Annotated in this window: 114 protein-coding genes, 2 tRNA genes, 1 other RNA gene and 1 other annotated feature (2 of these 118 running past the window's edge); of the genes, 61 read left to right on the top strand and 56 right to left on the bottom strand. The window is 55.4% G+C overall.

Annotated elements, in window-relative coordinates; all coding sequences use genetic code 11:
• The 3 genes from BFG58_RS05430 to hxpB form a co-directional block, all read right to left on the bottom strand.
• Positions 1-1,127 carry the 5' portion of an L-cystine transporter gene (locus tag BFG58_RS05430; protein ID WP_045336125.1) on the bottom strand. 265 nt of this gene lie to the left of the window's left edge, so only the first 1,127 of its 1,392 coding nucleotides appear in the window; the start codon lies at positions 1,125-1,127; the stop codon falls past the left edge of the window.
• 127 nt (positions 1,128-1,254) lie between these two features.
• Complete coding sequence (locus BFG58_RS05425; RefSeq protein ID WP_032644865.1) at positions 1,255-1,845, bottom strand: metal-dependent hydrolase; 591 nt, start codon at positions 1,843-1,845, stop codon at positions 1,255-1,257.
• A gap of 101 nt (positions 1,846-1,946) precedes the next feature.
• Positions 1,947-2,618, bottom strand: coding sequence for a hexitol phosphatase HxpB (gene hxpB, locus BFG58_RS05420; protein WP_045910259.1), 672 nt, complete (start codon positions 2,616-2,618; stop codon positions 1,947-1,949).
• Positions 2,619-2,766: 148 nt separating this feature from the next.
• Here hxpB and BFG58_RS05415 point away from each other — a divergent pair, with 148 nt between their 5' ends.
• Positions 2,767-3,303: a YniB family protein gene (locus BFG58_RS05415; protein WP_069719418.1), complete on the top strand. Its 537-nt coding sequence runs from the start codon at positions 2,767-2,769 to the stop codon at positions 3,301-3,303.
• A gap of 36 nt (positions 3,304-3,339) precedes the next feature.
• Here BFG58_RS05415 and BFG58_RS05410 read toward each other — a convergent pair whose 3' ends face one another.
• The 3 genes from BFG58_RS05410 to pfkB all read right to left on the bottom strand — a co-directional run bounded on the left by BFG58_RS05410 (position 3,340) and on the right by pfkB (position 5,635).
• Positions 3,340-4,200, bottom strand: coding sequence for a fructosamine kinase family protein (locus BFG58_RS05410; protein ID WP_008500662.1), 861 nt, complete (start codon positions 4,198-4,200; stop codon positions 3,340-3,342).
• 105 nt (positions 4,201-4,305) lie between these two features.
• Positions 4,306-4,596, bottom strand: a complete 291-nt coding sequence (ghoS, locus tag BFG58_RS05405) for a type V toxin-antitoxin system endoribonuclease antitoxin GhoS (RefSeq protein WP_048027535.1) — start codon at positions 4,594-4,596, stop codon at positions 4,306-4,308.
• Positions 4,597-4,702: 106 nt separating this feature from the next.
• On the bottom strand, positions 4,703-5,635 hold the full coding sequence (pfkB, locus tag BFG58_RS05400; RefSeq protein WP_045336121.1) for a 6-phosphofructokinase II: 933 nt from the start codon (positions 5,633-5,635) through the stop codon (positions 4,703-4,705).
• 295 nt (positions 5,636-5,930) lie between these two features.
• On the opposite strand from pfkB, the gene BFG58_RS05395 reads away from it, so the two are divergent.
• Positions 5,931-6,689: a YdiY family protein gene (locus tag BFG58_RS05395; protein WP_069719417.1), complete on the top strand. Its 759-nt coding sequence runs from the start codon at positions 5,931-5,933 to the stop codon at positions 6,687-6,689.
• A gap of 80 nt (positions 6,690-6,769) precedes the next feature.
• Here the strand turns inward: BFG58_RS05395 and yniD are convergent, their stop codons facing one another.
• On the bottom strand, positions 6,770-6,877 hold the full coding sequence (gene yniD, locus BFG58_RS23725) for a small membrane protein YniD (protein WP_008500658.1): 108 nt from the start codon (positions 6,875-6,877) through the stop codon (positions 6,770-6,772).
• Positions 6,878-6,975: 98 nt separating this feature from the next.
• Positions 6,976-7,068 (bottom strand): stress response membrane protein YncL, encoded by a 93-nt coding sequence (gene yncL, locus BFG58_RS23010; RefSeq protein ID WP_021241082.1) that lies wholly within the window; start codon positions 7,066-7,068, stop codon positions 6,976-6,978.
• 324 nt (positions 7,069-7,392) lie between these two features.
• On the opposite strand from yncL, the gene thrS reads away from it, so the two are divergent.
• The 14 genes from thrS (at position 7,393) to selO (ending at position 20,030) form a co-directional block, all read left to right on the top strand.
• Positions 7,393-9,321 carry a threonine--tRNA ligase gene (gene thrS, locus BFG58_RS05385; RefSeq protein ID WP_063621415.1) on the top strand — a complete coding sequence of 643 codons (1,929 nt, stop codon included), beginning with the start codon at positions 7,393-7,395 and terminating at the stop codon, positions 9,319-9,321.
• Between the two features lie 3 nt (positions 9,322-9,324).
• Complete coding sequence (gene infC, locus BFG58_RS05380; RefSeq protein WP_023616141.1) at positions 9,325-9,867, top strand: translation initiation factor IF-3; 543 nt, start codon at positions 9,325-9,327, stop codon at positions 9,865-9,867.
• A 97-nt stretch (positions 9,868-9,964) separates the two neighbouring features.
• Positions 9,965-10,162 (top strand): 50S ribosomal protein L35, encoded by a 198-nt coding sequence (rpmI, locus tag BFG58_RS05375; RefSeq protein WP_001124225.1) that lies wholly within the window; start codon positions 9,965-9,967, stop codon positions 10,160-10,162.
• A 49-nt stretch (positions 10,163-10,211) separates the two neighbouring features.
• Positions 10,212-10,568, top strand: coding sequence for a 50S ribosomal protein L20 (gene rplT / locus BFG58_RS05370; RefSeq protein WP_000124850.1), 357 nt, complete (start codon positions 10,212-10,214; stop codon positions 10,566-10,568).
• A 117-nt stretch (positions 10,569-10,685) separates the two neighbouring features.
• Positions 10,686-10,810 (top strand) — a sequence feature (Phe leader region).
• The gene (gene pheM, locus BFG58_RS24075) at positions 10,691-10,735 is read left to right on the top strand and encodes a pheST operon leader peptide PheM (protein ID WP_001386830.1); all 45 of its coding nucleotides are present in this window, start codon (positions 10,691-10,693) and stop codon (positions 10,733-10,735) included. (Overlaps the previous feature by 45 nt.)
• Positions 10,811-10,872: 62 nt before the next feature.
• Positions 10,873-11,856 carry a phenylalanine--tRNA ligase subunit alpha gene (pheS, locus tag BFG58_RS05365; protein WP_021241084.1) on the top strand — a complete coding sequence of 328 codons (984 nt, stop codon included), beginning with the start codon at positions 10,873-10,875 and terminating at the stop codon, positions 11,854-11,856.
• A gap of 15 nt (positions 11,857-11,871) precedes the next feature.
• Positions 11,872-14,259 (top strand): phenylalanine--tRNA ligase subunit beta, encoded by a 2,388-nt coding sequence (gene pheT, locus BFG58_RS05360; protein WP_069719415.1) that lies wholly within the window; start codon positions 11,872-11,874, stop codon positions 14,257-14,259.
• Between the two features lie 4 nt (positions 14,260-14,263).
• Complete coding sequence (gene ihfA / locus BFG58_RS05355; protein WP_003857805.1) at positions 14,264-14,563, top strand: integration host factor subunit alpha; 300 nt, start codon at positions 14,264-14,266, stop codon at positions 14,561-14,563.
• A 103-nt stretch (positions 14,564-14,666) separates the two neighbouring features.
• Positions 14,667-15,647, top strand: coding sequence for a vitamin B12 ABC transporter permease BtuC (gene btuC / locus BFG58_RS05350; protein WP_069719414.1), 981 nt, complete (start codon positions 14,667-14,669; stop codon positions 15,645-15,647).
• Positions 15,648-15,669: 22 nt separating this feature from the next.
• Positions 15,670-16,221 carry a glutathione peroxidase gene (locus BFG58_RS05345; protein WP_048027541.1) on the top strand — a complete coding sequence of 184 codons (552 nt, stop codon included), beginning with the start codon at positions 15,670-15,672 and terminating at the stop codon, positions 16,219-16,221.
• Positions 16,221-16,976, top strand: a complete 756-nt coding sequence (btuD, locus tag BFG58_RS05340; RefSeq protein ID WP_069719413.1) for a vitamin B12 ABC transporter ATP-binding protein BtuD — start codon at positions 16,221-16,223, stop codon at positions 16,974-16,976. Before BFG58_RS05345 ends, btuD begins: the two co-directional genes overlap by 1 nt.
• Positions 16,977-17,050: 74 nt before the next feature.
• A complete protein-coding gene (locus BFG58_RS05335) occupies positions 17,051-17,515 on the top strand; it encodes an NlpC/P60 family protein (protein ID WP_008500650.1) in 465 nt (154 codons plus the stop codon).
• Between the two features lie 294 nt (positions 17,516-17,809).
• Entirely contained in the window at positions 17,810-18,526 is a 717-nt protein-coding gene (locus tag BFG58_RS05330; protein WP_048027544.1) for an EAL domain-containing protein, read from the top strand.
• A 61-nt stretch (positions 18,527-18,587) separates the two neighbouring features.
• Positions 18,588-20,030 carry a protein adenylyltransferase SelO gene (gene selO / locus BFG58_RS05325; RefSeq protein ID WP_069719412.1) on the top strand — a complete coding sequence of 481 codons (1,443 nt, stop codon included), beginning with the start codon at positions 18,588-18,590 and terminating at the stop codon, positions 20,028-20,030.
• Positions 20,031-20,072: 42 nt separating this feature from the next.
• Here the strand turns inward: selO and BFG58_RS05320 are convergent, their stop codons facing one another.
• From BFG58_RS05320 to BFG58_RS05300, 5 genes are read right to left on the bottom strand one after another with little or no spacing between them, the layout of a single operon-like run.
• Entirely contained in the window at positions 20,073-20,843 is a 771-nt protein-coding gene (locus BFG58_RS05320) for a 3-hydroxybutyrate dehydrogenase (RefSeq protein ID WP_069719411.1), read from the bottom strand.
• A gap of 10 nt (positions 20,844-20,853) precedes the next feature.
• On the bottom strand, positions 20,854-22,248 hold the full coding sequence (locus BFG58_RS05315) for a GntP family permease (RefSeq protein ID WP_175430161.1): 1,395 nt from the start codon (positions 22,246-22,248) through the stop codon (positions 20,854-20,856).
• A 41-nt stretch (positions 22,249-22,289) separates the two neighbouring features.
• Complete coding sequence (locus BFG58_RS05310; protein ID WP_069719409.1) at positions 22,290-23,471, bottom strand: acetyl-CoA C-acetyltransferase; 1,182 nt, start codon at positions 23,469-23,471, stop codon at positions 22,290-22,292.
• A 9-nt stretch (positions 23,472-23,480) separates the two neighbouring features.
• Positions 23,481-24,137, bottom strand: coding sequence for a CoA transferase subunit B (locus BFG58_RS05305; RefSeq protein WP_069719408.1), 657 nt, complete (start codon positions 24,135-24,137; stop codon positions 23,481-23,483).
• 2 nt (positions 24,138-24,139) lie between these two features.
• Positions 24,140-24,847: a CoA transferase subunit A gene (locus BFG58_RS05300; RefSeq protein ID WP_045910273.1), complete on the bottom strand. Its 708-nt coding sequence runs from the start codon at positions 24,845-24,847 to the stop codon at positions 24,140-24,142.
• 140 nt (positions 24,848-24,987) lie between these two features.
• On the opposite strand from BFG58_RS05300, the gene BFG58_RS05295 reads away from it, so the two are divergent.
• Complete coding sequence (locus BFG58_RS05295) at positions 24,988-25,881, top strand: LysR family transcriptional regulator (RefSeq protein ID WP_032645461.1); 894 nt, start codon at positions 24,988-24,990, stop codon at positions 25,879-25,881.
• On the opposite strand, the gene BFG58_RS05290 is transcribed toward BFG58_RS05295, so the two are convergent.
• The 8 genes from BFG58_RS05290 to ppsR form a co-directional block, all read right to left on the bottom strand.
• Positions 25,878-26,657, bottom strand: coding sequence for a heme ABC transporter ATP-binding protein (locus tag BFG58_RS05290; protein WP_069719407.1), 780 nt, complete (start codon positions 26,655-26,657; stop codon positions 25,878-25,880). The genes BFG58_RS05295 and BFG58_RS05290 overlap by 4 nt on opposite strands.
• Positions 26,650-27,642 carry an iron ABC transporter permease gene (locus BFG58_RS05285; protein ID WP_069719406.1) on the bottom strand — a complete coding sequence of 331 codons (993 nt, stop codon included), beginning with the start codon at positions 27,640-27,642 and terminating at the stop codon, positions 26,650-26,652. Before BFG58_RS05285 ends, BFG58_RS05290 begins: the two co-directional genes overlap by 8 nt.
• Positions 27,642-28,463, bottom strand: coding sequence for a hemin ABC transporter substrate-binding protein (locus BFG58_RS05280; RefSeq protein ID WP_063621424.1), 822 nt, complete (start codon positions 28,461-28,463; stop codon positions 27,642-27,644). The genes BFG58_RS05285 and BFG58_RS05280 overlap by 1 nt, the downstream gene beginning before the upstream one ends.
• Positions 28,460-29,488, bottom strand: a complete 1,029-nt coding sequence (gene chuS, locus BFG58_RS05275; RefSeq protein ID WP_069719405.1) for a hematinate-forming heme oxygenase ChuS — start codon at positions 29,486-29,488, stop codon at positions 28,460-28,462. Before chuS ends, BFG58_RS05280 begins: the two co-directional genes overlap by 4 nt.
• A 47-nt stretch (positions 29,489-29,535) precedes the next feature.
• Positions 29,536-31,518, bottom strand: a complete 1,983-nt coding sequence (locus BFG58_RS05270) for a TonB-dependent hemoglobin/transferrin/lactoferrin family receptor (protein WP_069719404.1) — start codon at positions 31,516-31,518, stop codon at positions 29,536-29,538.
• 77 nt (positions 31,519-31,595) lie between these two features.
• Positions 31,596-31,778 carry a hemin uptake protein HemP gene (gene hemP / locus BFG58_RS05265; RefSeq protein ID WP_045910279.1) on the bottom strand — a complete coding sequence of 61 codons (183 nt, stop codon included), beginning with the start codon at positions 31,776-31,778 and terminating at the stop codon, positions 31,596-31,598.
• Between the two features lie 196 nt (positions 31,779-31,974).
• On the bottom strand, positions 31,975-33,021 hold the full coding sequence (aroH, locus tag BFG58_RS05260; protein ID WP_069719403.1) for a 3-deoxy-7-phosphoheptulonate synthase AroH: 1,047 nt from the start codon (positions 33,019-33,021) through the stop codon (positions 31,975-31,977).
• A gap of 152 nt (positions 33,022-33,173) precedes the next feature.
• The gene (gene ppsR, locus BFG58_RS05255) at positions 33,174-34,007 is read right to left on the bottom strand and encodes a posphoenolpyruvate synthetase regulatory kinase/phosphorylase PpsR (RefSeq protein ID WP_008500644.1); all 834 of its coding nucleotides are present in this window, start codon (positions 34,005-34,007) and stop codon (positions 33,174-33,176) included.
• Positions 34,008-34,342: 335 nt separating this feature from the next.
• Between ppsR and ppsA the strand changes: the two genes are divergently transcribed.
• The 3 genes from ppsA to BFG58_RS05240 all read left to right on the top strand — a co-directional run bounded on the left by ppsA (position 34,343) and on the right by BFG58_RS05240 (position 40,734).
• On the top strand, positions 34,343-36,721 hold the full coding sequence (gene ppsA, locus BFG58_RS05250; protein WP_045910280.1) for a phosphoenolpyruvate synthase: 2,379 nt from the start codon (positions 34,343-34,345) through the stop codon (positions 36,719-36,721).
• Between the two features lie 233 nt (positions 36,722-36,954).
• Positions 36,955-38,355, top strand: a complete 1,401-nt coding sequence (locus BFG58_RS05245) for an MFS transporter (protein ID WP_069719402.1) — start codon at positions 36,955-36,957, stop codon at positions 38,353-38,355.
• Between the two features lie 3 nt (positions 38,356-38,358).
• On the top strand, positions 38,359-40,734 hold the full coding sequence (locus BFG58_RS05240) for a glycoside hydrolase family 3 N-terminal domain-containing protein (RefSeq protein ID WP_069719401.1): 2,376 nt from the start codon (positions 38,359-38,361) through the stop codon (positions 40,732-40,734).
• 5 nt (positions 40,735-40,739) lie between these two features.
• Here BFG58_RS05240 and rprA read toward each other — a convergent pair.
• Positions 40,740-40,847, bottom strand: an RNA gene (rprA, locus tag BFG58_RS05235) — antisense sRNA RprA.
• Between the two features lie 209 nt (positions 40,848-41,056).
• A complete protein-coding gene (ydiK, locus tag BFG58_RS05230) occupies positions 41,057-42,172 on the bottom strand; it encodes an AI-2E family transporter YdiK (RefSeq protein ID WP_045910283.1) in 1,116 nt (371 codons plus the stop codon).
• A gap of 199 nt (positions 42,173-42,371) precedes the next feature.
• Between ydiK and BFG58_RS05225 the strand changes: the two genes are divergently transcribed.
• The 3 genes from BFG58_RS05225 (at position 42,372) to BFG58_RS05215 (ending at position 46,115) form a co-directional block, all read left to right on the top strand.
• Positions 42,372-45,428: an FAD-binding and (Fe-S)-binding domain-containing protein gene (locus BFG58_RS05225; protein ID WP_069719400.1), complete on the top strand. Its 3,057-nt coding sequence runs from the start codon at positions 42,372-42,374 to the stop codon at positions 45,426-45,428.
• Entirely contained in the window at positions 45,425-45,835 is a 411-nt protein-coding gene (gene menI, locus BFG58_RS05220; protein ID WP_021241102.1) for a 1,4-dihydroxy-2-naphthoyl-CoA hydrolase, read from the top strand. Before BFG58_RS05225 ends, menI begins: the two co-directional genes overlap by 4 nt.
• Before the next feature lie 85 nt (positions 45,836-45,920).
• Positions 45,921-46,115 carry a YdiH family protein gene (locus BFG58_RS05215; RefSeq protein WP_003857766.1) on the top strand — a complete coding sequence of 65 codons (195 nt, stop codon included), beginning with the start codon at positions 45,921-45,923 and terminating at the stop codon, positions 46,113-46,115.
• Positions 46,116-46,165: 50 nt separating this feature from the next.
• Here the strand turns inward: BFG58_RS05215 and BFG58_RS05210 are convergent, their stop codons facing one another.
• Positions 46,166-46,795: a helix-turn-helix domain-containing protein gene (locus tag BFG58_RS05210; RefSeq protein ID WP_069719399.1), complete on the bottom strand. Its 630-nt coding sequence runs from the start codon at positions 46,793-46,795 to the stop codon at positions 46,166-46,168.
• A 77-nt stretch (positions 46,796-46,872) separates the two neighbouring features.
• A complete protein-coding gene (locus BFG58_RS05205; protein WP_069719398.1) occupies positions 46,873-47,532 on the bottom strand; it encodes a winged helix-turn-helix transcriptional regulator in 660 nt (219 codons plus the stop codon).
• Positions 47,533-47,953: 421 nt separating this feature from the next.
• Here BFG58_RS05205 and BFG58_RS05200 point away from each other — a divergent pair, with 421 nt between their 5' ends.
• From BFG58_RS05200 to BFG58_RS05175, 6 genes are read left to right on the top strand one after another with little or no spacing between them, the layout of a single operon-like run.
• Entirely contained in the window at positions 47,954-48,484 is a 531-nt protein-coding gene (locus BFG58_RS05200) for a fimbrial protein (RefSeq protein ID WP_048222693.1), read from the top strand.
• Between the two features lie 57 nt (positions 48,485-48,541).
• Positions 48,542-49,219 carry a molecular chaperone gene (locus tag BFG58_RS05195; RefSeq protein ID WP_069719397.1) on the top strand — a complete coding sequence of 226 codons (678 nt, stop codon included), beginning with the start codon at positions 48,542-48,544 and terminating at the stop codon, positions 49,217-49,219.
• Between the two features lie 42 nt (positions 49,220-49,261).
• Positions 49,262-51,799: a fimbria/pilus outer membrane usher protein gene (locus BFG58_RS05190; RefSeq protein WP_069719396.1), complete on the top strand. Its 2,538-nt coding sequence runs from the start codon at positions 49,262-49,264 to the stop codon at positions 51,797-51,799.
• Position 51,800: 1 nt separating this feature from the next.
• Complete coding sequence (locus tag BFG58_RS05185; RefSeq protein WP_069719395.1) at positions 51,801-52,748, top strand: fimbrial protein; 948 nt, start codon at positions 51,801-51,803, stop codon at positions 52,746-52,748.
• Positions 52,749-52,759: 11 nt separating this feature from the next.
• Positions 52,760-53,272, top strand: coding sequence for a fimbrial protein (locus BFG58_RS05180; protein WP_069719394.1), 513 nt, complete (start codon positions 52,760-52,762; stop codon positions 53,270-53,272).
• A gap of 41 nt (positions 53,273-53,313) precedes the next feature.
• Positions 53,314-53,955, top strand: coding sequence for a LuxR C-terminal-related transcriptional regulator (locus BFG58_RS05175; RefSeq protein ID WP_069719393.1), 642 nt, complete (start codon positions 53,314-53,316; stop codon positions 53,953-53,955).
• Between the two features lie 15 nt (positions 53,956-53,970).
• Here the strand turns inward: BFG58_RS05175 and BFG58_RS05170 are convergent, their stop codons facing one another.
• Both BFG58_RS05170 and BFG58_RS05165 read right to left on the bottom strand, forming a co-directional pair.
• On the bottom strand, positions 53,971-54,609 hold the full coding sequence (locus BFG58_RS05170) for a winged helix-turn-helix transcriptional regulator (protein ID WP_069719392.1): 639 nt from the start codon (positions 54,607-54,609) through the stop codon (positions 53,971-53,973).
• Between the two features lie 88 nt (positions 54,610-54,697).
• Positions 54,698-55,360: a winged helix-turn-helix transcriptional regulator gene (locus BFG58_RS05165; RefSeq protein WP_045910294.1), complete on the bottom strand. Its 663-nt coding sequence runs from the start codon at positions 55,358-55,360 to the stop codon at positions 54,698-54,700.
• A 405-nt stretch (positions 55,361-55,765) separates the two neighbouring features.
• Between BFG58_RS05165 and BFG58_RS05160 the strand changes: the two genes are divergently transcribed.
• The 8 genes from BFG58_RS05160 (at position 55,766) to BFG58_RS05135 (ending at position 62,953) form a co-directional block, all read left to right on the top strand.
• Positions 55,766-56,284: a fimbrial protein gene (locus BFG58_RS05160; protein ID WP_045910295.1), complete on the top strand. Its 519-nt coding sequence runs from the start codon at positions 55,766-55,768 to the stop codon at positions 56,282-56,284.
• Between the two features lie 61 nt (positions 56,285-56,345).
• Positions 56,346-57,023, top strand: coding sequence for a molecular chaperone (locus BFG58_RS05155; RefSeq protein ID WP_045910296.1), 678 nt, complete (start codon positions 56,346-56,348; stop codon positions 57,021-57,023).
• Positions 57,024-57,063: 40 nt separating this feature from the next.
• Complete coding sequence (locus BFG58_RS05150) at positions 57,064-59,604, top strand: fimbria/pilus outer membrane usher protein (protein WP_069719391.1); 2,541 nt, start codon at positions 57,064-57,066, stop codon at positions 59,602-59,604.
• Between the two features lie 8 nt (positions 59,605-59,612).
• A complete protein-coding gene (locus BFG58_RS23005; protein ID WP_139125293.1) occupies positions 59,613-60,536 on the top strand; it encodes a spore coat protein U domain-containing protein in 924 nt (307 codons plus the stop codon).
• Between the two features lie 10 nt (positions 60,537-60,546).
• Entirely contained in the window at positions 60,547-61,056 is a 510-nt protein-coding gene (locus BFG58_RS23715; protein ID WP_126534375.1) for a fimbrial protein, read from the top strand.
• 12 nt (positions 61,057-61,068) lie between these two features.
• Entirely contained in the window at positions 61,069-61,578 is a 510-nt protein-coding gene (locus BFG58_RS05145; protein WP_069719390.1) for a fimbrial protein, read from the top strand.
• A 43-nt stretch (positions 61,579-61,621) separates the two neighbouring features.
• Positions 61,622-62,308, top strand: a complete 687-nt coding sequence (locus tag BFG58_RS05140) for an EAL domain-containing protein (protein ID WP_072052291.1) — start codon at positions 61,622-61,624, stop codon at positions 62,306-62,308.
• A gap of 3 nt (positions 62,309-62,311) precedes the next feature.
• Positions 62,312-62,953, top strand: a complete 642-nt coding sequence (locus BFG58_RS05135; RefSeq protein ID WP_069719389.1) for a LuxR C-terminal-related transcriptional regulator — start codon at positions 62,312-62,314, stop codon at positions 62,951-62,953.
• Between the two features lie 66 nt (positions 62,954-63,019).
• Here BFG58_RS05135 and fdhF read toward each other — a convergent pair whose 3' ends face one another.
• From fdhF to ycgZ, 4 genes are all read right to left on the bottom strand, one after another.
• On the bottom strand, positions 63,020-65,170 hold the full coding sequence (gene fdhF / locus BFG58_RS05130) for a formate dehydrogenase subunit alpha (protein ID WP_069719388.1): 2,151 nt from the start codon (positions 65,168-65,170) through the stop codon (positions 63,020-63,022).
• A 190-nt stretch (positions 65,171-65,360) separates the two neighbouring features.
• Positions 65,361-65,639 (bottom strand): biofilm development regulator YmgB/AriR family protein, encoded by a 279-nt coding sequence (locus BFG58_RS05125; protein ID WP_023327185.1) that lies wholly within the window; start codon positions 65,637-65,639, stop codon positions 65,361-65,363.
• 29 nt (positions 65,640-65,668) lie between these two features.
• Entirely contained in the window at positions 65,669-65,989 is a 321-nt protein-coding gene (locus tag BFG58_RS05120) for a hypothetical protein (RefSeq protein WP_045910303.1), read from the bottom strand.
• 4 nt (positions 65,990-65,993) lie between these two features.
• Positions 65,994-66,233 (bottom strand): regulatory protein YcgZ, encoded by a 240-nt coding sequence (gene ycgZ, locus BFG58_RS05115; protein WP_008500634.1) that lies wholly within the window; start codon positions 66,231-66,233, stop codon positions 65,994-65,996.
• A 339-nt stretch (positions 66,234-66,572) separates the two neighbouring features.
• On the opposite strand from ycgZ, the gene BFG58_RS05110 reads away from it, so the two are divergent.
• From BFG58_RS05110 to BFG58_RS05070, 9 genes are all read left to right on the top strand, one after another.
• A complete protein-coding gene (locus BFG58_RS05110) occupies positions 66,573-67,793 on the top strand; it encodes a diguanylate phosphodiesterase (protein ID WP_039266179.1) in 1,221 nt (406 codons plus the stop codon).
• Positions 67,794-67,981: 188 nt separating this feature from the next.
• Positions 67,982-68,710: a MerR family transcriptional regulator gene (locus BFG58_RS05105; protein WP_039266180.1), complete on the top strand. Its 729-nt coding sequence runs from the start codon at positions 67,982-67,984 to the stop codon at positions 68,708-68,710.
• Between the two features lie 313 nt (positions 68,711-69,023).
• Positions 69,024-69,392 carry a Fe-S cluster assembly scaffold SufA gene (sufA, locus tag BFG58_RS05100; RefSeq protein ID WP_008500631.1) on the top strand — a complete coding sequence of 123 codons (369 nt, stop codon included), beginning with the start codon at positions 69,024-69,026 and terminating at the stop codon, positions 69,390-69,392.
• Positions 69,393-69,400: 8 nt separating this feature from the next.
• Entirely contained in the window at positions 69,401-70,891 is a 1,491-nt protein-coding gene (gene sufB / locus BFG58_RS05095) for a Fe-S cluster assembly protein SufB (protein WP_069719387.1), read from the top strand.
• A 9-nt stretch (positions 70,892-70,900) separates the two neighbouring features.
• A complete protein-coding gene (sufC, locus tag BFG58_RS05090) occupies positions 70,901-71,647 on the top strand; it encodes a Fe-S cluster assembly ATPase SufC (protein ID WP_048027583.1) in 747 nt (248 codons plus the stop codon).
• On the top strand, positions 71,622-72,893 hold the full coding sequence (gene sufD, locus BFG58_RS05085; RefSeq protein ID WP_063621442.1) for a Fe-S cluster assembly protein SufD: 1,272 nt from the start codon (positions 71,622-71,624) through the stop codon (positions 72,891-72,893). Before sufC ends, sufD begins: the two co-directional genes overlap by 26 nt.
• Positions 72,890-74,110, top strand: coding sequence for a cysteine desulfurase SufS (sufS, locus tag BFG58_RS05080; RefSeq protein ID WP_069719386.1), 1,221 nt, complete (start codon positions 72,890-72,892; stop codon positions 74,108-74,110). Before sufD ends, sufS begins: the two co-directional genes overlap by 4 nt.
• A gap of 14 nt (positions 74,111-74,124) precedes the next feature.
• On the top strand, positions 74,125-74,541 hold the full coding sequence (gene sufE / locus BFG58_RS05075) for a cysteine desulfuration protein SufE (RefSeq protein ID WP_039023841.1): 417 nt from the start codon (positions 74,125-74,127) through the stop codon (positions 74,539-74,541).
• A gap of 97 nt (positions 74,542-74,638) precedes the next feature.
• Entirely contained in the window at positions 74,639-75,652 is a 1,014-nt protein-coding gene (locus BFG58_RS05070) for a L,D-transpeptidase family protein (protein ID WP_048027587.1), read from the top strand.
• 60 nt (positions 75,653-75,712) lie between these two features.
• On the opposite strand, the gene lpp is transcribed toward BFG58_RS05070, so the two are convergent.
• The 4 genes from lpp to BFG58_RS05050 form a co-directional block, all read right to left on the bottom strand.
• Positions 75,713-75,949, bottom strand: coding sequence for a murein lipoprotein Lpp (lpp, locus tag BFG58_RS05065; RefSeq protein ID WP_010430241.1), 237 nt, complete (start codon positions 75,947-75,949; stop codon positions 75,713-75,715).
• A gap of 309 nt (positions 75,950-76,258) precedes the next feature.
• Complete coding sequence (gene pykF / locus BFG58_RS05060) at positions 76,259-77,671, bottom strand: pyruvate kinase PykF (protein WP_045284943.1); 1,413 nt, start codon at positions 77,669-77,671, stop codon at positions 76,259-76,261.
• Between the two features lie 377 nt (positions 77,672-78,048).
• Positions 78,049-79,194, bottom strand: coding sequence for a PLP-dependent aspartate aminotransferase family protein (locus BFG58_RS05055; RefSeq protein WP_069719385.1), 1,146 nt, complete (start codon positions 79,192-79,194; stop codon positions 78,049-78,051).
• A gap of 11 nt (positions 79,195-79,205) precedes the next feature.
• Positions 79,206-80,576 (bottom strand): cystathionine beta-synthase, encoded by a 1,371-nt coding sequence (locus BFG58_RS05050; protein WP_069719384.1) that lies wholly within the window; start codon positions 80,574-80,576, stop codon positions 79,206-79,208.
• A gap of 400 nt (positions 80,577-80,976) precedes the next feature.
• Between BFG58_RS05050 and BFG58_RS05045 the strand changes: the two genes are divergently transcribed.
• From BFG58_RS05045 to fumD, 4 genes are all read left to right on the top strand, one after another.
• Positions 80,977-81,999 carry a methionine ABC transporter ATP-binding protein gene (locus tag BFG58_RS05045; RefSeq protein WP_045910313.1) on the top strand — a complete coding sequence of 341 codons (1,023 nt, stop codon included), beginning with the start codon at positions 80,977-80,979 and terminating at the stop codon, positions 81,997-81,999.
• Positions 81,992-82,660, top strand: coding sequence for a methionine ABC transporter permease (locus tag BFG58_RS05040; RefSeq protein WP_069719383.1), 669 nt, complete (start codon positions 81,992-81,994; stop codon positions 82,658-82,660). The genes BFG58_RS05045 and BFG58_RS05040 overlap by 8 nt, the downstream gene beginning before the upstream one ends.
• A 23-nt stretch (positions 82,661-82,683) precedes the next feature.
• Entirely contained in the window at positions 82,684-83,496 is an 813-nt protein-coding gene (locus BFG58_RS05035; protein ID WP_008500616.1) for a MetQ/NlpA family ABC transporter substrate-binding protein, read from the top strand.
• 110 nt (positions 83,497-83,606) lie between these two features.
• Positions 83,607-83,816, top strand: a complete 210-nt coding sequence (gene fumD / locus BFG58_RS05030; RefSeq protein WP_023343959.1) for a fumarate hydratase FumD — start codon at positions 83,607-83,609, stop codon at positions 83,814-83,816.
• Here fumD and BFG58_RS05025 read toward each other — a convergent pair.
• The 4 genes from BFG58_RS05025 to BFG58_RS05010 are packed head-to-tail and all read right to left on the bottom strand — an operon-like array spanning position 83,797 to position 86,891.
• The gene (locus tag BFG58_RS05025) at positions 83,797-84,483 is read right to left on the bottom strand and encodes an amino acid ABC transporter permease (RefSeq protein ID WP_048030750.1); all 687 of its coding nucleotides are present in this window, start codon (positions 84,481-84,483) and stop codon (positions 83,797-83,799) included. The genes fumD and BFG58_RS05025 overlap by 20 nt on opposite strands.
• The gene (locus BFG58_RS05020; RefSeq protein WP_048030749.1) at positions 84,467-85,243 is read right to left on the bottom strand and encodes an amino acid ABC transporter permease; all 777 of its coding nucleotides are present in this window, start codon (positions 85,241-85,243) and stop codon (positions 84,467-84,469) included. The genes BFG58_RS05025 and BFG58_RS05020 overlap by 17 nt, the downstream gene beginning before the upstream one ends.
• Positions 85,243-86,058 (bottom strand): amino acid ABC transporter ATP-binding protein, encoded by an 816-nt coding sequence (locus BFG58_RS05015; RefSeq protein WP_045910316.1) that lies wholly within the window; start codon positions 86,056-86,058, stop codon positions 85,243-85,245. The genes BFG58_RS05020 and BFG58_RS05015 overlap by 1 nt, the downstream gene beginning before the upstream one ends.
• A gap of 2 nt (positions 86,059-86,060) precedes the next feature.
• On the bottom strand, positions 86,061-86,891 hold the full coding sequence (locus BFG58_RS05010; RefSeq protein ID WP_083261457.1) for an ABC transporter substrate-binding protein: 831 nt from the start codon (positions 86,889-86,891) through the stop codon (positions 86,061-86,063).
• A gap of 246 nt (positions 86,892-87,137) precedes the next feature.
• Between BFG58_RS05010 and BFG58_RS24070 the strand changes: the two genes are divergently transcribed.
• Positions 87,138-87,305, top strand: a complete 168-nt coding sequence (locus BFG58_RS24070; RefSeq protein WP_032666818.1) for a hypothetical protein — start codon at positions 87,138-87,140, stop codon at positions 87,303-87,305.
• A gap of 92 nt (positions 87,306-87,397) precedes the next feature.
• Here BFG58_RS24070 and BFG58_RS23710 read toward each other — a convergent pair whose 3' ends face one another.
• On the bottom strand, positions 87,398-87,538 hold the full coding sequence (locus BFG58_RS23710) for a hypothetical protein (RefSeq protein ID WP_003857665.1): 141 nt from the start codon (positions 87,536-87,538) through the stop codon (positions 87,398-87,400).
• Between the two features lie 125 nt (positions 87,539-87,663).
• Here BFG58_RS23710 and BFG58_RS04995 point away from each other — a divergent pair, with 125 nt between their 5' ends.
• Complete coding sequence (locus tag BFG58_RS04995) at positions 87,664-88,446, top strand: MBL fold metallo-hydrolase (RefSeq protein WP_069719382.1); 783 nt, start codon at positions 87,664-87,666, stop codon at positions 88,444-88,446.
• A 72-nt stretch (positions 88,447-88,518) separates the two neighbouring features.
• Positions 88,519-89,154, top strand: a complete 636-nt coding sequence (locus BFG58_RS04990; protein ID WP_047075163.1) for a carbonic anhydrase — start codon at positions 88,519-88,521, stop codon at positions 89,152-89,154.
• 28 nt (positions 89,155-89,182) lie between these two features.
• On the opposite strand, the gene BFG58_RS04985 is transcribed toward BFG58_RS04990, so the two are convergent.
• From BFG58_RS04985 to mdtK, 4 genes are all read right to left on the bottom strand, one after another.
• A complete protein-coding gene (locus BFG58_RS04985; protein ID WP_069719381.1) occupies positions 89,183-90,778 on the bottom strand; it encodes an FAD-NAD(P)-binding protein in 1,596 nt (531 codons plus the stop codon).
• A 119-nt stretch (positions 90,779-90,897) separates the two neighbouring features.
• A tRNA-Val gene (locus BFG58_RS04980) sits at positions 90,898-90,974 on the bottom strand.
• Positions 90,975-90,978: 4 nt separating this feature from the next.
• Positions 90,979-91,055: transfer RNA gene (locus BFG58_RS04975), tRNA-Val, on the bottom strand.
• Positions 91,056-91,208: 153 nt separating this feature from the next.
• Entirely contained in the window at positions 91,209-92,582 is a 1,374-nt protein-coding gene (gene mdtK, locus BFG58_RS04970) for an MdtK family multidrug efflux MATE transporter (RefSeq protein ID WP_032622812.1), read from the bottom strand.
• 225 nt (positions 92,583-92,807) lie between these two features.
• Here mdtK and BFG58_RS04965 point away from each other — a divergent pair, with 225 nt between their 5' ends.
• On the top strand, positions 92,808-93,449 hold the full coding sequence (locus tag BFG58_RS04965) for a riboflavin synthase (RefSeq protein ID WP_008500602.1): 642 nt from the start codon (positions 92,808-92,810) through the stop codon (positions 93,447-93,449).
• Positions 93,450-93,480: 31 nt separating this feature from the next.
• Here the strand turns inward: BFG58_RS04965 and cfa are convergent, their stop codons facing one another.
• Both cfa and punC read right to left on the bottom strand, forming a co-directional pair.
• Positions 93,481-94,629: a cyclopropane fatty acyl phospholipid synthase gene (gene cfa, locus BFG58_RS04960; protein WP_045910321.1), complete on the bottom strand. Its 1,149-nt coding sequence runs from the start codon at positions 94,627-94,629 to the stop codon at positions 93,481-93,483.
• Between the two features lie 298 nt (positions 94,630-94,927).
• Entirely contained in the window at positions 94,928-96,127 is a 1,200-nt protein-coding gene (punC, locus tag BFG58_RS04955) for a purine nucleoside transporter PunC (RefSeq protein ID WP_069719380.1), read from the bottom strand.
• A 114-nt stretch (positions 96,128-96,241) separates the two neighbouring features.
• On the opposite strand from punC, the gene punR reads away from it, so the two are divergent.
• The gene (gene punR / locus BFG58_RS04950) at positions 96,242-97,153 is read left to right on the top strand and encodes a DNA-binding transcriptional activator PunR (protein ID WP_039266192.1); all 912 of its coding nucleotides are present in this window, start codon (positions 96,242-96,244) and stop codon (positions 97,151-97,153) included.
• A gap of 17 nt (positions 97,154-97,170) precedes the next feature.
• Here the strand turns inward: punR and purR are convergent, their stop codons facing one another.
• Positions 97,171-98,196 (bottom strand): HTH-type transcriptional repressor PurR, encoded by a 1,026-nt coding sequence (purR, locus tag BFG58_RS04945; RefSeq protein ID WP_008500597.1) that lies wholly within the window; start codon positions 98,194-98,196, stop codon positions 97,171-97,173.
• A gap of 297 nt (positions 98,197-98,493) precedes the next feature.
• Between purR and BFG58_RS23705 the strand changes: the two genes are divergently transcribed.
• The gene (locus BFG58_RS23705) at positions 98,494-98,583 is read left to right on the top strand and encodes a YnhF family membrane protein (protein WP_008500596.1); all 90 of its coding nucleotides are present in this window, start codon (positions 98,494-98,496) and stop codon (positions 98,581-98,583) included.
• 163 nt (positions 98,584-98,746) lie between these two features.
• Positions 98,747-99,913 (top strand): MFS transporter, encoded by a 1,167-nt coding sequence (locus BFG58_RS04935; protein WP_069719379.1) that lies wholly within the window; start codon positions 98,747-98,749, stop codon positions 99,911-99,913.
• Positions 99,914-99,951: 38 nt separating this feature from the next.
• On the opposite strand, the gene sodB is transcribed toward BFG58_RS04935, so the two are convergent.
• Both sodB and BFG58_RS04925 read right to left on the bottom strand, forming a co-directional pair.
• Entirely contained in the window at positions 99,952-100,533 is a 582-nt protein-coding gene (gene sodB, locus BFG58_RS04930) for a superoxide dismutase [Fe] (protein WP_023311353.1), read from the bottom strand.
• A 122-nt stretch (positions 100,534-100,655) separates the two neighbouring features.
• A complete protein-coding gene (locus tag BFG58_RS04925) occupies positions 100,656-101,429 on the bottom strand; it encodes a C40 family peptidase (RefSeq protein ID WP_023327204.1) in 774 nt (257 codons plus the stop codon).
• A gap of 338 nt (positions 101,430-101,767) precedes the next feature.
• Between BFG58_RS04925 and grxD the strand changes: the two genes are divergently transcribed.
• Positions 101,768-102,115, top strand: coding sequence for a monothiol glutaredoxin 4 (gene grxD, locus BFG58_RS04920; RefSeq protein ID WP_003832760.1), 348 nt, complete (start codon positions 101,768-101,770; stop codon positions 102,113-102,115).
• 75 nt (positions 102,116-102,190) lie between these two features.
• Here grxD and rnt read toward each other — a convergent pair whose 3' ends face one another.
• The 5 genes from rnt to eptA form a co-directional block, all read right to left on the bottom strand.
• Positions 102,191-102,850 (bottom strand): ribonuclease T, encoded by a 660-nt coding sequence (rnt, locus tag BFG58_RS04915; protein ID WP_023618191.1) that lies wholly within the window; start codon positions 102,848-102,850, stop codon positions 102,191-102,193.
• Positions 102,851-102,944: 94 nt separating this feature from the next.
• Positions 102,945-103,352, bottom strand: a complete 408-nt coding sequence (gene gloA, locus BFG58_RS04910; protein WP_008500591.1) for a lactoylglutathione lyase — start codon at positions 103,350-103,352, stop codon at positions 102,945-102,947.
• 100 nt (positions 103,353-103,452) lie between these two features.
• A complete protein-coding gene (locus tag BFG58_RS04905) occupies positions 103,453-104,550 on the bottom strand; it encodes an alkene reductase (protein ID WP_069719378.1) in 1,098 nt (365 codons plus the stop codon).
• Positions 104,551-104,604: 54 nt separating this feature from the next.
• Positions 104,605-105,204, bottom strand: a complete 600-nt coding sequence (locus BFG58_RS04900; RefSeq protein WP_008500589.1) for a TetR/AcrR family transcriptional regulator — start codon at positions 105,202-105,204, stop codon at positions 104,605-104,607.
• A 41-nt stretch (positions 105,205-105,245) separates the two neighbouring features.
• Positions 105,246-106,871 (bottom strand): phosphoethanolamine transferase EptA, encoded by a 1,626-nt coding sequence (gene eptA, locus BFG58_RS04895; RefSeq protein WP_069719377.1) that lies wholly within the window; start codon positions 106,869-106,871, stop codon positions 105,246-105,248.
• 149 nt (positions 106,872-107,020) lie between these two features.
• On the opposite strand from eptA, the gene BFG58_RS04890 reads away from it, so the two are divergent.
• The 3 genes from BFG58_RS04890 to sodC all read left to right on the top strand — a co-directional run bounded on the left by BFG58_RS04890 (position 107,021) and on the right by sodC (position 108,804).
• Positions 107,021-107,260, top strand: a complete 240-nt coding sequence (locus tag BFG58_RS04890) for a DUF1289 domain-containing protein (protein ID WP_048222771.1) — start codon at positions 107,021-107,023, stop codon at positions 107,258-107,260.
• Between the two features lie 48 nt (positions 107,261-107,308).
• A complete protein-coding gene (locus tag BFG58_RS04885; RefSeq protein WP_021241132.1) occupies positions 107,309-108,205 on the top strand; it encodes an aldo/keto reductase family oxidoreductase in 897 nt (298 codons plus the stop codon).
• Between the two features lie 80 nt (positions 108,206-108,285).
• Positions 108,286-108,804 (top strand): superoxide dismutase [Cu-Zn] SodC, encoded by a 519-nt coding sequence (gene sodC / locus BFG58_RS04880; protein ID WP_048030739.1) that lies wholly within the window; start codon positions 108,286-108,288, stop codon positions 108,802-108,804.
• Here the strand turns inward: sodC and BFG58_RS04875 are convergent.
• Together BFG58_RS04875 and BFG58_RS04870 are read right to left on the bottom strand one after the other, a co-directional pair.
• Positions 108,783-110,807, bottom strand: coding sequence for an FUSC family protein (locus BFG58_RS04875; RefSeq protein WP_069719376.1), 2,025 nt, complete (start codon positions 110,805-110,807; stop codon positions 108,783-108,785). The two genes, sodC and BFG58_RS04875, sit on opposite strands and share 22 nt — an antisense overlap.
• Positions 110,807-111,469: the 3' portion of an HlyD family secretion protein gene (locus tag BFG58_RS04870; RefSeq protein ID WP_048030737.1), read on the bottom strand. The gene runs 198 nt beyond the window's last position; the window shows 663 of its 861 coding nt (coding positions 199-861); its start codon lies beyond the right edge, outside the window — the gene reads right to left on this strand; the stop codon is at positions 110,807-110,809. Before BFG58_RS04870 ends, BFG58_RS04875 begins: the two co-directional genes overlap by 1 nt.

Here is a 111,469-nt window from a genome sequence, read left to right as displayed (position 1 = left end):
ACCAGCGTGGCGATCCAGACCGGATCCAGCGGGTTGATGCCGACTGTAGGAGCAACCATTACCGCCAGCATCGCCGGGTACAGACCCGCACAGCCGTTCTGACCAATGGTGGCACCAAAGGAGGCAGAGAAGCTGGCGATAGATTCAGGCACGCCCAGACGACGGGTTTGCGCTTCAACGTTCAGCGGGATAGACGCGGCGCTGGAACGACTGGTGAAGGCAAAGGTCAGTACCGGCCAGACCTTACGGAAGTACTTCAGCGGGCTGACGCCGTTCACGCCCAGCAGGATGCCGTGTACCACAAACATAATGCCCAGGCCGAGATACGAGGCGACAACGAAGCTGCCCAGCTTAATGATGTCCTGCAGGTTAGAGCCGGCAACCACTTTGGTCATCAGCGCCAGCACGCCGTAAGGGGTGAGCTGCATGACCAGACGGACCAGCTTCATCACCCAGCTTTGCAGGGTGTCAATTGCGGTCAGCACGCGTTCGCCTTTTGGCGCATCGTCTTTCAGCAACTTCAGCGCCGCTACGCCCAGGAACGCGGCGAAAATAACCACGCTGATGATCGAGGTTGGGCTCGCACCGGTCAGGTCAGCAAACGGGTTCTTCGGAATGAAGGAGAGCACCATCTGCGGCACGGTCAGGTCAGCCACTTTCCCAACGTAGTTGGTCTGAATCGCGGTCAGACGCGCCGTTTCAGCGGTACCCTGAACCAGACCCTCTGCAGTCAGACCAAACAGGTTAGTGACCAGCACACCCACCAGCGCGGCAATCAGCGTGGTGAACAGCAGCGTGCCGATGGTCAGGAAACTGATTTTTCCCAACTGGGTCGCGTTGTGCAGGCGGGCAACGGCGCTCAGAATAGAGGCGAAGACCAGCGGCATAACGATCATCTGCAGCAGCTGGACATAGCCGTTACCGACAATGTTGAACCACTGAATGGAATCTTTCAGAACTGGATTATCGGAGCCATAAATTGCCTGTAATGCCAGACCAAATACGACACCCATGGCCAGACCAACCAGCACCTTTTTCGCCAGGCTCCACTGTTTGTGGCGCGCCTGCGCGAGAAGCAATAGCAATACAGCGAACACAACGACGTTCGCGATGAGTGGAAAATTCATCCCCGTTCTCCTGATTTATTATCGGGTCGGTTTTTACCGATCCTGTTGGCGGAAGGTTAGCAGAAGTGTGATGTAGCGCTTATATCCAAATGGAATGGGTTATGACAAATGGGATAATTTTGTTGGTTTACTGTTCAATCTGGTGATGAATAAAGCGATTGAACTGAAATTGCAGCGAATTAATCATCTGGGAAGACCAGCGGACTGCACTGTTTTCGGGCAACGTTTGCGGCATCCAGACGGCGTAAGCAAACAGCGCCATGCACAAGACGCGCTCCAGCTGGTTCCCTTTCTGCGGTGCCAGGATGGGAAAACGGAAGCGCCAGCGGCAGGGCCACAGCAGCGGTACGCCCGCGGGCGTCAGCATATCGGCCAGAATATGGCTTAAATATCCCAGCACCATCCCCTGAATGGCATCACCGGGGACGATCCAGCTTTCGGGCACTTTCAAATAGAAAAGCGTCAGCAGGCCAAACACGGCCAGCAGGCTGTGCGTAAACCCCCGGTGGCCGAACGCGCGGGCGATGGGTTTCGATACCCACTTCAGGCGCTGTCCGAGGAACGACTTGGGGTGGTCGATGTCGGGCAGCAGACAGGTCAATACGGCGGAAGGGACGATATGCCACCAGTCCCCCTGTGCCAGCACGGGGGTGAGTTCAGCGTTTTTGGCAAATACTGCGCACGCGATAGAAAAAAGCAGGTGGCCTTCCGCCGTCATGATAAAACCCACAAAACTGTCAATTCATACAGTATAGGGTTTTTATACAGTAGGCGGAAGAGGTGACGGTGTAACTGTTTGTCACAAACCGGAGGAGGGCGTTAACCGCCCTGCAGATGGCGCGCCGTCAGTTCTGCCAGTGAATGTAGCTTCACATCGGCAAGCGCGAACCGGGGATCGTGGCGGCCTTCTTCCGCAGGCACCACAATGGAGCGCATCCGCGCGGCTTTAGAGGCCACCATGCCGTTAACGGAATCTTCCAGCGCAACGCAGTTGAGGGGATCCAGACCGAGCTTAGCGGCACAGTCCAGATAGACCTGCGGGTGCGGCTTGCTGTAAGGCAATTTCTCAGCGGAGGCAAGCGCGTCGAAACTGTCGCGCAGTTCAAACATGACGAGCACTTTTTCCAGCATATGCAGCGGTGACGCCGAGGCCAGGCCGACCTTCAGCCCCTGGGCTTTACACAGCGCGACCGCCTCACGTACGCCGGGCAGCAGCGGCTTGCTCTCTTCTACCAGCGAAATGGCGCGGCTGATAATGCGCGCGGTCACTTCATCACGACCTGGTCCAGCCCACGGCTGTTGGGCATACCACAGGTCAACCACCATATCGATGCGCAGGCCCAGCGTATCGGGAAGTTCATTACGGCGGCTGATATCCACGCCCAGGCTGGCCATGACGTCCAGTTCAGCGCGATCCCACAACGGTTCGGAATCGATCAGTAATCCATCCATGTCAAAAATTGCGGCAAGAATTTGGCGCGGTGTCGACATCACAACGTCTCCTTATCCAGGGTGTTCGACAGACGATAAGTGCTAAGCACACTCTGCAATTTAGCATATTGCTTTTAAAGAGCGGGCGAAATTGATGACCAGCAGGTAGACTTAGGCACAAATAACGCGTCTTTATGAAGAGGAACTGATGACGTATCAACAAGCTGGACGCATTGCGGTCTTAAAACGTATTGCTGGCTGGGTGATTTTTATTCCTGCCGTCATTTCTACGCTGATTTCTGTACTCAAATTTATGTACGATCACAGCGAAAAACAGCCGGGTATCAATGCGGTTATGCTTGATTTTGCGCATGTGATGATTGAGATGATGCGTTTTAATACGCCATTCTTGAATGTCTTCTGGTTTAACTCACCCACCCCGGATTTTCACCATCAGCTGAATATCGGCTTTTGGGTGATATACGCCCTGATCTTTGTTGCGCTGGCGCTGCAGGCCTCTGGCGCACGAATGAGCCGTCAGACGCGCTTCTTACGCGAGGGCGTTGAGGACCAGCTCATTCTGGAGCAGGCCAAAGGCCCGGAAGGCATGAGCCGGGAGCAGATTGAATCCCGCATTGTTGTGCCGCGCCACACTATTTTCCTGCAAATCTTCCCGCTCTATATCCTTCCCGTGATGATCATTGTGGCAGGATACTTCTCCTTCTCACTGCTCGGTTTTCTGTAACCGATACGGGTGGCGGCAAGGCCACCCGTTAGCGTCTCAGGCGGCAAGCATGCGCTCAAGCGCACGCTGTGCGTTAACCAGGTGCTCCCCACCAAAAAGTATGGCGCGGTTCATCAGCGTATAAAGCTGGTACACCGGTTGACGGTCGAGGAAGCCGGGCGGCAGGGGAGAAACCGACTGATAACCGTCATATATCTGCGGCGGTTGTTCAGGGTGCAGCGGCAGCATGGCAAGGTCACACTCTCGGTCACCCCAGTAGCAGGCCGGGTCGAAGATATAGGGGCCGTTGGGCCCCAGCGCGCAGTTATCGGACCACAAATCACCGTGGAGCAGAGACGCCTGAGGCTGGTGGGAGGCCAGACGCTGCTGCACGTGCTCGACGATGGCGTCTATATTGCCAAATTCCAGCCCTTTCTCGGCGGCAAGCTCAAGCTGCCAGCCAATACGCTGCTCGGCAAAAAAGGTCGACCAGCGACGCTGCCAGGCATTGGGCTGTGGCGTGGTGGAGAGGTCATTGTCAAAATCGAGACCAAACTGCGGCTGGTCGCTCCACTGATGGAGGCGTGCTAGCTGCTGGCCAAGAATGAAAGCGTTATGGGCATCCAGCGGACGGGCGGGGAGATATTCCATGACCAGAAAACTGTAATCGCGGTCGCTACCGACGGCCAGCACCTGCGGGACCGTCACCGTTTTACTGCGCGACAACAGTTCAAGCTGATCGGCTTCGGCGGTAAATATCGGAAGCAGTTCACGTTCATCGCATTTTACGAAGAGATCGCGCCCTGCGTAGCGTAAATGCCACGCGGCGTGGATCTCTCCGCCTGGCAGTTCGTTACGCAGTTCAATTTCACCTTCACCCAGCTGCTCACTTAAAAGATGACTGATAGCCTGCCACATGTTGACTCTCCCATGTTGTCTGCCAGATCATAAAGTTAGCGCATTATTGCGGTAAAAAAATACGAACTAACGCACACCTGAGCGGTTTAATTTCATACAGGGCACTTATTGTTCTTTTTTCTGCCAGTTTTCCCAGGTGTCGACGTCAATTTCGGCTGGCTTGTCGGTCACACTTTCCACCAGACTGGCGGCCAGCGCATGAACCTCTTCTTTATTAAGGGCACCGATCAGACCAAATGCCAGGGTGCCTAAATCATGAATATTGCCCTCGTCATCCGTGAGCGTGAGGAGAAAATTAGCCCGGGTGAAGGCGTTGTTGAGCTCATTCAGCTCGGTCAGCGATGCTTCATGAAGGTTGACGGTTACGACGTAGCGGGTGATGTCACCACTGCTCATAATTCACCTCATTGTTATCATGGAAGTTTTCTTAGCATAGTCGATAGTTTGCGTTTGGCGACTCGGTGATGACATTCCCCTCCATAAGGATGAAGGGGAACAGGGGTTAATTTCGGGACAGATAATCGACTATTTTTTGCGTATCGGCCAGCGAACAGAGACGCGTGCCCTGGTTGATGGTAGCGGCGCTACCCGCCGCCACGCCGTAGCGCGTCATCTCCAGCAGTGACGCGCCCTGCGCCAGCTTAAGCGTCATCGCGCCTACCATGCTGTCACCCGCGCCAACCGTGCTCTGGCTCTTCATCGGCGGTGGAACTACCTGAACGGACGACGTTTCATCGACGGCCAGTGCCCCCTGCGGACCAAGGGAAACCACCACGCGCCGCGCTTTGCCGCTGCGCACCAGCTCCTGCGCGGCGGTGCGCACATCGTCAGGCTGCGTCAAGTCGCGGTTGACCAGCGCGCTTAACTCTTTCTGGTTGGGTTTGACCAGTTCAAGATTGCCCGGCACTAAGGCCGCCTGCAGGGCCTCGCCGCTGCTGTCCACGATGCAGCGGATACCGCGTTGCTGCGCCGCCTGAATAAGCGCGGTTAATTTTTCCGTGCTGACGCCGGGTGGCAGGCTGCCGCTTACCACCAGCAGCGCGCCGCTTTCAATGGTCAGTACTTTCTCTTCAAGCTGACGAAACTCGTCATCGGTGAGTTTCGCGCCCGGCATGACAAACCGGTACTGCTCGCCGCTGGATTCAACGTGGACATGCAGGTTTTGCCGCGTCCAGTCTTTCGCCTCGACGGTCTCTACGGCAACCTGTTCATCTGCCAGCAGAGAGACCAGGTGTTCGCCGGTGGCACCGCCTGCGGGAAAAATGGCCGTGGCCTTGCCGCCGAGGTGGGTAATGGCGCGCGCCACGTTGATACCGCCACCGCCGGGCTCAAAGACCGGGGCGCTACAGCGCAGTTTACCTTCCGGGTAAATCTGCGGCGTCAGGGTGGCGGAATCAAGGGAAGGGGAGAGCGTCAGGGTGTAGATAGAAACCATCATTACCTCCTTTTAGCATGGGTTCCTTTTAGTCTGGCACCATTTGTCAGGAAGGCAACGTAAATAACAGTATGATTTTAAATATGAATACTGAATAAAAGTAAGACCGGAGATATATAAAATAAAACGCTTTTTGGGATCGTTCTTATTCAAAAAATGAAATAAGAAAACATTGCTATGTTATTTGCGGCTTTTTATAATTTGTTACCTTTCTCTGGACGCCTTGTCATTGATCCTCAAGAAAGATTCCGGGACCGTGTGGTCTCTTTTTTTGTTGTACGGACTCCTTAATAAAATGAAGCTTTTAAAGACAGTTCCCGCTGCACTGATGCTGGCGGGGGGCGTGTTTGCGGCTATGAACGCGACCGCCGATGATTCCGTTTTTACTGTCATGGACGATCCCTCCACCGCGAAAAAACCGTTTGAAGGTAACCTGAACGCTGGGTACCTGGCACAATCCGGTAACACGAAAAGCTCTTCTCTGACAGCGGACAGTACGCTTACCTGGTACGGTAATACCACCGCCTGGTCTCTGTGGGGTAATGCCAGCAATACGTCCGCTAATGACGAACGTTCTTCCGAGAAATATGCGGTTGGCGGACGTAGCCGTTACAACATGACCGACTATGATTACCTGTTTGGTCAGGCAAGCTGGTTAACCGACCGTTACAATGGTTATCGCGAGCGTGACGTGTTCACCGCGGGTTATGGTCGTCAGTTCCTGAACGGTCCGGTACACAGCCTCCGTTTTGAATTCGGTCCGGGTGTGCGTTATGACGAGTACACCAATGGCGATACCAAAACCCAACCGCTCGGTTACGCTTCCGGCACCTATGCCTGGCAGATGACTGACAACACCAAATTTACCCAGGGTGTTTCTGTATTTGGTGCCGACGATACGACGCTGAACTCTGAGACGGCGCTGAACGTGGCCATTAACGAACACTTTGGTCTGAAAGTCGCCTACAACGTGACCTGGAACTCTTCACCACCCGAATCTGCACCGGATCATACCGACCGCAGAACCACGGTTTCACTGGGTTATAGAATGTAATGAAAACGGGCCGATGATCATGTCGGCCCGTTTATTCTGTCTGGTCTTGTGACGTCCCTTCTGATGAGCAGTATTCGCCCCTAACCCCAAATCATTGCCGCCCAACGGAGTAACAGCATTGCGCCGCAGATGGCGATCAGCACCAGCACCATTTTCCAGTGTTTTACGGCAAATCGTTTTGTTGGCATAACCTAATCCTTGTTCGTTGATACCCACAGTCTACCAAACAGGGCCGAAATATGCCCCTACTCAGGAACGATTGGGTTATGCCAGCGCAGGGTTCGGCTCAGAACCAGTGGAATCGTTCGGCGAGAATCAACAATAAACCGGTGGCGGAAAGGATGTTTAAAATCACAACCGTTCTACTGGATACGTTCATAGTATGCACCTTTGGGTTTAAAGACCTGTTCAAGAGTAGCCCAGCATCTTTGAAATGCGAGCACCGGGATCATGCGACCTGCAAATTCATGCGAAAGTGCCAGCACATCAATCTGCCAGCAGAGGGTGCAATCTCCCTTTTGTTAGTGTTAACATTGCAAGGCTTGCCGTATATCCGGCGTTGTCTGATTTTCCGGCAGGTGAATGATGACGAACCAATTTGACGATTGTTGGTCAGATGGTGTCGTAATCTATTGTCAAATCACGATTATTTTCTTTGTATATGCTCTTATGTGTGGGGCATCACTGCAAATAAGGATATAAAATGCCTGTAATTACTCTTCCTGATGGCAGCCAACGCCATTTCGACCGTGCTGTTAGCCCAATGGATGTTGCCCTGGACATCGGTCCTGGTCTCGCGAAAGCGACTATCGCCGGCCGCGTTAACGGTGAGCTGGTAGATGCCTCCGATCTGATCGAAAACGATGCGACGCTTGCGATCATCACCGCAAAAGATGAAGAAGGTCTGGAGATCATTCGTCACTCCTGCGCGCACCTGTTAGGCCATGCCATCAAACAGCTGTGGCCAAACACCAAAATGGCGATCGGTCCGGTTATCGATAATGGTTTCTACTACGACGTTGACCTTGACCACACCCTGACTCAGGAAGATATCGACGCGCTCGAAAAACGTATGCACGAGCTCGCCGAAACAAACTATGACGTCATCAAGAAGAAAGTCAGCTGGCACGAAGCGCGTGAAACCTTCGTGAAGCGTGGCGAGAGCTATAAGGTCTCGATTCTTGACGAAAACATTTCGCATGATGACAAGCCTGGCTTGTACCATCACGAAGAATACATCGACATGTGCCGTGGACCGCACGTGCCGAACATGCGCTTCTGTCATCACTTTAAGCTGATGAAGATCGCTGGCGCCTACTGGCGTGGTGACAGCAACAACAAGATGTTGCAGCGTATCTATGGTACCGCGTGGGCCGATAAAAAAGCCCTGAACGCCTACCTGCTGCGCCTGGAAGAGGCGGCGAAGCGTGACCACCGTAAAATCGGTAAGCAGCTTGACCTGTACCACATGCAGGAAGAAGCGCCGGGAATGGTGTTCTGGCATAACGACGGCTGGACCATCTTCCGTGAACTGGAAACTTTCGTACGCTCCAAGCTGAAAGAGTACCAGTATCAGGAAGTGAAAGGCCCGTTCATGATGGACCGTGTGCTGTGGGAAAAAACCGGCCACTGGGACAACTACAAAGATGCGATGTTCACCACCTCGTCTGAGAACCGTGAATACTGCATCAAGCCAATGAACTGCCCGGGACACGTTCAGATCTTCAACCAGGGTCTGAAATCCTACCGTGACCTGCCGTTGCGAATGGCGGAGTTCGGTAGCTGCCACCGTAACGAGCCATCAGGTGCGCTGCACGGTCTGATGCGTGTGCGTGGCTTTACGCAGGATGATGCGCATATCTTCTGTACCGAAGATCAGGTTCGTGACGAAGTTAACGCCTGTATTCGTATGGTCTACGATATGTACAGCACCTTTGGCTTCGAGAAGATCGTGGTCAAACTCTCAACGCGTCCGGAAAAACGTATCGGTAGCGATGAGACCTGGGATCGCGCAGAAGCGGATCTCGCCGTGGCGCTGGAAGAGAACGGCATTCCGTTCGAATACCAGCTGGGCGAGGGCGCATTCTACGGTCCGAAAATTGAATTTACCCTGTATGACTGCCTCGATCGCGCATGGCAGTGCGGTACTGTACAGCTGGACTTCTCCCTGCCGCAGCGTTTAAGCGCCTCTTATGTTGGCGAAGACAACGAGCGTCAGGTGCCGGTAATGATTCACCGTGCCATTCTCGGTTCTCTGGAGCGCTTCATCGGCATCCTGACCGAAGAGTTCGCCGGCTTCTTCCCAACCTGGCTTGCGCCGGTGCAGGTGGTGGTGATGAACATTACCGATTCTCAGGCAGATTACGTTAAAGAATTGACGCAGAAACTACAAAATGCGGGCATTCGCGTAAAAGCAGACTTGAGAAATGAGAAGATTGGCTTTAAAATCCGCGAGCACACTTTACGTCGTGTCCCGTATATGTTGGTCTGTGGTGATAAAGAGGTGGAAGCAGGCAAAGTTGCCGTTCGCACCCGCCGTGGTAAAGACCTGGGCAGCCTGGACGTAAGTGAAGTGATTGAGAAGCTGCAACAAGAGATTCGCAGCCGCAGTCTTCAACAACTGGAGGAATAAGGTATTAAAGGCGGAAAACGAGTTCAAACGGCACGTCCGAATCGTATCAATGGCGAGATTCGCGCCCAGGAAGTTCGCTTAACAGGTCTGGAAGGCGAGCAGCTGGGGATTGTGAGTCTGAGAGAAGCAATCGAAAAGGCTGAAGAAGCTGGAGTAGATTTAGTTGAAATCAGCCCTAACGCCGAACCGCCAGTTTGTCGTATCATGGACTACGGCAAGTTCCTTTATGAAAAGAGTAAGTCTTCTAAGGAACAGAAGAAGAAGCAAAAAGTTATCCAGGTTAAGGAAATCAAATTCCGTCCTGGTACCGACGATGGCGATTATCAGGTAAAACTCCGCAGCCTGATTCGCTTTCTGGAAGATGGCGATAAGGCCAAGATCACACTGCGTTTCCGCGGTCGTGAGATGGCCCACCAACAGATTGGTATGGAAGTGCTTAACCGCGTCCGTGACGATCTGAGTGAACTGGCAGTAGTCGAATCCTTCCCTACGAAGATCGAAGGCCGCCAGATGATCATGGTGCTCGCTCCTAAGAAGAAACAGTAAGGCCTTCAAGCAGCAAAATCTGTGGAGCCTTCGGGTTTCATAGGTTTTGTTCGCCTATGTTTCGTTTATTTAACAATGCGAAGTGGAAGTTATTAAAATGCCAAAAATTAAGACCGTACGCGGTGCTGCGAAGCGCTTCAAAAAAACCGGTAAAGGTGGTTTTAAGCACAAGCACGCTAACCTGCGTCACATTCTGACTAAGAAAGCTACCAAGCGTAAACGTCACCTGCGTCCAAAAGCCATGGTTTCTAAAGGCGATCTGGGCCTGGTCATCGCGTGCCTGCCGTACGCATAAGTCGTTTCGTTTAACTTTTTTAACTTAGAATAGATACAGGAGAGCACACATGGCTCGCGTAAAACGTGGTGTAATTGCACGTGCACGTCACAAGAAAATTTTGAAACAAGCTAAAGGCTACTACGGTGCGCGTTCACGCGTATACCGCGTTGCCTTCCAGGCTGTTATCAAAGCAGGTCAGTACGCTTACCGTGACCGTCGTCAGCGTAAGCGTCAGTTCCGTCAACTGTGGATTGCGCGTATCAACGCAGCAGCACGTCAGAACGGTATTTCTTACAGCAAATTCATCAACGGCCTGAAAAAAGCCTCTGTTGAAATCGACCGTAAGATCCTGGCTGACATCGCAGTATTCGACAAAGTAGCGTTCACCGCTCTGGTCGAAAAAGCGAAAGCAGCACTGGCATAAGCCAGTTGAGAGAGGGGGCCTGGCTCCCTCTTTTCATATAACCCTGTAAGAAGATTGACATTTACCCGTGCAGGCTTTTCAATAAGGTCTCAACGGTTTTTACCCAACAAGGTAACGCAAGCATGAATGCTGCTATTTTCCGCTTCTTCTTTTACTTTAGCACCTGACTTCAGGAGGCTAGCGCGTGAAAGATGAAACGAAAAACAGCGCCAGATAAGCCTCCCGATGGAGGCTTTTTTTGTGCCTGAATTTGAGAGAATAACTCCACCAAATCGGTGTCTGCACCGACATAATGAGGAAAATCATGTCACATCTCGCAGAGCTGGTTGCCAGTGCAACAGCCGCCATTAATCAGGCCTCAGATGTTGCCGCGTTAGACAATGTCCGCGTCGAATATCTTGGGAAGAAAGGGCACTTGACCCTTCAAATGACAACCCTGCGTGAGCTGCCGCCAGAAGAGCGCCCGGCAGCGGGGGCGGTGATTAACGAAGCGAAAGAGCAGGTACAGCAGGCGCTGAACGCACGCAAAGCCGAGCTGGAAAGCGCGGTGCTGAATGCGCGTCTGGCCGCAGAGACGATCGACGTCTCTCTGCCGGGGCGCCGCATCGAGAACGGCGGTCTGCACCCGGTTACCCGTACCATCGATCGCATTGAAAGTTTCTTCGGTGAGCTCGGCTTTACCGTGGCGACTGGCCCGGAAATCGAAGATGATTACCACAACTTCGATGCCCTGAACATTCCTGGCCATCATCCGGCACGCGCTGACCACGACACTTTCTGGTTCGACGCGACGCGTCTGCTGCGTACCCAGACCTCCGGCGTTCAGATCCGCACCATGAAGGATCAGGCACCGCCAATCCGTATTATCGCGCCGGGCCGCGTCTATCGTAACGACTACGATCAGACCCACACCCCAATGTTCCACCAGATGGAAGGCCTGATTGTTGATAAAAACATCAGCTTCACCAACCTGAAGGGCACGCTGCACGATTTCCTGAACAACTTCTTTGAGGAAGATCTGCAGGTTCGTTTCCGTCCGTCCTACTTCCCGTTCACTGAACCGTCTGCGGAAGTTGACGTGATGGGCAAAAACGGCAAATGGCTGGAAGTGCTGGGCTGCGGCATGGTGCATCCAAACGTACTGCGCAACGTGGGTATCGATCCGGAAGTTTACTCCGGCTTTGCCTTTGGTATGGGCATGGAGCGTCTGACCATGCTGCGCTACGGCGTGACCGACTTACGTGCATTCTTCGAAAACGATCTGCGTTTCCTCAAACAGTTTAAATAAGGGCAGGACAGAACAATGAAATTCAGTGAACTGTGGTTACGCGAGTGGGTAAACACCACGCTGGACAGCGACGCGCTTTCTAACCAGATCACCATGGCAGGTCTGGAAGTGGACGGCGTTGAGCCGGTTTCTGGCGCATTCAACGGCGTGGTCGTCGGCGAAGTGGTAGAGTGCGGCCAGCATCCTAACGCGGACAAACTGCGCGTAACAAAAGTAAACGTAGGCGGTGACCGTCTGCTGGATATCGTCTGCGGTGCGTCAAACTGCCGTCAGGGGCTGAAAGTGGCCGTGGCGACCGTCGGTGCGGTACTGCCGGGCGATTTCAAAATCAAAGCGGCTAAGCTGCGCGGCGAGCCGTCTGAAGGCATGCTGTGTTCCTTCTCCGAGCTGGGTATTTCCGACGATCACAACGGCATCATTGAGCTGCCGCTGGATGCGCCAATCGGCACCGATATCCGTGAGTACCTGAAGCTTGATGACAACACCATCGAAATCAGCGTCACGCCAAACCGTGCCGACTGTTTAGGGATCATCGGCGTGGCGCGCGACGTTGCCGTGCTGAACCAGACCGAACTGAACGCGCCGGACATTGCGCCGGTTGAAGCGACCATCAGTGACGTGCTGCCTATTCAGGTTGACGCTGCGGATGCCTGCCCGCGCTACCTCGGTCGCGTGGTGAAAGGCATCAATGTTAAGGCGCCAACTCCGCTGTGGATGAAAGAGAAGCTGCGCCGCTGCGGTATCCGCTCTATCGACGCCGTGGTCGACGTGACCAACTACGTTCTGCTGGAGCTGGGCCAGCCAATGCACGCGTTCGATAAAGATCGTATCGAAGGCGGCATTGTGGTGCGCATGGCGAAAGAGGGTGAAACCCTGGTTCTGCTGGACGGCAGCGAAGCGAAACTGAACGCCGACACCCTGGTGATTGCTGACCACAGCAAAGCGCTGGCAATGGGCGGTATCTTCGGTGGCGAACATTCGGGCGTCAACGACGAAACCCAAAACGTGCTGCTGGAGTGCGCGTTCTTCAGCCCGCTCTCTATCACCGGTCGCGCACGCCGTCACGGTCTGCACACCGATGCGTCTCATCGCTACGAGCGTGGCGTTGACCCGGCGCTGCAGTACAAAGCAATGGAACGTGCCACCCGCCTGCTGATCGACATCTGCGGCGGCGAAGCGGGCCCGGTGATCGACGTCACCAACGAAGCGACGCTGCCGAAGCGTGCGACCATCACCCTGCGCCGCAGCAAGCTGGATCGTCTGATTGGGCACCATGTTGCCGATGCGCAGGTGACCGATATCCTGAAGCGTCTGGGCTGTGAAGTGACCGAAGGCCAGGACGAGTGGAAAGCCGTTGCGCCATCATGGCGTTTCGACATGGAAATTGAAGAAGATCTGGTGGAAGAAGTGGCCCGTGTTTATGGCTACAACAACATCCCTGACGAGCCTGTCCAGGCCGGTCTGGTGATGGGCACCCACCGTGAAGCCGACCTGTCCCTGAAGCGTGTGAAGACCATGCTGAACGACAAAGGCTACCAGGAAGTGATCACCTACAGCTTTGTTGATCCAAAACTGCAGCAGCTGATCCACCCGGGTCAGGAAGCGCTGATCCTGCCAAGCCCAATCTCCAGCGAAATGTCCGCGATGCGTCTGTCCCTGTGGACGGGCCTGCTGGGCACTATCGTTTATAACCAGAATCGCCAGCAAAACCGCGTGCGAATTTTCGAAAGCGGTTTGCGCTTTGTACCGGATAATCAGGCAAATTTAGGCATCCGTCAGGATCTCATGCTGGCTGGCGCCATCAGCGGTAACCGCTATGAAGAACACTGGGACCTGGCAAAAGGCACGGTTGATTTCTACGATATGAAGGGCGATCTGGAAGCGATTCTGGATCTGACCGGTAAATTATCTGAAATTGAATTCCGCGCAGAAGCCATCCCGGCCCTGCATCCAGGCCAGAGTGCTGCCCTCTATTTAGACGGCAAACGCATTGGTTTTATTGGGGTTGTTCACCCTGAGCTGGAGCGTAAACTGGACCTGAACGGCCGTACCATCGTGTTCGAGCTGGAATGGAACCTGGTGGCAGACCGCGTGATTCCTCAGGCTCAGGACGTCTCCCGCTTCCCGGCAAACCGCCGTGATATCGCGGTTGTGGTCGCGGAAAATGTGCCCGCAGCAGATATTTTGGCCGAATGTAAGAAAGTTGGCGTAAATCAGGTAGTTGGCGTAAACTTATTTGACGTGTACCGCGGCAAGGGCGTAGCAGAGGGCTTTAAGAGCCTGGCTATCAGCCTGATCCTTCAGGATACCAGCCGTACACTCGAAGAAGAGGAGATTGCCGCTACCGTCGCCAAATGTGTAGAGGCATTAAAAGAGCGATTCCAGGCATCATTGAGGGATTGAACCTATGGCGCTTACAAAAGCTGAAATGTCAGAATATCTGTTTGATAAGCTTGGGCTTAGCAAACGGGATGCCAAAGAGCTGGTAGAGCTGTTTTTCGAAGAGATCCGTCGTGCTCTGGAAAATGGTGAGCAGGTAAAACTCTCCGGTTTTGGCAATTTTGATTTGCGCGACAAAAACCAACGTCCGGGCCGCAACCCGAAGACGGGGGAAGATATTCCCATTACAGCCCGCCGCGTGGTGACCTTCAGACCCGGCCAGAAGTTAAAAAGCCGTGTCGAAAACGCAACGCCCAAAGCAGAGTAATATGAACTAACTAAAAAGGCCGCCCACGCGGCCTTTTTTCTTTGCGCTCTTTGGTAAACCCGCCGTAAAATCAATTACATCTCACGCTACTAAAACCGTACACATGCTTGATTATGCCCATCACCAGCACCGTTCCGATCGGCGTCGCCTGCTTTTGCTGGCGCTGCTGCTTATTATTGCCGCAGGCGTTAGCCTCTGCGCCGGTGACCGATGGATAGGGCCCGAAAGCTGGTGGGGGCCTGACGGACAGCTCTTCGTCTGGCAAATTCGTCTGCCGCGGACCGTCGCGGTGATGCTGGTGGGTGCCGCGCTGGCGCTGTGCGGCACCATAATGCAGGCATTGTTTGAGAATCCCCTGGCGGAGCCCGGGCTGCTCGGCGTGTCCAACGGTGCGGGCGTGGGGCTGATTGCGGCGGTAATGCTGGGCGGAGGCGAACTCTCCGGATGGCGTATTAGCCTGAGCGCGATCCTTGGCGCATTACTGATAACGCTCATCCTGCTTCGTTTTGCCAGACGGCATTTATCGACCAGCCGTCTGCTGCTTGCCGGCGTGGCGCTGGGGATCATCTGCAGCGCGCTGATGACCTGGGCGGTCTACTTCTCGACCTCCTTTGACTTGCGGCAGCTCATGTACTGGATGATGGGCGGCTTTGGCGGCGTCGACTGGCAGCAGGGCTGGCTGATGGCACTGCTGGTGCCGGTCATCGTGTGGGCAGCCCTGCAGGCGCAGCCGCTGAATATGCTCGCGCTGGGTGAAACCTCAGCCCGCCAGCTGGGCATGCCGATTGGGTTCTGGCGTAATGTGCTGGTGATCGCCATTGGCTGGCTGGTCGGCGTCAGCGTGGCCCTGGCGGGCGCGATTGGCTTTATTGGCCTGGTGATCCCGCACATGCTCCGTCTGTGTGGCCTCACGGACCATCGAACCCTGCTTCCGGCCTCGGCGGTTGCCGGGGCCGTCACGCTGCTGGTAGCTGACATCATCGCCCGGCTTGCCCTGACGGCTGCAGAGCTGCCCATCGGCGTGGTGACCGCCACGCTGGGCGCGCCGGTCTTTATCTGGCTACTATTAAAAGCTGGACGTTAAATCGACAACCTGAGGAAATGCTATGCAGTCAGATATCCTGAATACTGAAGTGACCACCATTGATGGCGATAAAACCACGCTGGAAGGCTACAAAGGCAACGTGTTGCTGATCGTCAACGTGGCATCCAAATGCGGCCTGACGCCGCAGTACGAGCAACTGGAAAACATTCAGAAAGCCTGGGAAAAAGACGGTTTCACCGTACTGGGCTTCCCCTGCAACCAGTTCCTGGGCCAGGAGCCGGGCAGCGAAGAGGAGATTAAAACCTTCTGCAGCACCACTTACGGCGTGACGTTCCCGCTGTTCAGCAAAATCGATGTCAACGGGGAAGGCCGCCATCCGCTGTATGCGAAGCTGATCGCTGCCGCACCGAAAGCCGTTGCGCCGGAAGGCAGCGGTTTTTATGAACGCATGGCCAGCAAAGGCCGCGCGCCGCTTTACCCGGACGATATACTCTGGAACTTCGAAAAATTCCTGATTGGTCGCGACGGCCAGGTCGTTCAGCGTTTTTCACCGGATATGACCCCTGAAGATCCGATCGTCATGGAATCTATCAAGCTGGCGCTGGCGAAATAATGTCACTGCTGATGCAGCTCACGGACGTTGCCGAGAAGGGACGTCTGGAGCCGATAACCGGCACCGTCAATGCGGGAGAAATCCTGCATCTTGTCGGGCCAAACGGCGCCGGAAAGAGCACGCTGCTAGGACGGATGGCGGGCATGACTGCCGGAGAAGGGCAGATAACGTTGCTGGAGCATACGCTGGCCGACTGGTCGCCAGTCTCACTGGCGCATCGGCGCAGCTATCTCGTGCAGCAGCAGGTGCCACCCTTTGCGATGCCGGTCTGGCAGTATCTGATGCTGCATTTGCACGACAAACACCGTACGGCGCTGCTGGCGGACGTGGCCGCGGCGCTGGGGCTGGAAGATAAACTCTCCCGGCATGTCAGCCAGCTATCCGGCGGCGAATGGCAGCGGGTACGTCTGGCGGCTGTCATCGTCCAGATCCACCCGGCCGGTAACCCGCATGGTCGGATGCTGCTTCTCGATGAACCGATGAGCGGTCTGGATGTGGCGCAGCAGGCGGCCCTGGATACGCTGCTAAGCGCGCTGAGCCGAAAAGGCATCGCCGTGGTGATGAGCAGCCATGACCTCAACCACACCTTGCGACATGCCCACCGGGTGTGGCTGCTGGCGAAGGGGAAGATGATCGCCAGCGGTACGCGGGATCAGGTTCTGACGCCGCCCAATCTTGCCCGCGCGTACAACATGTCGTTCCGCAGGCTGGATATCGAGGGCCATAAGATGCTGATTTCGACCGGGCAGGAGTAAGCGTTTCTTGCCTGTGAGTACAGTTGCACGCTAAATTACGAAAAGAACAAAAAAAGCAGAGGATTCGTCTGAAAATGCGATTCTGGTTTCTCCTGATGGCCGCACTTTTTCTTGCGGGATGCAGTAGCCATCGTGCACCGCCGCCTAACCCACGGCTTTCAGATTCGATCACCGTCATCGCCAGCCTCAACGATCAGCTGAGCAACTGGCGCGGCACGCCTTATCGCTACGGCGGTATGAGCCGTGGCGGTGTGGATTGCTCCGGCTTCGTTCTGATGACCTTCCGCGACAAGTTTGATTTACAGCTGCCGCGCGAAACGCGCAAACAGGCAGAAATCGGCACGGAAATTGATAAAGACGATCTTCTGCCTGGGGACCTGGTTTTCTTCAAAACCGGATCGGGGGAAAGCGGTCTTCATGTGGGCATTTATGACACTGACAACCAGTTCATACACGCGTCAACCAGCCGCGGCGTGATGCGCTCTTCCCTGGATAATGTCTACTGGCGTAAAAATTTCTGGCAGGCACGACGTATATAGTCTTCGTCGTATACCTCTCTTATGACGGCATGGAAACGAATAAAACATGCCGTTTTTTCTCAAATAAGATGATTAAAGTTAAATTTATCTAAAATTAGCGAATCCCGCATGTGTCTGTTTTATCTAAAACTGGCTATTATTCTGCAACCAGGATAAGATTATTTTAGATTCAGGGATAAATCTGAAAATTAATACGGAACTAATGAAATTAATCTTATTAAAATCAAGACAGTGGAATTGTGTCGGCAATTGCTCCAGGATGTCCTCTCTCATCTTTAATGCGGGGCGAGTGCAATGATAATTACGCTAGATAATGCTTACCAGTCTGAACTGCTGCTTCTGCCTGCCCGTAATAGCGCAGGGGAGCTTAAAGGTTTAGAAATTCTGGTTAACTTTACTGGCGTCGGCAGCGATGTGCGGATCCCCACTGAGCTTGTTATCCCACGACTTTCAGCGGCTGAAGAGTTAACGCTGTTTAACGAAAAATTGCAATTGCTTGATACCTGTAAACTGTTTTTTATTCAGCATCAGTTAATTGCATGGATCAATATTACACCTGCAATAGTTGAATTTTTATTAAGTAATGGAAACGCTGTTTCAATTCTTGAGCGTTATCCGTTTCTTGAGTTTACTGTTAATGAGAATTATCCAGGTTTAAATAACGGAAAGGACGATCTTCAGCTGGCGAGAATGGCGATCCATTTTCCGTTGGTGCTGGCAAACTTTGGCGCAGGCGCGGCATCGCTCAAGGCGGTCTACGATGGATTATTTAAACGGGTCATTCTCGATAAAGGCTTCATTCAGCAGCGTGCGGCGGAACTCTCTTTTGAGCCCTTTATGCGCGCCATCCTCTGGCAAATCACGCCGCACTGCCAGTCTGTGATTGTCTCAGGCATTGATGACCACGGCCTCTTGCAGCGCGTGCTGTCCTTTAATTTTGGCGCCATGCAGGGGACACTCTGGCCTGCCGTCTCGGCGGAACACGTCACTACGCTGGTTCAGCAGCGATAACCCTTGCTTTCGCCCGTGTTTAAGTCCGGGTAAACCCTCTACACTAAAAGCAGGAGGACTTATGACCCTGTCTTTTACTGCTCGCTGGCATGACGAGTTGCCGGGATTTTATACCGCACTCAAACCCACACCTTTACAAAATTCACGTCTTATCTGGCATAACGATCGGCTGGCAGAAGAGTTGGCCATTCCGCCTGAGCTGTTTCAGCGTTCGGAGAGCGCTGGCGTCTGGGGAGGCGAAACGCTTCTCGCCGGTATGCAACCCCTGGCTCAGGTCTATAGCGGACATCAGTTTGGCGTCTGGGCAGGACAGCTGGGCGACGGCAGGGGGATCCTGCTCGGTGAACAACAGCTTCCCAACGGGGAGACGGTTGACTGGCACCTGAAAGGCGCGGGCCTGACGCCGTATTCGCGGATGGGCGACGGGCGTGCGGTTCTGCGTTCAACGATCCGCGAGTGCCTGGGCTCCGAAGCGATGCATGCCCTGGGTATCCCCACCACCCGAGCGTTGTCGATCGTGACCAGCGACACGCCGGTTGTGCGCGAAACCGTGGAAAAGGGCGCCATGCTGATGCGTATCGCGCAAAGCCATCTGCGCTTCGGCCATTTTGAGCACTTTTACTATCGTCGCGAGCCGGAAAAGGTGCGCCAGCTTGCAGACTTTGCCATTCGTCACCACTGGGCGCACTGGCAGGACGAGGCGGATAAATACGTTCTCTGGTTCCGGGACGTGGTGGCCCGTACCGCCACCCTGATTGCCCGCTGGCAAACGGTAGGCTTTGCCCATGGCGTCATGAATACCGACAACATGTCGCTTCTCGGGTTGACCTTTGACTACGGCCCGTTTGGTTTCCTGGATGATTATCAGCCAGGCTATATTTGCAACCACTCCGACTATCAGGGGCGCTACAGTTTTGACAATCAGCCCGCGGTGGGCCTGTGGAACCTGCAGCGGCTTGCGCAAACCCTGTCGCCGTTTATCGACGTTGATGCCCTGAATGATGCGCTCGACAGCTATCAGGAGATCTTACTGCGAGAATATGGCACGCTGATGCGCAATAAGCTGGGGCTGGTGACGCAGGAGAAGGGCGATAACGACATCCTCAATGGCCTGTTTGCCCTGATGGCGCGCGAGGGCAGCGATTACACGCGCACCTTCCGGATGCTGGGGCAGACGGAGCAGCACAGCGCCGCCTCGCCGCTGCGCGATGAGTTTATTGACAGACAGGCGTTTGACGACTGGTTTGCATCCTACCGCGTGCGGCTGCAGCAGGAGCAGGTGGATGACGCGACCCGTCAGACGCAGATGAACGCCACGAACCCGGCGATGGTGTTGCGCAACTGGCTGGCGCAGCGGGCGATTGAGCAGGCAGAGCAGGGCGAGTACGACGAGTTACACCGTCTGCACGTGGCGTTGCGCACGCCGTTTGCCGACCGGGTTGATGATTACGTCAGCCGCCCGCCTGACTGGGGCAAGCGGCTGGAGGTTAGCTGCTCAAGCTAGTCTTTTGGCCGGGGGGCGGATTCGCCTTACCCGGCCTGAACATCACTGCGCGACCCAGCCGCCGTCCATATTCCACGCGGCGCCGCGAACGTTAACGGCGCTGTCGCTGCACAAAAAAAGCGCCAGTTCGCCCAGTTGCTCCGGAGTAACAAACTCGCCCGAAGGCTGTTTTTCCGCCAGAAGCTGTTCGCGAGCGTGCTCCGGCGGTACGCCGTCAGCGATACGTTTGTCAATTTGCTGCTGCACCAGCGGGGTCAGCACCCAGCCGGGACAGATCGTATTGGCGGTAATGCCGGTGCGCGCGGTTTCCAGCGCCAGCGATTTCGTAAAGCCCACCACGCCGTGCTTGGCTGCCACGTAGGCCGACTTCTCTTTTGACGCGACCAGCCCGTGAACGGAGGCGATATTAATGATGCGCCCCCAGTTTTTCTCGCGCATGGCAGGGAGTGCCAGCCGGCTGGTGTGAAACACCGACGAGAGGTTAATGGCGATAATGTCGTTCCATTTCTCCACCGGAAACGCGTCAACCGGCGCCACGTGCTGTATGCCAGCGTTGTTGACGAGAATGTCCACGCTGCCAAACTGCGATTCGGCGTAGCGCATCAGGGCTTCTATTTGCAGCACGTCACGCAGGTCCGCATCGTGATAGCCCGGCTTTTTGCCCAGTTGCGCAATCTCAACAATTGCTGATTCGCTGTCGCCGAAACCGTTGAGGATCAGCTGCGCCCCGGCCTTCGCCAGCACGCGGGCGATCCCCAGGCCAATGCCGCTGGTCGAGCCGGTGACCAGGGCGGTTTTACCGTTCAGATTCATCTTTCTCTCCTTACACAATGCCGGTCAGATAGAACACGGCAATGACAAAAAGCACTGCCAGACTTTTAATAATCGTGATAGCAAAAATGCCGCCGTAGGCCTGGCGATGGCTCAGGCCAGTGATAGCCAGCAGGGTAATCACCGCCCCGTTATGGGGTAGGGTATCCATTCCCCCGCTCGCCATTGATGCCACGCGGTGCAGCACCTCAAGCGGGATATTGGCGGCGTGCGCGGCGGCGACAAACGTGTCGGACATGGCGGCGAGCGCAATACTCATCCCGCCGGACGCCGAGCCGGTGATCCCCGCGAGAACGGTCACGCTGATGGCTTCATTCAGCAGCGGATTCGGAATGGCCGCCAGCGCGTGGGATAACACCAGAAAACCGGGCAGGGCGGCGATAACCGCGCCGAAACCGTACTCCGAGGCGGTATTCATCGCCGCCAGAATGGCACCGCTCACCGCCGTCCGGCTGCCTTCTGCCAGGCGTCCCCGGATGTTGCGGAAGCCAAAAATCAGCACCAGCACGATACCGGCGATCAACGCCGCCTCCACGGCCCAGATGGCGGTGATCTTGCTCACCTCGGTCACGATCGGTTTCGCCAGACCGGGCAGGGTCAGCTCGTGGCTCGTGCCGTACCAGCCGGGGATCCATCGGGTAAACAGCAGGTTCAGTATGCCCACCATCAGCAGCGGGGCGATGGCAATCAGCGGATGCGGAAGGTTAATGTTGTCCGGCGTCTCCGGTTCATTTTTCAGATCCGTGCCGTAACCTTCGTTGTTGCTGAGCGCCTTACGCCGCTGGCGTTCCAGCCAGAGCAGGCCAAAGACGATAATGAACAGAGAGCCGATAAGCCCCAGCCACGGTGCGGCCCAGGCGTTGGTACCAAAGAAGCTGGTGGGAATGATGTTCTGGATCTGCGGCGTGCCGGGCAGGGCATCCATGGTAAACGAGAATGCCCCCAGCGCTACCGTGGCCGGGATCAGACGTTTAGGAATGCCGCTCTGGCGGAACAGTTCCGCAGCGAACGGGTAAACCGCAAACGCCACCACGAACAGCGACACGCCGCCGTAGGTTAACAGCGCACACACCAGGACAATCACCGGGATGGCGTGGCGACGACCGAGGATCTGAATCGCGGCGGCGACGATGGAGCGCGAGAAGCCGGAAAGCTCAATCAGTTTGCCAAACACCGCCCCCAGCAGGAACACCGGGAAGTAGAGCTTGACGAAGCCCACCATTTTTTCCATGAACAGACCGGTAAACGTCGGGCCAACGGCGCCCGGATCGGTCAGCAGTACCGCACCGAGCGCCGCAATCGGCGCAAACAAAATCACGCTATATCCGCGATAGGCCGCCAGCATCAGCAGCGCCAGCGCCGCCAGGGCAATTAATACACTCATCACGACTCCTCACTGTCATTATTATTCGGGTACCAACGAGATGTTTAACGCTCGACGGTGAGGGCAATGCCTTGCCCGCCGCCTACGCACAGGGTGACGAGCCCCTTTTTGACGTCACGGCGCTGCATTTCGTACAGCAGCGTCACGAGGATGCGGCAGCCGGAGGCGCCAATCGGATGACCGAGGGCGATCGCGCCGCCGTTAACGTTCACCCTGCGTTCATCCCAGCCGAGTTGCTGGCCGACCGCCAGCGCCTGGGCGGCAAAGGCTTCATTGGCTTCAATGAGGTCCACGTCATCGAGCGTCCAGCCCGCCCGCGCGAGTGCGGTCTGACAGGCGCTGACCGGCCCGATGCCCATCACCGACGGGTCAACGCCCGTCACGTCATAGCTCACGATGCGCCCCAGAATCGGCAAACCGCTCTCCCGCGCCTTTTCGCCGCTCATCAGCAGCACCGCCGCGGCGCCGTCGTTGAGCGTGGAGGCATTTCCCGCCGTGACCGTGCCTTCCTCCTGCAAAAAGGCGGGGCGCAGCTGCGCAAGCTGCTCGGCGGTGGTGCCTGGCCGGGGCTGCTCGTCACGGCTGACAATAAGTGGCGGCTTTTTACCCTGCCTCACCGTCACCGGCGCTATCTCGGCATCAAACCGGCCCGCTTCGGCGGCGGAGGCCGCTTTTTGCTGCGACCGGGCAGCGAAGGCGTCCTGCTGCTCGCGAGAAATGCCGTACTGCCGGGCGACGTTTTCAGCGGTGATCCCCATGTGGTAATCGTTGAACGCGTCCCACAGACCGTCCGTGATCATGCTGTCCTGCAGGCCCGTATGGCCAAAACGCAGCCCTGAACGCGCGCCGTCCAGCAGATAGGGGGCGTTGCTCATGCTCTCTTGTCCGCCGGCAATCACTACCTCAGCGTCGCCGCAGCGGATCGCCTGCGCGGCGAGCTGCACCGCTTTTAATCCCGCGCCGCACACCAGGTTGACCGTTGTCGCTGGCGTGCTGACGGGTAACCCGGCGGCGATGGCCGTCTGACGCGCAGGGTTTTGTCCGCATCCCGCCGTCAGCACCTGGCCGAAAATCACCTCATCTATCGTCTCAGCAGGAAGACCGCTGTTTTCAAGCAGACGATGAACCGCGACGGCCCCCAGTTCAGCCGCAGAGAGGGGCGCGAGCGATCCGCGAAAACTGCCAATGGGGGTCCGCGTTGCCCCGACAATCATGACCTCTTTCATCCTGAGTCCTCAGCTAAAGCGCATCTCGCGAATGTCGTCCGCCACAATCATTTTTCCGGCCGTCTTAGCCGCTATTTCGTCGATACTGACGCCGGGGGCGTATTCCCGCAGGATGAATGCGCCGTCCGCGATCTCGAGCAGCGCGAGGTCGGTTAAGACCCGGCGGATGCAGCCCGCGCCCGTAAGCGGCAGCGTGCAGCGCGACAGCAGCTTTGACTCACCGCTTTTTGACTCGTGGGTCATCACCACGATAATGTTCTGCGCCCCGGCGACGAGATCCATCGCGCCGCCCATCCCCTTGACCATCTTTCCGGGGATCATCCACGAGGCGATATTGCCTTCGACGTCCACCTCAAACGCGCCCAGCACCGTCAGGTCAACATGGCCGCCGCGGATCATGGCAAACGACTGGGCCGAGTCGAAAATGGCCGCGCCCGTGCGTGCGGTCACGGTCTGTTTACCGGCGTTGATCATGTCGGCGTCGAGGCTCTGCTCGTCAGGGAACGCGCCCATCCCCAGCAGCCCGTTTTCCGACTGAAGCATCACGTCCATTCCTTCCGGAATGTAGTTCGCCACCAGGGTAGGAATGCCGATCCCCAGGTTGACGTAATATCCGTCGCGCAGCTCGCGGGCGACGCGCATGGCCATCTGTTCACGGGTTAACATCGTCACACTCCTTCCGCGCGCAGCGTGCGCTGTTCAATGCGTTTTTCAAACTGGCCAACAATCAGCCTGTCGACGTAAATGCCCGGGGTATGAATGGCCGACGGAGGAAGCTCACCCGGCGCAACAATCTCCTCCACCTCGACGACCGTTATCCGGCCCGCCGTTGCCATCAGCGGATTAAAGTTTTGCGCGGTATGCCGGTAGACGACGTTGCCGTACCAGTCCGCTTTCCAGCCCTTGATCAGCGCGAAATCCCCCGTAATGGCCTCTTCGAGGATGTAATGCTTACCGGCAAACTGGCGCACGTCTTTGCCCGCAGCCACGGGCGTGCCGTAGCCGGTGGCCGTGTAAAATGCCGGAATACCCGCGCCGCCCGCGCGCACCTTTTCCGCCAGCGTGCCCTGAGGCGTGAGTTCAATCTCCAGTTCACCGCTCAGTACCTGCTGCTCGAACAGCGCGTTTTCGCCGACGTAAGAAGCCACTACCTTACGAACCTGCCGCGTCTCAAGCAGGAGCCCGAGACCGAAGCCGTCCACGCCGCAGTTGTTTGATACCACCGTCAGATCTTTCACCTGACGGCGTCTGACTTCTGCAATCAGGTTCTCCGGAATACCGCACAGGCCGAAGCCGCCCGCCAGCAAAGTCATCCCGTCCGTCAGCCCATCCAGCGCCTGCGCATAGCTGTCGACGCGCTTATCCAGTCCCGCCATCGTCATTCCTCCTCTTAACCGTGGCGGTATCATTAGGGGCGGCAACTCATTTGTTAATTTTGAATTTGTGACCCACTCATTTGGTTTTTTTATTAATTTCCTGTTAACTAAATTTTTTCAATTAGTTAACAGGATGAAAAATGAGAATGAGTGTCAAACAGTTACGCGCGTTTTTAGCGGTAGCTCACACTCTGAATTTCGCCCACGCCAGCGAACGGCTGAATCTCTCCCAGCCAGCTCTGAGCCTGACGATTAAAGCCCTGGAGGACGCGCTCGGCGGACCGCTGCTGCAGCGGAGCACGCGCAAGGTCGCGCTGACGCAGGAGGGCGAGACGTTTTTGCCGATGGCGCGGCAACTGCTTGCCGACTGGGATAATGTCGAAGAGGCGATGCACCAGTGCTTTACCCTGCAGCGCGGTAAAATCTCGGTCGCGGCGATGCCGTCGTTTGCCGCGAATGTCCTGCCCGAGGTGCTGAAAGCGTTTCGCGATCGCCATGCCGGGATCAACGTCACCGTGCATGACGTGATTAACGAGCAGGTGATTGAGATGGTGCGGGAAGGGCGGGTCGAGATGGGCATCGCCTTTGAGCCCGCGCCCACGCACAACCTGCTGTTTACCCCGCTGGGTCTCGACCGCTTTGTTGCCATTGTGCCGAAAGATTCCCCGCTGGCGGGCAAAAAGCGCCTGACATGGGAAGCGCTGCTGACGCTGGATTTCATCACCCTGCAGCGCCCGTCGGCGGTGCGTCTGATGATGGAAGAGGAGCTGGCGCGAAGCGGCAGAAAGCTGGACGTCGCGCTTGAAAGTCATCAGCTGGTGACGGTCGGGCGGATGGTCGCAAGCGGGCTGGGCGGCAGCGCCGTACCGGCGCTCTGCAAGACGCAGATGGCGTCGCTGGGCGCGGTCTGTATTCCGCTGGACAGTCCGCCTATTGAAAAGTGTATCGGAGTGATCCATCCCGGGCATACGCAGCTTTCAAAAGCGGCGCATGCCCTGCTGGAAACGCTGAAGGATTTTTATCAGCCCGATTAAGGGACAAGAAACACCTGCGGCGCGGCGTGAGCCGGGTGCCTGCCGACATGAACCTGTGCGCCGTACCAGTGCGCCAGCGCATCGGCCTGCAAAACGGTTTCCGGCTCTCCCAGGGACACGATCCTGCCGCTGTGCAGGAGCAGGAGGCGATCCGCCCACAGCGCTGCCAGGTTGAGGTCGTGCAGCACCGCGCAAACGTGCAGATGTCCCCGGCTGGTCAGGGATTTCAGCAGGCGCAGGAGATGCTGCTGGTGATAGAGATCGAGCGCAGAGGTGGGTTCATCAAGAAACAGCCAGCCGCGCGGCGCACCGTCGCACCAGAGCTGAGCCAGCGCGCGGGCGAGCTGAACGCGCTGCTGCTCGCCGCCGGAGAGCGCGGCAAACTGCCTGCCCGCCAGCGGTAAACAGCCGGTGATGGCCATGACCTCCTCGATCACCGTCGCTTCTGGCGTGCGGGTCCAGGGCGCACGCCCCATACCGACGACCGCCTCAACCGGCCAGTCAAATCCGAGCTGCGTGTTCTGGCGCATCACCGCCCGGTAGCGGGAGAGCTTGTCCTGCGACCAGGCCGCAAGCGGTGTGCCCGCCAGGCTGCACCGTCCGCCCGCAGGTTTAAGGTAGCCGGTAAGCAGCCGCAACAGCGTCGATTTCCCGGCACCGTTGGGGCCAATCAACGCCACCAGCTCGCCCTGAGATAAGGTCAGCGACACGTCGTGAATCAGCGTGCGTTGCCCGGCGCGAAAAACAAGGTTTTCTGCACAATAGCGTTCAGCCATGCGCACCTCCGCGACGAAAGATAAGCCACAGGAACCACGGCGCGCCGAGAAGGCTGGTCAATAAGCCGACCGGCATTTCCGCTGGGGCGACCAGGCTACGCGCCAGCGTATCGGCCACCAGCAGGAGCAGCGCACCGGCCAGCACCGAGCCGGGGAGCGTGGCCCGGTGGTCGGCTCCCAGCCACATGCGCACCAGGTGCGGCACCACCAGGCCGACAAAACCGATCACGCCGCTGACCGCAACGGCGGCAGCCACCAGCAGGGCACTGCACAACAGCAGGATCCGCTGCACGGCGTGAACCTCCACGCCGAGATAGTGCGCCTCTTCATCGCCCAGCTGCAGCAGGTTGAGGGGCCCTGCCAGACGCCAGATCGCCAGCAGGGTGGGGATCATCAGCGACGCGACGGCCAGCAGCGTCGACCACTGCGCCTGGCCGAGGCTGCCCATTCCCCAGAGGGAAAGCTGGCGAAGCTGGGCATCATTGCTGAGCCATGACAGCACGCCGACGGCGGCACCGCACAGGGCGTTGATGGCAATCCCTACCAGCAGCAGGCGCGACAGGGAAGCGTCACGCTGTCGGCTGAGCAGGAAAATCACGACGGTGGCGGCCAGCGCGCCGAGAAACGCCGCCAGCATCGGGGCATACAGCATCACCAGCGCTGGCAGCGAGAGCGGAAGCACCACCCACAGGGCGACGGCAAGCGCCGCGCCGCTGCTGATGCCGAGCAGGCCCGGATCCGCCAGCGGGTTGCGAAACAGCCCCTGCATCACGCAGCCCGCCAGCGCCAGCGAACCGCCGATCGCCAGTGCCAGCAGCACGCGAGGCAGGCGTATCGTCAGCCAGATTTGACGCAGGGCCTCGTCGGTGCCGTTCCACAGCAGGCTGACCGGCAGGCGCAGCGCGCCAATACCGCTGGCCGTCAGCGTCGTGACGATCAGCAGTGCGGCCAGCATCCATAATGACAGGGCGGCTCGCCGGGACATCAGGGCAGTTGCTCCGCTTTGGCACGCAACTCCCGGATGGCTTCCGGCGTTCGCACGCTGAAGCCCAGCAGCGCCATGTCATCAATCGCCAGCACCTGCCTGTTCCGTCCTGCCGGGGTTTGCGCCAGGCCGGGCAGCGTCCACAGATTCGCTTCCCCACCCAGGGCGTTGATGCCGTCCTGCGAAATCACCACCAGATCGGGCCGGCTGGCAATCGTGCCTTCCTGAGACAGCGGCTGATAGCGGGTGAACCCCTGCATCGCGTTCTGCAGCCCCGCCGCACGAATAGCCGCGTCCGCGCCGGTCTGTTGTCCGGCAGCCATAGCGGTCATCCCGCCGTGGTTGAGAATAAACAACACCCGCTTATTGAGCGGTGACGCGGGAAGTGCCGACAGCGCCTGACGCAGCGTGTTGCGCAAGGCTTCCCCCTCGGCCTCGCGGTGCGTCGCTTCAGCGACGATCCGTACCTTTTCGTCAATGACGCTCAGATCGTTACCGGCAGGAATTGCGATGACCCTGACGTGGCTTTGCTCAACCTGCTTGAGCGCCAGAGACGGCTGCGCCTGGGCGCTGGCAAGCACCAGCGTAGGGCGCATGGATAAGATCCCTTCCGCGTTGAGCTGGCGCAGATAGCCCACGTCCGGCAGCGCGGTTGCCGCCTGCGGCCACTGGCTGGTGCTGTCGCGGGCCACGAGGGAAGAAGCCGCGCCGAGGGCGTAGACAATCTCGGTGACGTCGCCGCCGAGCGTGATGATTTTCTCCTGCGGCGCAGCAAACGCCAGCAGGGGCAGGGCGCTGAACAGGGCAAGCCACCGTTTCATGCGGCCAGCCCTTTCGCCGTTAAGGCGTCAATCTGGCTGCGCCACTGGCTCTGCTCCGGCTCGCCTTCCGTACGCTGGCCGTACAGCTGGGCGATTTGCGTCCCGTCGGCGGCAAACAGCTCCAGGCTGGTGACATGCCCGTCCGCGGTCGGTTTGCGCGTGACCCACGTCTCGGCAATCGCGTCTTCAAGCAGGTGCAGGGTAAAGGTTGGGTTGAAGATGTTCAGCCAGCCTTTCATCGGCGCCAGCTTTTCCACCACGCCGGTGAAAATTTGCACGCAGCCGCGGTTGCCGACGAAGACCATGATTTCATTGCCGTCCCGACGCGCCGTCTCCAGCAGCTGCGCCAGCGCGCTGTTCTCTACCCGACAGGCCAGATCGTCCCCCACCAGGCGAAACGCCTGCTGGCGGCTGAGGTTATGACGTTTGAGCAGGCTAAAGAACTGATGCACGTCGGTCATGGCGCGCCACTCTTTGTCCACGAGGGCGGCTTGCGGGCTTTCCGCGTGAGCAGGGGCATCGGGCGCCTTTAACGCCAGCGGTGGATTATCGGCAAAGATAAAACGGGTCAGCACGTCGCCCCAGGCGGAAAGGTCGGTGTTGTCCGTGGCGTAGACCTTCAGCAGGGCATCGCCCTGATCGTCGAAGAACTGAATGCTTTGCCGCTCGCCGCGGGCGGTGGCTTCACTGATGTGAAACGCGCTTGCCCACTGGTTGAGGAACAGGCGCAGATCCAGCGCGCGCGGGTTCAGCACCAGCCCGGCATGGCCGTTCAGGTGCTGGTTGGTGAAGTTCCCGACCTGCTCGTGAACGGCGTAGTCGTTGCGGCAGATACATTTGGTTTCGCCCACCGCCTCCAGCGCGCCCAGGATCTCGCGCATTTCACCGTGCAGTCGCCAGGCGTCGTGTCCTACGCGGGCAAAGGTCAGCTCCGCTTCGCTGATGTTCATTAGCCCTGCAAGGTCGCGCGCGTACTTACCCGGATTTTCTTCTTTTAGCTCAAGCCAGCGTGTGTAGTGATTCATTGTCTCTTCCTTTCAAAGCAATGCCCCGGTCAGCCGGGGCGAAGGGATTACCATTGATAACTGACGAAAATCTTCCCGTTACGGCCGTCCTGCGGAATGCCCTGAGGTGACCAGTACGCTTTGTCGAAGGCGTTGCCGAGTACCAGCGTCGTGGTCACGCCTTTGAGCCGCTCCTGGCCCTTATAGCTGACATAGAAGTCATTGACCGCATAGCCCGGCTGCTCGCTGTAGCTGCTGCTGATATGCGTTGAGCGATCGACAAAGGTGCCAATCCAGCCGACGGAAAATCCGCTCTGTGCCACCGGAATGTCCAGCTTGCTGGTAACGGTATCCGGGTTGATGCTGGAGATGTACTCGCCCGTATCGGTATCTTTCCCGCGCGTGCGGTTGTAGGCCAGGTCGAGGTTGAAGAGGTCGGCAGAGTATTTTGCCATCATGTCCCAGCCCCAGATTTTGGCGTTCGGGACGTTATACGACATGGTGGTTGCCGCCGCGAAATTGACGGTGGTGGAGATATAATCTTTGGCTTTGGTATCGAAATAGCTGGCTTTAAACTCCAGCGCATCGTTGGCAAGCAGCAGATCGTCAAAGCGCAGACCGAAACCAAACTCCTGCGTTTCGTTGGTTTCCGGGCGCAGGTTCGGGTTCGGCACCCAGTAGTTGGTACAGAAGCGGCCAATGGAGAAGTGTTTGGCGTCGTTGTACATCTCACCCATGGTGGGGGCGCGGAACGCCTGCGCGTAAGAGCCAAACAGCATCAGCCAGTCGGTCGGGCTGACGGTCAACCCGGCGCGGGAGGACCATTTATCGGCATCGACATCGTCGTAGCCATTGCTGCTGCCGCGGTAGTTGTCATACCGCGTGCCGCCCAGCAGGGTGACCGGCAGATCGCGCAGGGTAATTTCGTCCTGCAGCCAGCCGGAGCTGAAGTCGATTTTCGCCTCCGGGAAGCCGGTGGTTGCCCCGCCCGGATGCTGCTCCTGACGATAATATTCCCCGCCGTAGGTCAGGAGGTGTGATGCTAAGGTGTCGCTGAACAGGCGGGTGCGGTTTTCCACCTTGCCACCTTTGGTGGTCTGCTTGCGGAACTCACCGCTGTTGTCGATATTCTGGGCATTAATGCGCGCTTCGGACCAGTAGACCTTCGCGTCGGCGTTCAGCCAGTCGTTACCTTCCGGGGCGATGTGATAGCCCACCTGCGCGTCACGCTGAATGGTGGAGCGATCGGTCATCGGGTTACTGCTGTCCGCCCCGGGGGTTTGCGGGTTTTTCGGTTCCTGAGCGTCGTTATTGTAGTAGCGCAGGGAGCCGCTCAGGGTCTGGGCCGGGTCGATTTTCCAGCTGCCTTTCGCCAGCATGTTATTGATGGATTCGTCGTTAGGGGCGGTTGCTCCGTCGCTCTGGCGAATATCACCGCGATCCCGGCTGGACCAGGCCACCAGACCGTCCAGGGTGTCGGTGCGGCCGTAGGCGCTGGCCCCCATGCCGAGACTGTGATCGCCCGTCGCGCCCGTTCCAAACACGCGGTAGCCGCTGTTTTTACCCGGCTCCAGCAGATCTTTTGCATCGGCGGTATCATAGGAAATCACGCCGCCCAGCGCGCCGCTGCCGTACAGCAGGGCCGACGGGCCGCGAACCACTTCGATACGTTTAATCAGCGCCGGATCGAGGAACGTGCTGTTCAGGTGACCGGTGTCGGTGCCCTGACGCACGCCGTCAACCAGCACCAGCACGCCGCGCCGGTCATAGCCGCGCAGGTTCACGTCCTGCCCGTTGGTGCGCCCGGCGCCGTCCAGCGTCAGGCCGGGGACGCTACGCAGCAGGTCGGCCGCCGAGCTGGCGGTTTGCTTCTCCGGCGCGCTGGCGTCAATCACGCTCACCATCATGGGGGCTTCAAAGGCGCTGCGGGCGTTGCCCGTGGCGGTGACGGTAATGTCATCTGTGGCAGCAAACGCCGCGGTCGGCAGGGCGCTGACAATTGCCAGCGTCAGAAGTGACGGGCGTAAAGACGCGGAAGGCAGGTGTGGCATAGCAACTCTCCATTAGAATTGAAAAGCGCTGGCTGCCTGGGGTTTACCTGGGTGGCTGGCGTAGTTTTTTGTGTTGTTTATTTTGTGAGGATCAGTTTTCCGGCATGGGTCTGGCGCAGCAGATAGCGCTGGCCGTCATGCTCGATAATGACCCGGCCCTCATCACCGAGCAGGGTTTTGCTGTCAATCCGACGCTCGATAGGGGCTGGTGCTGTGTCTGTTTTTGCTGGCGTTGCCGCGCTGTTATCCGTACGTGACATAATGTTTATAAATAACAATCAATGTAACAATGATAATCATTATCAATAAACTGCAAATTCACGGCAAGCGTTTTTGTGAAAAAAGGGCGAGAGGATCAATATTGTGCAATGAAAAGCCCGGTGGCGGCTTCGCCATACCGGGCCTACAACGGCAAGAATCGTAGGCCGGGTAAGCGCAGCGCCACCCGGCAGGATGTCAAAAGCGTGTGTCCACGGCTGCTGCGAGTTTCTCCAGCAGCAACTCGCTGTCTTCCCAGCTCAGGCACGGGTCGGTGATCGACTGTCCGTATACCATATGCTGGCCAGCAACGATTTTCTGCGTGCCTTCTTTGATAAAGCTCTCCGCCATAATCCCTGCAACAGCGGTTGAACCGCTGCGGATCTGCTGGCAGATCTCATCGCAAACGTCCAGCTGGCGGCGATGCTGCTTCTGGCAGTTGCCGTGGCTGAAGTCCACCACCAGATGTTCCGGCAGGTCGAACTCGGCCAGGGTTTCACAGGCTGCCGCAATATCTTGTGCATGGTAATTGGGTTTCTTGCCGCCGCGCATAATGATATGCCCGTACGGGTTACCGCTGGTCTGGTAGATGGTCATATGACCGCTCTTGTCCGGCGACAGGAACATGTGGCTGGCACGGGCAGCGCGGATGGCATCAACCGCAATACGGGTATTGCCATCGGTCCCGTTTTTAAAGCCGACCGGACAGGAGAGGGCGGAGGCCATCTCGCGGTGGATTTGGCTTTCGGTGGTGCGTGCGCCAATCGCGCCCCAGCTGATCAGATCGGCGATAAACTGCCCGGTCACCATATCAAGAAACTCGGTGGCGGTCGGCACGCCCAGCTCGTTGACCTGCAAAAGCAGCTTACGTGCCAGCTCGATGCCGTGGTTCACGCGATAGCTGCCGTTCAGGTCAGGGTCGGAAATCAGCCCTTTCCAGCCCACCACGGTCCGCGGTTTTTCAAAGTAGGTTCGCATCACAATCTCAAGGCTGTGCTGATACTTATCCCGCAGGCCCTGAAGCCGTTTTGCATAATCCATCGCGGCATCCAGATCGTGGATGGAGCAGGGACCAATCACCACCAGAAGACGCTTGTCTTCACCATTCAGTATTTTTTCAATGCGGCGGCGGGAGGCCGTCACGTGTTCCGCAACGGCAGCGGAAACAGGATGCCGCTGGGCCAGTTCAGCCGGCGTAACCAGGCTGTCAATGCGCGCAGTGCGGAGTTCATCGGTTTTATTCATGGAATGTCTCAGAAAATTTTTGCTTCATCGGCAGACTACCGGGAAGTGATGGGCATCACCTTAAACCAATCCCTGCTGATTTCAAGTTCGGGGCGACACCGCCCCGTGGTTGCCGATGATGATACCTGAATCTGAGCTAATGTACTAGCATATTAGTACATGCGGCGGTTAAGCCCCATGATGTCGAGAATTTTGGTGGCAATTTCTTCCACAGAGTAGTTGGTGCTGTTCAGCCACGGGATCTGATTTTTGCGGTACAGGGCTTCCACTTCGGAGACCTCCATCCGGCACTGGCGCATGGAGGCGTAACGGCTGTTCTCGCGGCGCTCTTCGCGGATGGCGGCAAGGCGTTCCGGATTAATGGTCAGGCCGAACAGTTTGTGCTGCAGCGGCTTAAGGGCGGCGGGCAGCACCAGGTTATCCATGTCGTCAGCAATAAACGGGTAGTTGGCGGCGCGAATGCCGAACTGCATCGCCAGGTAGAGGCTGGTCGGCGTTTTGCCGCAGCGCGACACGCCAAGCAGGATCACCTGCGCCTGGTCGAGATTACGCAGAGAGATACCGTCGTCGTGCGCGAGGGTGTAATCGATGGCGGCGATACGTGCATCGTACTTGGTCAGGTTGCCGGGGTTCAGCCCGTGGGTACGGTGGGCGATAGGCGTCGGGTCGAGCTTCAGCTCACTTTGCAGCGGAGCCACCAGCGCCTGCACGATATCCTGACAGAAGCCTTCACTCTGCAGAATGATGGCGCGAATCTCGGGGATCACGATGGAGTAGAACACCAGCGGGCGGACGCCGGTCTGCTGGTAAATGGCGTCGATCTGGTCCTTCACCGCTTTGGCGCGGCTCTCATTTTCGACAAACGGCAGCGTAATGCTGTTGATCGATACGGGAAACTGCGACATCACCGCGTGGCCCAGCACCTCGGCGGTGATCGCCGTACCATCAGAAATATAAAAAACGTGACGATCGACAGCACTATCCATTTTACCCACCCTGAATATCAGACGTAATTGTCTGAAAGCATAAATTAAAAAAGTAATTTACACAGCAAAGAACTTATCCTAATTATGAATGAAACGCTGTTTTTGATTTTCCTGAAAAGTGGATTTCATTTTTCAAATAGCAACTTTATTTTTGGGGTTTCTGGCTGAATATAGAGGAATCATCGGGTTAATCGTTGATGGGAAAGTATCCGAAAAGTTGAAATTTTAAATTGCTTACACGATTCACCGTTTTTTTAGCGGAAATAAATATGCCAGTATAAATACGTAGTCAGGTGTTACTTACTCCGATCAAATATCACAAAAGGATTGTTTCGATGTCCAACAATGGCTCGTCACCGCTGGTGCTTTGGTATAACCAACTCGGCATGAATGATGTAGACAGAGTTGGGGGCAAAAATGCCTCCCTGGGTGAAATGATTACAAACCTGTCGGGTATGGGTGTCTCCGTACCGAACGGGTTTGCCACCACCGCCGATGCCTTTAACCTGTTTTTAGACCAGAGCGGTGTTAACCAGCGCATTTACGACCTGCTGGATAAAACGGATATTGATGACGTCACCGAGCTTGCCAAAGCCGGGGCGCAGATCCGCCAGTGGATCATCGACACACCTTTCCAGCCGGAACTGGAAAAAGCCATTCACGACGCATACAACCAGCTCTCTGCTGACGATGCGCAGGCCTCCTTTGCCGTGCGTTCCTCTGCGACCGCGGAAGACATGCCGGACGCCTCGTTTGCCGGGCAGCAGGAAACCTTCCTGAACGTCCAGGGTTACGATGCGGTGCTGGTGGCCGTGAAGCACGTGTTTGCTTCCCTGTTTAACGACCGTGCAATCTCCTATCGCGTGCACCAGGGCTACGACCATCGCGGCGTGGCACTTTCCGCTGGCGTGCAGCGCATGGTGCGCTCGGACGTGGGCTCATCCGGCGTGATGTTCTCCATTGATACCGAATCCGGCTTCGACCAGGTGGTGTTTATCACCTCCGCGTGGGGTCTGGGTGAGATGGTTGTGCAGGGTGCGGTAAACCCTGACGAATTCTACGTTCACAAGCCTACGCTGGCCGCTGGCCGTCCGGCGGTGGTGCGCCGCACCATGGGCTCGAAAAAAATCCGCATGATCTATGCCCCGACCCAGGAGCATGGCAAGCAGGTTAAAATTGAAGACGTACCGCAGGAGCAGCGCGACCGCTTCTCCCTGACCGATGCCGAAGTGCAGGAGCTGGCGAAGCAGGCGGTGCAGATTGAAAAACACTACGGCCGTCCGATGGATATCGAATGGGCGAAAGACGGGAACACCGGCAAGCTGTTTATCGTGCAGGCGCGCCCGGAAACCGTCCGCTCTCGCGGCCAGGTGATGGAGCGTTACACGCTGCACGCCCAGGGCAAAATCGTGGCGGAAGGCCGTGCTATCGGTCACCGCATCGGTGCTGGTCCGGTGAAAGTGATCCACGACATCAGCGAGATGAACCGTATTGAGCCCGGCGACGTGCTGGTGACCGACATGACCGACCCGGACTGGGAACCGATCATGAAGAAAGCGGCGGCTATCGTCACCAACCGCGGTGGCCGTACCTGTCACGCGGCGATCATTGCACGCGAACTGGGTATTCCTGCGGTTGTCGGCTGCGGTGATGCTACCGAGCGCATGAAGGACGGACAGAACGTGACCGTCTCCTGTGCCGAAGGCGATACCGGCTACGTGTATGCCGATATCCTCGACTTCAGCGTGAAGAGCTCCAGCGTGGATACCATGCCGGATCTGCCGCTGAAGATCATGATGAACGTCGGTAACCCAGACCGCGCATTCGACTTCGCCTGCCTGCCAAACGAAGGCGTAGGCCTGGCGCGCCTGGAGTTTATCATCAACCGTATGATCGGCGTTCACCCGCGTGCGCTGCTGGAGTTTGACGACCAGGATCCGAAGCTGCAGAACGAAATCCGCGAGATGATGAAAGGCTACGACTCGCCGAAAGAGTTCTACGTCGGCCGTCTGACCGAAGGGATCGCGACGCTGGGTGCCGCTTTCTATCCGAAACGCGTGATTGTGCGTCTGTCTGACTTTAAGTCTAACGAATACGCCAACCTGGTCGGCGGCGAGCGCTACGAGCCGGAAGAAGAGAACCCGATGCTGGGCTTCCGCGGGGCCGGACGCTACGTGTCCGACAGCTTCCGCGACTGCTTCGCGCTGGAGTGTGAGGCGGTGAAGCGCGTGCGCAACGACATGGGGCTGACCAACGTGGAGATCATGATCCCGTTCGTACGTACCGTGGATCAGGCGAAAGCGGTTGTGGACGAGCTGGCGCGTCAGGGGCTGAAGCGCGGCGAGAACGGGCTGAAGATCATCATGATGTGTGAAATTCCGTCCAACGCCCTGCTGGCCGAGCAGTTCCTGGAGCACTTCGACGGCTTCTCTATCGGTTCGAACGACATGACGCAGCTGACGCTGGGTCTGGACCGCGACTCCGGCGTGGTCTCCGAGCTGTTCGATGAACGTAACGAGGCGGTGAAGGCGTTGCTCTCCCTGTCCATCCGCGCGGCGAAGAAGCAGGGCAAATACGTCGGGATTTGTGGTCAGGGTCCATCCGACCATGAAGACTTCGCTGCCTGGCTGATGGAAGAGGGGATTGATAGCCTGTCCCTGAACCCGGATACGGTGGTGCAAACCTGGCTGAGCCTGGCGGAACTGAACAAGTAACGTCACGCTGACCCGAAAAGGCGAGGATATTATTCCTCGCCTTTTTTATTTCATTTCATATTTGCTCCCCATCACAAATAAAGTAAAAAACCAAATATCATAATTTGTCTGTCAATTTAGACAATTGTTAGCGCGCAACACGTTGCTAATACTTGAGCCTTACTGCGCATTTCCCTTTCAGTGATGCGCAACTGGTTGAAATACGTTTTAACCTGATAAAAAGGCAAATAACAATGACACTCTCCTCTGTATTGCGTACCAAAGATAAAATAGGTTATGGCTTAGGTGATATGGCCAGCGCGCTGGTCTGGCAAACGGCAACCTTATTTCTCGCTTATTTCTATACGGACGTTTTTGGGCTACCCGCCGCAATCATGGGCACCATGTTTTTAGTGGTGCGCGTGGTTGATGCGTTTGTCGACCCGTGCATTGGCGCCCTGGTGGATCGCACCCAGACGCGTCACGGTCGTTTCCGTCCCTGGCTGCTGTGGTTCGCCATTCCGTTTGGCGTAAGCTGCCTCATCACTTTCTATGTACCGGACGTGGGACCGACGGCGAAAATCGTTTATGCCTGTGTGACCTACGCGATCTTAAGCCTGATTTACTCCGCCATTAACGTACCTTACTGCGCCATGCCCGGCGCGCTGACGATGGATCCGCGCGAGCGTCACTCCCTGCAGTCGTGGCGCTTTGGCCTGTCGTTTATCGGCGGGTTGATTGTGACGGTGATTGCCCTGCCGCTGGTCTCGCTGTTAGGCCAGGGCAACGTGCAGAAAGGCTATTTCTATGCCATGAGCCTGATGGGGCTGCTGGGCATTGTGCTCTTTTTCTGCTGTTTCCTCATGACCCGAGAGCGCTATTCGCCGCGCAATGATACCTCCGGCTCGATGCTCACCGATTTAAAACTGCTGGCCGGTAACAGCCAGTGGCGCATTGTTTTCCTGTTTAATATTTTGCTGTTAACGGCGGTGGTAACGCGTGGTTCCGCCACGATGTATTACGTGAACTATGTGCTGTTGCGCCCGGAGCTGGTTTTTGCCTTTATTGTTTCCGGAATGGTCGCCTCCTTAAGCGGCGCATTATTATCTGAACGGCTGCTGGGGAAATTTGACCGCGTGCGCGCCTACCAGTGGACCATTATTTCCTTCGTTATTTTCGGCGCGCTGATTTTCTTCCTGCCGCCTTCGCAGGTGTGGCTGATTTTTGGCCTCAACATCGTCTTTAGCTTTGTGCAAAACCTGACCACGCCGCTGCAGTGGACCATGTTCTCCGATGTGGTCGACTACGAAGAGCATCGCAGCGGCCGCCGCCTTGACGGGCTGGTCTTTTCCACCGCACTGTTTGCCATCAAATTCGGCCTGGCGCTGGGTGGCGCGGTGGTTGGCTGGGTGCTGGGCATGGTGGATTACGCCCCGGGACAGGCAACTCAGGCGCCCCACGTACTCTCTACGATTAACGCGCTGTTCACCCTTATCCCTTGCGCACTGTTCCTTTGCATGGTCGCGCTGCTTGCTATCTACAAGCTCAACAGTCGGCTGGTGGATTCCATCGCCCGGGAGTTGGCCAGCAAGCGTGAGGTGAGACCCGACGCGGGGCAGCTCAGCCCAACAATCCCTTCCGCACTACAGGAGTAAAACATGACAGCTATCTATAAGGACGCGGGACGTCCCGTGCACGAGCGCGTCGCCGATTTACTGGCGCGTATGACCCCGGAAGAGAAGTTCGCCCAGATGCATGCCTACTGGCTGATCCTCGATGAAAACGGCAACCATCGCGAACGCAGCGATCTCAGCGATGAATTCGCTGGCGTGAGCGAGCAGGCTGCGCTGAGCGAACGGCTAAAGCTGGGCGTCGGGCAGATCACCCGTCCGCTGGGTACCCATATCGTTGACGCGAAAACCGGGGTGCGCGCCGCTAACCGCCTGCAGCGCATGATGATGGAAGAGACGCGCCTCGGCATTCCGGCATTGTTCCATGAAGAGTGCCTGGTGGGGCTGCTGTGCAAAGACGCCACCCTGTTCCCGTCGTCGCTGAACTACGGCTCTACCTGGGACCCTGAACTAGTACAGCGCGCGGCAGAGCAGATTGGCAAAGAGGCGCGATCCGTCGGCTGCCAGCAGGGGCTGGCGCCGGTGCTGGACGTTTCCCGCGACGTGCGCTGGGGGCGAACCGAAGAGACCTTCGGGGAAGACCCCTGGCTGGTGGGCGTGATGGCGACCGCCTACGTGAAAGGCTTACAGGGCGATAAGCGCGACCTGCTGGCGACGCTCAAGCACTACGTGGGCCACTCGTTCAGCGAAGGGGCGCGCAACCATGCGCCGGTACATCTGGGCTTTAGCGAACTGAACGACACCTTCCTGCTGCCGTTTGAAATGGCGGTGAAGCTGGCCAATGCCGGGTCGGTGATGCCGGCCTACCACGATATCGACAATCAGCCGGGGCACAGCGACAGCTTCCTGCTGACCACCGTCCTGCGCGAACAGTGGGGCTTCGACGGCATTATTGTCGCGGATTACGGTGGCGTCAGCCTGCTGCACCAGCATCACGGGGTGTCCCACGATGCAGCCGAATCCGCCGCGCTGGCCTTTAACGCCGGGCTGGACGTCGAGTTGCCGAAAGATGACTGTGCGCGCCATCTGGCGGACGCCGTTGAGCGCGGGCTGATTTCTATGACCAGGGTGGATGAGATCGTGGCGCGCGTGCTGACCGAAAAATTCCGCCTGGGCCTGTTTGAAAACCCGTACGCGGATGAAAATGGTATCGATCTGCAAAATGACACCACCCGACAGGTTGCGCGGGAGGTGGCGACGAAATCGGTCACGCTGCTGGAAAACAACGGTATTTTACCGCTCGGCGGTAAGCCTCGCGTGGCGGTGGTGGGGCCGACGGCAGACGATCCGCTGGCGTTGCTCAGTGGCTACAGCTTCCCGGTACATCTGATCATCAGCGATATGGTTGAAGAGACCTCGCAGGTAACGACCCCGCGCGCGGCCCTGGAACATTACCTCGGCGCGTCGCAGGTCCGTTACGCCAAAGGGTGTCACATCATCGAGAAACGGATGGCGGGTGCGCCGGTCTTCCCGGGCGACAGCGGCGGTAAGCCGATGCAGCAGTCGCCGGTCTCGCAAAGCACCGCGCTGATCCCCGAGGCCGTGAACGCGGCGCAGGAGAGTGACGTGGTGGTGGCCTGCGTGGGCGATCTCGCCGGGCTGTTCCAGAGCGGAACCGTGGGGGAAGGTTCCGACACCGACTCCCTGAATCTGCCGGGCGTGCAGCAACAGCTGCTGGAGGCGCTGGTGGCGACGGGCAAACCGGTGATTGTCGTGATGACCGGCGGGCGCCCGTACAACCTTCAGGGGCTGGAGGATAAGATTGCAGCGCTGCTGGTGGCGTGGGCGCCCGGGCAGGAAGGGGGCTGGGCGATCGCGGACGTGCTAACGGGACGCGCTGAGCCGCAGGGGCGTCTGGTGGTGAGCGTGCCGAAAAGCGCCGGTGCGATGCCGTATTACTACAATCACAAGCTCAAAAGCGGCGGCACGCCGTTTGCGTTCCACTTCGGTTCACGTTATCCGTTTGGCTTCGGCCTTGGCTGGACGACGTTTAGCTGGGGGGCTGCCCGCGTAGCTGAAAGCAGCGTGCCGGTCGACGGCGAGGTGACGCTGAGCGTGGATATCACCAATGCCGGGGAACGCAGCGGCAGCGAGGTGGTGCAGGTCTACGTCAGGGATAAGGTCGCCACCCAGGTACGTCCGCTTCAGGAGCTGAAGGCGTTCCAGCGCGTCACGCTCTCGCCGGGCGAAACCGCTACGGTCAGCTTTACGCTACCGGTTGAGATGTTCAACTTTACCCGCCGGGACGGGAAACGTATCGTTGAGCCGGGCGAGTTTGAACTGCAGGTTGGCGCATCGTCGGCGGATATCCGCGCGGCGGTGACGGTTAATGTGACAGGGGAAACGCGGGTGCTGCCTGCTGAGTGGCGGATGCTCAGTACCTGTGAGGTTAAGCGCGGGTAGTCAGGATAAAAAAAAGCCCATCGTGGGAGATGGGCAAAGACTACACACAGCAATTCGTTGTTTCACTCAGGGGATTTCCATGCTTATAAATCAAGGTGTTGATCTATAACCGTGTCCTAATAGTAGGCATGTCATCTTTTAGCGTCGATCGGATTCGTCTCAATAGTTAAAGAGACGTAAAGATTTTTTAAGGTGAATAGCGGACTTAGAGCAAAAAAGGCGGGTCTGACCAGTGCGCAACGAATAAATACTTTAGCAGCGTTAAAGTATTGTGAGGGGGAATGTAGGCCGGGTAAGCGTTAGCGCCACCCGGCAAAAAAACTTAATGCGTGTTCTTCTCTTCCAGCTCTTCCAGTTCGCTCAAAATCACGTCCGGGTCTGTTCCCGGAGGCGGAATTTCATGCACCCAGGCGGAGAACAGACGCCAGGTGACGGCGAGCAATACCGGGCCAATAAACAGGCCTATCATGCCAAAGGCAATCAGTCCGCCAATGACCCCGGAGAGGATCAGGATCAGCGGCAGGTCAGCACCCATGCGGATGAGTATCGGACGAATGACGTTATCCATGGTGCCGACCACGCAGCTCCAGACCAGCAGCACCGTTCCCCACGTGGTATCACCCGTCCAGTACAGCCAGATAATACTAGGGACCAGCACCAGCAGCGGTCCCAGTTGCGCAAGACAGGTCATCAGCATGACCACGGTGAACACGGTAGCGTACGGTACGCCGGAAATCGCCAGACCGATACCGCCCAGCACCGCCTGCACCAGCGCGGTCACCACCACGCCCAGCGCCACCGCGCGCACGGCCTGCGCAGCCAGTAAAACCGCCGCGTCACCCCGTTTGCCCGCCAGGCGGGTGGCGAAGTGACGAACGCCTAAAGCCACCTGCTCGCCGCGCCAGTAGAGCAGGGCGCTGAAGAGCAGCATCAGGGTACAGTGCATCATAAACCGGCCGATATGCGCCGCCTGACCCACAAACCAGGTCGTGGTCGTGCCAATGTACGGGCGGACTTTTGCCATCAGCGCGCTGCCGCCCATCTCCAGCAGGCTATGCCAGCCGCTGTAGAGCTTGGCGCCCACCACCGGAATGCTGTTCAGCCAGGCGAGATCCGGCAGCGTCAGGTCACCGCTGCTAATAGCGCGAATAACGGGGCCACTGGAATCCACCAGGCTATTCACCAGCAGGGCAATCGGAATAATAAACAGCAGGAACAGCAGGAGCGTCATGACCAGCACCGCTAACCCGCGGCGGCCGAACAGCAGCTTCTGTAAACGCAGCAGCAGAGGCCACGTGGCAACGACAACGGTCGCGGCCCAGGCGAAGCCGAGAATAAAGGGTTGAACAATCCACAGACACGCAATAATCATGAGGGCCAGGAACAGCACCGACAGCAAAATTTGCGCAACATCCCTGGGCTGGCGAAGATTGACCATAAATGAAACTTTCCTTAAAAGAACGCCAGCGTGGCTGGCGGGAACGGAAAACCGCGTCTCTCTAATCATTGATGATCTCAGCGGTTTTTGACAGGCGGATTTTGCCTGTAATTCGGCAGAGATTATAAGAAAAAAATGTGATAAAACTTTTAAGATACACGCAAACGATTTCATACAACTCTAATTAGGGTCGACAGTCATGATCCCACAGATTTCTCAGGCACCTGGCGTCGTTCAGCTGGTGCTTAATTTTTTGCAAGCACTGGAGCAACAGGGTTTTACAGGTGATACCGCCACGAACTATGCCGACAGGCTGACGATGGCGACCGATAACAGTATTTACCAGCTTCTTCCCGATGCCGTCGTTTTCCCTCGTTCAACGGCTGACGTGGCGCTTATCGCCCGGCTGGCCACGCAGGAGCGCTTCGCCTCGCTGGTCTTTACGCCGCGCGGCGGCGGCACCGGGACTAATGGTCAGGCGCTGAATCAGGGTATCATTGTTGATATGTCGCGCTATATGAACCGCATCATTGAGATCAACCCGGAAGAGGGGTGGGTGCGGGTCGAAGCGGGCGTTATCAAAGATCAGCTTAACCAGTACCTCAAGCCTTACGGTTACTTTTTTGCTCCGGAGCTTTCCACCAGTAACCGCGCGACCCTCGGCGGGATGATCAACACGGATGCTTCCGGTCAGGGCTCGCTGGTCTACGGCAAAACCTCCGATCACGTGCTGGGCGTGCGTGCCGTTCTGCTGGGCGGTGATATTCTCGATACGCAGCCGATGCCGGTCGAACTGGCGGAAACGCTGGGCAAAGATAACACGGCCAGCGGACGCATCTATCGTACCGTGCTGGAGCGCTGCCGCGACAACCGCCAGCTTATTCTCGATAAGTTCCCCAAACTGAACCGCTTCCTGACCGGGTACGACCTGCGTCACGTCTTTAACGACGACCTGACCCAGTTTGATTTAACCCGCGTGCTCACCGGCTCCGAAGGGACGCTGGCGTTTATCACCGAGGCGCGGCTGGATATCACCCGCTTGCCGAAGGTGCGTCGGCTGGTGAACGTCAAATATGACTCCTTCGATTCCGCGCTGCGCAATGCGCCGTTTATGGTGGAAGCGAAAGCGCTGTCGGTGGAAACGGTTGACTCCAAAGTGCTCAACCTGGCGCGGGAAGATATTGTCTGGCACTCCGTCAGCGATCTCATTACCGACGTGCCGGATAAAGAGATGCTCGGTCTTAACATCGTGGAATTTGCCGGCGACGATGCGGCGCTGATTGAGAGCCAGGTCACCACGCTCTGCCAGCGGCTGGATGAGCTGATTGCGCAGGGCGAAGGCGGCGTGATCGGCTGGCAGCTCTGTAACGATCTGGCCGGGATTGAGCGTATCTATGCGATGCGTAAAAAAGCCGTGGGCCTACTCGGCAATGCGAAAGGGGCGGCGAAGCCGATTCCCTTTGCCGAAGATACCTGCGTGCCGCCTGAGCATCTGGCGGATTATATCGTCGAGTTTCGCGCCCTGCTGGACAGCCACGGCCTGAGCTACGGCATGTTCGGCCACGTCGATGCCGGGGTACTGCACGTGCGTCCGGCGCTGGATATGTGCGACCCGCAGCAGGAGATCCTGATGAAGCAGATCTCCGACGATGTGGTGGCCTTAACCGCCAAATATGGCGGTCTGCTCTGGGGAGAGCACGGGAAAGGATTCCGCGCGGAATACAGCCCGGCATTCTTCGGTGAACAGCTCTATGCGGAGCTGCGCAAGGTGAAGGCGGCGTTTGACCCGCATAACCGCCTCAACCCGGGCAAAATCTGCCCGCCTGAAGGCGTGGACGCGCCAATGATGCAGGTGGATGCCGTCAAGCGCGGCACGTACGACAGACAGATCCCGATTGCCGTGCGCTCCTCCTGGCGCGGCGCGATGGAGTGTAACGGCAATGGCCTGTGCTTTAACTTTGATGTGAAAAGCCCGATGTGTCCGTCGATGAAAATCACCAGCAACCGTATCCACTCGCCAAAGGGGCGGGCGACGCTGGTGCGTGAATGGCTGCGTCTGCTGGCCGATCGCGGGGTTGACCCGCTCAGGCTGGAGCAGCAGCTTCCGGAAAAACGGGCCAGCCTGCGCTCGTTGATTGAACGCACCCGCAACAGCTGGCATGCCAACAAGGGCGAGTATGATTTCTCCCATGAGGTGAAGGAGGCGATGTCCGGCTGTCTGGCCTGTAAAGCCTGCTCAACCCAATGCCCGATTAAAATCGACGTGCCGGAATTCCGCTCGCGCTTCCTGCAGCTGTATCACACCCGCTACCTCCGCCCGGTGCGCGACCATCTGGTGGCGACGGTGGAAAGCTACGCGCCGCTGATGGCGCGTGCGCCGAAGACCTTCAACTTCTTTATCAACCAGCCGCTGGTGCGCAAGCTCTCCGAAAAACATATCGGCATGGTCGATCTGCCGCTGCTGTCGGTGCCGTCTCTGCAGCGCCAGCTCGTCGGGCATCGCTCGGCGAACATGACCCTGGAGCAGCTGGAGGCACTCACGCCTGAGCAAAAAGCGAAGGTGGTGCTGGTGGTGCAGGATCCGTTTACCAGCTACTACGATGCCCAGGTGGTGGCGGATTTCATCCGCCTGACCGAAAAGCTGGGGTATCAGCCGGTGGTCCTGCCGTTCTCACCCAACGGTAAGGCGCAGCACATTAAAGGCTTCCTGACGCGCTTTGCGAAGACCGCGCAGAAAACATCTGACTTCTTAAACCGCGTGGCGCAACTCGCGATACCGATGGTCGGCGTCGACCCGGCGCTGGTGCTGTGCTATCGCGATGAATACAAGCAGACGCTAGGCGACAAGCGCGGTGATTTCCACGTCATGCTGGTGCACGAGTGGCTGCCGATGGCCCTGGAAGGCAAAGCTGTTCAGGATGTCAGCGGCGAACCGTGGTATCTGTTCGGACACTGCACGGAAGTCACCGCGCTGCCGGGCGCCCCCGCGCAGTGGGCCTCCGTTTTTGCCCGCTTTGGCGCGAAGCTGGAGAGCGTCAGCGTGGGCTGCTGCGGCATGGCCGGCACGTACGGACACGAAGTGAAAAACCACGCCAACTCGCTCGGCATCTATGAGCTGTCCTGGCATCAGGCGATGCAGCGTTTGCCGCGAAACCGCTGTCTGGCGACGGGCTACTCCTGTCGAAGCCAGGTGAAACGGGTAGAAGGTAACGGTGTACGTCACCCATTGCAGGCTTTACTGGAGATAATTGGATGATCTGGAAACGTGCCGTGACGCTGCAGGCGCTGAACGCCATGGGCGAGGGGAATATGGTGGGGCTGCTGGACATCCAGTTCACCCGCATTGGCGACGATGATATCGAGGCCACCATGCCCGTCGATCGTCGCACACATCAGCCGTTTGGTTTATTGCACGGCGGGGCGTCCGTCGTGCTGGCCGAAACCCTGGGCTCGGTGGCGGGATATCTCTGTACCGAAGGGGAGCAGAAGGTGGTCGGACTCGAGGTGAATGCTAACCATATCCGCTCGGTACGCAGCGGGCGCGTGCGCGGAGTTTGCCGCGCGCTGCACGCCGGTAGCCGCCATCAGGTATGGCAGATTGACATTCTCGACGAGCAGGATCGCCTGTGCTGCTCGTCGCGGCTGACGACGGCGGTCGTGTAAAGTTTTCAGATGTTTTGCCTTTGGTCAAAAACTAGTCAATGGGTTGTGATATACTGGTCAGGTTTTGTACATAAGCGAGGACATCATGGATACTGAAATAACCCCAACACAGCTGGCAATTGAATATTTACGTCGCGATAAGAGCAATCTGTCCCCGGCGCAGTACCTGAAAAAGCTGAAACAGCTTGAGCTGGAATTTACAGATTTGCTGGCGCTCTCTTCGAATGAGCTGAAAGAAGAGATCTACTTTGCCTGGCGGTTGGGCGTTCACGTCCATTGAGAGAGTAATGTTGAAAAGGCCGCAAGAGCGGCCTTTTTTGTGTCTGACGTTCAGTATTTAGCGGGGAGCTTGTTGATTTTAATAAGCCTGCCTTCTTCCATTTCGATAAATCCGCCGGTTTTTAAATCCGCCAGAATGCGCATCACGCCGCTGCGGGAGAGCTGGGTTTTCTCCCTGATATACCTTTCCGCCGTCACGCTGCCGCGATAGCTCTCATCTTCATCCATCAGTTTTATGAGCTGCTGGCGAATCATCTCATACGCCGTGGGCGCGCCCTGCGGCATCACGTTGTTATAAAGACGGCTATAGACATACACGAGCTGTTGAGAGAGCAGCCCCCAAAGCCCTTTTTCTTTAATAATGTCAGCTACCTGTTCAGTAGGGATACTGCCAATCAGGCAAGGGCTCACCGTTATGAGGTAATCATTAAAATAGATGTCTGTCAGGTTAGCCAGACCAAACAGGGTAGGGCTGCGGGAGGTAGAAAGCATCATGTTATCGCTGCTGCGGTAGATGGCAATCGTTCCCTCAAGGATTAAATAACAGATCCCCTGACCGTCAACCTCAAGGTTAAGTCGTTCGCCGCGGCCCGTTCGACGCACGGTGCAATAGGGCTCCAGATGCGCGATCAGTTCCTGGGCGTAAGGGGAACCGCGAGACGATTTATCTGTATAGGACATAGCCGTAAACCTGGAAGATAATCTTATGCTTATAGTTTCGCTCTTCTCTCGCGCTATCTCCAGATATTATTGTGATTTCAGTACTTCCGAGGTAAATGGTTAATCTCAATCAGCACGCCACGTTCCATGGTGATGTATTTCCCCGTACGCAGTTCTGCCAGAATCCGCATAATCCCGCTGCGGGAAAGATAGGTACGGCTCTTAATATAGGCCGCTGCGGTGATGTTTTGTCTAATTGTCTCAGGTTCCTGCATTAATTCAACCAGCTGAAAGCGGATGATATCGTATGCGGACATCTGTGAAATTTGCGCGCAGTGCTCGTACACCCGCGATGCAGTATAAATCAGCACTTTAGAAAAGTGTTCCCAGAGATCGTGCTGTGCAACCACTTTATTAAACGCATCCAGCGACACGCAAGCGAGTTCTGATGTCTCCAGTGCCCTGACGTAAAGATGTTCCGATGAAAACTGACTGCTGACACCCAGTATAAAGGGAGCCGATTCCGAATTTAACACAATACCGTCGCCGCGGCGGTGCAATGCCACGCTGCCGTGTAACAGCATAAAACAGTGGCGTTCGTCATTTCGGTAATACTGTACGACTTCACTTTTCGAAAGAATGATCTTCTCTGCGCCAGGAAGGACATTATCAATTAAACGCTCTATGTGTCTTAAGGGTTTTAATCCCAGCACCAACGATTTCTCATTGTCTAATACGGCTGCAATTCGCGTGTTCATAATATACCTCACGTCAACAGATGCGATCGTTTTCCAATCGACATGGAGAATTATCTTAAAAAGCTGCGAAGCAGGGAATAACACTCAAAAGTCTAATAATAGACCGGAGGTGTTGAGAATCTTAACGTTATGAATTTTATCGTTAAACGGTGAAGGTCTAAAAGTAGACTGGCGATAAAACACGCAATCAAAATGTTTATTATTTGTTAAACCCCAGTCTACAGCTAGACCTGAAAAAAGATTGTTTCGTAGAAAAGTGTTGTATAAATTTTGACTCGTCGACAGAAACACAAATCTGAAACGCTCGACACGATGAGAGCTATATTTTGTTTCTGATGGCCTCTGAAAAAGAATGGCAGAATGAGGAACGTCTGTTTTGCCTGAATATCAGTAATAAATAAAGTAATACAGGAATGGCTTTATGAAAAAGAAAATTATTGTTGCCATCTTTACGGCAGGCTCTGCATTGACAATGACTCAGGCTTTCGCGGCGGCAGGTACGATTAATTTTAACGGTAATATTTTGGATAATGCCTGCGATGTAGATGTGGCATCTCAGAATCAGGTCGTGGTTCTCGGCGATTATTATAAAACAGAATTTCCGACAACGGGTTCCAGAACCGCAGCGACGCAGTTCGATATCGTACTGAAAAACTGCCCGGTGACCGTTACCTCCGCGAAGGTGCGTTTTGACGGCACGCCAGATTTAACCGACGGAAACCTGCTGGCGATTGATTCCTCCGTTGTGGGAGCTGCAACGGGCGTGGCCATCAACCTGATGACGGCCGATAAGGCCGATCTGCCGCTGCATGGTAGCAACAGCTATTCCTATGTGCTGAGCAGCACCGCTGATAATACGCTCAATTTCTATGCTCAGTATATTTCAACTGCGGCATCAGTGACCGCGGGCCCGGCTAACTCGGTTGCTAACTTCTCTGTGGTTTATAACTAAGTCTTTTGCAGTAATCAGTATGGGGCCACCCGGCCCCTTTGTTTTATGAGGTATTCAATGCGTTTTATCACAACAATCGGCCTGGCCGCGGCAGCGTTACCACTGACATTTTCAATGGCCCATGCTGGCGTCATTATTGGCGGCACGCGCGTTATTTTCGACGGTGCAAAAAAAGAAGCATCCATTAGCGTGGACAATGCCGATAGCGTGCCCTTTTTAATTCAGTCGTGGATTGACGTGCCGGAGGGGAAAACAGATAAAGCGCCTTTTATCATTACGCCTCCGCTTTATCGACTGGATGGTGGCCAGAAAAATATCGAACGCATTGTCATGACCGGGTCACTCCCTCAGGAACAAGAAAGTTTATTTTGGCTCAATATAAAAGCCATTCCTTCTGCAACGAAACAGGTTAATTCACTGCAAATTGCAGTTAAAACGCGTATCAAGTTGATTTATCGCCCGGCAAGTCTTCACGCGTCAACGCCCGAAGATCAGGCCGGAAAATTAACATGGCAACGCAACGGGAATGAAATTCAGGTAAAGAATCCGACTCCCTATGTCATCAATTTTAATGAAATATCCGTGGGCGGAAAAAAACTGGACGATGTTTCGTATGTATTACCCGGCGCGTCGGCCCGATTCCCGTTATCTCATGGAACCCGCGGAAATACGCTGACGTTTAAAGTTATCAACGATTATGGAAGCCCCGGCGCGTTGCATCAAGCCAGTTTGTGATTTTGGCAAACGGTAATACCCGCATTACTCAGGTCATCCGCAATGAAAATACAACATCATAAAGTACGACGCCTGGCGACACTCATCGCTCTGGCGATGACGGGGTCTTCTCCCACGCTTTATGCCAGCGAAACGTTTAATACTGAACTGGTTGAGCTGGATAACCCAGGCATGGGGAAAGCCGATTTATCCGCGTTTGAAGCAGGCTCTCAGGCGCCGGGTACGTACCATGTTGATATTATTCTTGACGATCGGCTCATTGAGACCCGGGATATTACCTTTGACGCAGCGAAAACGCCCGACGGAAATGACGTATTACAGCCGTGCCTGAGCATTGAACAATTAAAACAGTGGGGCGTGAAGACAGCGCTATTTCCTCAGCTGGCCTCAGCGAAAAGCACCTGTGCCGATCTTATGGCCATTCCGCTGTCCTCGACGGATTTCCAGTTCAACGCGCAGCGTCTGGTTATCAGTATTCCGCAGGCCGCTATCGATATACCGGCGCGTGGCTATGTGCCGCCGGAAATGTGGGACGAGGGTATCAATGCCGCCATGCTCAATTACAGCCTGAGCGGGGCCAATACCTGGGCGAAAACCGGTGAGGCTGCCAGAACTGACAGCCAGTATGCCAACCTGCGTCCGGGGATCAACATTGGGCCGTGGCGCCTGCGCAACTACACAACCTGGTCCCGGGAGGCGTCGGGTCAGGATAAATGGGACACCGTATACACCTATGCGCAGCGGGCTGTTATTCCCCTGAAGGCGCAGTTGACACTCGGCGACAGCTCTTCCCCGGCTGACGTGTTTGACAGTATGCCTTTTCGCGGCGGTCAGTTGGCATCCGACGATGACATGCTGCCGGATTCTCTGAAGGGCTACGCGCCCGTTGTTCGCGGTATTGCGCGCACAAATGCGCAGGTGGTGGTGCGCCAGAATGGCTATCAGATCTATCAGAGCTACGTCGCCCCGGGGGCGTTTGAGATAACCGACATGTATCCGACGGGCGGTGCCGGGGATCTTGACGTGACAATCAAAGAGGCGGATGGAAGCGAACAGCATTTCACACTGCCTTACGCCTCACTGCCGGTGCTGCAGCGCGAAGGGCGTCTGAAGTATGCCATCACGGGCGGTCAGTATCGCGCCTACAACAGCAGCGTGGAAAAGACGCCTTTCGGGCAACTGACAGGTATTTATGGTCTCCCGCATGGCCTGACGCTATACGGTGGCGTGCAGGGATCGGGCAAGTACCGCTCGTTCGCCGTTGGGGGGGGGGCAAACATGGGGGATTTTGGTGCGCTCTCCACCGACGTCACCCAGGCCTGGTCTACACCGGATAACACGGCAAAAACCAGCGGGCAGTCCTGGCGCGCGCGGTACAGCAAGAACTTTATCGATACCGGAACGAACTTCTCGATTGCGGGGTATCGCTATTCGACCAGCGGCTACTACGGGATGCAGGAAGTGCTGGATTCCTGGGGAGACAGTGCCGCGCTGCAGGACAGGAGGCGTAACCGCGCCGAATTGACCATGAGCCAGACGCTGGGCGGGGATTTAGGTTCCCTGACCCTCAGCGCCGCGCGGGAAGACTACTGGAATTCGGGTAAATCGATGGCGTCCTGGAGCGTCGGGTATAACAACTACTGGCATAACATCAGTTATGGCGTGACCTGGACATACAGCAGAAACGCTAGCACCGCCTCTTATGGTAGCGGGAGCAGCAAAACGTATGACCACGATCAGCTTCTGGCATTTAACGTCAGTGTGCCGTTGGATAAATTCCTCCCGCAGACGTGGGCAAACTATGGCATGAACGCCAGCAAGAATAATGGCACCACGCACAACCTGGGTATGAACGGCGTGGCCCTGGAAAACCATGCCCTGAACTGGAACGTGCAGCAGGGCTACGGTACGGACGGCGTCGACTATACCGGCAACATGAACGGTGACTACAAAGGTACCTACGGCGAAGTGACTGCGGGCTATGGCTACGACAGGAGCAGCGAGCGCCTGAACTACGGCCTGCAGGGGGGGATCCTGGCCCACGCGGACGGTATCACCTTTTCCCTGCCGCTGGGGGAAACCAATGCCCTGATTAAGGCACCCGGCGCCCACGGGGTGGATATTCGAAACCAGTCCGGCATGCGAACGGACTACCGGGGCTTTACGGTAGTCAGCAATCTCTCCGTGTACCGTAAAAACGACCTCACGCTCGATCCAGAAAATATGCCTGACGACGTTGAGCTGGAGATCAATACGCGTGCGGTCACGCCGACGCGAGGGGCGGTCGTCAGGGCTGATTACCTTTCCAAAGTGGGGCGCAAGGTGCTGATGACCCTGATGGACAACGGCCGCTTCGTTCCGTTTGGGGCGGTGGTGACGCTCGCCGAAGACGGTCGCGGTGGCTTTATCGTTGGCGATCGAGGACAGGTCTATTTAACCGGCATGAGCGAGCAGGGGACACTGGTCGTGGCATGGGGAAATCAGTCCGCCCAGCAGTGTCGCGTGGATTTCACCCTGCCGAAACAGGCCACCTACGGTGGTGTCACCCTCATTAACGCCCTTTGCCGTCAGGAACTTTAAGATGAAAACGATGAAATTTATGCTGTTGCCCTGTTTTTTTGCGGGCTGGAATTATGCCCACGCCGGGACGTGCACGACGATCGTACCGCAGACGTCTACGCTGTCGGTAGGTACCCTCACCGTGCAGCGCGATGCGCCTGTGGGAACGGTGATATTTTCCGGGGCAGCGTCAAACACGGGATCCTATCTGACCGGTTGCAGCAATCCATTAATGCTGGGTTTTAGCATGCGTTATAACGGCGCCACGCTCAGTACCTATGGGAATCATGTTTACAACACCAACGTCAGCGGGATTGGGATCCGATTTTCATCGAATAATTATTTCGAAAACCCGAGCAATACCTTCTCATATAACGCACAAACCTCATACGTCGACTGGTATGGCGGAAAAATTGAACTGGTGGTGACCGGGCCGGTTTCCTCAGGGGCGCTCACCCCCGGCGTAATCGGCGTGGTAACCCTTCAGGGCAGCGACGCTATTTATCGCGATGGTCTGATAACGCAGTTGAGCAGCGGAACGATCAATGCCCTGGCGTGCACGATCAATACGCCACAGTTGACTTTCGCCATTGGAAATATACCTGCCTCTTCCTTTAACGCAGGCGTGGGAACGTCGCCGGCAGGGGCGCAAAATACGCAGAATCTCGGATTAAACTGCAGCGCCGGGACCAACATCAACGTCACGTTAAGCGGCATCCAAAACCCGGATATCAGCAATACCAGCGTGATGGCCCTTACGGGGCAGGGTAATACCGGAACGGCAAAAGGGGTGGGCGTTCAGCTCCTCTATAACGGTACTCCGCTAGCCATGAACAGCCGCCTGCTATTAAAACAGTCCGCGGGTGGGGTCGAAACACTCCCATTAACGGCCCGTTATTATCAAACGCTGGGGACCGTTCAGTCGGGAACGGCAAACGCCTCGGCCACGCTTAATTTAACCTACCAGTAGCCGGTGAGAAGATGAAAATATCGCACAAAAAAACTCTCCTGCTTGCCCTGTTGAGCTGGAAGGCATTTTCCGCCGATGCGGTCAATATCGGCGTAACGGGAAATATCGTTGCGTCGCCCTGCGTATTTAACGGGGGGAATACGAATCTGGATATCAACCTCGGCAATATTCAGGCTTCCAATATGGTGACGCCAGGGTCCACGTCAGACCCGGTTGCGTTCGATCTGCTCTTTACAAGCTGTCCGCTGGGAACCCGTAGCGTCACGGTGACGTTCGCAGGAACCCCTGATCCCGCAGCAGGCGCGGACTACTACATGAACAGCGGCTCGGCCACCGGCGTTGCCGTCGCCATGAGTGACGCCGCAACCGGCTCGCTTAAAGGGACGGGCTCCAGCATCACAAAGACCATTGCGGCAGACAGCACTGCAACAATGCCTATGCAGGCCTGGGTAAAATCCGCTTCAGGCGGTACTACGCCCGGAAGCATCAGTGCCGTTGTCGTGATGACGATGCAGTACAACTGAATGTCAGTGATACCTGTTTATTAAAGATGTTGGTATGAACTATGTTAAATATTCTGATTCAGGAAACGGATCTGTTTTTTCAGGCTGGGCTGCAGGACTTTTTAGAGAGTTTTTTTAAGCATAACTTTCATCGCTCTATCACATTTAAGACTGGCTTAACCCATGAAAACGTCAGTCAGGCCGATATTATTATTCTGTCATTATGTCAGGGTGAAACACTGACCTGTTTTCCCGAGTTACTGACCCGGCAAAAAGGGATTGTGATAGGGTTCGTCGACGATGAGCAGCCGGTTTCGGCGTTGCCCTCCTGCTTTCAGGACATCATTTTACTTCCTCGCCGTGCATCGATTGATCGAATCAGTGGCGAACTGTTTATCGCGTGGTTCAGGACGCGACTACCGGGTTACACGTGGACCAAAAGGAACTGTTTCAACTGCCAGCATAAAAGTTTATCCCGGCAACAAATTCGTATTATGGTGAATTTTTACAGAGGGTTGTCGGTTATGCAGACCGCTCACGCGCTCGATATGAGCGAGAAAACGGTCTTTACCCACAAATATATGATGATGCAAAAATTTAATCTGCGAAACGATTACGAGATGATCGCATTGCTGAGAAGGTTGATGGAGAAAAAGAGCCGGCCGAACCTGCTTCGCGAATTGCTGGAAAACAATGACGCATGACCCAGTCATTATCTATCAAAATTTTTCAGGCAATTTAACAATATTGAGTAACACTCCTCTTTGCATTTCGATATAGCCGCCTTCTTTTAATGCCGACAGTATGCGCATCACGCCACTACGGGAAAGGTGGGTTTTATCTCTGATATAGCTTTCTGCAGTAACGTTGAGTCTGTATGAGGATTCTTCGTTTGAAAGGGCATAAAGTTGTGCGCTTACAATGTCATAAGCGGAAGGTCCCGTTAAATCTTCATAACTGTGAAATAGCTTACCTGCCAGGCCCATCAGATGATATGCCAGGGGCTCCCAAAGGTTATGATTCGTAATAGTCGTATTAACGAAATCCATTTTGAGGGTAACGATGTCACAGTTATTAAACGTTTTGATATAGCCGCGCATCTGGGTCTGATGCAGATTACTGAGGCCGATCACCGCGGGTCCTTGAACCGTTGCCATCGCTAAATCGTCGTTGCCGCGGTGAATCATGACGCGTCCTTTGAGTAATACATAACAGAGACGTTCATTGCCAACCACAAAATTTAATCGACGGCGTGGCAGCACTCTTTTCAAATCTGATCCGTGTTTAAGATAATCGATCAGCAATTGTGTCGCTGATGAAGGATCACATACCCATTTTGTGGAGAACTCATCGAGCATACGCGCGCCTGTCCGTCAAACCTTCCAGTAGTCATGGGATTCAGTATAGCGTGGATCCTGCAGAGTCTTCCTGAGGCGCCTTTTTTGTTCAGTATTTCAGCGGTAAGTGATTGATAGAAATCAAAATTCCGCGTTTAAGTTCAACGCATCCGGCATCCCGAAGATCTGCAAGAATCCGCATTATACCGCTACGAGACAGGTAGGTTCTGCTTTGGATGTAATTCGCTGCGGTAATATTGCTGCGAATTCGCTCCGATTCGTTCATCAGCTCAAGCAACTGGAACCGGATTATCTCATATGAGGACATCTGCGATATCAACGTGCAATGCTCGTAAACGCGAGAAGCGGTGTAAATCACTAACTTGCATAAGCTTTCCCACAGTCCAAAACTCTCGATAAGCAGATTGAAGCGTTCCAGTGGAAGGCGACTCATCACAGCATTTTCATTCACTCGGACGTAAAGGTTTTCGGTCTGAGAGAACTGATTACTGATCCCCATAATGAAAGTCGCTTGTTCAGAGTTAAGCACCATACCATCGCCTCGACGATTCAGCGTGACGCCGCCTTGATGAAGTATATAGCAGGTTCTTTTTTTACCGGAATGATAGCGCAGGATTTCGCCTTTATTCGCATTAAAACGTGTGGCAAAGGGAGCGATTTGTTCAATCATTTTATCGATATCACTCACGGGCTTGAATGCATGAGAAGGTGTAACCTCAGTGATTTCTCCCGTTGACATTTTAGTATTCATATTAATCACTCCAGACGCTCTTTATGTTTGTCAAAAGATGCGCCAGAGATTATCTATCCGAGGGGAGTGTAAATAAATAATAGGTTGGTTTCATAATGGACTCGCCCATTAACAAATATTTAATAATTTGAAATGGCCCACTTAAACAAATTTGCGTGTTAAATAATAGTTAAAATTAAAGTCCACTGTTGGGCTAAAAACCATTTGTCGGAAAAATTAAACTTCTGTAAATTTCGCCTCAGCAAGTGAGAGGATGAAAACAAAGTTATCGAATAAATATCTTTGCGTTCTGCTTACTGCACGTTGGAAATGAGATATCTGGCGCAAAAAATAAATGGTCTAAATCCATCTGGATGTTGCCGCCTAAATTTCGGTAATTTATAAAGTTATTAAGGAAATTAAATCATGAAAAAGAATATTATTGCTGCTGCTTTCGCTGCGACTGCTGCTCTGACCATGTCTAATGCTTTCGCTGCTGCTGGTACCGTTAATTTCACCGGCGAAATCATCGATGCAGCGTGCACCGTTGACGCGGGTTCTGTAAACCAGACCGTTGATCTGGGCCGTTACAGCAAATCTGAATTTACCGCTGCTGGCGATAAAACCGCTGCGACTAAATTCTCTATCGTTCTGACCGACTGCCCGGCAACCGTAACAGGTGCAACCATCAAGTTTGACGGTTCTGCGGACCCAGCAAACTCCAACCTGCTGGCTGTAACCGGTGGCGCAACGGGCGTTGCTATTAACCTGATGACGGCTGATAGCCAGGATCTGCCGCTGGCGGGCGTAAACAGCCACGTATACAGCCTGGCTGAAACTGTACCAAACACACTGGACTTCTTTGCTCAGTACGAAGCAACGTCTGCAACTGTCGGCGTAGGTCCAGCAAACGGTGTAGCTAACTTCTCCGTTAGCTACCAGTAATCTTCCTGACCGGAAACATATATGAGGGCCGGTATACGGCCCTTTTTTATCGAGGTGTAAAATGAATTTTCTTAGCAAAACTTTAATTGCCTGCGCAGTAATTTCAGCAAGCGTGTCCTTTGCCAATGCGGGTGTCATTATTGGCGGAACGCGTGTCGTCTATGATGGCAATAAAAAAGAAGCTTCCATTGATGTTAACAACCCGGATAAGACGCCGTATCTTATTCAGTCGTGGGTTGAAACATTAAATGGTGGCGCTGAGAAAGCTCCTTTTATTATCACCCCTCCGTTGTATCGACTCGATGGTGGCCAGCAAAATATTGAGCGTGTCGTGGTGACCGGCAACTTGCCACAGGATAAGGAAAGTCTTTACTGGCTAAATATTAAAGCGATACCGTCAGCGCCCAAAAAAGATAATACGCTGCAAATTGCGATCAAAACGCGCATTAAGCTGATTTATCGTCCGGCAGGATTAAAATCTCAGCAGCCGCAGGAGTTGAGTCATCAGTTAACCTGGCGCCGCAATGGAAACCAACTTCAGGTTACCAACCCAACCAGCTATGTCATTAACTTCAATGAAATCAGTCTGGGTGGTAAAAAAATTGAAAATGTTTCGTATGTACTTCCTGGGGAATCAATGAATTTCACGCTGCCTGCTGGCGCTAACTCAACCTCTATTAATTATAAAGTCATTAATGATTATGGGGCGGTGAGTGACGTGCAAAGCGCAAGCTTGTGAAAATAATTGGTTTTGGAATGTCGTTTCCAAGGTGACGTGAATGATGATAGTAAGGGAATATAATAATTTTAAACCTGCGCGATTGGCTTTATTAATTGCATTTGCCCTTGCTGGCTCAATGCAGAATGCCATGGCGCGTGATTACTTCAACCCGGACCTGGTTGAACTCGATAATCCGCAAAATGGAGGTAAAGCCGATCTCGCTGCGTTTGAAGCGGGCTCGCAGGCGCCGGGAACCTATCACGTCGATGTGATGCTGGATAACGAACTCGTTGATACGCGAGATATCGAATTCAAAACCTCAGGTGCTCCCAATGATGAGGGGAAATTAGAACCTTGTCTGACCGTGGAGCAGCTTAAAGAATGGGGCGTAAAAACCGAGCTGTTCCCGGCGCTGTCAGTAGACAACGAGCGTTGTGCGAACCTGCACGCGATACCTTCCGGATCCACTGAATTTCAGTTTGGCGCGCAGCGTCTGCTTATCAGTATCCCTCAGGCAGCAATTTCTCGTCAGGCCCGCGGATACGTTCCACCGGAACAGTGGGATGACGGAATCACGGCTGCACTGCTCAACTACAGCCTGAGTGGGGCCAATAACCGCTCGCGCAACGGGAGCAGTGATACCAGCAACACGCAGTACGCTAATTTGCGTCCGGGAATCAACATCGGGCCATGGCGTCTGCGCAATTACACGACCTGGTCACGAGACGAAGATGGCAAGGACAAATGGGATAGCGTTTATACCTACGCCCAGCGCGCGATCGTACCGCTTAAAGCGCAGATGACGCTCGGAGACAGCACTGCGCCCGCTGATGTCTTTGACAGTATGCCGTTCCGCGGTGCGCAGCTGGCCTCCGATGATGATATGCAACCCGATTCACTCAAAGGGTACGCACCCGTCGTCCGCGGTATCGCGCGTACCAATGCGCAGGTTATTGTCCGTCAGAATGGGTATGAGATTTATCAGACCTACGTTGCGCCTGGCGCCTTCGAGATTACGGATATGTATCCGACAGGGGGAGCTGGCGATCTACAGGTCACGATAAAAGAGGCCGACGGTAGCATTCAACAGTTTACCGTTCCCTTTGCGTCACTGCCTGTACTGCAGCGAGAAGGGCGATTCAAGTACGCCGTCACGGGTGGGCAATATCGTTCCTACAACAGTAGTGTAGATAAGACGCCGTTTGCGCAAATTACGGGCATCTATGGCTTACCGTATGGCTTAACGGCTTACGGCGGTGGTCAAACGTCGAGCCACTACCAGTCGGTCGCTGCCGGTATGGGTAAGAACATGGGAGATCTCGGCGCAGTTTCTGTCGACGTCATTCAGGCATGGTCTACCCCACAAAATCTGCCGAGCGATAGCGGCCAGTCCTGGCGCGCGCGCTACAGTAAAAACTTTGTCGAAACCGGTACTAACTTTGCTATTGCAGGCTACCGCTATTCGACCAAAGGCTTTTACGGAATGCAGGAAGTGCTTGATTCCTATGGCGATAACGGTGTGATGCAAAACAGACGTCGTAACCGTATGGAACTGACGATGAACCAGTCTCTGGGCGGTTCATTAGGTTCGATCATGGTGAGCGCCGTTCGCGAAGATTACTGGAATTCCGGGCGAGCAATGGAGTCCTGGAGTCTGGGGTATAACAATTTCTGGAACGGCATCAGCTACGGCCTGACGTATACCTCCACGCGAAACGGCACGCCAGGCACCTATGGTAACCCGACAAGCTATGACAAAGACCGGATGGTGGCCTTTAACATTAGCGTGCCGCTGGATAAATTCCTGCCGCAGACGTGGGCAAACTATAGCGTCAGTAACAGTAAAAATAGCGGAACGACCCATACGGTTGGCATCAACGGGACCGCGCTGGATAACAATGCCCTGAACTGGAACGTTCAACAGGGGTACGGCAGTGACAATGTCGGATACAGCGGCAACGTGAACGGTGATTACAAGGGTACCTATGGTGAGGTGACGGCCGGATACAGCTACGACCAGAATAATGAGCGTCTGAACTATGGTATTCAGGGCGGCGTCATCGCGCATGCTGACGGCGTGACGTTATCGCAACCGCTGGGAGAAACGAACGTCCTGGTAAAAGTCCCGGGGGCGAAAGGTCTGACGGTGCGAAACCAAACGGGCGCGAAAACGGACTATCGGGGATATACAACGGTAAATAACGTCAACGTCTACCGTAAAAACGATATTGTAATCGATCCAGAAAGTATGTCCGATGATGTAGAACTGGATCTCACGACCCGAACCGTTGTGCCAACGCGTGGGGCTGTTGTTCGCGCTGAATACACTGCCAACGTCGGTCAACGTGCATTATTTACGTTATTGCGTGGTAACGGAAAGCCTGTTCCATTTGGGGCGATTGTCAGCGTCAATGGGATCAAAAACAATGGCTTTATTGTCGGCGATAATGGACAGGTTTATCTAACAGGCTTAGGCGAGAATGTCGACCTTATTGCTCAGTGGGGTGAGGGTAGTGATAAACAGTGTAAAGCCTCATATATTTTAAAACCTACCGATGTTAAAAATAACATTGCGGTTGTCAGTACTGTCTGTCGATAGGAAAGAAAATGAATGCATTTAAATATTATTTGCTGTTGCTTTTGACATTAATATCCGTAGAAAGCTTTGCAGGCTGTACGAACAATATCGCTACGCAAAACTTTAATTTAAATTTTAATGCAGTTACTGCTCAGCGTGACGTGGCGCCGGGAACGGTTGTCGCTGCACAGTCGGGTATTTACAATGTGAATTTCTCATGTACTGATTCCACGAATACCTATCAGGAAGCGATGAACGGTACCTCTCTGGGAAATAACCTCTATGATATAGGCGTAAGTGGATACGGCATACGTGTGTCAGAAAATGATTCAGGTGGCGGTTTCCACCATTATTTTCCAATGGGGTTTACTATTGGCAGTTATAGCGCGTCATATATGTATAAAGTTGAATTGGTCAGGACGTCTGGTACTGCCGCATCCGGATCGCTACGCAGCGGTCAAATTGCTAACGTATCTATTTCAAACCAATTTTTCATTGCGACATGGAACATCACTGGCGGAAGCATTACGACACTTGCCTGTAGTCTTTCTTCGGGATCGCTGAGTTTTCCGATAGGTAATATCCCTGCGACAAGCTTTGGCTCAACAGTGGGTACAACGCCAGTTAATACTCAGGTTTCGCAGACTCTCGGCTTGACCTGCAATCCTGGCGCAAATATCAACATTTCTTTGAGTGGACAGCAAAACCCTGATGTGGCCAATACCAGCGTTTTAGCGTTATCGGGTCAGGGTGGCCCGGGGGTCGCGCAGGGAGTAGGTGTACAAATATTATATGGTGGTACACCTCTTAATCTTAATAATACCGTTTTCCTGCAGCAATCTGGCGGTGGGTTGGCGTCATTCCCAATCGTGGCCCGTTATTATCAGACTAAATCTGTTGTTTTACCTGGGACAGCGAACACAACAGCAACGTTGAACATTACCTATCAATAAGGGGGAAGATATGAATATTAAATGTTTAGTCCTGAGCTGGTTCGCAATGATACCGTTTTTGTCTTATTCAGCAGATACGGTAAATATTAACGTGACAGGTAATATCGTGGCATCACCCTGTATTGTCAACGGAGGAGCAAGCAGCCTTAATGTTGATTTAGGTAATATTCAGGCAACAGCACTGGCAGCTCCTGACTCATCATCTACTGCGGTACCGTTTACACTGACAGTCACAAATTGCCCAACAGGTACCAGTACTGTCCGAGCTGATATAGGGGGTTCTGCATCACATGATGCGCCTAATCTTTATGAGAATTCAGGTACAGCAGGGAATGTTTATGTTGTTTTGTATAATGGCGTGACGGGTGATTCTTTAGGTCCTGGCTCTGCAGTATTTTTACCAGTGCAGAGCGACCGTACAGCATCGATGGCACTTAAAGTTGGCGCATATTCTCTTTATGGCAATACGACACCTGGTACGATTAATTCGGTTATAATTGTTACAATGAGTTATCAGTGAAAGTAAAATTATATGAATACTAAACTCTTTTTATCTGCCTTCCTCTTGAGTTCAGCCCCGTTAATTACCTGCGCTGATACCAATATCAATGTTACCGGCCAGGTCATTGCCAGCCCGTGTGTCGTTGACACGGGCACCGTTTCTAAAGTGGTCAATCTGGGGGAAGATACCAAGCAGAATCTCATTAATGCCGGTGATGGGGGCGTCTGGTCTGACTTTGATCTGCTGGTGCAAAGCTGCCCTGCAGGCACCAGCAGCGTAACGGCCAAATTTACCGGTAATGCCGATACGCAAGATCCCACCGCATGGAAAAACAGCGGGACCAGCAACAATGTTGCATTACGTATCGCCAGCAGGGATCATGCGACAACATATAGCGTAAACAGCACAATGCAGGTGAATGTCGATAGCAGCACGCGCAGTTCAACATTTCCGCTGTCAGCGAGAATGTTTACGCCGCAAGGAAATTCCACTGCCGGAACGTTCCTGTCGGTAATGAACGTTGATTTTACCTATCAATAACGGCTGAAATATCTTTTCCAAGAAAAATAAGTTTGAGACTTCCATGCTGATAAATTCCTTGCTTGAGCATGCTATATGTGGTGTTCGGTTCCAGCCTATCTATTCTTCACAGGAAAAAAAGATAAAGGCATGGGAAATGCTAAGTGCCTTACGCCAGGGGATCGACTGCGAAACCTTTTTTGAAAAGATGTCTTTAAATGCTAGCTTTCGTTTATTACGCTGGCAGTTGCGTATAGCTTCTCTGTGTGTAGATAGTGAAGCCTATTTTATTAATGTGCCTGCGAAATTACTCTGCCGTTCAGTTTTGATTGATGAACTATTGCCCAGCCTGCACTCTGGCATTGTTATTGAGATACAAGATCCCTGTAATTTTATTTCATTGTCAAAAAAAGAACAGGAGGTTTTTTACTCCATGCATCAAAAAATAAAAAATACAGGTGCAAAGATATGGCTGGATGATATTAAACATGAGCATTTGTCACTGCTGGGTGAACGCATTTGTTTATTTGACGGTGTCAAGGTAGATAAAATGAGCCTATGGGAAAACAGAGGTTCCCCATGGGTATTAAAGTCAATGATTGCCTACTGCTCGTTGATGGTAGAGCAGGTGCTTATAGAGGGCATCGAAGATAACGAACTACTTGCATTGGCTCAGGGTACAGGATGCAATTTAATGCAAGGATTTCTTTGGCCTGAGAAAAGGTTCAGTATTGATTATGTCCCGGTCTGATAAATGATAAATGTTTTAATTAAAGAAGAAGATTTTTTATATCACCATAGCCTTAGGTCATTTATTGGCGATTTTTTTAAAAATGAATATGCGAAAAATGTCCATTTTCTCAACGGCTATGTGCCTGAGGATATTGCCCGGGCGGAAATTATCGTTTATGCGTTCAGTAAGGGTGAACACCATACCTGCTTTCCAGAATTAAAAAGTGCGCGTAAATGCGTCATCATTGGTATTACTGAAGCGGAAGAACCGTCATCATCATTTTTACCGTTCTGCATTCAGCAGACTTATTTTGTATCACGCTCAGCACCACTCTATCTGTTGAAAAGGGTATTCCGTCAGGCATGGGTGGCCTACAGTGCGTCAGCTATCCCTGTCTTTTTAAAAGCCTGTGAAAGCTGTAAGCATAAAACATTATCACAGCGCGAACTCAATATTATGGCCGGTCTTTACAAGGGGGAATCCGTCAAAAACATAGCCAGAGAGATGATGCTCACGCCAAAGACGATCTATGCCCATAAGTATGCTGTTATGCATAAGTTCAACCTGAGCAGTGAACACGAGTTGCTTGAGCTCCTGAACCGCTTACTGGAAAAACGCTGTAACCCCAATTTGTTTCGCGAAGCATTAGAGCAGTTTCGTTAGTGTTTACCCGGCGCCAAAAACACTTATCCTTGGGCCGGGTAGACCAGAAGCTACAGGGTGTTTCCCTTAGATATTCACCGCGTTAATCAGCCGCGACTTCATCGACTGATACGCCGACGCGGCATAGTCCTCCGCCCAGCGCTGGTCCTCAATCGCCTCCAGCTGCACCGCGCAGTACTTCGTTTCCGGGGTTTTGGAGATGGGATCGAGGTTGTCCTGGGTCAGTTCGTTGCAGGCGCCAATCCACCACTGATAGGTCATATAGACGGCCCCGGCGTTGATACGCTCGCTGATGCTGGCGCGGGTAATCACTTTCCCGCGACGTGAACGTACCCAGACCAGCTGCCCGTCAGTAATGCCCAGCTTTTCTGCATCGGCAGGGTTCATTTGCACCCGACCCGGCTCGTCGGCCAGGCTTTGCAGCGCGGCGCAGTTCCCGGTCATGGAGCGGCAGGAGTAGTGTCCCACCTCGCGTACCGTACACAGCACCAGCGGGAAATCCGCATCCGGGGTTTCCGCCGGCGCGCGCCACGGTGCGGCAAAGAGTTGCCCTTTACCGCTCGGCGTGTCGAACTGATTGTCTTTGTACAGGTACGGCGTACCGGGGTGATCCAGCGTCGGGCAGGGCCACTGCACGTGGCCCATCTCGCCCATTTTTTCATACGTCACGCCGTAGAAGAGCGGGCACAGCGCGCGCATCTCATCCCAGATCTGCTGGTTGGAATCATAATGCATCGGGTAGCCCATCTCGGTGGCGAGCAGGCTGATGATCTCCCAGTCGCGCTTCACGTTGCCGCTGGCGTCGATGGCTTTGCCAAAACGCTGGAAGCCGCGATCGGCACAGGTAAAGACGCCGCCGTGTTCACCCCAGGAGGTAGCCGGAAGCAGAACGTCCGCCACCTCTGCCGTTTTGGTCATAAAGATGTCCTGAACCACGACAAACTCGAGTGCCTCAAAACCGCTGCGCACCAGGCCGAGATCGGCTTCGGTCTGAAGCGGGTCTTCCCCCATGATGTAATAGGCCTTCACCTTGCCTTCCAGCGCAAGGTGCGGCACTTCGGTAATGCGCGTCCCGACGCGATCGTCCATCGCATTGACGTCAATTCCCCAGGCGTCGGCGAACTTCTGCCTGACCGCCGGGTCGGTCACATCCTGATAGCCGGGGAACATATTCGGCAGAACGCCCATATCGCAGGCACCCTGGACGTTGTTTTGACCGCGCACCGGCCCGACGCCGACGGCGGGGCGACCGAGATTCCCGGTCAGCAGCGCCAGGCTGGACAGCCCTTTGACCACATCCACAGCCTGTCCAAACTGGGTCACGCCCATCCCCCACATCACGGTGGCGGAAGGGGCCGCTGCGAAGGTGCGCATTGCCTGGCGGACGTCACGGGCGGGGATGCCGGTAAGATGTTCGACCTTTTCCGGCGCATAGTCTTTTACCGTTTGCCGGTAGGCCTCAAGCCCCTCCGTAAAACGCGCCACGTAGCTTTTATCGTACAGCTCCTCTTCCAGCAGCACATAGCCAAAGGCGTTCACCAGCGCCATGTTGCTGCCATTTTTCAGCTGCAGATGTTGGTCGGCAATACGCGCCGTTTCAATACGCCGCGGATCGCAGACGATAATTTTTGCGCCGTTTTCACGCGCTTTCAGCACGCGGCGGGCGACGATAGGGTGGGAGTCCGCGCAGTTATAGCCAAAGACCAGCAGGCATTTTGAGTTTTCAATATCGCTAATGGAGTTGCTCATCGCGCCGTTACCGAGCGTTTCCTGTAAACCGGCGACGGACGGGCCATGACAGACGCGCGCACAGCAGTCCACGTTGTTGGTGTTCAGCACCGCGCGGGCAAACTTTTGCATCACATAGTTGGTTTCATTGCCGGTTCCGCGCGAGGAGCCGGTGGTCATGATCGACCGCGGCCCGTGCTGCGCTTTAATACTGCTGAGCCTGTGGGCGGTGTAGCGGATCGCCTCTTCCCAGGTAACGGGGGTGAAGGCTTCGCCTTTGCGGTAGCGGATCATGGGCTGGGTGAGGCGAGGGGTGAGCAGACGGGTATCGTTAAGGAAGTCCCAGCCGTAAAATCCTTTCAGACATAAGGTGCCCTGGTTTGTGACTCCCGCTGCTGCTTCGGCACGGATGATACGGTTATTTTCAACGACAAGGTTCAATTTACAGCCTGCACCGCAGTACGGGCAGACGCTGGCGATCTTTTTCATCAATAACAGACCTGTTAAGAAATGAAGCAAAGTTGACTGGAAACCCAGTCCCGTGTACGGAGGTAAGCAGGAACCGTGCCAGGTTGATTTTGCGTGGATTACAGGGCGTTATGCGGGGAGGGCGCGTGTCATCGTCAGGCCGATCGTCAGTTTTGACGATGACACGTTAGGGGGCGTGGCGAGCAGGAACTCAGAGATCATCCATCGTGTAACCCACCACGATTTCTAGCGTCTTGCGAATCACATCCGCCTGAACCACGTCATTGGTGGCTTCCAGCGTCTGAATGAGCCAGAGGATGATCGCCTTATTGGACAGATGACCTTCGGAGGCCAGAACACAGCGTACTGCAGTAGAAAAAATAGCGGACTCTTCAGCAAAACGATCGCCTGCATGGCGGAAATACTCCGCCAGCGCACTGTCTAAAAAAGCAGAGTGGTATTCGGGTTGAAGCTGAATATTTTGTCTCATTTGTTCTCACCGTAGCTGTTAAATTGCAGTCAATGTATTTTTTTGGGATCGGACGGTTTTCCACTTCCAAATAACGGCACAACATTGTCTCGGGTATCGTTGAGAGATCCCTCTCTTTTCGTTCGTCCTTGCGCGGTTCTGCGACGTGTAAAGGCGGTGCTGTTTGAGCCGATCTCGGCAATCACCACCGCAAGTGTCTCCCGCCGCTGGGGATCCTTTTCATGTTCTTTCATGACCCGCAGACGCTGTAGCAAGCCTTCAGTTGTCACCGGTCCCCGCTCTTTCAGAAGAGAGAGAACGGCTTCACCGATAAGCTGGTCTATCAGTCGGTCTGCGTTACTGCTATTCATATCCTTACCGTTCGAAGAGCAGACCAAGCAGCATGTGGTAATGCTCTTCCTCTTCCGGGCCGTCGGCTTTTTCGAGGCGACTCAGCAATTTTGTACAAAGCGATTTGCGATTAAGGTTTCGCCCGTCGCTGAGAATTTCAACAACCACCTGGCCCAGCGTTTCCTGCTGGGTAGGAAGCGCGGCTTTTTCGAAGTACTGTGCGATTGCTGCTGCGGAATCTGCGACGTAACCTTTCTGCTGCATGTTTCGCTCCTGTAAAATTTTGTAATCAGTAACGTTACATTTAAGGTATACATAATTTCCAAATCTGTACATCTAAAATGTACAGTTTTTTAGATTTTTTACGATATATCTTATAAATCATTTATTTTTCATTACGTTGGGTTGGCGTTGTGATGGGGGGCGAGTGCAGGATATATTGTACAAAAAGCGCAGGTGCTGGTAAGTTGTACAGCCGAGTCAAAAGGTCTCATTAACTGCCGTAAATGGTTGAGATGTAAATTATTTGTCAGGCAATTAATGTGCTATAAATGAACATTACCCACGTCTTTCGTGGCCAAAACCCTAACCCCCAGGAATAGCATGCTCACAACCATCATTTACCGCAGTCATATCTGCGAGGACGTTCCAGTGAAAGCGCTGGAAGCAATGGTCGCTGCTGCAAATCGTAAAAATCGGCAATCCAATGTCACGGGGATCTTGCTGTTTAACGGCACACATTTTTTTCAACTGCTGGAAGGGCCGGTTGAGCAGGTTTCGGCTATCTATGAGCAGATCTGCAACGACCCGCGCCACCATAACGTGGTCGAGTTAATGCGCGATCACGGGCCTGTCCGGCGTTTTGGCAACGTGGGTATGGAGCTTTTTGATTTGCGCCACTTCGACAGGGACGAGGTACTGCAGCAGGTGCTCAATAAGGGGACGACACGCTACCAGCTGACGTATAACGACCGCCCTCTGCAGTTTTTCCGCACCTTTGTCGAGGCCACGGAAAAAGCGAACTACTTTGAACTGCCGCCTGCGGACTCATGGGAATTCGTTCGCGAAGAAACGCGCTTGTCCGCGCAGCCTGAGGTGGTCGCGAAGGGGGCGGATTGCAGCTTCGCGTTCCAGCCGATAGTCGATCCGTTTATGCAGCAGGTTGTCTCCTGGGAGGCGCTTCTCCGTACCCCGTCCGGCGACTCGCCGGGAGCTTATTTCGCCAGCCTTCCGCATGAGGAAGTGTACGCGTCTGATTTGCAAAGCAAGCAGGTGGCGCTCTCCATGGCCAGCGCGCTGGGGTTACAGGACCAGACGTTATCCCTTAACCTGCTGCCTATGACGCTGGTTAACATTCCCAACGCCGTGGATTTTCTGCTCACGGCGATTGAAGCAAACGGTTTTGTACCTGAGCAAATCGTGGTGGAGTTCACCGAGAGCGAAGCCATTTCCCGTTTTGATGAGTTCACGGATTCGGTCAGGCAGTTAAAAAGCGCGGGTATCAGCGTGACCATCGATCACTTTGGTGCCGGTTTTGCCGGGCTGCAACTGCTGGCCCACTTCCAGCCTGACAGAATTAAGATTAATCGTGATTTGGTCGCGAACGTGCATAAAAGTGGCCCCCGACAGGCCATTATCCAGGCCATCATCAAATGCTGTTCCTCGCTTGAAATCCAGTTCTGCGCGGTGGGAGTAGAGAAGGCGGAAGAGTGGATGTGGCTGGAATCTGCGGGGATTTCCCAGTTCCAGGGGCATCTTTTTGCCAGCCCCCGGCACGGCGGGATTCCAGCGATTGCGTGGCCGGAGAAAAAGTTCGAATTGTGATAAAGCTGTACACAATCTGGCAGACGTAACTGTACGAACGGTAAATTTTATACAACAATGTATTAACAGGTGAATGGCGTCGTAAGCCATTCACCCGTTCAAAATGCGGTCTTAGTTATACAAATGGTGTGTACAATCTGATAAGGTTGGTGCAGTTAGGTATGGAAGTTCTGAGCGTGAGGGAGTTAATGGCCTATTACAGTATCGGCGAAGTGGCCGAACGATGCGGTATCAACCCCGTTACGCTGCGTGCCTGGCAGCGCCGTTATGGATTGTTGAAGCCGCAGCGCAGCGAAGGGGGTCATCGTCAGTTTGACGATGAAGATATCCTGCGTATCGAAGAGATCAAACGCCTGATGAAGAGTGGCGTTTCGGTCGGGAAAGTAAAAGCCTTGCTGGAAAACAAGGAAGTTCTGACTCAGGGTAACTGGGTCTCGTTCCAGGAAGAGATGATGACCGTTCTGCGCTATGCCAGCCCGGCAAAGCTTCGCGCCAAAGTCGGTGAATTCCGCCGCGATCATCCGATAGATGCCCTGATTGACAATATTATTTCTCCCGTCCGTCAGCGGATGAACCAGGACCAAAATACCGTGCGTCACATGGCGAGCCTGTTTGACGGGGTCCTGATCGAATTCGCGATCGCAAGCCTGGCGGAGTCTCGCAAAAAAGCCGGTAAAGATGCGCTCCTGATTGGCTGGGAGTGTGATGACCGCACCCATCTGTGGCTTGAAGCCGCGCGCTTATCGCAGAAGGGTTGGCACATTGACGTCCTGGCAGAACCGATTGATTCGCCGCGTCCCGAGCTTTTCCCGGGGCAGAAAATCTTCGTCTGGACGGGGAAATCGCCAACGCCTCGACAGCAGGAACAGCTCGACCACTGGCGTGAGCAGGGTTTTGCTGTCTCATTCCATCATTGAGTGTAAGAGGCCTTGAGGGCCTTTTTTTGTTTTTGTCACTTTCCTTGCAAAGGCTATCTCAAAAATAGGCATTTCCGATGCATATTTTACTTTTCACCTCTCCGCCACAAACCCCACGACGAAATGCATTATTAATCAATGCATTGAACAATTAAATCCATCCTGCCTGCATCCTGCCACAGGGTCTATGCTTAATAAAAGTAGGCAAAAAGGGCGGTTTAGCCGAATGCCCCTGCTGACAGAGGGTTGAAGTGATAATCGTTATCACTAACATGGTGTTATGCCCTGATGGCTTATCAGATGAGGTGGACCTATGGAACTGCATTCAGAAACCTTTAATCCTGCCGATTTCGCCTGGCGCGGGTTAACGCTCACGCCAGCGGCGGCGGCACATATTCACGAGCTGGTGGCGAAAAAGCCCGAGATCCTTGGTGTGCGTTTGGGTGTAAAACAGACCGGCTGCGCAGGTTTCGGTTACGTGCTTGATACCGTCACCGAACCCGAGAAAGATGACCTGGTGTTCGAGACCGACGGCGCAAAATTGTACGTCGCGCTGCAGGCCATGCCCTTTATCGATGGCACCGAAGTGGACTACGTCCGTGAAGGCTTAAACCAGTTATTCAAATTTCATAACCCGAAAGCCCAGAACGAATGCGGCTGCGGCGAAAGCTTTGGGGTATAGGCGGAACTATGTCTCGTAATACTGAAGCAACGAGTGAAGTAAATACCTGGAGCGGCGGGCACCTCAACTATAAAGAGGGGTTCTTCACCCAGCTGCAGACCGATGAGCTGGCAAAAGGCATCAACGAGGATGTCGTGCGGGCGATTTCGGCGAAACGTAACGAGCCCGAGTGGATGCTGGAGTTTCGCCTGAGTGCCTACCGCGCCTGGCTGGAGATGGAAGAGCCGCACTGGCTGAAAGCGAATTATGACAAGCTGAACTACCAGGATTACAGCTACTACTCCGCGCCGTCCTGCGGCAGCTGTGATGACACCTGCGCCTCGCAGCCCGGCGCGGTGCAGCAAACCGGCGCGGAGAACAGTTTCCTCAGCAAAGAGGTGGAAGAAGCCTTTAACCAGCTGGGCGTACCGGTGCGCGAAGGGAAAGAGGTGGCGGTGGACGCTATCTTTGACTCGGTCTCGGTGGCCACCACCTACCGCGAGAAGCTGGCAGAGCAGGGGATCATTTTCTGCTCCTTCGGCGAAGCGATTCACGATCATCCGGAACTGGTGAAAAAGTACATCGGGACCGTTGTGCCTTCAAACGATAACTTCTTTGCGGCGCTTAACGCGGCTGTGGCCTCGGACGGTACCTTTATTTACGTGCCGAAAGGCGTGCGCTGTCCGATGGAGCTTTCCACCTATTTCCGTATTAATGCCGAAAAAACCGGCCAGTTCGAACGTACCATTCTGGTGGCCGATGAGGGGAGCTACGTCAGCTACATCGAAGGGTGCTCCGCCCCGGTCCGCGACAGCTATCAGCTGCACGCGGCGGTGGTGGAGGTCATCATCCATAAAGACGCCGAGGTGAAATACTCGACGGTGCAAAACTGGTTCCCGGGCGACGGCAATACTGGCGGTATCCTGAACTTCGTAACCAAGCGTGCGCTGTGCGAAGGGGAAAACAGCAAGATGTCGTGGACCCAGTCCGAAACCGGTTCGGCCATCACCTGGAAATACCCGAGCTGCATCCTGCGCGGGGATAACTCCATCGGCGAGTTCTACTCGGTGGCGCTCACCAGCGGCCATCAGCAGGCCGATACCGGCACCAAGATGATCCACATTGGTAAAAACACCAAATCGACCATTATCTCGAAAGGTATCTCCGCCGGACACAGCCAGAACAGCTATCGCGGGCTGGTGAAAATCATGCCGACGGCCACCAATGCGCGAAACTTTACCCAGTGTGACTCTATGCTGATTGGCGCAGACTGCGGTGCACATACCTTCCCGTACGTTGAATGCCGTAATAACACAGCCCAGCTGGAACACGAGGCGACCACGTCACGGATTGGGGAAGACCAGCTCTTCTACTGCCTGCAGCGCGGGATTAGCGAAGAAGACGCCATCTCGATGATTGTCAACGGCTTCTGTAAGGACGTGTTCTCTGAACTGCCGCTGGAATTTGCCGTTGAAGCCCAGAAACTCCTCGCCATTAGTCTTGAACACAGCGTCGGTTAAGGAAAGCACATGTTAAGCATTAAAGATTTACAGGTCAGCGTAGAAGATAAAGCCATCCTGCGTGGCCTCAATTTTGACGTTAAGCCGGGCGAAGTCCACGCCATCATGGGGCCGAACGGTTCCGGGAAAAGTACGCTTTCTGCAACGCTGGCCGGGCGCGAAGATTATGAGGTGACCCACGGCTCGGTCGAGTTTAACGGCAAAGATCTGCTGGAGATGTCGCCGGAAGATCGTGCGGGAGAGGGCATTTTTATGGCCTTCCAGTATCCGGTCGAAATTCCCGGCGTCAGCAACCAGTTCTTCCTGCAGACGGCGCTGAATGCGGTGCGTAAATACCGTGGGCTGGAGGCGCTCGACCGCTTCGACTTCCAGGATCTGATGGAAGAGAAGATCAGGCTGCTGAAAATGCCGGAAGATCTGCTGACCCGCTCGGTGAACGTCGGTTTTTCCGGCGGCGAGAAAAAGCGTAACGACATTCTGCAGATGGCGGTGCTGGAGCCCGAGCTGTGCATTCTGGATGAGACCGATTCCGGTCTGGATATCGACGCCCTGAAGATTGTCGCTGACGGCGTCAACGCCCTGCGCGACGGCAATCGCTCGTTTATTATCGTCACCCACTACCAGCGCATTCTGGACTACATCAAGCCGGATTACGTCCACGTGCTTTACCAGGGGCGCATTGTGAAATCCGGTGATTTTACGCTGGTTAAACAACTGGAGGAGCAGGGTTATGGCTGGCTTACCGAACAGCAGTAATGCGCTCCAGCAGTGGCACCGGCTGTTTGAAGCCCAGGGCGGCACGCGCTCGGCGCAGGCGCAGCAGCATCTGCAGCAGATGCTGCGTCTTGGCCTGCCGACGCGTAAGCATGAGAACTGGAAATATACCCCGCTCGATGGCCTGCTGAACGCCGAGTTTGTTACCCGTCTGGCGGATCTCACCCCAGCGCAGCGCGACGCGCTGGCCTTGCGTGTCGATGCCGTACGCCTGGTGTTTGTCGATGGCCAGTTCCGTCCGGAACTGAGCGACACGCTCCAGGAGAGCGGCTTTGAGATTGAGATAAACGACGATCGCCAGCGCCTGAGCGCCCCGGTTCAGCCCGAGGTTTTCCTGCACCTGACCGAGAGCCTGGCCCGCAGCGTGACGCATATCGCCGTGAAGCGTAACCAGCGTCCGTCAAAGCCGCTGCTGCTGATGCATATCACTCAGGGTCTGGACGGCGATGAAATCAATACCGCGCACTATCGTCACCATCTTGAGCTGGCGGAGGGCGCGGAGGCCACGGTCATCGAACATTACGTCAGCCTCAATGAGACGCGTCACTTTACCGGGTCGCGTCTGACGATGAACGTGGCGGCGAATGCCCAGCTACACCACATCAAACTGGCGTTTGAGAATGCCCAGAGCCACCACTTTGCCCATAACGACATTGTCCTGGGACAGGATGCCGCCGCGTACAGCCACAGCTTCCTGCTCGGCGGGGCGGTGCTGCGCCACAACACCAGCACGCAGCTTAACGGTGAAAACACCACGCTGCGCATCAACAGCCTGGCGATGCCGGTTAAATCGGAAGTGTGTGACACGCGCACGTGGCTGGAGCACAGCAAAGGCTACTGCAACAGTCGCCAGCTGCACAAAACCATCGTCAGTGATAAAGGGCGCGCGGTGTTTAACGGCCTGATTAACGTGGCGCAGCACGCCATTAAAACCGACGGGCAGATGACCAACAACAATCTGCTGTTAGGGCGACTGGCGGAGGTGGACACCAAACCGCAGCTGGAAATCTACGCGGATGACGTCAAATGCAGCCACGGTGCGACGGTCGGGCGAATCGACGACGAGCAGATGTTCTACCTGCGCTCCCGCGGCATCGACCAGCAGGCGGCGCAGAAAATGATTATCTACGCGTTTGCCGCCGAACTGACGGAAGCGCTGCACGATGGTCAGTTAAAACTGCAGGTGCTGGATCGGATCGGTCAGCGCCTGCCTGGAGGCGAAGCATGAGTTTTCCCGTCGAGAAAGTACGGGCAGATTTCCCGGTTCTGACCCGTGAAGTAAACGGTCTGCCGCTGGCCTACCTGGACAGCGCGGCCAGCGCGCAGAAGCCGAATCAGGTGGTGGATGCCGAAGCCGAGTTCTATCGCCACGGCTATGCCGCCGTGCATCGCGGTATTCATACCCTGAGCGCCGAGGCGACCCAGCGGATGGAAAACGTGCGCACGCAGCTTGCCGCCTTCCTTAATGCCCGCTCGCCGGAAGAACTGGTCTTTGTTCGCGGGACCACCGAAGGGATTAACCTCGTCGCTAACAGCTGGGGCAATGCTCAGGTTCACGCGGGCGATAACATCATCATCACCCAGATGGAGCACCACGCCAATATCGTGCCGTGGCAGATGCTTTGCGAGCGCGTAGGGGCGCAGCTGCGGGTGATCCCGTTAAATGCGGACGGGACGCTTCAGCTTGAGCAGCTTGACGTCTTGCTGGATGAACGTACGCGGCTGGTGGCGGTTACCCAGGTCTCCAACGTGCTGGGGACAGAAAACCCGGTGGCAGAGATCGTCGAAAAGGCCCATCAGGCGGGCGCAAAGGTCCTGATTGACGGTGCCCAGGCGGTGATGCACCACGCGGTTGACGTCCAGGCGCTGGACTGTGATTTCTACGTCTTTTCAGGCCACAAGCTCTATGGGCCGACCGGGATCGGCGTGCTGTATGTGAAAGAGGACATCCTGCAGGCGATGCCGCCGTGGGAAGGGGGCGGGTCGATGATCGCCACCGTCAGCCTGACGGAAGGCACGACCTACGCGCGCGCGCCGTGGCGTTTTGAGGCGGGCACGCCCAACACCGGGGGGATTATCGGGCTGGGGGCGGCGGTCTCCTACGTCTCTGCCATCGGCCTGGACGCCATTCAGGAGTACGAACAGCTGCTGATGCACTACGCGCTGGCGGAACTTGCCAGCGTGCCGGATTTGACCCTCTACGGGCCTGCCGATCGGCAAGGGGTGATTGCGTTTAATCTCGGGAAACACCATGCCTATGACGTGGGCAGTTTTCTCGATAACTACGGCGTGGCGGTCCGTACCGGGCACCACTGCGCCATGCCGCTGATGGCGTTTTACCAGGTACCGGCAATGTGCCGCGCATCGCTGGTGATGTACAACACGACGGAAGAGGTCGACAGGCTGGTGGCGGGGCTTAAGCGCATTCACCAGCTGCTGGGCTAACGGAGAGGCGAAAGATGGCAGAGCTGCCGGACAAAGATAAATTACTGCGCAACTTCTCGCGTTGCGCAAACTGGGAAGAGAAGTATCTCTATATCATTGAGCTGGGACAACGCTTACCGCCGCTCGGTGAAGAGGCGCACAGCGCAGAGAACACTATTCAGGGCTGTCAGAGCCAGGTGTGGATTGTGATGGCGCAGTCTGATGACGGCACGATCGAATTGCGCGGCGACAGCGATGCCGCCATTGTAAAAGGGCTTATTGCCGTCGTCTTTAGCCTTTACCAGCAGATGTCGGCGCAGGATATCGTCGCGTTCGATGTCCGTCCGTGGTTTGAAAAAATGGCCTTAACCCAACACCTCACCCCGTCCCGTTCTCAGGGACTGGAAGCGATGATTCGCGCCATCCGCGCCAAAGCTGCAATCCTTAGCTAGACTTACAGAACTGCATTCATTCTGTTTCGCGAGGTGGTTCCCGCCTCGCTGGTTTTTCAGCTTTCTGGCGTTCTGTCAGTGAATAAGGAATCTCAGCATGAAGCGCGCGTCTCTCATTACTCTATTACTCCTCAGTTCGCTCGGTGCCCTTAATTCGGCCCGTGCGATGGACTATCCGTTGCCGCCCGCAGGCAGTCGTCTGATTGGGCAAAATCAAACCTACACGATACAGGAAGGGGATAATAAGCTGCAGACCATTGCCCGTCGGTTTAATACGGCGGCGCAGGTGATCCTGGAAACCAACAATACCATTGCGCCGGTAAACCCTGCGCCGGGAACCGTGATAACCATTCCGTCGCAAATGCTGTTGCCGGATACGCCCCGCGAGGGAATCGTGGTCAATCTCGCTGAGCTTCGGCTCTACTACTTCCCGCCGGGGCAAAACATTGTTCAGGTTTTCCCCCTGGGCATTGGTCAGCTGGGACTGGAAACACCGGTGACGACCACGCGGGTAAGTCAGAAAATCCCTAATCCGACCTGGACACCCACGCCTGGCATCAGAGCACGCTCTCTGGAGCAGGGCATTAAACTGCCTCCGGTGGTTCCTGCCGGGCCAAATAACCCCCTGGGACGCTTCGCGCTGCGTTTAGGCGTGGGGAATGGGGAATATCTTATCCACGGTACCAGCGCGCCGGACAGCGTCGGCCTGCGGGTCAGCTCTGGCTGTATGCGGATGAACGCCCCGGACATTAAGGCTCTGTTCGAACAGGTGCGGGTGGGCACCCGGGTGCAGATTATTAATGAACCCGTGAAGTTTTCCGTTGAGCCGGATGGTAAACGCTATATTGAAGTCCACCGTCCGCTGGCGCAGGTAGAAGGGGAAAATCCACAGGTCTCGCCCATTACCCATTCCGCCGAGTTTGCGACCTTTGTTTCCCAGGCGGGAAGCGATAAGGCGCTAATTGATAAAGCGCTGTCACGTCGCGCCGGGATCCCGGTTATCGTGTCGGCCGGTAGCGGCCCGTCAGCCAGCAATAGCGTGTTGTCGGTGCAGAACAGCCGGGTATCTGCTGCGGTAGCGGAAGATGAAGGGGAGAAGGTGACGCAGTAGCCGTTTGACGCAGGCAAAAAAAATGGCGCACAATGTGCGCCATTTTATTAACAGGTACTATTACTTACGGTATTTAGTAGCCTGGTTGTCCAGACGCTGGTTAGCGCGAGCTGCGTCGTCTTTAGCAGCCTGAACGTCGGAACGGATTGCGTTCACGTCGTTGCTCAGCTGGTCAACTTTAGCGTTCAGAGTCTGAACGTCAGAAGACAGCTGATCGATTTTAGCGTTGCTGGAGCAACCAGCCAGCAGAGTAGAACCCAGGATTACCGCGCCCAGTACCAGTTTAGTACGATTCATTATTAATACCCTCTAGATTGAGTTAATCTCCATGTAGCGTTACAAGTATTACACAAAGTTTTTTGGGTTGAGAATATTTTTTTGATGGGAATACACCTATTTTTGATCGTTCGCTCAAAGAAGCATCGAATCAGCCCGTTTCGGGTAAAAATCTAAGGAAAAAAAGGCATTTATCATCGGATTCATCTTAGATAATTCGCAATTAAATAGAAAAACCCGATTTGCATTTTGAATGACTTTGGCTAATGCCAGGAATAAAAAAAGCGCCCGACGGGCGCTTTTTATCCAAATTAATTCGTTCGGGAATTATTACAGCACGTGAACAGATGCGGTATTGGTGGTGCCGCTTGGTACCAGCGCGCCAGAAACCATGACCACAACGTCACCTTTCTGTGCAAGACCGCTTTCCAGAGCCAGTGCTTTACCCTGAATGTAGAAATCGTCAGTAGAGGCGATCTCTTTAACCAGATGCGCAACGACGCCTTTGCTCAGCACCAACTGACGAGCGGTGGTTTCGTTGGTGGTCAGGGCCAGGATGGTCGCATCCGGGAAGTATTTACGCACGGCGCGCGCAGATTTACCGCCCTGAGTGGCAACCACAATCAGTGGGGCTTCCAGTTTCTCAGCGGTTTCTACTGCACCGCGGCATACTGCTTCGGTGATACGCAGCTTGCGGCTGTCGTTATTGAAGTCCAGACGGCTGGTCATCACGCGGTCAGTACGTTCACAGATGGTCGCCATGATGCCGACCGCTTCCAGCGGATATTTACCTTTCGCGGATTCGCCGGACAGCATAACCGCATCAGTACCGTCGAGGATGGCGTTTGCCACGTCGCCAGCTTCAGCGCGGGTTGGGCGTGGGTTTTTGATCATGGAGTCCAGCATCTGCGTTGCGGTGATAACCACTTTACGCGCGCGCACACACTTCTCGATCATCATCTTCTGCGCGAAGATCACTTCTTCAACCGGGATTTCAACGCCCAGGTCGCCACGTGCAACCATGATGCCGTCAGACGCTTCGAGGATTTCGTCGAAGTTGTTCAGGCCTTCCTGGTTTTCGATTTTGGAGATGATCTGGATCTTCTCGCCGCCGTGCGCTTTCAGGTGCTCACGGATTTCAACCACGTCGGAACGCTTACGGATGAAGGAGGCCGCGACGAAGTCAACGCCTTGCTCGCAGCCGAAGATCAGGTCCTGCTTGTCTTTTTCAGCCAGGGCTGGCAGCGCGATGGACACGCCCGGCAGGTTAACGCCTTTGTTTTCGCCCAGGTCGCCGTTGTTCAGCACTTTACAGATAACTTTGTTGCCTTCGATAGCGGTGACTTCCATACCGATCAGGCCATCGTCGACCAGCACGGTGTTACCGACGGACAGATCGCTGGTGAAGCCTTCGTAGGTCACTGCAACGATTTCGCTGTTGCCGACGACGGATTTATCGGTGGTGAAGGTGAAGGTCTGGCCCGCTTTCAGAGAGACGTCGTTACCGCCTTCCAGTTTGATGGTACGGATTTCTGGACCTTTGGTATCCAGCAGGATGGCCGCTTTTTTACCGGTCTTGCTCATCACGTTGCGCAAGTTCTGGATGCGCTGGCCGTGCTCTGCGTAGTCACCGTGGGAGAAGTTCAGACGCATCACGTTCATGCCGGCGTCCAGCATTTTGCTCAGCATCTCTTCAGATTCGGTTTTCGGGCCGATAGTACAAACAATTTTCGTCTTTTTCATGACAGTCTTAGTCTTTAAGTTGGGAAGGATATGGAAATCTCGCTCCGGGGGCGCACCGCCGCGGAGTCAAACCTGTGTTGCAAAAGAGTATATGACACGCACTAAGGATAGGAGACATCAAATGAGCGTGCAGAAGAAAGTGTGCCTGAGTGACAGCCCAACGAAGGAGAGGAGAAGTTGTACGTTGTTTTTTGTATTCCAAGCGCTGAAACCATTCACCAGGGATTTGGCGCGCATTATACGCTGATTTTAAGATAAAAGGAAAATGGAAACGGTGTTTCAGAAATAATCAATGCTGTTTCACATAATATTGTTATCAAGGCGTTAAGCCATGATGACAACTTGTGGCGGCAGGTGAGTAACCTGCCGCCGTTTGCTTATTTTTGCAGCGCCTGGCTGAGGTCCGCAATCAGGTCTTTAGGATCTTCAATCCCCACCGACAGGCGGATCAGCTGCGGCACAATGCCGTTTGCCAGACGTTGTTCCAGCGGAATCGAGGCGTGCGTCATGCTGTAAGGCTGGCTTACCAGACTCTCCACGCCGCCCAGGCTCTCCGCAAGAGTGAACAACTTCAGGTTGCGAATCACCTCGGTGGCGCGTTGCGCATCGCCTTTTACCACGACGGAAATCATGCCACCGGGCAGCGCCATCTGCGTGCGGGCCAGCTGGTACTGTGGATGCGATTCCAGGCCAGGATAGAATACCTTTTCGACCAGAGGATGCTGATCGAGCCATTGCGCAATCGCCAGCGCGTTGGTGCTGTGCTTTTCGACCCTCAGCGCAAGCGTGCGAATACCGCGCAGCGTCAGGAAGCTGCTGAACGGATCCAGAACGCCGCCCACCGCGTTTTGCAGATAGCCCAGCTTGTCCGCCAGTTCCTTGTTGTCCCCGACAATCGCCAACCCGGCCACCACGTCAGAGTGGCCGTTAAGGTATTTGGTGGCAGAGTGCACCACGATATCGAAACCGGACTCCAGCGGACGGTGGATCAAAGGCGACGCGAAGGTGTTATCCGCCACGCTGATGACGTTATGACGACGGGCGATTGCCGCGATGGCTGCCAGATCGGCCAGCTTCAGCAGCGGGTTGGTCGGCGTTTCAACCCATACCATGCGGGTATCCTGGCGAATGGCGGCCTCGAGCCCGGCCAGGTCGTCCGGTTTAACCCAACTGACCTGCAGCCCGGTGCTGCGCTTGCGCACATTTTCGATCAGGCGGTACGTCCCACCGTAAACGTCATCAATGGCGACAATATGGCTGTCTTTATCCAGCAGTTCGAGCACCGTGGAGATGGCCGCCAGACCGGACGCAAAGGCGTAGCCGCGCGTGCCGCCCTCCAGTTCGGCAATCGCCGTTTCCAGCGCATGGCGGGTAGGGTTGCCGCTGCGGGAGTACTCATAACCGGTATGCTCCCCGGGCGCGGGTTGCGCAAACGTCGAGGTGGCGTAAATCGGCGGCATGACGGCGCCGTGCTGGTCGTTGAATTCGCCGCTGTGTACGCTGAGGGTGGCCAGATTTTTCATCATTGATTCCTTTATTGCTGTAGACGGTTGCGCCAGGCGGTCAGAACGTCGCTGCGCGTAATCAGACCGAGAAAACGGTCGTTGTCATTAATGACGGCCACCAGGCCGCGGTCGAAGATGGCGTTCAGGGCGCTTTCCGGCGCGTGTTTATCAAGGAATTCGACCTGACGCGTCATGGCTGCCGTCACCGGCAGCGCGAAGCGATCGCCGTCGCCGCCGATATGCCGCAGAAGATCCCACTCGTCGATAATGCCCACCACCTTGCCGTTTTCCAGCACCGGCAGCTGGGATATGTCATACAGACGCATGCGCGCCAGGACGGTGGAGAGCGTGTCGTCCGGGGCGGCGGTGACGGTGGCGCCTTCATCGTGGCGCAGGGCGATGTAGTCAGAGAGATCGCCAGCCTGCGGACGCGTGATGAGCCCCTGCTGTCGCATCCAGTCGTCGTTGAACATCTTCGAGAGATATTTATTGCCGCTGTCGCAGGCGAAGGTCACCACCCGCTTCGGCGTGGTTTGTGCCTGGCAATACTTCAGCGCGGCCGCCAGCAGCGTACCGCTGGAGGAGCCCGCCAGAATGCCCTCCGTTTTCAGCAGCTCGCGCGCGGTGGTGAAGGCCTCGCGGTCGGTGATGCGCCAGGCGCGATTCACCCCTTCAATGTGGGCCAGCGGAGGAATAAAGTCTTCGCCAATTCCCTCAACCAGCCAGGAGCCCGCGTCGTGGTAGCGTCCGGTTTCCACCTGGTCGGCGAGAACGGATCCAGCCGGGTCAGCCAGGACAAATTCCGTGTGCGGAGAGTGCTCGGCGAACCACGCCTGCAGGCCGCCCAGCGTGCCGCCTGAGCCGACGCCCACCACGATGGCGTCGATCCTGCCGTCAAGCTGTTCATACAGTTCCGGCGCCGTGGTGGTGCGGTGCGCCAGCGGGTTGGCTTCGTTGTTGAACTGGTCGATGTAAAACGCGCCGGGCAGTTCGTTCGCCAGACGCTGGGCGTAATCCTGGTAATAGGCAGGATGGCCTTTGTTGACGTCGGAGCGGGTCAGCACCACCTGGGCACCCAGCGCGCGCAGGTGGAAAATCTTCTCGCGGCTCATTTTGTCCGGCACCACCAGGATCAGCGAGTAGCCTTTCTGGGCGGCGATCAGGGCCAGGCCGAGACCGGTATTGCCCGCCGTGGCCTCAATAATCGTGCCGCCTGGCTGCAGCTGGCCGGTACGTTCCGCTTCGTTAATCATCGACAGCGCAACGCGATCCTTAATCGACCCGCCCGGATTTTGGTTTTCCAGCTTCAGGAACAGCGAGCAGGGACCGGTATCAAGCTTATGCAGCTGGATCAGCGGGGTACGACCAATCAGTTCGGTGACGGAGTGATAAATCGTCATGATGTTTTCCTTTCTGGATGTCATGACGGGATGATAGGGCGGTGAAATTTTCTCAATAAAGAACCATTCACTGCCGTTTAGAACAGAAAGGAATATAAATGCCATTTCTGGATGGAAGGACAGCAAGACGTAAAGTTGTCTGGATGTGAGGATGGCTATATCGGGATAAAATGCTGCAAAAATGACCGTTTTTTGCGCCCGTCCGCCAGCAGATATGCATCCGGCAGATAATCATTGCTGAAATTGGTCTAAATGCTTCCCACCCGGTAAATCCGCTGTTTATTGCCGAAAGTTATAACACATTCTTTTTTGTTCATTTAAAAGCTGATAACGCCTGTTTACTATCGTTTGGACATCCATACTGCTAAACCGCCACGGGCGGCACGGATAACGAATAAGAATGATTGTACTGAGCAATATTTCGAAGGTTTTTGACAACGGAAAGGTGGCACTCACAGCCGTTGATAATGTCAATTTGACGATAGCACAGGGACAGATATACGGGATCATTGGTTACAGCGGCGCAGGTAAAAGTACGCTTATCCGCCTGCTGAATGGTCTGGAAAAACCGAGCAGCGGCAGCGTAACCATCAACGGGCAGAACATTTCTGCCGCAAAAGGTGAAGCACTGCGCCAGGCGCGTCTGAAGATCAGCATGGTGTTTCAGCACTTCAACCTGCTGTGGTCGCGCACGGTCAGCGAGAATATTGCGTTCTCGATGCAAATTGCTGGCGTACCGAAAGCCGAAATTAAGGCCCGCGTGGCCGAGCTTATTGAACTCGTTGGCCTGAAAGGTCGCGAGCATGCTTATCCGTCACAGCTGAGCGGTGGGCAAAAGCAGCGCGTGGGCATTGCGCGTGCGCTGGCTAATCGCCCGGATGTGCTGCTCTGCGATGAAGCCACCTCCGCGCTTGACCCGCAGACCACCGATCAGATCCTCGATCTGCTGCTGGATATTAACCGTCGGTTCAAGCTGACCATCGTGCTGATCACGCACGAGATGCACGTGGTGCGCAAAATCTGCGACCGCGTGGCGGTGATGGAGAACGGTAAAGTGGTGGAAGAGGGCGACGTGCTGAGCGTCTTTACCCATCCGCAGCAGCCGATTACGCAGCAGTTTGTTCGTCAGGTGAGCCAGTACGCTGAAGAAGAAACGTTCAATACCGAACTGGCAAACGATCTGGAAGGTACGGTTATCAGGCTGACCTTTACCGGGCACAGCACGCACAAACCGATTGTGGGCGAACTGACGCTGCGCTACGGCCTGCCGTTTAACATCCTGCACGGAAAAATGACCCAAACCGCACACGGCGTGTTTGGTCAACTCTGGGTGCACGTCGTGGCATCTGATGAACAACTGAACAATATCCTCGCCGACCTGCAGCACAGCGATATTGAAGGCGAGGTGATTAAACATGGCTGAGAATCTCTTTCCGCATCTCAAGTGGGATCAGCTCTGGGCGGCGACGCTGGAGACGCTGTACATGACCGCGCTTTCCGGCGTGGCGACCTTTGTATTAGGCATCGTGCTGGGTCTGGCGCTGTTTTTAACCGCGCGCGGCGGATTGTTCCACAACCGCACGGTGTATAGCATCATTTCGATTGTGGTGAACGTGTTCCGCTCGATTCCGTTCATCATTTTGATTGTGCTGCTGATCCCGTTCACCAAGACCGTTGTCGGCACCATTCTTGGTGCCAACGCGGCGCTGCCGGCCCTGATTGTGGGTGCCGCACCGTTCTACGCACGCCTGGTGGAGATCGCCCTGCGTGAAGTGGATAAAGGCGTGATTGAAGCGACGCGCTCGATGGGCGCACGACTGAGCACGCTCGTGTTTCGGGTTTTACTGCCGGAATCATCACCTGCACTGGTATCGGGTATTACGGTAACGCTGATTGCGCTGGTGAGCTACAGCGCAATGGCGGGGGTGATTGGCGCTGGTGGTTTGGGAAATCTGGCTTATCTGGAAGGATTCCAGCGCAACCATGGTGACGTCACGCTGGTGGCAACGGTGACCATTCTGATCATCGTTTTCATTATCCAGTTCTGCGGCGATGTCATTACTTCACTGTTAGATAAACGCTAATAAATACACACAGGAACCACATCATGAAAAAGACACTGACACTGATCGCCGCTGCAACCCTGAGCGCCCTGAGCTTCGCCTCCTGGGCCGACACCCTGACCGTAGGGGCATCCAACACGCCGCATGCGGAAATTCTGGAGCAGGCAAAGCCGATTCTGGCGAAGCAGGGTATCGACCTGGAGATTAAACCGTTCCAGGACTACATTCTGCCGAACACCGCGCTGGCAGGTCATGACATCGATGCGAACTATTTCCAGCACATTCCTTACCTGAACAGCGTGCTGAAAGATCATGCGGGCGATAAGGACTACGATTTTGTCAGTGCGGGCGCGATCCACATTGAGCCAATCGGCATCTACTCCAAAAAATACAAGTCGCTGAAAGACCTGCCGGAAGGTGGCAAGATCATCATGCGTGACGCGGTTTCTGAAGAGGGCCGTATTCTTTCCATCTTCGAGAAAGAGGGCGTGATCAAGCTGAAGCCGGGCATCGATAAAGTGACCGCGCGCATCAGCGACATCGTCGAGAACCCGAAAAAGCTGAAGTTCACGCCTAACGTTGAAGCGTCTCTGCTGCCGCAGATGTACAACAACAACGAAGGCGATGCGGTGGTGATTAACGCCAACTACGCGATTGACGCCGGTCTGGATCCGGTTCACGACCCGATTGCGGTTGAGAGCGGTGAAAACAACCCGTATGCCAACATCATCACCGTGCATCGCGGTGACGAGAAGAAGAAAGACATCGTCGCGCTGGTGAACGTGCTGCACTCGAAAGAGATTCAGGACTGGATCCGCACCAAGTACAAAGGCGCGGTCATTCCAGTTAACAACTAATTAGCTGATTTTACAGATGAAGCCCGGCGAGTTCCTCGCCGGGCTTCTTTTTTGTATCCGGCAGGAGAATCATTTAAGCTCAACGTTTAACAGGCAATGGAGTGATGACGATGGGTAACGTGACCAAAGATGAAGCGCTGTATCAGGAGATGTGCCGGGTGGTCGGGAAGGTCGTGCTTGAGATGCGTGATTTAGGGCAGGAGCCAAAGCATATTGTCATTGCCGGGGTACTGCGTACCGCGCTGGCGAACCAGCGCGTGAAACGCAGTGCATTGACAACCGAGGCAATGGAAACGGTGGTTAAAGCGCTGGCCGGGTAAGGCGCCAGCGTTTCGCAAGCTGCTCGAGCGAGCAGCAGAGCAGGTAGTAGACCACGCCCGTAAAGATAAAAATGGCCGCCGGGTAGATTTGCACCCGGTTGTTGACCTGTCCCGCCACCGTGGTCAGCTCCGGGACGTTCACGATAAACGCCAGCGACGTATCCTTCAGCAGGCTGATAAAAATCCCCACCAGCGACGGCAGAATATTCCTCAGCGCCTGCGGCAGCAGCACGCGCCACAGGGTTTGCTGCGTGCTGAATCCCTGTGACAGCGCGGCTTCGAACTGCCCGGTCGGCAGCGCGCTCAGTCCGGCCAGCACCGAGTGCATCACGGTGGCCGCCGTAAACCAGGCCAGCGCCAGCGTGACGGTCAGCGCCCCGGGCAGATCGCCCCCGGTCATGAGCGGCAGGAGATACCACATCCAGAAAATCACGAAGATGAGTGGGATCCCGCGAATCAGCTCTGCCCATAAAAAGAGGACTTTTCGCACGAGCCCGGTAAAGCGCCAGGCCAGGCACGCGAGCAGTATCCCTCCGGGCAGAGCGATAACCGCAGCGCCTGCTGCCATCATTAACGAAAGCAGTACGCCTCCCGGTTCACCGGCTGCCGCGCGTCCCCACAGCAGATAATCGAGGTTATCGGTGATGACATTAAGTCCGGCAATCATGTTTTTCACTCCCTGTGGTGGCGACGATCGGGCGTTTACGTTTCGCCTGCGGCCCAAGGCGGACCAGCACCATTCCCATGACCAGACCGGTCAGCAGATAGAGTGCAGTACCGAGGGTAAATGCCTCCAGCGCGTGTGCGTTAAAGCTTTCGATCTGCCTGACCTGGTAGGTGAGCTCGGCGAAGCCAATCCCGCTGGCGAGCGAGGAGAGCTTCATCAGGTTGAGATACTGGCCCACAACGGGCTGCCAGGCGTTAGCCAGCCCCTGCGGCAGCAGGATGTAGCGAAACACGCGCCATGCTGAGAATCCCTGGGCGAGCGCCGCCTCCCGTTGCCCGACTGGCACAGAACGCAACCCGGCTTCCACTTCTTCGATTAAAAACGCCGAAGTAAAAACGCCCAGCCCCCAGGCAGAACATAAAAATTCGGGCGTAAACCACCAGACGTCGCCGGGCAGAATGGACCAGCTGTGATCGGCGTTGACCACGTCGCGAAACGCCTGCGGCAGCCCGTTCCAGGCGGCAAAATACCAGAACAGCAGCTGCACCAGCAGCGGCGTATTGCGAAACAGCGATACCCAGCCGCTGACGATCGCTTTCCCGACGCGTCCACCGGACAGGCGCAGGAGCATAAAGAGCAGTGCGAGCAGGCTGGCCAGCGCGATCCCCGCCAGCGTTACCCACAAGGTGGTGAGAAATCCGGAAAGTATCCACTGCAGAGGCTGTCCGGTCAGTACCCCCTGCCAGTCGAGCGCGGGCATTACAGATGCTCCTGATGCAGCGGATCCAGCACCTTTTGCAGGAAACGCTGCGCGCGCGGATGCGCTGGCTGGCTGAAAAACTGCGCTGGCGGCGCGGTTTCCAGAATTTGCCCGCCGTCGATAAAGACAATCCGGTCGGCGATTTCCCGGGCAAACTGCATCTCATGGGTCACTACGATCATCGTGATCCCGCTGTGGGCGAGGGCTTTCATCACGAACAGCACTTCACCAATCATCTCCGGATCCAGCGCGGAGGTGGGTTCATCGAAAAGAATGATTTGCGGTGAAGAGGCGAGGGCGCGGGCTATCGCCACGCGCTGCTGCTGTCCGCCGGATAGCTCTGCCGGGAAATGGTGGGCCTTTTCCAGCATCCCGACTTTCTCCAGCAGGGCCAGCGCGCGCGCCTGGGCTGGCTCTGGCTTCCAGCCGTGAACGTGCTCCAGTGCCAGGGTAATGTTCTGGCTGGCGGTGAGATGGGCATAAAGGTTGAACTGCTGGAATACAAACCCCACGCGGCTTCGCAGCTGGCGTAGCCCGCTACCGGAGAGCTTTCCGGTAGGCTTGTTGTCGACCAGGATCTCTCCGCCGCTCAGGGGTTCAAGCTGGTTGATAAGACGAATCAGGGTGGATTTACCGGAACCCGACGGGCCGAGGATAGCAACCACTTCACCTGGCGTGATGGTGAGATTAATGTCGTTCAAAACCTGATGGTCACCGTAGCGTTTGTCCACATGACGAAACTCGACGCTGGCCTGTTCCAGATGTGAAAAATCCGCGGCACCGGCCGCGGAGTGTGAAAATAAACCTGAGAGCATAATTACCTGGCTTCTATTTTAAAGCCGCGAGGCTGTGGAGCAGGGGTGCCAGGACCAAACCAGACATCATAGATTTTTGCCGCCTGACCGGTCTTCTCGAGATTAACCAGCTCGTCGTTGACGGCTTTCAGCAGCGCCGTTTCACCTTTCTTCACCCCCACGCCGATCTCTTCTTTACTGAGCAGATCGGGCAGGATTTTGAAGTTGGCTTTGTCCGGCGCCTGCGCCAGCAGACCGGCCAGGATGGTGCTGTCCTGAGTGATGGCCTGTACGTTGCCGTTGCGCAGTGCGGTCAGCGCCAGGGGAATGTCGTCATAAGAGAGGACGCGGGACTGCGGGAAACGCTGGTGCAGCGCCTGCTCGCCTGTTGTGCCTTTGACTGCGCCAATGCGCGCCCGGCTATAGTCATCGAGCTTGTCCGGTGATTTCGTCGGAACCAGGAACTGCTGGCCAGTGACGAAGTAAGGCGTCGAGAAATCAATGACCTGTGCGCGTTCCGGGGTGATAGTAATATCCGCCACGATCAGGTCGGCTTTGCCGGACTGCAGCAGCGGAATGCGGTTGGCCGGATTGGTGGCAACCAGTTCAAGCTTCACGCCGAGCGATTTTGCCAGCGCTTTGGCGAAGTCCACGTCGTAACCCACGATCTCATGCGTTTTGGCATCAATCGAGCCAAACGGCGGGTTGGCATCAAACGTGGCCACTTTCACCACCCCTGCTGCCTTGATATCCGCCAGCTGATCGGCCTGTGCCTGCACTGAAAACAGGCCCCAGGCTGCCACTACGCCCAGAGCCAGCGTCCGTTTTTTAAACCCTTTCATTTTTGCTGCCATAGTCATTCGCCATCCCGTTGTTTTTGTTTTACCCCGTTACGCTCCCATAAGGGAAAGCTATCGCCAAATAAGAAATCGTTCTTTGCTATGAGCAAAAAAGCATTAGTGAACAAGGTGTTAATGAAGAGTGAAAAGGACGAGGGTGCTATTTGCAGATCCTGCACATCGACAGTGGATTTTGGTATTTCCCCTGCACGGGATTAGGGTGCTTAACTGGAGGCAGATACGGCGAGAGAGGGTAAGACGATGAAAAAATGGATCAGCACGTTACGGCGGTTTTTTGCGGCCCGGCCAGCGAATGCGGAGAACAGCGCGCAACGTGTTCTTGAGTCGATACTGCCTGTCGCCAGCCTGTATGGCGTAGACGTTGCCAACATTGACCCGGAGTGGTTCCATGATAAAACGCCACGCTGAACTGCGCCGCACGCGCGAAACGTACTGGAATGAAGTGTGCGTGACGTTTAACGAGTGAAATAAAAAAGCACCGGTTTCCCGGTGCTTTTTTATTAGATCTTGCAGGCGTCGCCGCAGTCGTCGTCGGCGACAATCGCCTGCGCTTTTTTATCCGCATCGTCCAGACGTTCCGCATTACGCTCTTCTGCTTCATCCAGACCGTTAAACACTAAGTTATCGAGATCAATTTCCATGTTGCACCTGCTCTGTTCAGTTTTCGATACTGGCACAGTATAGGGCAAAAAAAGCCAGCAATGTACCTCGCAGCACATAAGGATAATCCCTGCCATACTCAGTGCTTTATCGCTGAGGAGAGCACATGATTACACTCTGTAAAACCTGCGGGACCGCCTACGATACGCAGCCGGACAGATGCCCAATTTGTGAGGATGAACGCCAGTATGTGCCCATCACGGGACAGGCGTGGACCGATCTCGATACCGTCAACGCGACGCACAGCAACAAATGGCAGCAGCTGGAGCCGGGATTGTTCGGTATCAAAACCGTTCCGGCGTTTGCTATCAACCAGCGGGCACTGCTTCTGCAAACGCCGCACGGCAACATTCTCTGGGACTGTATCGCCAACCTCGATGCCGCAACCCAAACCCTCATCGCCGCGCTCGGCGGCATCAGTGCGATTGCGATTTCACACCCGCACTATTACACCACGATGCAGGAGTGGGCTGCGGCGTTTGATGCACCGGTGTACCTGCACGCCAGCGACAGAGAGTGGGTGATGCGCGACAGCCCAGCCATTCATTTCTGGGAAGGCGATGCGCTGGAGATTTTCCCGTCTGTTACCCTGCTGCGTCTGGGCGGGCATTTTGCCGGGGGAACGGTGCTGCACTGGCAGGAGGGGGACGGGGTGCTGCTGGTGGGCGATATTCTGCAGGTCACGCCGGGTAAAGACGCCGTCTCGTTTATGTGGAGCTATCCGAACTATCTTCCGCTGCCTGCCCGCACCGTGGCGTCCGTCGTGAGTCATCTGGAAGGCAGAACGTTTGAACGTCTGTACGGCGCGTTCGAAGGGCAGAACATCCTCGCTAACGCGGACGAAATTGTGCAGCGGTCGGGCCAGAAATATATTGCTTGTCTGAAGTAAACCACGATGGGTAAACTTTACGAGTGTGATCTCGATCATACCTAAACTAAAACAGATAAAAGAGACATTGCTATGCAACATATCATTGAAGGTTTTCTCAGCTTTCAAAAAGAGATTTTCCCGCAACGTAAAGAACTCTTCCGCAGTTTAGCGTCCAGCCAGAATCCCAAAGCGCTGTTCATCTCATGCTCCGACAGCCGTCTGGTCCCGGAACTGGTCACCCAGCAAGAGCCTGGACAACTCTTTGTCATTCGTAATGCTGGCAACATTGTGCCGCCGTTCGGACCGGAGCCAGGCGGTGTGTCCGCTACCATCGAATACGCCGTCGTGGCGCTGGGCGTCACGGATATCGTGATTTGCGGTCACTCCAACTGCGGCGCGATGAAGGCGATTGCCGATAACGCGAACCTGGAGCCGATGCCTGCCGTGTCACACTGGCTGCGCTATTCCGACGCGGCAAAAGCCGTGGTAGAGAAGAAAAGCTGGGATAAGCCGATCGATAAAGTGAATGCGATGGTGCAGGAAAACGTCTTTGCGCAGCTGAGCAACATCAAGACCCATCCGTCCGTCGCGGTGGGCCTGCGTAATAACTCCATCCGACTCCACGGCTGGGTGTACGACATTGAAAGCGGCGAAATCCTCGCGCTGGATAAAGCGACGAAAAGCTTCGTCTCGCTGTCGGAAAACCCGGAAGTCTTCTTCGAGTAATCCGCAACAGCAGGGCACGGATGCCCTGTCAGTATTCAAAATAGGGTAATCTCCGCCGCACGCGTGACGCGGGTTTTTCCGCCGCTTTCGCCATCGCCTCTGCAATCTCTGCACACTCCACCAGCCCCTGAACGAAGGGACGATCGTGCATCAGCCACGGTATCGCACCGAAGGCGATGCGCCCGCGAACGGTGTCAGGCGCTTTTAAGGTGTAATCCTCGCCGATATCGGGTATCTCATCGCCGGTCGCTTCCAGCTGTTTTCGCAGCGTCGGGAAGGGCAGATCTTTCGTTTTGAGCGGCTTTTGTCCGCGTGCGTCAATAAATACGTCGAAACGATAGACGGTCTCTTTTGTGGTTATCACCGTTCGATCGCTGCCAACGTCGAGCGTGTAGTCGTCACCGAGCGCGGCCACGCTGATGATGCCGGCTTCGCGAAGTGCGAGCAGCCTGCGGATAGACTGCGGAGGGATGGCGGCATAATTGTCGATAAATACCCGAGCCAGCCCCTGCCTGAAGCGTTCACCGTCTCGCTCGTCGAGATGGGGGACAATCTCCTGAACGACCTCATGCAGCCGCAGCACGGTATAGCGCCAGGCCACGGTACGGCGTTCCCGTTTGTTGCGTTCAACCTCGTTGAGATTCTCTTCCGCCCAGGTAAAGGGGCCGTGGCGTTGACGATCCTCAAACCAGGCCTCACGAACAGTGTCCGCATTCAGCGTATACAGAGACATCTTCTCGCACCACGCCGGATCGGCAAGCTGAAGCTCTTTGACCATCAGGGCAAAAATGCGGTCAAGCAGGCCATCCGGTCCTTTGGCTATCTCGCTTTCCACCACGAATTCGGTCAATACCGACAGCGGCTCGTAAGGAATAGGGCAATAAAAATCAGCTTCCGGCAGAATGCCCGTCCGGGACATCAGCGTGATGTTTAACCCTTCGCTGCTTTTGTCGAGGATGAATTTACCGTCACGAAACGCACCGTGCTGCATCACCACCGCCATAGCCGCGTCCAGGCCGCTCAACGAGGTGCCCATAATGCCCACGCGGCAAGGGGGAATGCGGGCGTCCATCAGACCGGACCACGGGCTTGGGAAGAACGTGCGCGTGGCTTCATCCTCCTCTGGCCAGACGTGGCCGGTGGCAATAACCGCCAGGTCGAATTGATCCGGTAAGGTGCGGTCGTTGACCGAAATCGTCACGCCGGTTGTCGAAGGGATGATGTCGGTGACCTTCGCGGATTCATGGACCTTAACCTCGAACCCCAGCTTTTTCGCCTCTTTTACGATTGAACGAAAACTGTCGCGAAAGTACTCTCCCAACAGAAGCCTGGGCAGGAACTGTCGGTCATGCAGGCTGGCTTTATCCACCTTAAAGCGTGCCAGATGGGCGTCGCTCTGTTCCTTAAGCCAGTCGAGGTAGGTCATAAAAATGGGCGGGATTTCAATGCTCGCAATGTTCGCCAGCATCAGCCGGGAATTATCGTCGTCGTTATAGGGCATGCCCACGCCGGCTTCATCGGCCTGTTCAAAGACGGAAACGGAGAGCGGCGTGCTGTTTTGAAGCAGGTGATAAAAGGTGTAAATCCCTGTGGGGCCGGAGCCGATAATCGCGATCTTCTTCATCGACACGTTTCCTGTGTTTTTTTCCATAGGAAAAGCGTAGCAGGAGAATAATGATGAAAATAAAGGATTAAGAAAATTCAGGCTATCAGAGGAGAATTTGCACCATTTCAGGACTGAAATGGTGCGTCCGAGTGGACTCGAACCACCGACCCCCACCATGTCAAGGTGGTGCTCTAACCAACTGAGCTACGGACGCAGAATGGTGCGTTCAATTGGACTCGAACCAACGACCCCCACCATGTCAAGGTGGTGCTCTAACCAACTGAGCTATGAACGCAACGTGTTGTCGGTGACAACGGGGACGAATATTAGCGGCACAGCACCGAGGTGGCAAGAGGGAAAATGCAATTTTCTCTCTGATTTCACGCGATTGCTGTATTACCGCGCAAAGTGAAGAGAAAGTAGCCGCCGGGTGGCGGCTACTGCGTATTTAACGTGCAGCGCGTTGCAAAATGATCGTGGATGGCTGGCGCTGCAGGAAGCGCATGCGCATCATCATCATAATCGCCGCCGACGTCAGGCCGATGATAAAGCCCATCCAGAACCCCGCCGGTCCCATGCGGTCCACCACCAGGTCGGTCAGGGCCAGAATATACCCACACGGCAGACCTAGCACCCAGTAGGCGATGAAGGTGATAAAGAAAATGGAGCGCGTGTCTTTATAGCCGCGCAGCACGCCGCTGCCAATCACCTGAATGGAGTCCGAAATCTGGTAAATCGCGGCCAGCAGCATCAGGTGCGATGCCAGCGCGACGACTTCCGGATTGTCGTTATAGAGCAGGGCAATCTGCTCGCGCAGCGCCACGGTAAAAAGCGCCGTGCAAATGGCCATGCAGACGCCGACGCCCAGTCCGGTCCGCGCGGCGGTTTGCGCATCGAGCGTCGAGCCTTGCCCCAGGCGGAAGCCCACGCGGATCGTCACTGCCGCGGCCAGCGACATCGGCAGGACAAACATCAGGGAGCTGAAGTTTAGCGCAATCTGGTGCCCGGCGACGTTCACAATGCCCAGCGGGGAGACCAGCAGGGCGACCACGGCAAACAGGGTCACCTCAAAGAACAACGCAAGGGCAATCGGCAACCCTAGTTGCACCAGACGCGTCATGATGCTCCAGTCCGGCGTGCTGAATCTGTTCTCGTTACGAATATCGCGCATTGAGCGGGCGCGCTTCACGAAGGTAAGCATCGAGAAGAACATGACCCAGTAAACGGCTGCCGTTGCCACGCCGCAGCCGACGCCGCCCAGCTCCGGCATCCCGAAATGACCGTAAATAAAGACATAGTTAACCGGGATGTTGACCAGCAGCCCGATAAAACCCATCACCATGCCGGGCTTGGTTTTCGCCAGGCCTTCACACTGGTTACGCGCCACCTGGAAAAAGAGGTAGCCCGGCGCGCCCCAGAGCAGCGCGCGCAGATAGCCCACGGCTTTGTCCGCCAGCGCCGGGTCAATATTATGCATAGCGCGAATGATATGGCCCGCGTTCCAGAGCACCACCATGATCAGCACGGAGACAAACCCTGCCAGCCAGAAACCCTGGCGAACCTGATGGGCGATGCGCTCGCGACGGCCTGAGCCATTGAGCTGAGCGATAACAGGCGTGAGCGCGAGCAGTAGACCGTGACCGAACAGGATGGCCGGAAGCCAGATTGACGTGCCGATAGCCACGGCTGCCATGTCGGTGGCGCTGTAGCCACCTGCCATTACCGTATCCACAAATCCCATTGCGGTCTGGGCCACTTGCGCGACGATCACTGGTATAGCCAGTGCCAATAACTGGCGCGCTTCATTCATGTACTTCTGCACGTGAACACCTTTATTTTGTAGTTATTTGAGAGACTAAAAAAGCCGCCGAAACGGGCAGCAAGAAGAAAATGCAGGGGGGTGCCAGCTATTGTAGCGGGCTTTAGCTATTTATCTAGTGAAAAAATCGCCAGAAAATGCGCTCCGCTGGCAACCTGTTTTTCCAACTGTTATTGTGGAGGGATTAAACGGTGTCATCACCGTTCGGAAAAAACAGGAGTTGTAAGCATGTTTACTGGTATTGTGCAGGGCACTGCCAAAGTGGTGTCCATTGATGAAAAACCTAATTTCCGTACTCATGTTGTTGAGCTGCCGGAATATATGCTTGAGGGTATCGAAACCGGCGCCTCGATTGCCCATAACGGCTGCTGCCTGACCGTGACCGAAATTAACGGCAACCAGATTAGCTTTGATTTAATGAAAGAGACGCTGCGGATCACTAACCTGGGCGAGCTGGTGGTAGGCGATACCGTCAACGTTGAGCGCGCGGCGAAGTTCAGCGATGAGATTGGCGGCCATTTGATGTCGGGGCACATCATGACCACTGCCGAAGTGGCGAAAATCGTGACCTCGGAAAATAACCGTCAAATCTGGTTTAAAATGCAGGACCCGTCATTAATGAAATACATCCTCTATAAAGGATTTATTGGCATTGACGGGATTAGCCTGACCGTGGGAGAAGTGACGCCAACGCGTTTTTGCGTGCATTTAATTCCTGAAACGCTGCAGCGCACTACGCTGGGCGCCAAAAAACTGGGGCATCGCGTGAATATCGAAATCGATCCGCAAACCCAGGCGGTGGTGGATACGGTTGAACGCGTGCTGGCAGCTAAAGAAGCCGCAATAATAAAGACCGCAGAAGAAGAATAAAAAATAACCCCGGCTATCCGGGGTTATTTTTTTAGCGTGCGACACGCAGTCCGTGTTCAATCCCCCGGCTGAATACCACCTGCCAGAGCTGAATATCCCGTGCGCGAAACGCCCCCGCGCAGGCATTCAGATAATAGCTAAACATCCGTTTGAATCGTTCTGAATAGTTGTCCGCAATCTCGGGCCAGGCTTTCTGGAAACGTTCATGCCACGCCATTAAGGTGGTGTCGTAGTCCGCGCCAAAGTTATGCCAGTCTTCCATCACGAAATGGGATTCACTGGCGTTGGCGATCTGGCGAACGGACGGTAAACAGCCATTCGGAAAGATGTATTTATTGATCCACGGGTCAACATTATTGTCGGTCCGCTTAGAGCCGATGGTGTGCAGCAGGAAGAGCCCGTCCGGTTTCAGATTACGATCCACCACCTCAAAGTAGGTATCGTAGTTTTTTGGCCCCACGTGCTCGAACATGCCGACGGAAACGATCCGGTCGAACTGCTCGTTCAGGTCACGGTAGTCCTGCAGCCGGATATCCACATCAAGACCCTGACAGCGCTCTCGCGCCATTTTTTGCTGTTCCGCTGAGATCGTCACGCCGACCACGCTGACGCCATAGTGCTTCGCCATAAAATACGCCAGCCCGCCCCAGCCGCAGCCGATATCCAGCACGCGCATGCCGGGCTGTAGCTGCAGCTTTTCACTGATCAGACGCAGCTTGGCCTGCTGTGCTTCCTCAAGCGTCGACGCGTCTTTCCAGTAGGCGCAGGAGTATTGCATGAAAGGGTCCAGCATGCGGCTGAAAAGGTCATTGCCGAGATCGTAATGCTCTTTGCCGACGATCCAGGCGCGTTTTTTACTTTGCAAGTTAAACAGTCGGGCAGAGGCGACACGCAGGGTGTCTTTCAGATTACGGGGGAGTTGATTTTCCAGACCGGCACGCAACACGCTGGCAAAAAAGATATCCAGCCGTTCACAATCCCACCAGCCGTCCATATAACTTTCTCCCAGGCCTAACGACCCTTCCCGCAACACGCGTTTAAAAAAGTCGGGATGTTTAACCTGGGGATCGGATGGCGAAGATCCGTTGATAGTGATGCCTGCTCGACCTAACAGTTCACTGACGATCCGGGACCAGTTGTCGTCCGGAACGCTGACTTCTTCTATACACGATGAACTCATAGCTTCTCCATCACCCTGATGTGATCAGAACCTTCAAACAGCGTAGACGCTTTTTTTGGTTTGTGAGAAATCTCACGGTAAATACCGCGAGGCTAGTATCCGACGTAGAACAGAGGAAGGGAGATAACCCTTGCCGAAATGCCTTCCATGGTAAAACGGAAGCACTCCGGCTCCCGTTAACACTTAATATTTATCGTATTTAATCGAACCAAATTTAGTATAGGCCTCAAAATTTGGTGATTCAATAGAAAATTGTTAGCAACCTAATCACTGAAATGTAACATGATTTCTGGCGCAATCAGGCATGCGAGGTTTCCACCTGCGCACCGCTATCCTGCTCACGCTGCGCGGACGCCTGCATGCGGTAACCCAATACCGCCAGCGCAACGGTGACCAGCATCACGCTGGTGGTGGTTAACAGCGGTGTCGCAATCAGCGCCGAGACCACCAGGCTTGCCAGGAAGCACAGACCCAGCTGCAGGGTATTTTGCAGCGCGGCGGCGCGGCCTGTCGCCTGCGGGAACGGACGTAACGCCTGTGCCACCACGATCGGGTAAATCGCCCCGTTCGCCACGGCCATCACGCAGAAGGGAATCAAAATTTCAGCCAGGCCCGCGCCCGGAATAAACCCGACGGCCCAGGTACCGATGACGCTCAGCGCATAGAGCACCAGCAGCCATGGCAGCATCTGCTGACCTTCCCATTTTTGCAGCGCCGCGCGGCAGCCGTACCCGCCCACCAGGAACGCGATGGTCTGCGGAACATAGCTCAGACCGATGGCCGCCGGGCTGTAGCCCATATCGTGCAGAATAAACGGCGAGCCGGTGAGCCACGCGAAGAAGCTGGCCGAACAGGCGGCATAAATCAGGACATTCCCGCGATACGCCTTGGCGCTCAGCAGGGAGGTGAAGGTAATCGGCTTCGCGTAGGCATGCGCCTCTTTTTTATGCGCGGGCTTAAGGGCAAACGCCGGCAGCATCAGCACCAGCGTGATGGCAAACAGCGTGGCAAAAATGGCCTGCCAGTCAAAGTGCGCGAGGATCCAGCTGCCCAGCAGCGGGGCCAGGGCAGGGGAAAGACCCACCAGCGGCATAATAGTGGCGAAAATACGGTTTGTGCGGTTAGCCGGATAGTAGTCGGTCACCAGCGCCTGCCAGGTCACCGCCGCAGCACAGACGCCCACGGCCTGAATAAAGCGCAGCACCAGTAGCCAGGTAGCATCGCGCACCCACAACATCCCCAGGCAGCCCACGGCAAAAATGGCCAGACCCAGCAGCAGTACCGGTTTACGGCCAAAGCGATCCGAGAGCGGTCCCCACAGGAGCTGCGCGAAAGCAAAACCGGCAAGGAACAGGCTCAGGCTGGCGCTGATGGCCGCCGCAGGGGTTTGCAGGTCTTCCTGCATCGCGGCAAACGCGGGCAGGTACATGTCGGTGGCCAAAAAGCCCAGCACGCTTAAGCCGCCGAGCCAGACTAAAAATCCTTTCCTGGGTTGCATTCTCTTATTCTCCTGAGGAGGCAGGTGTACGTTGGCGCAGAGTGTAGGGAGTGCAAAGCGGCTTGTGAAACGCTAATATTTGGCGGGGGCATTCAAATTTTTTGTAGGCAGAAAATGTGGTCAGATTATTCTCTTGAAGTGGTCGATGCTGTTGCGCGTAACGGCAGCTTTAGCGGTGCAGCGCAGGAGTTGCACCGCGTCCCTTCGGCCATTAGCTACACGGTGCGTCAGCTTGAGGAATGGCTGGCGGTTCCGCTGTTTGAACGGCGGCATCGCGACGTGGAATTAACGCCCGCAGGCGCGTGGTTTTTGAAGGAAGGGCGTTCTGTTATCAAAAAAATGCAGATCACCCGCGAACAGTGTCAGCAGATCGCCAACGGCTGGCGGGGACATCTCGCCATCGCGGTGGATAACATCGTGAAGCCGGAACGCACCCGGCAGATGATCGTGGATTTCTATCGTCATTTCTCTGACGTTGAGCTGCGGGTCTCGCAGGAGGTGTTCAACGGGGTGTGGGATGCGCTGGCGGACGGCAGGGCGGAGATGGCGATTGGCGCCACGCAGGCGATCCCGGTCGGGGGACGTTACGCCTTTCGCGACATGGGGATGCTGAGCTGGAAATGCGTGGTGGCACGCGATCATCCCCTGGCGGCAATGGACGGGCCGCTGAGCGACGATACGCTGCGTAACTGGCCGTCGCTGGTGCTGGAGGATACGTCCCGCTCATTGCCCAAGCGTATCACCTGGCTTCTGGACAACCAGCGGCGGGTGGTGGCTCCTGACTGGGAATCGTCGGCGACGTGCCTCAGCGCCGGGCTGTGCGTCGCGATGGTGCCCGTTCATTTTGCACGTCCGCGCATCGATACCGGAGAATGGGTTGAACTGACGCTGGAGAATCCGTTCCCGGACGCGGCCTGCTGCCTGACCTGGCAACAAAATGATGTCTCGCCCGCCATGGCCTGGCTGCTGGATTATCTGGGAGACAGCGAAACGCTAAACCGGGAATGGTTACGGGAGCCAGCGTAGCTGGCCCCGTCAAAGGATTAACGACGGTAGTCGCGGAACGGACCATCCGCAACGGAACGGCGTTCAATCAGGCGTGGGTGAACTTCAATGGACTGCGACTCTTCGCGTTTGTTGACGATTCTGTCCAACAGCATATTGAAGGCCGTTTCGCCCAGCGAATCTTTTGGCTGGTGAATGGTTGTCAGCGCCGGGGTGAAGAAGCGCGCGTTACGCACGTTGTCATACCCGATCACGGAAATATCCTGCGGTACGCGCAGACCCAGCTCATCGGCGGCGCAGAGCGCACCCATGGCCATGATGTCACCCCCGCAGAAAACGGCGGTCGGGCGGTGCGGCTGGGAAACGATCTGCTGCATTGCGCGATAGCCTGATTCCGGCTCAAAGTCGCCCTGCACGATCCAGTTTTCCGGCACGGTGATCAGCGCTTCTTCCATCGCTTTCATAAAACCGGCCAGACGGCCCGCGCCGGTGTTACGTTCCAGCGGACCCGGGATCACGCCAATTTCGCGGTGACCGCGTTCGATCAGGTAACGACCCGCCATGTAACCGCCTTCAAAGGCGTTGTCGATAACGGAGTCGGTGAAGTCCGCGCGCGCTTCACCCCAGTCCATGACCACCATGGGGATATGGCGATACTCTTCGAGCATCGACAGCACGGATTCCGGGTACTCGGAACACATCACCAGCAGGCCATCCACGCGCTTCTGCGCCATCATCGACAGGTAGGCACGCTGTTTTTCTATGCTGTTCCATGCGTTGCCCAGAATCAGGGTATAGCCTTTCTGGAAGCAGTTCTTCTCTACCGCTTCAATGATTTCGGCAAAATAGGCCGCTTCACTGCTGGTGGCCAGCAATCCAATGGATTTGGTGTGATTAACCTTGAGGCTGCGCGCAACCGCACTTGGCGAATAGTGCAGCTCTTTGATCGCTGCCCAGACGGCGTTGCGCGTCTCTTCCGCCACGAAGCGGGTTTTGTTAATTACATGTGATACGGTTGTAGTGGAAACGTTTGCGCGTTTTGCTACGTCTTTAATTGTTGCCATTAAATGTCACTCCAGACCATATCCTAAACTCCTGAAAAACTTGAAGGTAAACGTTTGCCTTCTCTCACCCTTATCACGCAATCTTGAATTGCGGCACGCCGGGAAAACGACACGGGACTTCAGGAGGGGGTCAATGGCCGGTACGCTAATAAATTTAGCGTGGAATTTTGTCCTATCTTGATGAAAAGGGGAAGAGGTAAAGTGTTTATCAGCCTAAATCCAGGAAGATTTTTGACGTAAATTATGCAAAAATGAGCAGGCTCACTTTTCGTGGGGGGATTAAAAGGAGAAAAATTGATGAGTTCCGATCTGAAGTTTTCGCTGTTCACCACCGTTGTTGTGCTGGCTCTGATTGTCGCGGCGGGTCTGACGGCCGCACTGCACTGATTTACGCGGAGGGAGAGCCTTCTCCCTCCCGCTCACCACGATTGTTACTCCCATGGCAAAAATCTTTTGCCATTTTGTTAACTTCTCATTTTTTGTGATTGATGTCATGCTTTCCGCTTCTTTGTTCTGTGTCACCACATGACACGGCATCCGGAGTTGACGCATGAAAATCAATTTTCCCCTGCTGGCCCTGGCGATTGGCGCTTTTGGGATTGGCACCACTGAATTCTCCCCGATGGGGTTACTGCCCGTCATCGCCCGCGGCGTGGACGTCTCGATCCCTGCGGCAGGCATGTTAATCAGCGCCTACGCTATTGGCGTGATGGTGGGGGCGCCGCTGATGACGCTTCTCCTTTCGCACCGTGCGCGCCGCAATGCGCTGATTTTCCTGATGGCGATTTTCACCCTCGGTAACGTGCTTTCGGCCATTTCGCCGGACTACACCACGCTGATGCTGTCGCGTATTCTGACCAGCCTCAACCACGGCGCGTTCTTTGGGCTGGGGTCGGTTGTGGCGGCAAGCGTGGTGCCAAAACATAAGCAGGCCAGCGCCGTGGCCACCATGTTTATGGGCCTGACCATTGCTAACATCGGCGGCGTTCCTGCGGCAACCTGGCTGGGCGAGGTCATTGGCTGGAGGATGTCCTTCCTGGCGACGGCCGGACTGGGCGTAGTCGCGATGGTGGCGTTGTTCTTCTCCCTGCCAAAAGGCAGCGCGGGTGAACGCCCTGACGTACGCAGAGAGCTGTCGGTGCTGATGCGCCCGCAGGTGCTCTCTGCGCTGCTGACCACCGTGCTGGGGGCAGGGGCGATGTTTACCCTCTATACCTATATTTCACCTGTGCTGCATGACATCACCCACGCAACGCCTCTCTTTGTGACCGCGATGCTGGTGCTGATTGGCGTGGGCTTCTCGATTGGCAACTATCTCGGCGGGAAATTTGCCGACCGTTCGGTGAGCGGAACGCTGAAGGGCTTCTTAACCCTGCTGATTGTTATCATGATCGCCATTCCGTGGCTGGCGCGTAACGAGTTTGGCGCCGCGGTGGCGATGGTCGTCTGGGGGGCTGCAACGTTCGCTGTGGTGCCACCGCTGCAGATGCGCGTGATGCGCGTCGCGCATGAAGCGCCGGGCCTCTCATCCTCGGTCAATATTGGTGCCTTTAACCTGGGCAATGCGCTCGGTGCGGCGGCCGGTGGGGCCGTGATTTCTGGTGGGCTGGGGTACAGTTTTGTGCCGGTGATGGGGGCGATTATTGCCGCACTCGGCCTGCTGCTGGTGATGATGTCGGGTCGTAAACAGCCAGAAGCAGCCTGCGCTGCGGAATAAACCAAAAACGCAGAAGGGCGAACCCTTCTGCGTGTCTCTTACGCGGCGAAGTTCTTCGCCACAAAGTCCCAGTTAACCAGTGCCCAGAAGTGCTCCAGGTAGTTAGGTCGCGCGTTACGGTAATCGATGTAGTAAGCGTGTTCCCATACGTCCACGGTCATCAGCGGCTTCGCGCTGGTGGTCAGCGGGGTGCCCGCGTTAGAGGTAGACACGATAGCCAGTTTGCCATCCGCCTCTTTGACCAGCCACGTCCAGCCCGAACCGAAGTTCTTGATGGCGGCATCGGTGAACTTCGCTTTGAAATCCGCGAAGCTGCCAAAGGCGGCGTTAATGGCGGTAGCCAGTTCACCGGCAGGTTCGCCACCGGCATTCGGCGCCAGGCAGTGCCAGTAGAAGGTGTGGTTCCACACCTGAGCGGCGTTGTTGAATACGCCACCCTCAGAGCTGCGGACGATCTCTTCCAGCGTTTTGCCTTCAAAATCGGTGCCCTTGATCAGGTTGTTCAGGTTGGTGACGTACGTCTGGTGATGCTTGCCGTAGTGATATTCCAGGGTTTCCGCAGAAATGTGCGGGGCCAGGGCGTCTTTTGCATACGGTAGTGCAGGTAATTCGAACGACATTGCTTCTCTCCTTATTGTATTTTGTGTTGTCAATAACCACACAGACAACAAGGACAGGATAGCAAATTGAAAGGGTATGCAAAAGAGGAACTTACCCTGCCACGGGTGTGGCAGGGCAGGGGTTAGCGAATGGTTTTCGGCGTCATCACGCGGCGTGCGCCGACGTAATGGCGTACCCAGTAGTCTTCACTGAGAGAGGTGATCTGAATATCCTGGCCGCTACGCGGTGACTGGATGAATTTTCCGTTGCCGACATAGACGCCAACGTGGTCAGCTGTCCCGCGGCCCTGCGTGCGGAAGAATACCAGATCGCCGTTCTCCAGCTCTCCACGGTTGACCGGGGACGCGTCGCGCAGGTGGTACATTTCGTTGGCAGTGCGCGGAATGCGGAACTTGACCAGGTCTTTATAGGCGTAATAGACGAGGCCGCTGCAGTCAAAACCGGTACGCGGCGAAGTCCCGCCCCAGTGATAAGGTTTGCCAATCTGCCCCATCAGCTTGTTCATTGCGGTTTTTTGCGCTTTCTGGACGCGTACTTTATGCACTTCCGCTATTTTGGTGACCTTCGTGCATTTCGCCTTATGGCCTTTACGCGCGATGCATTTTTCAGTCACGAGGTTAGCGGCGGTTTGCGAAGCTTTACTTTTGGCGGTGTGGGCAGTGCGGGAAGAAGTGGTTTTCGTCTTGCTGGAAGCGGTTTTTTTAGTCTGTGTGTTTGTCTTTTTCTTGTCGTTCTTAGCGGTGGTTTTTTTCTTACGTTCTGTGGCTTTCACCAGATGGTTTTTTTGTACAGCAGAATGCCGCGCCTGCTGAGAGGCGTTTGCCACTGGCGTGAAGGTGAGTGAAGTAAACAGTAAAGCACAGAGCGTGATCGAGATTTTATTTATCCGCGCCACTGGGCAGTCCCCTGATAAATGCAGGTCATCAATAATACCCGCGTGTGATTTACAAAGCCCGTCGATTCTAATCCATAAAAAGCCAGAAAGTTAATACCATTTTTCAATCTCTAATCCTGTTTCGTTAGCAAGTGCAAAAAAATTCATCGTTCTGTCGTACATTTGCCCATTCCCTAAGCAAAACCCTGGCCGTCGCAGGGGTAAACACCATTTGCAATGCAACTTTTCGTGACTCGGCGTAAAATGTCTATACGTGACAAAAATGTTATTTTCCGATGCCAGTCTGAACCGCTACAATGTCAGACGAATGCCGTAACAGAAGTTAAAGGAAGCAAGACATGAGCACCACTATTGAAAAAATCCAGCGCCAGATCGCTGAAAACCCGATTCTGCTGTATATGAAAGGTTCTCCAAAGCTGCCAAGCTGCGGCTTCTCCGCGCAAGCGGTTCAGGCGCTGTCTGCCTGTGGTGAGCGTTTTGCTTACGTTGATATCCTGCAGAACCCGGACATCCGCGCTGAGCTGCCGAAGTACGCGAACTGGCCGACGTTCCCACAGCTGTGGGTAGACGGTGAACTGGTTGGCGGTTGCGATATTCTGATTGAAATGTATCAGCGCGGTGAACTGCAGCAGCTGATCAAAGAAACCGCGGCGAAGTACAAAACGGAAGAGCCTGACGCAGAGTAATTTTCTGCGGAAATAAAAAAGCGACCTGCTATGGGGTCGCTTTTTTTTTGTCGGGTGGCGCTGCGCTTACCCGACCTACGATTGGCGCTCGGCCTCATCACCCATCGGCAGCGGCCAGCCGCCCAGACGCTTCCAGCGGTTGACGATCTCACAGAACAGCTCTGCGGTACGCTCCGTGTCATACAACGCGGAGTGCGCCTGCGTGCCGTCGAACGGAATGCCAGCCGTAATACAGGCCTTTGATAACACCGTTTGTCCCAGCGCCAGGCCGCTCAGCGCGGCGGTGTCGAAGGTGACAAAAGGGTGGAAGGGGTTGCGTTTGAGCGACGCGCGCTCCGCGGCAGCCATGGTAAAGCTGTGATCGAAGGTGGCGTTATGGGCCACCATAATGGCACGGCTGCAGTTGCTCTCTTTCATGCCTTTACGCACCATTTTAAAAATGGCGTGCAGCGCGTCATATTCACTGACGGCACCGCGCAGCGGGTTATGCGGATCGATACCGTTAAACGCCAGCGCTTCCGGCTGTAAGTTTGCCCCTTCGAAAGGTTCAACGTGGAAATGCAGCGTGGTGTCCGGTGTAAGCCAGCCCTGTTCATCCATCTTCAGCGTGATGGCGGCAATTTCGAGCAGCGCATCGGTTTTAGCGTTAAATCCGGCTGTTTCTACATCAATGACAACGGGATAAAAACCACGAAAACGGTCGCACAGACCGCTAAATTGAGCGTTATCGGACATCAGGGTCTCTTACATGGGAAAAAGCAGAGCGCATTATGGCAAATTTTGCGGGGTGATGCAGTAAAACTACGGGCGCACGTTGCGCCCTGAGGGATCAGTTGCCCAGACCGCGACCGGCGTCTTTGGCTTCAATCAGCTCGATTTTGTAACCGTCCGGATCTTCCACAAACGCAATCACGGTGGTGCCGCCTTTAACCGGGCCCGCTTCGCGCGTGACGTTACCGCCATTTTTGCGAATGCGTTCGCACGCGTCGGCCGCGTTATCCACTTCCAGCGCGATATGGCCGTAGGCCGTGCCCAGCTCATAGCTGTCAACGCCCCAGTTGTAGGTCAGCTCTATCACCGCTTCATCCGTTTCCGGGCCGTAACCCACGAACGCCAGCGAGTATTTGTATTCCGGGTTTTCGCTGGTGCGCAGCAGCTTCATGCCCAGGACGTTAGTGTAGAAATCGATAGAACGTTGCAGGTCGCCAACGCGCAGCATGGTGTGAAGTAGGCGCATAATTTCCTCATTAACCAATGGAATAAAAAAGCTTTTTGATTAGAAACGATGTTTTAGTATAGCGGCGAACTGTCGCCGCTATCAATGAACAATGGCGAGATTACAGTGAAGGGTAGTCGGTGTAGCCTTCCGCGCCGCCGCCGTAGAAGCTTTCCGGACGCTGCGGGTTGAGTGCCGCTTTTTTCTGCAGGCGAGCAACCAGATCCGGGTTGGCGATGTAGTCGCGGCCAAACGCGACGGCATCGATCAGCCCTTTATTAATCAGATCTTCGGCTTTCTCAGGCGTATAGGCACCTGCACCGATGATCACCCCGTGGAAGCGCTCGCGCACTTTCTGGCGGAAGGCTTCAGTGTAAGGCTTACCGCCGGCCCAGTCAGGCTCGGACATGTGAAGATAGGCAATACCGCGTTTGGCCAGCTCTTCAATCAGATAAAGCGCGTCCGCTTCCTCGTTCGAGCCATTGTCGACGTTCTGGAAAGACCCGATTGGGGAGACGCGGATCCCGATACGGTCCGGGCTCCACTCCTTGCATACCGCATCCACCACTTCCAGCACCAGACGGGCGCGGTTTTCGACGCTGCCGCCGTACTGGTCGGTGCGATGGTTAGACGACGGTGACAGGAACTGGTGCAGCAGATAGCCATGCGCGGAGTGTAGCTCAATCAGGTCAAAGCCGGCTTCACGGGCGTTGGCCACGGCCTGACGGAAGTCGTTAACAATCCCCGGGATTTCGTCCAGCTCCAGCGCACGCGGCATAGAGGTATCCACGCGGATCGCGTTGCCGTTTTCATCGCGCAGGGAAGTACGGGTATTGGCGCTCAGGGCCGACGCGGAGACCGGTGCCTGACCGCCAGGCTGGATGCTGCTGTGTGAGATACGACCGGTATGCCACAGCTGGACCGCAATACGACCCTCTTCAGCGTGAACGCCCGCGGTGATTTTCTGCCATGCCGCGATCTGTTCCGGGCTGTGAAGGCCCGGCGCACCGGCGTAACCCTTCGCCTGCGCAGAGATCTGCGTGGCTTCGGTGATAATCAGGCCAGAGCTTGCGCGTTGACGATAGTATTCGCCCATCAGCGGGGTTGGGATGTCACCCGGCTCAATGCTGCGCAGACGGGTCAGCGGAGCCATGAACACGCGGTTTGGCGCCGTGACGGCACCCACTTTCAATGGGGTAAACAGTTTTTCAGCTGACATAAAGACTCCTGAGTAGACCAGTCGACTAGTAATAAGGTAAATAAAAAGCGCCCGTTATACGCCAGGCGCAGTAATGCTGTTTTTCACATGTGCCAGCGCGCTTTCCAGCGGCACGGCACTGCGCGAAATTTTTGCCTGCAGGTTGGCCCCTAACCAGAGGGAGTAGAGCACCTGAGACTGCATTAAGGGGTCGCCGGTAAAGGCCAGCGTTTTTTCGTCGCGGCCTTTTTCCAGCGCCTGGGCCAGCAGGGCGATCACGCCGCGGGCACCCTTATCCATCGCCGAGCGCATATCTTCGGAAAGATCGCACACCTCGGCAGACAGCTTGACCGTCAGGCATCCGCTGATAATGCCCTGCTGACAGAACTGGTTCAGCGTTTCCTGATAGTAGTTAAGAACACGATCCCGATAGTTTCCTTCACCCGACGCAAAGTGGGTCGCCAGACGCTGGTGGTAGCCCGCGTAATGACGCTCCAGCATTGCCACGCCAAAGGCCTCTTTGGACCGGAAGTAGTGATAAAACGACCCCTTCGGTACCTCAGCGGTTTTTAATAACTCGCTCAACCCCATACCGGTAAACCCGCGATGCATGCAAAGACGCTCGCCGGTTGCCAGTAGATGTTCGCGGGTATCGTGTTCAGTATTTCTGCTCATGGCCGCACTCTAATAGACCGTTCGGTCTAATGCAAGCGAGTTTATTGACGACATGCGTTCAGAATATCCAGCTGCTGTTGATAAACCGTTGATTTAACGTCCATCATACCCAATACAGTTGAGAATAAATTGTCCTGGGAGACCGCATTTTTTGCTGCATGGTCGCGTAAACACTGTTCATTGATGCCAAAGTTTTTCGCGTAGTCCGGTGACAGCCAGAACATAAACGGAATGTGCGTTTGCTGCTCCGGCGCCAGCATGTACGGCGTTCCGTGCAGATAAATGCCGCTTTCACCCAGTGACTCACCGTGATCCGAGAGATAAATCAGCGCGGTATTCATGCTTGTCTGGCGTGCTTTCAGGGCATCAATGGTTTTGCTGACCATGCTGTCGGTATACAGGATGGTGTTGTCATAGGTATTCATCAGCGCCTGATGATCGCAATCCTGAATTTCGTTGGTGTCGCAGGTTGGGGTGAATTTCCGGAAAGTGTCCGGGTAACGGCGATAGTACGCCGGACCGTGGCTCCCCATCAGGTGGATAACCAGCACCGTGTCCTGCTTCAGACCATCCAGCACGTTGTCCAGACGGTAGAAATTCACATCATCAATACAGGATTTGTCTTTGCAGAACTGATCCAGATTCCACTGCGTCATATCGGTATGCGGCACGCGATCGCAGGCGCCTTTACAGCCGCCGTCGTTGTCGCGCCAGAGCAGGTTGATCCCCGCATGCTTCAGCACATCGAGCAGACCTTCCTGATGGTGCGCCAGGTCGGCATCGTATTTGCTACGCGTCATGCCCGAGAACATGCACGGAACGGAAACGGCGGTTTCAGTGCCGCATGAGGAGGCCTGCGGGAAGTTAATCACATCCTGTTTTTTCAGCTCCGGGTTCGTTTCACGATCGTAACCATTCAGGGAGTAGTTCGCCGCGCGGGAGGCTTCCCCAACGACCAGTACCAGAACGGTTTTCTTTTGTTGACCTGAAATCAACGGTCCTTTATGGGCATCTTCGCCAATCCGTACCAGCGTTTGATCGCCGGCAAACCAGCGCATTTTGCTGTACTTCACCACGGCGCTGACATAGTTGGCCGGGGTCACCATTTTGACGATGCTTTTGTTGTTGCGAAACAGCGAGGCGTAATCTTTATAAAACACGGCGGCAATCAGGATAATCACCAGCAGGGCGCCTAGCATCGCGGCAACGCGCGTCAGCAGGGCATACCACCATTTCCCGGTACGAATGCGGGTCAGCGCCAGCACCACGGAAGGCACGAGGCCAGCAATAACAATCCACAGAATCATCTGCGGCGTCACCAGGGCTGTCGCTTCCTGAGAGTTGGTTTCGAACACGTTCACAATCATGTTCTGATCGATCACCGCGCCGTAGGTGTACATAAAGTAGGTTGCCGCGGCGCATCCGATCGTCAATACAATCAGCAGCGGCTTGCGGATATAGGGGATATTCAGCAGGCTAAAGACAATCACCCAGCCGCAAAACAGCACCAGCGGTACGGACGCGGCAAAGAGGATGTCGTGCAGGTGCGCAGGGGCAATAATGGCCCAGCTGCGCTGGATAAACAGCCCGTTGATTAGCGTAAAGAAGAGTGCACAGCCCAGAGTAAATTTAATGTCGTTACATTGTAACTTTTTGATTAACCACATCGATCGGTAAACCTGTCATTGTCATGATGGGCCGAGTATAAAGAGGGAAGATTAGTGAAACCTTAATGCCACAAATCTGTGGTATAGGCCTTGCACGTGGCGCGTTTAGCGTCTTCACTGTAGGTGAGAGTGGTTATCCGGAGGTGAGTGTGGCAGAGCAGCTGGAGTTTTTCCCCATCCAGAGCCCGTGCCGGGGGATTTGTCAGGTGGATGAACGTGGATATTGCCGCGGGTGCATGCGTACCCGCGACGAGCGTTTCAACTGGCAAAACTTTAGCGACACGCAAAAGCAGGAGGTGCTACGCCTCTGCCGACAGCGTCTTCTGCGCAAAATACGCGCAAACAAAGCCAGTGAGACCGAAGAACCCCAGCAACCTTCACTTTTTTAACACGGTAATTGCGTATACTCATGACATCACGTCCTTGAGGAAAATGTTATGGTTCAGCGAATTACCCTTGCCCCCCAGGGGCCAGAATTCTCCCGTTTTGTGATGGGCTACTGGCGCCTGATGGACTGGAATATGTCCCCCCTCCAGCTGGCGAGCTTTATTGAAGAGCATATCGATCTGGGCGTTACCACCGTCGACCATGCGGACATTTACGGTGGCTATCAGTGTGAAGCCGCATTCGGCGAGGCGCTCAAGCTGGTTCCGGCACTCCGCGACCGCATGGAGATCGTCACGAAGTGCGGGATTGCCACCACGGCAAAACCGGAACACGCCCTTGGGCATTACATCACCGACAGCGCGCATATCATCAAGAGCGCTGAGCAGTCGCTGGTCAATCTGGCGACCGACCGTATCGACCTGCTGTTAATCCACCGTCCGGATCCGCTCATGGATGCCGATGAGGTGGCAGAAGCCTTCCTGAACCTGCATCAGAGCGGCAAAGTGCGTCACTTTGGCGTTTCCAACTTTACCCCGGCGCAGTTTGCACTGCTTCAGTCTCGTCTGCCGTTTACCCTGGCCACCAACCAGGTGGAGATCTCCCCGGTACACCAGCCGCTGCTGCTGGACGGTACCCTCGACCAGCTGCAACAGCTGCGTATTCGCCCGATGGCCTGGTCGTGCCTGGGAGGCGGACGCCTGTTTAATGATGATGAATTCCAGCCGCTGCGCAACGAGCTGGACACTATCGCCCGCGAGCTAAACGCGGAGAGCATCGAACAGGTGGTTTACGCCTGGATCCTGCGTCTGCCGTCAAAACCGCTGCCCATTATTGGTTCCGGCAAAATAGAACGCGTGCGTTCTGCACTGGCCGCTGAAGAGCTGCAGATGACCCGCCAGCAGTGGTTCCGCATCCGCAAAGCCGCGCTGGGTTACGACGTGCCATAAACCGCCAGAAGGTGACTTTCCGGTGAAATCTTTGCCCCTGGTATACACTTAAGGGGCAAAAAATAACCAGCGGAGGTCATATGAAGCGTTTTGCTCTGGCAATGGTCGCGCTGGTTGTTTGCGCAGGGGCGCAGGCAGCCAGCGACGAAGTGGAAATGAATCTCGTCACCTCTCAGGGTGTGGGTCAGTCCATCGGTACGGTGAAAATCACGGAAACCGACAAAGGGCTGGAGTTCGCTCCCAACCTCAAAGCACTCCCTCCCGGTGAGCATGGTTTCCATGTTCACGCCAAAGGAAGCTGTCAGCCCGCATTAAAAGAGGGTAAAGCGTCAGCGGCGGAAGCGGCAGGGGGGCATCTGGATCCCCAGCATACCGGCAAGCATGAGGGCCCGGATGGAATGGGACACCTGGGCGATCTGCCCGTGCTGGTGGTCAATAACGACGGTAAAGCCACCGATCCCGTTGTCGCGCCGCGTCTGAAAAAGCTGGATGAGGTAAAAGGTAAAGCGCTAATGATTCATGTCGGCGGCGACAATATGTCCGATCAGCCTAAACCGCTTGGCGGCGGCGGGGCGCGTTATGCCTGCGGCGTGATCTGATCCCCAATGGTACCAGGCGGTGGTGCTTGCTCCAGCTGTGACAGCGAGCAGTGCAGCCGCCAGATTATCGAGGCCAAATCACGGGCGGCGGGGAGATGATGTCGTGCAAGCGTATCGCAGATCCGCTGCAGTTCATTCAGCGTGGTTGCCAGCGGTCGCTGCTGGACACCGCGTTCGCTCATCACATCGCGAAGCAGAGAGATGCACACATCGCGAACCTGCGACAGCGGGTCGGAACGTGTTTCCCACCCGCGAAGCTGCCAGACCACATGCGAACAGTTCAACAGCACCACGCCCCAGCGCAGCAGCCAGCGCCGGGAAAGCGCGTCCTGGCTGTTATTGAGCTGGCTCACGTGATGATAAACCAGCGATTCATACTCGTTTTCACGAAGATGCGGTTTACGGCTGAGCTGGTCCACAAATCCCCGGCGTAACTCCCGGATATGCCTGCGGCTTTTGCGGGCATCGGAGCCGGGGCGCAACACCGCGAAAGCCAGCCACGCCAGCCCCACGCCAAGGATTTTCGCCAGATTGTCATTAAGAAAATCGGCGTAATCATAAACCGGCGGATTGGTCACGGAGATAAACGAGCCCATAAAGACAATCAGTTGCCCCCACAGGCCCGCCTGTTTTGGCATTTGCAGCTTGAGTAGCTGCATGGTGGTCAACAGCGGAAACAGAAACAGCAGGAACTGCCACAGATCGCTTATCTGCACCATCAGGCCAAACTTCACCACAAAACTGAACAAAGACAGCAGCACCAGGGTGCGTAGCAGGAGCGTCAGCGAGTTGAACGGCGAGGCCGCGACGGAGTAAAGCACGCAGCTGATGGCAGCAAGCGTCAGGGCCGCCGTACCGGACTCCCACTGCGTGGTGATGCTCCACGCCCCCACCAGCATCAGCGCGCAGAAGGTGCGAAAACCGCTCCACAGCGCTTCCAGGTAGTCGGTATGGCGGGCGAGAGCCGGACTCCCGGGCACGTTGAACTCCGTGACCGGCGTGGCATTCTCAACCGCGTTAATCCAGCGGCTGCTGCGCAGGTAGAGTCGGCAAAAGTAATTCAGACGCTGCCAGAAGGCGCGATGGCGATAGTCGTACTCATCAACCGGGGCGATGATCTTCGCAACGGTGTAGATGTCCGCATCCGGGCGCGCAAGAGCCGCGAGCAGCGTTTCGATGACGGCACGGGTGTTTTCCGGCGGCGTCGGCCAGTTGAGCAGCATTCTGCGCAGGCTGGAGATGGCGCTGGTCATACGCAGCTGCTGGTGCAATAAATAATTAAGCAGGGTGTTCTGACGCCGAAAGCGATAGTGGCTCCAGAACGCCTGAATACGCAACAGATTCATCGTCAGGATCTGTCCGATCACCTTTTCATGCGCGAGGCGGATCTCATCGCTGGTATCCGGTTGCCACAGCAGGCTCGCGTGCTCAAGCAGCCGGGTATGCATGGTCTTGAGGGCGGTGATAAGCGCGGTGCCGTCGGAGGTGCTGGGGAGGATCATCATCATGAAGCCACCGCTGAGGATCCCGACAATGACTTCACAGACGCGCGCCTGCGCGATATCCCACAGTTCGGTGGTGTCGAGCACGTTCACCACCGGGAAGGCGATAATGGCGGCGGTATAGCCCGCCAGCTGGAAAGCGTAGGCGACGTTATTGGTAAAATGGGCGCAGGCCCAGGTACAGCACCCCAGCCACGCCGCCATGCTCAGCAGGAACATCCACGGATCGTTCAGCGTATGGCCGGCAATAATTAACGCCGCCGTGGCCCCCAACAGGCTGCCGGCGATGCGCCCAAGGCTCTTACTGATCACCCCGCCGACCGTAGGAAAACTCACCACCGCGGCAGAGGTCATCGCCCAGTAGGGTTCATCCAGGTTCAGGTAATAGGCGACGGTCAGCGCCAGACACATGGCAATGCCGTTACGCAGCGCGTAGCGCCACTGAGGGCGCGTCGCTTTGATCCACGGCGTGTTTTGCCAGGAGAGTGCCGGCAGCTTCATCACCGGTTTCCGATGGAGACAGTACAGGTGGTGCCGGAGACCAGCGTGATGTCCTGCGGTAAATGGTCAAACTCCACGCGAACCGGCACGCGCTGAGCGAGACGCACCCAGGGCACGTTCGGCTTGATGTCCGGCACCAGGCCAGAATCCGTTTCGACGCTTTGATCGTAAATGGCGCGGCCAATGCTGGATACGTGACCCTGTAACTTCTGCGAGCCACTGTAAAGCGTAATGGCGGCGGGCGATCCCTCGCGAATATGGCGAAGCTTGGTCTCTTCAAAATAGCCCACCACGTAGAAGGAGTGGCTGTCGACGAGGGCAAAAACGGGTTGTCCCGTGGTGGCATAATTCCCCACGCGAGCGGAAAGGTTGGTGACCCACCCGTCAACCGGCGCGGTAATCACCGTTTGGGTCAGCTCCCACTGGGCCTGCTTCAGCGTGGCTTCGGCCACGTTGACGTTCGCCTGCATGGCCTTCACGTTGATGTTGGCAGTGTCTAAATCTTCCGCTGAGATGTAATTTTGCGATAGATGCCGGCGGCGGTTGGCCTCGTTATTCGCTTTCGCTAAGTCTGACTGGGCTTTCGCCAGCTGCGCCTCGGCGTTCAGAATCGCGATGTGGTACGGGGTATCGTCGATCCGGAAGAGTACCTCACCCTTTTT

It is taken from the genome of Enterobacter sp. ku-bf2 (genome assembly GCF_001742765.1).
GTDB classification, from domain to species: Bacteria; Pseudomonadota; Gammaproteobacteria; order Enterobacterales; family Enterobacteriaceae; genus Enterobacter; species Enterobacter quasiroggenkampii.
The sequence above is the reverse complement of the archived record's forward strand: the minus strand, read 5'-3'. Positions and strand labels throughout refer to the sequence as shown.

What these genes read in the sequence shown, in the direction of transcription:
- yncL (WP_021241082.1), bottom strand. Translation starts at nt 7,068, where the DNA reads ATGAACGTATCCAGTAGAACGGTTGTGATTTTAAACATCCTTTCCGCC.
- ghoS (WP_048027535.1), bottom strand. Translation starts at nt 4,596, where the DNA reads ATGAGCAGTGGTGACATCACCCGCTACGTCGTAACCGTCAACCTTCAT.
- BFG58_RS05270 (WP_069719404.1), bottom strand. Translation starts at nt 31,518, where the DNA reads ATGCCACACCTGCCTTCCGCGTCTTTACGCCCGTCACTTCTGACGCTG.
- fumD (WP_023343959.1), top strand. Translation starts at nt 83,607, where the DNA reads ATGGGTAACGTGACCAAAGATGAAGCGCTGTATCAGGAGATGTGCCGG.
- BFG58_RS05295 (WP_032645461.1), top strand. Translation starts at nt 24,988, where the DNA reads ATGAGAATGAGTGTCAAACAGTTACGCGCGTTTTTAGCGGTAGCTCAC.
- yniD (WP_008500658.1), bottom strand. Translation starts at nt 6,877, where the DNA reads ATGCCAACAAAACGATTTGCCGTAAAACACTGGAAAATGGTGCTGGTG.
- BFG58_RS05195 (WP_069719397.1), top strand. Translation starts at nt 48,542, where the DNA reads ATGCGTTTTATCACAACAATCGGCCTGGCCGCGGCAGCGTTACCACTG.
- BFG58_RS05245 (WP_069719402.1), top strand. Translation starts at nt 36,955, where the DNA reads ATGACACTCTCCTCTGTATTGCGTACCAAAGATAAAATAGGTTATGGC.
- BFG58_RS05055 (WP_069719385.1), bottom strand. Translation starts at nt 79,194, where the DNA reads ATGAAAAATCTGGCCACCCTCAGCGTACACAGCGGCGAATTCAACGAC.
- BFG58_RS05180 (WP_069719394.1), top strand. Translation starts at nt 52,760, where the DNA reads ATGAAAATATCGCACAAAAAAACTCTCCTGCTTGCCCTGTTGAGCTGG.
- sufA (WP_008500631.1), top strand. Translation starts at nt 69,024, where the DNA reads ATGGAACTGCATTCAGAAACCTTTAATCCTGCCGATTTCGCCTGGCGC.
- BFG58_RS05335 (WP_008500650.1), top strand. Translation starts at nt 17,051, where the DNA reads ATGCGATTCTGGTTTCTCCTGATGGCCGCACTTTTTCTTGCGGGATGC.
- BFG58_RS05190 (WP_069719396.1), top strand. Translation starts at nt 49,262, where the DNA reads ATGAAAATACAACATCATAAAGTACGACGCCTGGCGACACTCATCGCT.
- BFG58_RS23715 (WP_126534375.1), top strand. Translation starts at nt 60,547, where the DNA reads ATGAATATTAAATGTTTAGTCCTGAGCTGGTTCGCAATGATACCGTTT.
- sufC (WP_048027583.1), top strand. Translation starts at nt 70,901, where the DNA reads ATGTTAAGCATTAAAGATTTACAGGTCAGCGTAGAAGATAAAGCCATC.
- BFG58_RS23710 (WP_003857665.1), bottom strand. Translation starts at nt 87,538, where the DNA reads ATGGAAATTGATCTCGATAACTTAGTGTTTAACGGTCTGGATGAAGCA.
- BFG58_RS05300 (WP_045910273.1), bottom strand. Translation starts at nt 24,847, where the DNA reads ATGGCGGGACTGGATAAGCGCGTCGACAGCTATGCGCAGGCGCTGGAT.
- ihfA (WP_003857805.1), top strand. Translation starts at nt 14,264, where the DNA reads ATGGCGCTTACAAAAGCTGAAATGTCAGAATATCTGTTTGATAAGCTT.
- BFG58_RS05215 (WP_003857766.1), top strand. Translation starts at nt 45,921, where the DNA reads ATGGATACTGAAATAACCCCAACACAGCTGGCAATTGAATATTTACGT.
- ppsA (WP_045910280.1), top strand. Translation starts at nt 34,343, where the DNA reads ATGTCCAACAATGGCTCGTCACCGCTGGTGCTTTGGTATAACCAACTC.
- BFG58_RS05410 (WP_008500662.1), bottom strand. Translation starts at nt 4,200, where the DNA reads ATGTGGCAGGCTATCAGTCATCTTTTAAGTGAGCAGCTGGGTGAAGGT.
- cfa (WP_045910321.1), bottom strand. Translation starts at nt 94,629, where the DNA reads ATGAGTTCATCGTGTATAGAAGAAGTCAGCGTTCCGGACGACAACTGG.
- BFG58_RS05155 (WP_045910296.1), top strand. Translation starts at nt 56,346, where the DNA reads ATGAATTTTCTTAGCAAAACTTTAATTGCCTGCGCAGTAATTTCAGCA.
- sufB (WP_069719387.1), top strand. Translation starts at nt 69,401, where the DNA reads ATGTCTCGTAATACTGAAGCAACGAGTGAAGTAAATACCTGGAGCGGC.
- BFG58_RS23005 (WP_139125293.1), top strand. Translation starts at nt 59,613, where the DNA reads ATGAATGCATTTAAATATTATTTGCTGTTGCTTTTGACATTAATATCC.
- BFG58_RS24070 (WP_032666818.1), top strand. Translation starts at nt 87,138, where the DNA reads ATGAAAAAATGGATCAGCACGTTACGGCGGTTTTTTGCGGCCCGGCCA.
- chuS (WP_069719405.1), bottom strand. Translation starts at nt 29,488, where the DNA reads ATGAATCACTACACACGCTGGCTTGAGCTAAAAGAAGAAAATCCGGGT.
- BFG58_RS23705 (WP_008500596.1), top strand. Translation starts at nt 98,494, where the DNA reads ATGAGTTCCGATCTGAAGTTTTCGCTGTTCACCACCGTTGTTGTGCTG.
- BFG58_RS05015 (WP_045910316.1), bottom strand. Translation starts at nt 86,058, where the DNA reads ATGCTCTCAGGTTTATTTTCACACTCCGCGGCCGGTGCCGCGGATTTT.
- BFG58_RS04905 (WP_069719378.1), bottom strand. Translation starts at nt 104,550, where the DNA reads ATGTCAGCTGAAAAACTGTTTACCCCATTGAAAGTGGGTGCCGTCACG.
- BFG58_RS05210 (WP_069719399.1), bottom strand. Translation starts at nt 46,795, where the DNA reads ATGTCCTATACAGATAAATCGTCTCGCGGTTCCCCTTACGCCCAGGAA.
- BFG58_RS05415 (WP_069719418.1), top strand. Translation starts at nt 2,767, where the DNA reads ATGACGTATCAACAAGCTGGACGCATTGCGGTCTTAAAACGTATTGCT.
- BFG58_RS04985 (WP_069719381.1), bottom strand. Translation starts at nt 90,778, where the DNA reads ATGAAGAAGATCGCGATTATCGGCTCCGGCCCCACAGGGATTTACACC.
- pheT (WP_069719415.1), top strand. Translation starts at nt 11,872, where the DNA reads ATGAAATTCAGTGAACTGTGGTTACGCGAGTGGGTAAACACCACGCTG.
- sufE (WP_039023841.1), top strand. Translation starts at nt 74,125, where the DNA reads ATGGCAGAGCTGCCGGACAAAGATAAATTACTGCGCAACTTCTCGCGT.
- aroH (WP_069719403.1), bottom strand. Translation starts at nt 33,021, where the DNA reads ATGAATAAAACCGATGAACTCCGCACTGCGCGCATTGACAGCCTGGTT.
- sodB (WP_023311353.1), bottom strand. Translation starts at nt 100,533, where the DNA reads ATGTCGTTCGAATTACCTGCACTACCGTATGCAAAAGACGCCCTGGCC.
- BFG58_RS05170 (WP_069719392.1), bottom strand. Translation starts at nt 54,609, where the DNA reads ATGCTCGATGAGTTCTCCACAAAATGGGTATGTGATCCTTCATCAGCG.
- punC (WP_069719380.1), bottom strand. Translation starts at nt 96,127, where the DNA reads ATGCAACCCAGGAAAGGATTTTTAGTCTGGCTCGGCGGCTTAAGCGTG.
- punR (WP_039266192.1), top strand. Translation starts at nt 96,242, where the DNA reads ATGTGGTCAGATTATTCTCTTGAAGTGGTCGATGCTGTTGCGCGTAAC.
- BFG58_RS04875 (WP_069719376.1), bottom strand. Translation starts at nt 110,807, where the DNA reads ATGAAGCTGCCGGCACTCTCCTGGCAAAACACGCCGTGGATCAAAGCG.
- sodC (WP_048030739.1), top strand. Translation starts at nt 108,286, where the DNA reads ATGAAGCGTTTTGCTCTGGCAATGGTCGCGCTGGTTGTTTGCGCAGGG.
- BFG58_RS05395 (WP_069719417.1), top strand. Translation starts at nt 5,931, where the DNA reads ATGAAGCTTTTAAAGACAGTTCCCGCTGCACTGATGCTGGCGGGGGGC.
- grxD (WP_003832760.1), top strand. Translation starts at nt 101,768, where the DNA reads ATGAGCACCACTATTGAAAAAATCCAGCGCCAGATCGCTGAAAACCCG.
- thrS (WP_063621415.1), top strand. Translation starts at nt 7,393, where the DNA reads ATGCCTGTAATTACTCTTCCTGATGGCAGCCAACGCCATTTCGACCGT.
- selO (WP_069719412.1), top strand. Translation starts at nt 18,588, where the DNA reads ATGACCCTGTCTTTTACTGCTCGCTGGCATGACGAGTTGCCGGGATTT.
- purR (WP_008500597.1), bottom strand. Translation starts at nt 98,196, where the DNA reads ATGGCAACAATTAAAGACGTAGCAAAACGCGCAAACGTTTCCACTACA.
- btuC (WP_069719414.1), top strand. Translation starts at nt 14,667, where the DNA reads ATGCTTGATTATGCCCATCACCAGCACCGTTCCGATCGGCGTCGCCTG.
- BFG58_RS05120 (WP_045910303.1), bottom strand. Translation starts at nt 65,989, where the DNA reads ATGAATAGCAGTAACGCAGACCGACTGATAGACCAGCTTATCGGTGAA.
- BFG58_RS05140 (WP_072052291.1), top strand. Translation starts at nt 61,622, where the DNA reads ATGCTGATAAATTCCTTGCTTGAGCATGCTATATGTGGTGTTCGGTTC.
- BFG58_RS05165 (WP_045910294.1), bottom strand. Translation starts at nt 55,360, where the DNA reads ATGAATACTAAAATGTCAACGGGAGAAATCACTGAGGTTACACCTTCT.
- BFG58_RS05160 (WP_045910295.1), top strand. Translation starts at nt 55,766, where the DNA reads ATGAAAAAGAATATTATTGCTGCTGCTTTCGCTGCGACTGCTGCTCTG.
- fdhF (WP_069719388.1), bottom strand. Translation starts at nt 65,170, where the DNA reads ATGAAAAAGATCGCCAGCGTCTGCCCGTACTGCGGTGCAGGCTGTAAA.
- BFG58_RS04900 (WP_008500589.1), bottom strand. Translation starts at nt 105,204, where the DNA reads ATGAGCAGAAATACTGAACACGATACCCGCGAACATCTACTGGCAACC.
- ydiK (WP_045910283.1), bottom strand. Translation starts at nt 42,172, where the DNA reads ATGGTCAATCTTCGCCAGCCCAGGGATGTTGCGCAAATTTTGCTGTCG.
- BFG58_RS05205 (WP_069719398.1), bottom strand. Translation starts at nt 47,532, where the DNA reads ATGAACACGCGAATTGCAGCCGTATTAGACAATGAGAAATCGTTGGTG.
- sufS (WP_069719386.1), top strand. Translation starts at nt 72,890, where the DNA reads ATGAGTTTTCCCGTCGAGAAAGTACGGGCAGATTTCCCGGTTCTGACC.
- BFG58_RS05145 (WP_069719390.1), top strand. Translation starts at nt 61,069, where the DNA reads ATGAATACTAAACTCTTTTTATCTGCCTTCCTCTTGAGTTCAGCCCCG.
- BFG58_RS05045 (WP_045910313.1), top strand. Translation starts at nt 80,977, where the DNA reads ATGATTGTACTGAGCAATATTTCGAAGGTTTTTGACAACGGAAAGGTG.
- BFG58_RS05110 (WP_039266179.1), top strand. Translation starts at nt 66,573, where the DNA reads ATGCTCACAACCATCATTTACCGCAGTCATATCTGCGAGGACGTTCCA.
- lpp (WP_010430241.1), bottom strand. Translation starts at nt 75,949, where the DNA reads ATGAATCGTACTAAACTGGTACTGGGCGCGGTAATCCTGGGTTCTACT.
- BFG58_RS05240 (WP_069719401.1), top strand. Translation starts at nt 38,359, where the DNA reads ATGACAGCTATCTATAAGGACGCGGGACGTCCCGTGCACGAGCGCGTC.
- BFG58_RS05330 (WP_048027544.1), top strand. Translation starts at nt 17,810, where the DNA reads ATGATAATTACGCTAGATAATGCTTACCAGTCTGAACTGCTGCTTCTG.
- menI (WP_021241102.1), top strand. Translation starts at nt 45,425, where the DNA reads ATGATCTGGAAACGTGCCGTGACGCTGCAGGCGCTGAACGCCATGGGC.
- BFG58_RS05290 (WP_069719407.1), bottom strand. Translation starts at nt 26,657, where the DNA reads ATGGCTGAACGCTATTGTGCAGAAAACCTTGTTTTTCGCGCCGGGCAA.
- rplT (WP_000124850.1), top strand. Translation starts at nt 10,212, where the DNA reads ATGGCTCGCGTAAAACGTGGTGTAATTGCACGTGCACGTCACAAGAAA.
- BFG58_RS05150 (WP_069719391.1), top strand. Translation starts at nt 57,064, where the DNA reads ATGATGATAGTAAGGGAATATAATAATTTTAAACCTGCGCGATTGGCT.
- BFG58_RS05310 (WP_069719409.1), bottom strand. Translation starts at nt 23,471, where the DNA reads ATGAAAGAGGTCATGATTGTCGGGGCAACGCGGACCCCCATTGGCAGT.
- rpmI (WP_001124225.1), top strand. Translation starts at nt 9,965, where the DNA reads ATGCCAAAAATTAAGACCGTACGCGGTGCTGCGAAGCGCTTCAAAAAA.
- BFG58_RS05135 (WP_069719389.1), top strand. Translation starts at nt 62,312, where the DNA reads ATGATAAATGTTTTAATTAAAGAAGAAGATTTTTTATATCACCATAGC.
- pykF (WP_045284943.1), bottom strand. Translation starts at nt 77,671, where the DNA reads ATGAAAAAGACGAAAATTGTTTGTACTATCGGCCCGAAAACCGAATCT.
- ppsR (WP_008500644.1), bottom strand. Translation starts at nt 34,007, where the DNA reads ATGGATAGTGCTGTCGATCGTCACGTTTTTTATATTTCTGATGGTACG.
- ycgZ (WP_008500634.1), bottom strand. Translation starts at nt 66,233, where the DNA reads ATGCAGCAGAAAGGTTACGTCGCAGATTCCGCAGCAGCAATCGCACAG.
- BFG58_RS04995 (WP_069719382.1), top strand. Translation starts at nt 87,664, where the DNA reads ATGATTACACTCTGTAAAACCTGCGGGACCGCCTACGATACGCAGCCG.
- BFG58_RS05225 (WP_069719400.1), top strand. Translation starts at nt 42,372, where the DNA reads ATGATCCCACAGATTTCTCAGGCACCTGGCGTCGTTCAGCTGGTGCTT.
- BFG58_RS05050 (WP_069719384.1), bottom strand. Translation starts at nt 80,576, where the DNA reads ATGACGATTTATCACTCCGTCACCGAACTGATTGGTCGTACCCCGCTG.
- BFG58_RS04965 (WP_008500602.1), top strand. Translation starts at nt 92,808, where the DNA reads ATGTTTACTGGTATTGTGCAGGGCACTGCCAAAGTGGTGTCCATTGAT.
- rnt (WP_023618191.1), bottom strand. Translation starts at nt 102,850, where the DNA reads ATGTCCGATAACGCTCAATTTAGCGGTCTGTGCGACCGTTTTCGTGGT.
- BFG58_RS05070 (WP_048027587.1), top strand. Translation starts at nt 74,639, where the DNA reads ATGAAGCGCGCGTCTCTCATTACTCTATTACTCCTCAGTTCGCTCGGT.
- BFG58_RS05040 (WP_069719383.1), top strand. Translation starts at nt 81,992, where the DNA reads ATGGCTGAGAATCTCTTTCCGCATCTCAAGTGGGATCAGCTCTGGGCG.
- BFG58_RS05025 (WP_048030750.1), bottom strand. Translation starts at nt 84,483, where the DNA reads ATGATTGCCGGACTTAATGTCATCACCGATAACCTCGATTATCTGCTG.
- BFG58_RS05035 (WP_008500616.1), top strand. Translation starts at nt 82,684, where the DNA reads ATGAAAAAGACACTGACACTGATCGCCGCTGCAACCCTGAGCGCCCTG.
- BFG58_RS05175 (WP_069719393.1), top strand. Translation starts at nt 53,314, where the DNA reads ATGTTAAATATTCTGATTCAGGAAACGGATCTGTTTTTTCAGGCTGGG.
- BFG58_RS05010 (WP_083261457.1), bottom strand. Translation starts at nt 86,891, where the DNA reads ATGGCAGCAAAAATGAAAGGGTTTAAAAAACGGACGCTGGCTCTGGGC.
- BFG58_RS05305 (WP_069719408.1), bottom strand. Translation starts at nt 24,137, where the DNA reads ATGTTAACCCGTGAACAGATGGCCATGCGCGTCGCCCGCGAGCTGCGC.
- BFG58_RS05285 (WP_069719406.1), bottom strand. Translation starts at nt 27,642, where the DNA reads ATGTCCCGGCGAGCCGCCCTGTCATTATGGATGCTGGCCGCACTGCTG.
- gloA (WP_008500591.1), bottom strand. Translation starts at nt 103,352, where the DNA reads ATGCGCCTACTTCACACCATGCTGCGCGTTGGCGACCTGCAACGTTCT.
- eptA (WP_069719377.1), bottom strand. Translation starts at nt 106,871, where the DNA reads ATGTGGTTAATCAAAAAGTTACAATGTAACGACATTAAATTTACTCTG.
- sufD (WP_063621442.1), top strand. Translation starts at nt 71,622, where the DNA reads ATGGCTGGCTTACCGAACAGCAGTAATGCGCTCCAGCAGTGGCACCGG.
- hemP (WP_045910279.1), bottom strand. Translation starts at nt 31,778, where the DNA reads ATGTCACGTACGGATAACAGCGCGGCAACGCCAGCAAAAACAGACACA.
- BFG58_RS05185 (WP_069719395.1), top strand. Translation starts at nt 51,801, where the DNA reads ATGAAAACGATGAAATTTATGCTGTTGCCCTGTTTTTTTGCGGGCTGG.
- pfkB (WP_045336121.1), bottom strand. Translation starts at nt 5,635, where the DNA reads ATGGTTTCTATCTACACCCTGACGCTCTCCCCTTCCCTTGATTCCGCC.
- hxpB (WP_045910259.1), bottom strand. Translation starts at nt 2,618, where the DNA reads ATGTCGACACCGCGCCAAATTCTTGCCGCAATTTTTGACATGGATGGA.
- btuD (WP_069719413.1), top strand. Translation starts at nt 16,221, where the DNA reads ATGTCACTGCTGATGCAGCTCACGGACGTTGCCGAGAAGGGACGTCTG.
- BFG58_RS05125 (WP_023327185.1), bottom strand. Translation starts at nt 65,639, where the DNA reads ATGAGACAAAATATTCAGCTTCAACCCGAATACCACTCTGCTTTTTTA.
- BFG58_RS05345 (WP_048027541.1), top strand. Translation starts at nt 15,670, where the DNA reads ATGCAGTCAGATATCCTGAATACTGAAGTGACCACCATTGATGGCGAT.
- BFG58_RS04935 (WP_069719379.1), top strand. Translation starts at nt 98,747, where the DNA reads ATGAAAATCAATTTTCCCCTGCTGGCCCTGGCGATTGGCGCTTTTGGG.
- BFG58_RS05105 (WP_039266180.1), top strand. Translation starts at nt 67,982, where the DNA reads ATGGCCTATTACAGTATCGGCGAAGTGGCCGAACGATGCGGTATCAAC.
- pheS (WP_021241084.1), top strand. Translation starts at nt 10,873, where the DNA reads ATGTCACATCTCGCAGAGCTGGTTGCCAGTGCAACAGCCGCCATTAAT.
- BFG58_RS05020 (WP_048030749.1), bottom strand. Translation starts at nt 85,243, where the DNA reads ATGCCCGCGCTCGACTGGCAGGGGGTACTGACCGGACAGCCTCTGCAG.
- BFG58_RS05425 (WP_032644865.1), bottom strand. Translation starts at nt 1,845, where the DNA reads ATGACGGCGGAAGGCCACCTGCTTTTTTCTATCGCGTGCGCAGTATTT.
- BFG58_RS04990 (WP_047075163.1), top strand. Translation starts at nt 88,519, where the DNA reads ATGCAACATATCATTGAAGGTTTTCTCAGCTTTCAAAAAGAGATTTTC.
- BFG58_RS05280 (WP_063621424.1), bottom strand. Translation starts at nt 28,463, where the DNA reads ATGAAACGGTGGCTTGCCCTGTTCAGCGCCCTGCCCCTGCTGGCGTTT.
- BFG58_RS05200 (WP_048222693.1), top strand. Translation starts at nt 47,954, where the DNA reads ATGAAAAAGAAAATTATTGTTGCCATCTTTACGGCAGGCTCTGCATTG.
- BFG58_RS05320 (WP_069719411.1), bottom strand. Translation starts at nt 20,843, where the DNA reads ATGAATCTGAACGGTAAAACCGCCCTGGTCACCGGCTCGACCAGCGGC.
- BFG58_RS04885 (WP_021241132.1), top strand. Translation starts at nt 107,309, where the DNA reads ATGGTTCAGCGAATTACCCTTGCCCCCCAGGGGCCAGAATTCTCCCGT.